The sequence below is a fragment of the Streptomyces sp. NPDC048172 genome (assembly GCF_043202595.1).
Lineage (GTDB): Bacteria > Actinomycetota > Actinomycetes > Streptomycetales > Streptomycetaceae > Streptomyces.
Window position 1 is genome coordinate 124,927 of the sequence record NZ_JBIDAT010000010.1, and the last position, 110,764, is coordinate 235,690.

General features: G+C 71.8%; 108 protein-coding genes and 1 pseudogene (1 of these 109 cut by a window edge). 49 read left to right on the forward strand and 60 right to left on the reverse strand.

What is annotated here, in order from left to right:
• The first annotated feature begins 286 nt into the window (after nt 1–286).
• Nucleotides 287–595, forward strand: a complete 309-nt coding sequence (locus tag ACGF3A_RS36490) for a hypothetical protein (RefSeq protein WP_393734794.1) — start codon at nt 287–289, stop codon at nt 593–595.
• 51 nt (nt 596–646) lie between these two features.
• Here ACGF3A_RS36490 and ACGF3A_RS36495 read toward each other — a convergent pair whose 3' ends face one another.
• Together ACGF3A_RS36495 and ACGF3A_RS36500 are read right to left on the reverse strand one after the other, a co-directional pair.
• Nucleotides 647–1,339 (reverse strand): RDD family protein, encoded by a 693-nt coding sequence (locus ACGF3A_RS36495; protein ID WP_393734795.1) that lies wholly within the window; start codon nt 1,337–1,339, stop codon nt 647–649.
• A gap of 90 nt (nt 1,340–1,429) precedes the next feature.
• Nucleotides 1,430–3,022 carry an RDD family protein gene (locus tag ACGF3A_RS36500; RefSeq protein WP_393734796.1) on the reverse strand — a complete coding sequence of 531 codons (1,593 nt, stop codon included), beginning with the start codon at nt 3,020–3,022 and terminating at the stop codon, nt 1,430–1,432.
• Nucleotides 3,023–3,321: 299 nt separating this feature from the next.
• Between ACGF3A_RS36500 and ACGF3A_RS36505 the strand changes: the two genes are divergently transcribed.
• Together ACGF3A_RS36505 and ACGF3A_RS36510 are read left to right on the forward strand one after the other, a co-directional pair.
• A complete protein-coding gene (locus ACGF3A_RS36505) occupies nt 3,322–3,798 on the forward strand; it encodes an SsgA family sporulation/cell division regulator (RefSeq protein WP_393734797.1) in 477 nt (158 codons plus the stop codon).
• A 75-nt stretch (nt 3,799–3,873) separates the two neighbouring features.
• Entirely contained in the window at nt 3,874–4,200 is a 327-nt protein-coding gene (locus ACGF3A_RS36510) for a hypothetical protein (protein WP_393734798.1), read from the forward strand.
• On the opposite strand, the gene ACGF3A_RS36515 is transcribed toward ACGF3A_RS36510, so the two are convergent.
• Nucleotides 4,154–5,563 carry an MFS transporter gene (locus ACGF3A_RS36515; RefSeq protein ID WP_393734799.1) on the reverse strand — a complete coding sequence of 470 codons (1,410 nt, stop codon included), beginning with the start codon at nt 5,561–5,563 and terminating at the stop codon, nt 4,154–4,156. The two genes, ACGF3A_RS36510 and ACGF3A_RS36515, sit on opposite strands and share 47 nt — an antisense overlap.
• 124 nt (nt 5,564–5,687) lie before the next feature.
• Between ACGF3A_RS36515 and ACGF3A_RS36520 the strand changes: the two genes are divergently transcribed.
• Nucleotides 5,688–6,221: a winged helix-turn-helix transcriptional regulator gene (locus ACGF3A_RS36520; protein WP_393734800.1), complete on the forward strand. Its 534-nt coding sequence runs from the start codon at nt 5,688–5,690 to the stop codon at nt 6,219–6,221.
• A gap of 225 nt (nt 6,222–6,446) precedes the next feature.
• Here ACGF3A_RS36520 and ACGF3A_RS36525 read toward each other — a convergent pair whose 3' ends face one another.
• Both ACGF3A_RS36525 and ACGF3A_RS36530 read right to left on the reverse strand, forming a co-directional pair.
• Nucleotides 6,447–6,752: a hypothetical protein gene (locus ACGF3A_RS36525; protein WP_393734801.1), complete on the reverse strand. Its 306-nt coding sequence runs from the start codon at nt 6,750–6,752 to the stop codon at nt 6,447–6,449.
• Nucleotides 6,745–6,957, reverse strand: a complete 213-nt coding sequence (locus ACGF3A_RS36530) for a hypothetical protein (RefSeq protein WP_393734802.1) — start codon at nt 6,955–6,957, stop codon at nt 6,745–6,747. The genes ACGF3A_RS36525 and ACGF3A_RS36530 overlap by 8 nt, the downstream gene beginning before the upstream one ends.
• Before the next feature lie 377 nt (nt 6,958–7,334).
• Here ACGF3A_RS36530 and ACGF3A_RS36535 point away from each other — a divergent pair, with 377 nt between their 5' ends.
• Nucleotides 7,335–7,595 carry a hypothetical protein gene (locus ACGF3A_RS36535; RefSeq protein ID WP_393734803.1) on the forward strand — a complete coding sequence of 87 codons (261 nt, stop codon included), beginning with the start codon at nt 7,335–7,337 and terminating at the stop codon, nt 7,593–7,595.
• 52 nt (nt 7,596–7,647) lie between these two features.
• Here the strand turns inward: ACGF3A_RS36535 and ACGF3A_RS36540 are convergent, their stop codons facing one another.
• Nucleotides 7,648–9,024: an FAD-binding oxidoreductase gene (locus ACGF3A_RS36540; protein WP_393734804.1), complete on the reverse strand. Its 1,377-nt coding sequence runs from the start codon at nt 9,022–9,024 to the stop codon at nt 7,648–7,650.
• Between the two features lie 133 nt (nt 9,025–9,157).
• Between ACGF3A_RS36540 and surE the strand changes: the two genes are divergently transcribed.
• A complete protein-coding gene (surE, locus tag ACGF3A_RS36545; RefSeq protein WP_393734805.1) occupies nt 9,158–10,108 on the forward strand; it encodes a 5'/3'-nucleotidase SurE in 951 nt (316 codons plus the stop codon).
• Nucleotides 10,109–10,431: 323 nt separating this feature from the next.
• Here the strand turns inward: surE and ACGF3A_RS36550 are convergent, their stop codons facing one another.
• Nucleotides 10,432–11,934, reverse strand: coding sequence for a glycosyltransferase family 39 protein (locus ACGF3A_RS36550; RefSeq protein WP_393734806.1), 1,503 nt, complete (start codon nt 11,932–11,934; stop codon nt 10,432–10,434).
• A gap of 192 nt (nt 11,935–12,126) precedes the next feature.
• Nucleotides 12,127–13,284: a 4-hydroxyphenylpyruvate dioxygenase gene (gene hppD, locus ACGF3A_RS36555; RefSeq protein WP_393734807.1), complete on the reverse strand. Its 1,158-nt coding sequence runs from the start codon at nt 13,282–13,284 to the stop codon at nt 12,127–12,129.
• Between the two features lie 142 nt (nt 13,285–13,426).
• Here hppD and ACGF3A_RS36560 point away from each other — a divergent pair, with 142 nt between their 5' ends.
• The 5 genes from ACGF3A_RS36560 to ACGF3A_RS36580 are packed head-to-tail and all read left to right on the forward strand — an operon-like array spanning nt 13,427 to nt 17,683.
• A complete protein-coding gene (locus ACGF3A_RS36560) occupies nt 13,427–13,903 on the forward strand; it encodes an Lrp/AsnC family transcriptional regulator (RefSeq protein WP_393734808.1) in 477 nt (158 codons plus the stop codon).
• Nucleotides 13,904–13,928: 25 nt separating this feature from the next.
• A complete protein-coding gene (locus tag ACGF3A_RS36565; RefSeq protein ID WP_393734809.1) occupies nt 13,929–14,576 on the forward strand; it encodes an ABC transporter permease in 648 nt (215 codons plus the stop codon).
• A gap of 28 nt (nt 14,577–14,604) precedes the next feature.
• Nucleotides 14,605–15,840, forward strand: a complete 1,236-nt coding sequence (locus ACGF3A_RS36570) for a betaine/proline/choline family ABC transporter ATP-binding protein (RefSeq protein WP_393734950.1) — start codon at nt 14,605–14,607, stop codon at nt 15,838–15,840.
• Nucleotides 15,837–16,709 carry an ABC transporter permease gene (locus tag ACGF3A_RS36575; RefSeq protein WP_393734810.1) on the forward strand — a complete coding sequence of 291 codons (873 nt, stop codon included), beginning with the start codon at nt 15,837–15,839 and terminating at the stop codon, nt 16,707–16,709. The genes ACGF3A_RS36570 and ACGF3A_RS36575 overlap by 4 nt, the downstream gene beginning before the upstream one ends.
• The gene (locus ACGF3A_RS36580) at nt 16,706–17,683 is read left to right on the forward strand and encodes a glycine betaine ABC transporter substrate-binding protein (RefSeq protein WP_393734811.1); all 978 of its coding nucleotides are present in this window, start codon (nt 16,706–16,708) and stop codon (nt 17,681–17,683) included. Before ACGF3A_RS36575 ends, ACGF3A_RS36580 begins: the two co-directional genes overlap by 4 nt.
• Nucleotides 17,684–17,701: 18 nt before the next feature.
• Here the strand turns inward: ACGF3A_RS36580 and ACGF3A_RS36585 are convergent, their stop codons facing one another.
• The 8 genes from ACGF3A_RS36585 to ACGF3A_RS36620 all read right to left on the reverse strand — a co-directional run bounded on the left by ACGF3A_RS36585 (nt 17,702) and on the right by ACGF3A_RS36620 (nt 26,666).
• A complete protein-coding gene (locus ACGF3A_RS36585) occupies nt 17,702–18,523 on the reverse strand; it encodes a S16 family serine protease (RefSeq protein WP_393734812.1) in 822 nt (273 codons plus the stop codon).
• Between the two features lie 96 nt (nt 18,524–18,619).
• Nucleotides 18,620–19,264 carry an IclR family transcriptional regulator gene (locus tag ACGF3A_RS36590; RefSeq protein WP_393734813.1) on the reverse strand — a complete coding sequence of 215 codons (645 nt, stop codon included), beginning with the start codon at nt 19,262–19,264 and terminating at the stop codon, nt 18,620–18,622.
• Nucleotides 19,265–19,542: 278 nt separating this feature from the next.
• On the reverse strand, nt 19,543–21,339 hold the full coding sequence (locus ACGF3A_RS36595) for a DEAD/DEAH box helicase (protein ID WP_393734814.1): 1,797 nt from the start codon (nt 21,337–21,339) through the stop codon (nt 19,543–19,545).
• Nucleotides 21,340–21,557: 218 nt separating this feature from the next.
• Nucleotides 21,558–22,625 carry a YeiH family protein gene (locus ACGF3A_RS36600; protein ID WP_393734815.1) on the reverse strand — a complete coding sequence of 356 codons (1,068 nt, stop codon included), beginning with the start codon at nt 22,623–22,625 and terminating at the stop codon, nt 21,558–21,560.
• The gene (locus tag ACGF3A_RS36605; protein WP_393734816.1) at nt 22,625–23,212 is read right to left on the reverse strand and encodes a cysteine dioxygenase; all 588 of its coding nucleotides are present in this window, start codon (nt 23,210–23,212) and stop codon (nt 22,625–22,627) included. Before ACGF3A_RS36605 ends, ACGF3A_RS36600 begins: the two co-directional genes overlap by 1 nt.
• Nucleotides 23,213–23,300: 88 nt before the next feature.
• Entirely contained in the window at nt 23,301–24,206 is a 906-nt protein-coding gene (locus tag ACGF3A_RS36610; RefSeq protein ID WP_393734817.1) for a LysR family transcriptional regulator, read from the reverse strand.
• 72 nt (nt 24,207–24,278) lie between these two features.
• Nucleotides 24,279–25,736: an MFS transporter gene (locus tag ACGF3A_RS36615; protein WP_393734818.1), complete on the reverse strand. Its 1,458-nt coding sequence runs from the start codon at nt 25,734–25,736 to the stop codon at nt 24,279–24,281.
• Between the two features lie 100 nt (nt 25,737–25,836).
• A protein-coding gene (locus ACGF3A_RS36620; RefSeq protein WP_393734951.1) for an IS5 family transposase occupies nt 25,837–26,666 on the reverse strand; the annotation gives its coding sequence in 2 pieces (ribosomal slippage) (nt 25,837–26,330 and nt 26,330–26,666; 831 coding nt in all).
• A 128-nt stretch (nt 26,667–26,794) separates the two neighbouring features.
• Here ACGF3A_RS36620 and ACGF3A_RS36625 point away from each other — a divergent pair.
• A complete protein-coding gene (locus ACGF3A_RS36625; RefSeq protein ID WP_393734819.1) occupies nt 26,795–27,289 on the forward strand; it encodes a hypothetical protein in 495 nt (164 codons plus the stop codon).
• Nucleotides 27,290–27,558: 269 nt separating this feature from the next.
• On the forward strand, nt 27,559–28,158 hold the full coding sequence (locus ACGF3A_RS36630; RefSeq protein WP_393734952.1) for a DUF6058 family natural product biosynthesis protein: 600 nt from the start codon (nt 27,559–27,561) through the stop codon (nt 28,156–28,158).
• A gap of 136 nt (nt 28,159–28,294) precedes the next feature.
• On the opposite strand, the gene ACGF3A_RS36635 is transcribed toward ACGF3A_RS36630, so the two are convergent.
• Nucleotides 28,295–28,477, reverse strand: coding sequence for a DUF397 domain-containing protein (locus ACGF3A_RS36635; protein ID WP_393734820.1), 183 nt, complete (start codon nt 28,475–28,477; stop codon nt 28,295–28,297).
• Nucleotides 28,478–28,488: 11 nt separating this feature from the next.
• On the reverse strand, nt 28,489–29,325 hold the full coding sequence (locus ACGF3A_RS36640; RefSeq protein ID WP_393734821.1) for a helix-turn-helix domain-containing protein: 837 nt from the start codon (nt 29,323–29,325) through the stop codon (nt 28,489–28,491).
• Nucleotides 29,326–29,538: 213 nt separating this feature from the next.
• Here ACGF3A_RS36640 and ACGF3A_RS36645 point away from each other — a divergent pair, with 213 nt between their 5' ends.
• The 7 genes from ACGF3A_RS36645 to ACGF3A_RS36675 all read left to right on the forward strand — a co-directional run bounded on the left by ACGF3A_RS36645 (nt 29,539) and on the right by ACGF3A_RS36675 (nt 37,763).
• A complete protein-coding gene (locus tag ACGF3A_RS36645) occupies nt 29,539–29,949 on the forward strand; it encodes an ATP-binding protein (protein ID WP_393734822.1) in 411 nt (136 codons plus the stop codon).
• A 122-nt stretch (nt 29,950–30,071) separates the two neighbouring features.
• Nucleotides 30,072–30,416 carry an SseB family protein gene (locus tag ACGF3A_RS36650; RefSeq protein ID WP_393734823.1) on the forward strand — a complete coding sequence of 115 codons (345 nt, stop codon included), beginning with the start codon at nt 30,072–30,074 and terminating at the stop codon, nt 30,414–30,416.
• Complete coding sequence (locus tag ACGF3A_RS36655; protein ID WP_393734824.1) at nt 30,413–30,988, forward strand: hypothetical protein; 576 nt, start codon at nt 30,413–30,415, stop codon at nt 30,986–30,988. Before ACGF3A_RS36650 ends, ACGF3A_RS36655 begins: the two co-directional genes overlap by 4 nt.
• The gene (locus ACGF3A_RS36660) at nt 30,985–35,397 is read left to right on the forward strand and encodes a putative T7SS-secreted protein (protein WP_393734825.1); all 4,413 of its coding nucleotides are present in this window, start codon (nt 30,985–30,987) and stop codon (nt 35,395–35,397) included. The genes ACGF3A_RS36655 and ACGF3A_RS36660 overlap by 4 nt, the downstream gene beginning before the upstream one ends.
• A gap of 7 nt (nt 35,398–35,404) precedes the next feature.
• Entirely contained in the window at nt 35,405–36,136 is a 732-nt protein-coding gene (locus tag ACGF3A_RS36665) for a hypothetical protein (RefSeq protein WP_393734826.1), read from the forward strand.
• Nucleotides 36,137–36,145: 9 nt separating this feature from the next.
• Complete coding sequence (locus ACGF3A_RS36670; RefSeq protein WP_393734827.1) at nt 36,146–36,535, forward strand: hypothetical protein; 390 nt, start codon at nt 36,146–36,148, stop codon at nt 36,533–36,535.
• Between the two features lie 70 nt (nt 36,536–36,605).
• The gene (locus tag ACGF3A_RS36675; protein ID WP_393734828.1) at nt 36,606–37,763 is read left to right on the forward strand and encodes an MFS transporter; all 1,158 of its coding nucleotides are present in this window, start codon (nt 36,606–36,608) and stop codon (nt 37,761–37,763) included.
• On the opposite strand, the pseudogene ACGF3A_RS36680 reads toward ACGF3A_RS36675, so the two are convergent.
• Nucleotides 37,756–38,877, reverse strand: a pseudogene (locus ACGF3A_RS36680) (N-acetylmuramoyl-L-alanine amidase); the annotation flags it as partial. The gene ACGF3A_RS36675 and the pseudogene ACGF3A_RS36680 sit on opposite strands and share 8 nt — an antisense overlap.
• Nucleotides 38,878–39,105: 228 nt before the next feature.
• Between ACGF3A_RS36680 and ACGF3A_RS36685 the strand changes: the two are divergent.
• Nucleotides 39,106–39,696 carry a TIGR03086 family metal-binding protein gene (locus ACGF3A_RS36685; RefSeq protein ID WP_393734829.1) on the forward strand — a complete coding sequence of 197 codons (591 nt, stop codon included), beginning with the start codon at nt 39,106–39,108 and terminating at the stop codon, nt 39,694–39,696.
• Nucleotides 39,697–39,765: 69 nt separating this feature from the next.
• On the opposite strand, the gene ACGF3A_RS36690 is transcribed toward ACGF3A_RS36685, so the two are convergent.
• A complete protein-coding gene (locus ACGF3A_RS36690; protein ID WP_393734830.1) occupies nt 39,766–41,235 on the reverse strand; it encodes an FG-GAP-like repeat-containing protein in 1,470 nt (489 codons plus the stop codon).
• Nucleotides 41,236–41,505: 270 nt separating this feature from the next.
• Between ACGF3A_RS36690 and ACGF3A_RS36695 the strand changes: the two genes are divergently transcribed.
• The 3 genes from ACGF3A_RS36695 to ACGF3A_RS36705 all read left to right on the forward strand — a co-directional run bounded on the left by ACGF3A_RS36695 (nt 41,506) and on the right by ACGF3A_RS36705 (nt 43,751).
• Complete coding sequence (locus ACGF3A_RS36695) at nt 41,506–42,423, forward strand: alpha/beta fold hydrolase (RefSeq protein ID WP_393734831.1); 918 nt, start codon at nt 41,506–41,508, stop codon at nt 42,421–42,423.
• 108 nt (nt 42,424–42,531) lie between these two features.
• Nucleotides 42,532–43,188, forward strand: a complete 657-nt coding sequence (locus ACGF3A_RS36700; protein WP_393734832.1) for a TetR/AcrR family transcriptional regulator — start codon at nt 42,532–42,534, stop codon at nt 43,186–43,188.
• Entirely contained in the window at nt 43,185–43,751 is a 567-nt protein-coding gene (locus ACGF3A_RS36705; protein WP_393734833.1) for a cupin domain-containing protein, read from the forward strand. The genes ACGF3A_RS36700 and ACGF3A_RS36705 overlap by 4 nt, the downstream gene beginning before the upstream one ends.
• A 1-nt stretch (nt 43,752) precedes the next feature.
• Here ACGF3A_RS36705 and ACGF3A_RS36710 read toward each other — a convergent pair whose 3' ends face one another.
• The 9 genes from ACGF3A_RS36710 to ACGF3A_RS36750 form a co-directional block, all read right to left on the reverse strand.
• A complete protein-coding gene (locus ACGF3A_RS36710) occupies nt 43,753–46,044 on the reverse strand; it encodes a xanthine dehydrogenase family protein molybdopterin-binding subunit (protein ID WP_393734834.1) in 2,292 nt (763 codons plus the stop codon).
• Nucleotides 46,045–46,282: 238 nt separating this feature from the next.
• On the reverse strand, nt 46,283–47,749 hold the full coding sequence (locus ACGF3A_RS36715; RefSeq protein ID WP_393734835.1) for a 2Fe-2S iron-sulfur cluster-binding protein: 1,467 nt from the start codon (nt 47,747–47,749) through the stop codon (nt 46,283–46,285).
• Nucleotides 47,746–48,621, reverse strand: a complete 876-nt coding sequence (locus tag ACGF3A_RS36720; protein ID WP_393734836.1) for an FAD binding domain-containing protein — start codon at nt 48,619–48,621, stop codon at nt 47,746–47,748. Before ACGF3A_RS36720 ends, ACGF3A_RS36715 begins: the two co-directional genes overlap by 4 nt.
• Nucleotides 48,622–48,932: 311 nt before the next feature.
• Nucleotides 48,933–50,585 carry a beta-N-acetylhexosaminidase gene (locus ACGF3A_RS36725; RefSeq protein WP_393734837.1) on the reverse strand — a complete coding sequence of 551 codons (1,653 nt, stop codon included), beginning with the start codon at nt 50,583–50,585 and terminating at the stop codon, nt 48,933–48,935.
• A gap of 35 nt (nt 50,586–50,620) precedes the next feature.
• On the reverse strand, nt 50,621–51,445 hold the full coding sequence (locus ACGF3A_RS36730) for a carbohydrate ABC transporter permease (RefSeq protein WP_393734838.1): 825 nt from the start codon (nt 51,443–51,445) through the stop codon (nt 50,621–50,623).
• Between the two features lie 23 nt (nt 51,446–51,468).
• Nucleotides 51,469–52,467 (reverse strand): carbohydrate ABC transporter permease, encoded by a 999-nt coding sequence (locus ACGF3A_RS36735; protein ID WP_393734953.1) that lies wholly within the window; start codon nt 52,465–52,467, stop codon nt 51,469–51,471.
• An 8-nt stretch (nt 52,468–52,475) separates the two neighbouring features.
• Complete coding sequence (locus tag ACGF3A_RS36740; RefSeq protein ID WP_393734839.1) at nt 52,476–53,774, reverse strand: extracellular solute-binding protein; 1,299 nt, start codon at nt 53,772–53,774, stop codon at nt 52,476–52,478.
• 185 nt (nt 53,775–53,959) lie between these two features.
• Nucleotides 53,960–54,523, reverse strand: coding sequence for a hypothetical protein (locus ACGF3A_RS36745; RefSeq protein WP_393734840.1), 564 nt, complete (start codon nt 54,521–54,523; stop codon nt 53,960–53,962).
• A gap of 70 nt (nt 54,524–54,593) precedes the next feature.
• Nucleotides 54,594–56,372: a S8 family serine peptidase gene (locus ACGF3A_RS36750; protein ID WP_393734841.1), complete on the reverse strand. Its 1,779-nt coding sequence runs from the start codon at nt 56,370–56,372 to the stop codon at nt 54,594–54,596.
• A gap of 375 nt (nt 56,373–56,747) precedes the next feature.
• On the opposite strand from ACGF3A_RS36750, the gene ACGF3A_RS36755 reads away from it, so the two are divergent.
• Nucleotides 56,748–57,188, forward strand: coding sequence for an SSI family serine proteinase inhibitor (locus ACGF3A_RS36755; protein ID WP_393734842.1), 441 nt, complete (start codon nt 56,748–56,750; stop codon nt 57,186–57,188).
• A 128-nt stretch (nt 57,189–57,316) separates the two neighbouring features.
• Here the strand turns inward: ACGF3A_RS36755 and ACGF3A_RS36760 are convergent, their stop codons facing one another.
• Nucleotides 57,317–58,303, reverse strand: a complete 987-nt coding sequence (locus ACGF3A_RS36760) for an NADP-dependent oxidoreductase (RefSeq protein ID WP_393734843.1) — start codon at nt 58,301–58,303, stop codon at nt 57,317–57,319.
• A 69-nt stretch (nt 58,304–58,372) separates the two neighbouring features.
• Between ACGF3A_RS36760 and ACGF3A_RS36765 the strand changes: the two genes are divergently transcribed.
• Nucleotides 58,373–59,323 (forward strand): GlxA family transcriptional regulator, encoded by a 951-nt coding sequence (locus tag ACGF3A_RS36765; RefSeq protein WP_393734844.1) that lies wholly within the window; start codon nt 58,373–58,375, stop codon nt 59,321–59,323.
• Between the two features lie 68 nt (nt 59,324–59,391).
• The gene (locus ACGF3A_RS36770) at nt 59,392–59,733 is read left to right on the forward strand and encodes an ArsR/SmtB family transcription factor (protein WP_393734845.1); all 342 of its coding nucleotides are present in this window, start codon (nt 59,392–59,394) and stop codon (nt 59,731–59,733) included.
• 32 nt (nt 59,734–59,765) lie between these two features.
• Here the strand turns inward: ACGF3A_RS36770 and ACGF3A_RS36775 are convergent, their stop codons facing one another.
• Complete coding sequence (locus ACGF3A_RS36775) at nt 59,766–60,098, reverse strand: YciI family protein (protein WP_393734846.1); 333 nt, start codon at nt 60,096–60,098, stop codon at nt 59,766–59,768.
• A 42-nt stretch (nt 60,099–60,140) separates the two neighbouring features.
• A complete protein-coding gene (locus ACGF3A_RS36780; protein ID WP_393734847.1) occupies nt 60,141–61,142 on the reverse strand; it encodes an AraC family transcriptional regulator in 1,002 nt (333 codons plus the stop codon).
• Nucleotides 61,143–61,267: 125 nt separating this feature from the next.
• On the opposite strand from ACGF3A_RS36780, the gene ACGF3A_RS36785 reads away from it, so the two are divergent.
• Both ACGF3A_RS36785 and ACGF3A_RS36790 read left to right on the forward strand, forming a co-directional pair.
• Nucleotides 61,268–62,026 (forward strand): ANTAR domain-containing response regulator, encoded by a 759-nt coding sequence (locus tag ACGF3A_RS36785; protein WP_393734848.1) that lies wholly within the window; start codon nt 61,268–61,270, stop codon nt 62,024–62,026.
• Nucleotides 62,027–62,072: 46 nt separating this feature from the next.
• Nucleotides 62,073–62,441 carry a nuclear transport factor 2 family protein gene (locus tag ACGF3A_RS36790; protein ID WP_393734849.1) on the forward strand — a complete coding sequence of 123 codons (369 nt, stop codon included), beginning with the start codon at nt 62,073–62,075 and terminating at the stop codon, nt 62,439–62,441.
• Between the two features lie 42 nt (nt 62,442–62,483).
• Here the strand turns inward: ACGF3A_RS36790 and ACGF3A_RS36795 are convergent, their stop codons facing one another.
• Nucleotides 62,484–63,059 (reverse strand): hypothetical protein, encoded by a 576-nt coding sequence (locus ACGF3A_RS36795; RefSeq protein ID WP_393734850.1) that lies wholly within the window; start codon nt 63,057–63,059, stop codon nt 62,484–62,486.
• Between the two features lie 135 nt (nt 63,060–63,194).
• On the opposite strand from ACGF3A_RS36795, the gene ACGF3A_RS36800 reads away from it, so the two are divergent.
• The 4 genes from ACGF3A_RS36800 to ACGF3A_RS36815 all read left to right on the forward strand — a co-directional run bounded on the left by ACGF3A_RS36800 (nt 63,195) and on the right by ACGF3A_RS36815 (nt 66,628).
• Nucleotides 63,195–63,791, forward strand: a complete 597-nt coding sequence (locus tag ACGF3A_RS36800; RefSeq protein WP_393734851.1) for a hypothetical protein — start codon at nt 63,195–63,197, stop codon at nt 63,789–63,791.
• 84 nt (nt 63,792–63,875) lie between these two features.
• On the forward strand, nt 63,876–64,508 hold the full coding sequence (locus ACGF3A_RS36805; protein WP_393734852.1) for a TIGR03086 family metal-binding protein: 633 nt from the start codon (nt 63,876–63,878) through the stop codon (nt 64,506–64,508).
• Nucleotides 64,509–64,707: 199 nt separating this feature from the next.
• The gene (locus tag ACGF3A_RS36810; protein ID WP_393734954.1) at nt 64,708–65,562 is read left to right on the forward strand and encodes a PP2C family protein-serine/threonine phosphatase; all 855 of its coding nucleotides are present in this window, start codon (nt 64,708–64,710) and stop codon (nt 65,560–65,562) included.
• A gap of 76 nt (nt 65,563–65,638) precedes the next feature.
• Nucleotides 65,639–66,628 (forward strand): MASE1 domain-containing protein, encoded by a 990-nt coding sequence (locus tag ACGF3A_RS36815; protein ID WP_393734853.1) that lies wholly within the window; start codon nt 65,639–65,641, stop codon nt 66,626–66,628.
• A gap of 23 nt (nt 66,629–66,651) precedes the next feature.
• Here the strand turns inward: ACGF3A_RS36815 and ACGF3A_RS36820 are convergent, their stop codons facing one another.
• The 4 genes from ACGF3A_RS36820 to ACGF3A_RS36835 form a co-directional block, all read right to left on the reverse strand.
• Nucleotides 66,652–67,494 (reverse strand): hypothetical protein, encoded by an 843-nt coding sequence (locus ACGF3A_RS36820; RefSeq protein WP_393734854.1) that lies wholly within the window; start codon nt 67,492–67,494, stop codon nt 66,652–66,654.
• A gap of 203 nt (nt 67,495–67,697) precedes the next feature.
• Complete coding sequence (locus tag ACGF3A_RS36825; RefSeq protein ID WP_393734855.1) at nt 67,698–68,393, reverse strand: hypothetical protein; 696 nt, start codon at nt 68,391–68,393, stop codon at nt 67,698–67,700.
• Nucleotides 68,394–68,504: 111 nt separating this feature from the next.
• Complete coding sequence (locus ACGF3A_RS36830; RefSeq protein ID WP_393734856.1) at nt 68,505–69,356, reverse strand: M55 family metallopeptidase; 852 nt, start codon at nt 69,354–69,356, stop codon at nt 68,505–68,507.
• Between the two features lie 75 nt (nt 69,357–69,431).
• A complete protein-coding gene (locus tag ACGF3A_RS36835; RefSeq protein ID WP_393734857.1) occupies nt 69,432–70,130 on the reverse strand; it encodes a ComEA family DNA-binding protein in 699 nt (232 codons plus the stop codon).
• Between the two features lie 106 nt (nt 70,131–70,236).
• Here ACGF3A_RS36835 and ACGF3A_RS36840 point away from each other — a divergent pair, with 106 nt between their 5' ends.
• Complete coding sequence (locus tag ACGF3A_RS36840) at nt 70,237–70,872, forward strand: SMI1/KNR4 family protein (protein WP_393734858.1); 636 nt, start codon at nt 70,237–70,239, stop codon at nt 70,870–70,872.
• Between the two features lie 34 nt (nt 70,873–70,906).
• Here the strand turns inward: ACGF3A_RS36840 and ACGF3A_RS36845 are convergent, their stop codons facing one another.
• On the reverse strand, nt 70,907–71,923 hold the full coding sequence (locus tag ACGF3A_RS36845; protein WP_393734859.1) for an AraC family transcriptional regulator: 1,017 nt from the start codon (nt 71,921–71,923) through the stop codon (nt 70,907–70,909).
• Between the two features lie 73 nt (nt 71,924–71,996).
• Between ACGF3A_RS36845 and ACGF3A_RS36850 the strand changes: the two genes are divergently transcribed.
• Entirely contained in the window at nt 71,997–73,403 is a 1,407-nt protein-coding gene (locus ACGF3A_RS36850; protein WP_393734860.1) for an MFS transporter, read from the forward strand.
• Nucleotides 73,400–74,317: an SDR family oxidoreductase gene (locus ACGF3A_RS36855; protein ID WP_393734861.1), complete on the forward strand. Its 918-nt coding sequence runs from the start codon at nt 73,400–73,402 to the stop codon at nt 74,315–74,317. The genes ACGF3A_RS36850 and ACGF3A_RS36855 overlap by 4 nt, the downstream gene beginning before the upstream one ends.
• A 101-nt stretch (nt 74,318–74,418) precedes the next feature.
• Here ACGF3A_RS36855 and ACGF3A_RS36860 read toward each other — a convergent pair whose 3' ends face one another.
• Entirely contained in the window at nt 74,419–74,724 is a 306-nt protein-coding gene (locus ACGF3A_RS36860) for a DUF3039 domain-containing protein (protein ID WP_393734862.1), read from the reverse strand.
• 15 nt (nt 74,725–74,739) lie between these two features.
• Nucleotides 74,740–75,486, reverse strand: a complete 747-nt coding sequence (locus ACGF3A_RS36865; protein WP_393734863.1) for a YqgE/AlgH family protein — start codon at nt 75,484–75,486, stop codon at nt 74,740–74,742.
• Nucleotides 75,487–75,770: 284 nt separating this feature from the next.
• On the opposite strand from ACGF3A_RS36865, the gene murA reads away from it, so the two are divergent.
• Nucleotides 75,771–77,099, forward strand: a complete 1,329-nt coding sequence (murA, locus tag ACGF3A_RS36870; protein WP_393734864.1) for a UDP-N-acetylglucosamine 1-carboxyvinyltransferase — start codon at nt 75,771–75,773, stop codon at nt 77,097–77,099.
• A gap of 309 nt (nt 77,100–77,408) precedes the next feature.
• Here murA and ACGF3A_RS36875 read toward each other — a convergent pair whose 3' ends face one another.
• The 5 genes from ACGF3A_RS36875 to ACGF3A_RS36895 all read right to left on the reverse strand — a co-directional run bounded on the left by ACGF3A_RS36875 (nt 77,409) and on the right by ACGF3A_RS36895 (nt 82,883).
• Nucleotides 77,409–78,734: an MFS transporter gene (locus ACGF3A_RS36875; protein WP_393734865.1), complete on the reverse strand. Its 1,326-nt coding sequence runs from the start codon at nt 78,732–78,734 to the stop codon at nt 77,409–77,411.
• 159 nt (nt 78,735–78,893) lie between these two features.
• The gene (locus ACGF3A_RS36880) at nt 78,894–79,997 is read right to left on the reverse strand and encodes an ABC transporter ATP-binding protein (protein WP_393734866.1); all 1,104 of its coding nucleotides are present in this window, start codon (nt 79,995–79,997) and stop codon (nt 78,894–78,896) included.
• On the reverse strand, nt 79,994–80,833 hold the full coding sequence (locus ACGF3A_RS36885; RefSeq protein ID WP_393734867.1) for an ABC transporter permease: 840 nt from the start codon (nt 80,831–80,833) through the stop codon (nt 79,994–79,996). The genes ACGF3A_RS36880 and ACGF3A_RS36885 overlap by 4 nt, the downstream gene beginning before the upstream one ends.
• On the reverse strand, nt 80,830–81,723 hold the full coding sequence (locus tag ACGF3A_RS36890; protein WP_393734868.1) for an ABC transporter permease: 894 nt from the start codon (nt 81,721–81,723) through the stop codon (nt 80,830–80,832). The genes ACGF3A_RS36885 and ACGF3A_RS36890 overlap by 4 nt, the downstream gene beginning before the upstream one ends.
• A 2-nt stretch (nt 81,724–81,725) precedes the next feature.
• Entirely contained in the window at nt 81,726–82,883 is a 1,158-nt protein-coding gene (locus tag ACGF3A_RS36895; RefSeq protein WP_393734869.1) for an ABC transporter substrate-binding protein, read from the reverse strand.
• Nucleotides 82,884–83,138: 255 nt separating this feature from the next.
• Here ACGF3A_RS36895 and ACGF3A_RS36900 point away from each other — a divergent pair, with 255 nt between their 5' ends.
• Nucleotides 83,139–83,879 (forward strand): GntR family transcriptional regulator, encoded by a 741-nt coding sequence (locus tag ACGF3A_RS36900; protein WP_393734870.1) that lies wholly within the window; start codon nt 83,139–83,141, stop codon nt 83,877–83,879.
• Nucleotides 83,876–84,511, forward strand: coding sequence for an HAD family hydrolase (locus ACGF3A_RS36905; protein WP_393734871.1), 636 nt, complete (start codon nt 83,876–83,878; stop codon nt 84,509–84,511). Before ACGF3A_RS36900 ends, ACGF3A_RS36905 begins: the two co-directional genes overlap by 4 nt.
• 86 nt (nt 84,512–84,597) lie before the next feature.
• Here ACGF3A_RS36905 and ACGF3A_RS36910 read toward each other — a convergent pair whose 3' ends face one another.
• Together ACGF3A_RS36910 and ACGF3A_RS36915 are read right to left on the reverse strand one after the other, a co-directional pair.
• The gene (locus ACGF3A_RS36910; protein WP_326690048.1) at nt 84,598–84,879 is read right to left on the reverse strand and encodes an HU family DNA-binding protein; all 282 of its coding nucleotides are present in this window, start codon (nt 84,877–84,879) and stop codon (nt 84,598–84,600) included.
• Between the two features lie 365 nt (nt 84,880–85,244).
• Nucleotides 85,245–86,645, reverse strand: coding sequence for an NAD-dependent malic enzyme (locus ACGF3A_RS36915; protein WP_393734872.1), 1,401 nt, complete (start codon nt 86,643–86,645; stop codon nt 85,245–85,247).
• 219 nt (nt 86,646–86,864) lie between these two features.
• Here ACGF3A_RS36915 and ACGF3A_RS36920 point away from each other — a divergent pair, with 219 nt between their 5' ends.
• Nucleotides 86,865–87,074, forward strand: a complete 210-nt coding sequence (locus tag ACGF3A_RS36920; protein WP_393734873.1) for a cold-shock protein — start codon at nt 86,865–86,867, stop codon at nt 87,072–87,074.
• Between the two features lie 177 nt (nt 87,075–87,251).
• Here ACGF3A_RS36920 and ACGF3A_RS36925 read toward each other — a convergent pair whose 3' ends face one another.
• The 3 genes from ACGF3A_RS36925 to ACGF3A_RS36935 form a co-directional block, all read right to left on the reverse strand.
• The gene (locus ACGF3A_RS36925; protein WP_393734874.1) at nt 87,252–89,609 is read right to left on the reverse strand and encodes a HelD family protein; all 2,358 of its coding nucleotides are present in this window, start codon (nt 89,607–89,609) and stop codon (nt 87,252–87,254) included.
• 66 nt (nt 89,610–89,675) lie between these two features.
• Nucleotides 89,676–90,386, reverse strand: a complete 711-nt coding sequence (locus ACGF3A_RS36930) for an anti-sigma factor family protein (RefSeq protein WP_393734875.1) — start codon at nt 90,384–90,386, stop codon at nt 89,676–89,678.
• Nucleotides 90,383–90,871, reverse strand: a complete 489-nt coding sequence (locus tag ACGF3A_RS36935) for a sigma-70 family RNA polymerase sigma factor (protein WP_393734955.1) — start codon at nt 90,869–90,871, stop codon at nt 90,383–90,385. The genes ACGF3A_RS36930 and ACGF3A_RS36935 overlap by 4 nt, the downstream gene beginning before the upstream one ends.
• Nucleotides 90,872–91,109: 238 nt before the next feature.
• On the opposite strand from ACGF3A_RS36935, the gene ACGF3A_RS36940 reads away from it, so the two are divergent.
• Nucleotides 91,110–92,132, forward strand: coding sequence for a CHRD domain-containing protein (locus tag ACGF3A_RS36940; RefSeq protein ID WP_393734876.1), 1,023 nt, complete (start codon nt 91,110–91,112; stop codon nt 92,130–92,132).
• 12 nt (nt 92,133–92,144) lie between these two features.
• Here the strand turns inward: ACGF3A_RS36940 and ACGF3A_RS36945 are convergent, their stop codons facing one another.
• From ACGF3A_RS36945 to ACGF3A_RS36965, 5 genes are all read right to left on the reverse strand, one after another.
• Nucleotides 92,145–93,515 carry an acyltransferase gene (locus tag ACGF3A_RS36945; RefSeq protein WP_393734877.1) on the reverse strand — a complete coding sequence of 457 codons (1,371 nt, stop codon included), beginning with the start codon at nt 93,513–93,515 and terminating at the stop codon, nt 92,145–92,147.
• A complete protein-coding gene (locus ACGF3A_RS36950; RefSeq protein WP_393734878.1) occupies nt 93,512–95,758 on the reverse strand; it encodes a polysaccharide deacetylase family protein in 2,247 nt (748 codons plus the stop codon). Before ACGF3A_RS36950 ends, ACGF3A_RS36945 begins: the two co-directional genes overlap by 4 nt.
• Nucleotides 95,758–96,357, reverse strand: coding sequence for a hypothetical protein (locus ACGF3A_RS36955; RefSeq protein WP_393734879.1), 600 nt, complete (start codon nt 96,355–96,357; stop codon nt 95,758–95,760). Before ACGF3A_RS36955 ends, ACGF3A_RS36950 begins: the two co-directional genes overlap by 1 nt.
• 214 nt (nt 96,358–96,571) lie before the next feature.
• Nucleotides 96,572–96,952 carry an OsmC family protein gene (locus tag ACGF3A_RS36960; protein WP_393734880.1) on the reverse strand — a complete coding sequence of 127 codons (381 nt, stop codon included), beginning with the start codon at nt 96,950–96,952 and terminating at the stop codon, nt 96,572–96,574.
• Nucleotides 96,953–97,099: 147 nt separating this feature from the next.
• On the reverse strand, nt 97,100–98,602 hold the full coding sequence (locus ACGF3A_RS36965) for an MFS transporter (RefSeq protein ID WP_393734881.1): 1,503 nt from the start codon (nt 98,600–98,602) through the stop codon (nt 97,100–97,102).
• A gap of 80 nt (nt 98,603–98,682) precedes the next feature.
• Between ACGF3A_RS36965 and ACGF3A_RS36970 the strand changes: the two genes are divergently transcribed.
• The gene (locus ACGF3A_RS36970; RefSeq protein ID WP_393734882.1) at nt 98,683–99,648 is read left to right on the forward strand and encodes a LysR family transcriptional regulator; all 966 of its coding nucleotides are present in this window, start codon (nt 98,683–98,685) and stop codon (nt 99,646–99,648) included.
• Nucleotides 99,649–99,767: 119 nt separating this feature from the next.
• Nucleotides 99,768–100,490, forward strand: coding sequence for an HAD family hydrolase (locus ACGF3A_RS36975; RefSeq protein ID WP_393734883.1), 723 nt, complete (start codon nt 99,768–99,770; stop codon nt 100,488–100,490).
• Between the two features lie 147 nt (nt 100,491–100,637).
• On the opposite strand, the gene ACGF3A_RS36980 is transcribed toward ACGF3A_RS36975, so the two are convergent.
• The gene (locus ACGF3A_RS36980) at nt 100,638–101,798 is read right to left on the reverse strand and encodes an abortive phage infection protein (RefSeq protein ID WP_393734884.1); all 1,161 of its coding nucleotides are present in this window, start codon (nt 101,796–101,798) and stop codon (nt 100,638–100,640) included.
• A 179-nt stretch (nt 101,799–101,977) separates the two neighbouring features.
• On the opposite strand from ACGF3A_RS36980, the gene ACGF3A_RS36985 reads away from it, so the two are divergent.
• Nucleotides 101,978–102,421: a DUF3592 domain-containing protein gene (locus ACGF3A_RS36985; RefSeq protein ID WP_393734885.1), complete on the forward strand. Its 444-nt coding sequence runs from the start codon at nt 101,978–101,980 to the stop codon at nt 102,419–102,421.
• Nucleotides 102,422–102,723: 302 nt separating this feature from the next.
• A complete protein-coding gene (locus ACGF3A_RS36990; RefSeq protein WP_393734886.1) occupies nt 102,724–103,689 on the forward strand; it encodes a hypothetical protein in 966 nt (321 codons plus the stop codon).
• A gap of 89 nt (nt 103,690–103,778) precedes the next feature.
• On the opposite strand, the gene ACGF3A_RS36995 is transcribed toward ACGF3A_RS36990, so the two are convergent.
• Nucleotides 103,779–104,432 carry a LysE family translocator gene (locus ACGF3A_RS36995; protein WP_393734887.1) on the reverse strand — a complete coding sequence of 218 codons (654 nt, stop codon included), beginning with the start codon at nt 104,430–104,432 and terminating at the stop codon, nt 103,779–103,781.
• Nucleotides 104,433–104,556: 124 nt separating this feature from the next.
• Between ACGF3A_RS36995 and ACGF3A_RS37000 the strand changes: the two genes are divergently transcribed.
• Entirely contained in the window at nt 104,557–105,006 is a 450-nt protein-coding gene (locus ACGF3A_RS37000; RefSeq protein ID WP_393734888.1) for an Lrp/AsnC family transcriptional regulator, read from the forward strand.
• On the opposite strand, the gene ACGF3A_RS37005 is transcribed toward ACGF3A_RS37000, so the two are convergent.
• On the reverse strand, nt 104,969–105,601 hold the full coding sequence (locus ACGF3A_RS37005) for a TetR/AcrR family transcriptional regulator (protein WP_393734889.1): 633 nt from the start codon (nt 105,599–105,601) through the stop codon (nt 104,969–104,971). The genes ACGF3A_RS37000 and ACGF3A_RS37005 overlap by 38 nt on opposite strands.
• Nucleotides 105,602–105,753: 152 nt before the next feature.
• Between ACGF3A_RS37005 and ACGF3A_RS37010 the strand changes: the two genes are divergently transcribed.
• Nucleotides 105,754–106,491 (forward strand): SDR family oxidoreductase, encoded by a 738-nt coding sequence (locus tag ACGF3A_RS37010; protein WP_393734890.1) that lies wholly within the window; start codon nt 105,754–105,756, stop codon nt 106,489–106,491.
• 255 nt (nt 106,492–106,746) lie between these two features.
• Here ACGF3A_RS37010 and ACGF3A_RS37015 read toward each other — a convergent pair whose 3' ends face one another.
• Nucleotides 106,747–107,718 (reverse strand): LysR family transcriptional regulator, encoded by a 972-nt coding sequence (locus tag ACGF3A_RS37015; RefSeq protein WP_393734891.1) that lies wholly within the window; start codon nt 107,716–107,718, stop codon nt 106,747–106,749.
• Nucleotides 107,719–107,802: 84 nt separating this feature from the next.
• Here ACGF3A_RS37015 and ACGF3A_RS37020 point away from each other — a divergent pair, with 84 nt between their 5' ends.
• Both ACGF3A_RS37020 and ACGF3A_RS37025 read left to right on the forward strand, forming a co-directional pair.
• On the forward strand, nt 107,803–109,149 hold the full coding sequence (locus ACGF3A_RS37020; RefSeq protein ID WP_393734892.1) for an MFS transporter: 1,347 nt from the start codon (nt 107,803–107,805) through the stop codon (nt 109,147–109,149).
• A gap of 67 nt (nt 109,150–109,216) precedes the next feature.
• Nucleotides 109,217–110,383 carry a hypothetical protein gene (locus ACGF3A_RS37025; protein ID WP_393734893.1) on the forward strand — a complete coding sequence of 389 codons (1,167 nt, stop codon included), beginning with the start codon at nt 109,217–109,219 and terminating at the stop codon, nt 110,381–110,383.
• Here ACGF3A_RS37025 and ACGF3A_RS37030 read toward each other — a convergent pair.
• Nucleotides 110,295–110,764: the 3' portion of an oxygenase MpaB family protein gene (locus ACGF3A_RS37030; RefSeq protein ID WP_393734894.1), read on the reverse strand. The gene runs 457 nt beyond the window's last position; only the last 470 of its 927 coding nucleotides appear in the window; the start codon falls outside the window, past its right edge; the stop codon is at nt 110,295–110,297. The genes ACGF3A_RS37025 and ACGF3A_RS37030 overlap by 89 nt on opposite strands.

Sequence of the window (110,764 nt, forward strand, 5' to 3'; positions counted from 1 at the left end):
GTGCGACCCCGGCGCCACCCCCGGCGGACAGGGGGGAGCACGAGCGGACGGCGCGTCACACAAGAGGACTACGCCGTCCACGAGTTGGGATTCCTGGGACCCCGTGCGCCAGTGCGCCCCCTGTGCAACAGCGGCGTGGGTTAGGTCACGCTTACCCGGCTTTCCGCTAGGGCATCCCGGACCGTAGAGTCGTTCGATGGCGCCCCGTTTGTACCGAGGCAACGAGGGCCGTGCAACGACCCGTTCGACGTCCACTCTGACCTCACCCCCCGAGGACGGATCCGCCATGCCGCGTCCGAATGCCGCACAGTTCGCTTACGGATCTGCCACCGTCATCTGCTCCGCGCTCGCCATGCTGCTGCTCTCACAGGCCCGTTCGGGCCTCGGAGTGACAGTGATCGCGTTCGCGGCACTTGCCCTTGGCGTACTCGTCGCGCTCACCGCTCCCACCCCGCGCGCAACGCGCAAACGGGCGACGGCGGTCCGCGTGGCGCAGGGGACCCCGGTCCCCGTCCAGCACACCGCCTCCAGCACGGCGGCGGCCGCCGCTCCGGCCGCCGCGGGACGGATCGCGGAACCCACCCTGCGGCGCTGACCCGGAGCGACAGGCCGGGTCAGCCCGTACGGGCCGTACCGCCGCCCCCGTTCAGTCGGTGGCGACGACCACGGTCCGCGCAGCCTTGTCGTGGACGCACTGCTGGTAGGGCTTGTCCCAGGTGCAGAACAGCACGTTCACGAGCCAGAACAGGAAGCCGAGACAGGGGACGAGCGCGGGCAGGGAGTACGTGGCGGCGCGGAACCAGCCCGGCGAACCGTGCGGGACCGTGCCGTTGGACAGCATCCCGACGCGGATCTTCATCAGCTTCTTGCCGACGGTCTGGCCCCGCGCCGTGAGCATGGCGCCCTCGTAGATCAGGTAGACGAGGGTGTAGACGGCCTGCTGCCAGTACGTCTGGCCGGTGTCGGTCGAGTAACCGCCCTGCGCGAGGCCGACCACGATGCCGACCGGGATGCCGATGAGAAGGGCGTCGATGATCCGGGCCACCAGCCGCCTGCCCCGCGAGGCGAGCGGCGGCATCCCGGCGAGGGGGTCGGCGGCGCCCATGGTGCCGCCGTAGGGATTGTCGTAGGGACCGGGGCCGGCATAGGGACCGGAACCGCCGTAAGGACCGCCGCCGTACGGACCGGCGGCGCCGTCTCCTCCGCCGGGCGGCGGCGGAGGGGGTGGCGGCGCGCTGTCGTACGGCGAGCCTCCGCCGCCCGACGACGGGGGCGGCGACGGCTGCTCGGGCTGCTCCGGCTTCCGGAAGGGATCGTTCTCGGGCTGCTCCGTGCTCATGGCCCGAGTGGAACGCCCGTCCCGTGAGCGCGCATCCGCTGCGTGCTGTTCGGGGGACGGGCGTGGCCCGTACGGACGCGCGTACGGACGTCAGCGTGGGCGGCCCGCCACGAACGTGCGTGCCACCTTGTCGTGCCAGCACTGGCGCCAGGGCTTGTCGAACACGCACCACAGCACGTTCACCACGCCGACCGCCAGCAGCCCCAGCACCCCGTACACCAGCCAGCGCGTGAGCGCGGCGCCGAAGGTGGGCGGGTCCTGCCGCTCGACGTCGAGGACCGTGACGCCGCACAGCTTCTTGCCCAGCGTCTTGCCCCAGCGGGCCGTCGGCAGCACCTCGTACAGCAGTCCGAAGACGAGCAGGGCGCCGAGGACGATCGCGAGATAGCCGCCCGTCGTCCCGTCGATCAGCCAGACCTGCTTGGTCACGCCCGCCTGCTCGACCGCGTCGACCTTGTCGTCGATGTGGTCGGTCGCCTTGGCCACGAACGGGAACGCGACGCCGCCGCCCACGGCGAGCGTGAGCACCAGGTCGACCAGCCGGGCGCAGAGCCGCTTTCCGAGCCCCGCGGGCCGCTCCTGCCGCGCCACGCTCGCGAACGGGTCCTCGGCCGGGGGCCGCCAGGGCGTGACCGCGTCCGGGCCGCCGCTCTGCGGCTGCGCGGGCAGCCCGGCACCGGCGGGAGAGGCGGTGGCCGGAGCCGGTGAGGGCGCGGCGGCAGGCGCGGGCGCGGCGAGTTCCTGCACCTGCTGCTGCCAGGGAGCGCCGGGGTTCGCGGCCGAGGCGGGCGCGGACGCGGGGCCCTGCGGAACCGCGGGGTTCTGCGCCGCCGTACGGGCCGGGGTGGCCGCGGGCGCGGCGGAGGCAGAGGCGGAAGCGGAGGCTCCGCCCTGGCCGGGGACGCGCTGTCCGGACGGCTGCTGCACCGGCCCCTGGTTCTGGCTCTGGTTCTGGCCCTGGCTCTGGCTGTGGCCCTGCCCCTGGCCCGGGACGGCGGGAGAGGACGACGCGCGGGGCGTGTCCGCCGACGGGCCGCCGGTGCCGAGGACTTCGGAGCGGCGCAGCCCCACGGTGTGCTCGCGCTTGCCCTGTCCGGGCACCTGCGGTCCCTGCTCCGCGGGGGCGGCCGGGGTGCCAGGAGCGCCCGTACCCGCGGGCGGCTCGCTCTCGCCCCCGGCGCGCGGCCGTTCGGCCTCCGCCTCTCCCCCGCGCGCCCGGTCGCCGCCCCGGTCGCCGCCCCAGTCGCCGCGCGGGTCGTCGCGGCCGGAATCGGCGCTGTCCTCGGGCGTGGGCCAGGAGATGCGGCCCTCGTGCTCGCCGTCGGGGCCCGCCTGCCGGGCCGCGTCCGCCTGCCACGCGGAGCCGCCGCCCGGCCGCAGCTCGGGCAGCGCGTCGTCCTCGTCGAGGAAGACCGGTCCCGTCTCCTCCGGTTCCGTCCGGCGCGGAGGCGACGCGGATGACGCGGGCGACGAGGCGAGCGCGGGCCCTGCGGGCGGCTCGGGCGCGGCCGGAGGAGCCGCGCCGGGGGGCGGCTCGGGCATCGGCTCGCCCTCGCGGGGCTCGGGGCGGCTCGTGCCCGGCACCCACGCCGAACCGTTCCAGTACCGGATGTATCCGGGGATGGACGGATCCGGGTAATACCCCGAACGAGGTACCTCACCGCTCGTACCGGAGGGTGCCACTGCCCCCAACTCCCATCATGACCGACACACTTGACCTGGCAGCGGCGTTGCGGCCTCGCTGGTCACCGCTGTGGCCCGGCGGGGGAACCTCCGCCTGTCCAAGGAGGACAGTAACGAAGAAGACGGCCCCGGGCGGAGGGAGACCGCCCGGTTGACCGCGTTCGAGCGACCCCGGAGGACGCTCGCCGGGAAAAAGTTGGAGGAAATCTCCGGAAGCCGTGTAAGGAACCACGACCAGCGCTCTCTCACCTGTGCACCCCGCCGCACACGCGGCACGGCACAACGAAAGGGCACACCCCATGAACACCGTCGTGGAACGCGAGCTGGAGATGAAGCTGGTGCTCTCCCCCGAGCGCAGCGTCCCCGTACCCGCCCGCCTCAGCTACCGCTCGGACGACCCCTTCGCCGTCCATGTCACCTTCCACATCGGCACCGAGTTCCCCGTGCACTGGACGTTCTCGCGCGAGCTGCTCGTCGAGGGCGTCTTCCGGCCGTGCGGCCAGGGGGACGTACGGGTGTGGCCGACCAAGGTCGAGTCGCGGGAGGTGATCTGCATGGCGCTGACGTCCCCGGACGGCGACGCGCTGCTGGAGGCGCCGTCGCTGGCGCTGTCGGCGTGGCTGGAACGGACGTTGCGCGTGGTGCCCCCGGGGCAGGAGCACGAGGCGCTGGGGATCGACGAGGGGTTGAGCGAGTTGCTCGCGCCGACCCCTCGGGACGACCTGTATCTGCGCGACCCGTGGCAGAGCGATGAAGGCGGCGAGAGCGGATCGTAGAGGAACGGACGCAACTCGCCGGAGGAATGCCGGAATACGACCGTCCCTGAAAGGAAATCCGCCATCATTCCGCCCATGCCTCAAGAGGATCCGCACGGACCGCGCGAGCAGGAGGTCCGCCTCCGCGTGGGAGCCCGTCTCCGCGACCTCGCGGAGCGTCTCGACCCGGCTTCCTTCGAGCTGCTGCTCAAACTGATGAGCGGCGTCAACGCGGCGTTCGACCGCCGCAACGAACCCATCGACATCCAGATGACTCCGGAGGAACGGGCGCTCTACACGCCCGTTCTCGAACGGGAACTGGTGGCCCTCCTGGAGCTGGCCAGCGTCCCCCCGGAGCGGATCCACACGGAGACGGTCAGCGAACGGCCACGGCACGCGTCCTGGCCGTACGTCGTTCCCTGAAGGCGAGGGCGCCCACGGCGCCCGCCAGCATCAGGGCCACGCCCACCAGCAGGGCGTGGTCGGCACCGTGCGCGAGGGCGCGCGCGGAGTCGCCGCCGTGCCCGGAGCCGGCCGAGGTGGCGACGACGATCGTGAGGGAGAGCCCCATGGACGAACCGATGTAGCGCGCCGTGTTGTTGGCGCCCGAGCCCATCGAGGCGCGGTCGGGAGGCACGCTCTCGACGGCGGCGCGGGGCATCGCGGCGTTGAGCAGCCCGCTGCCGACGCCCGCCACGAGCCAGCCGGGGAGCGTACGGACCCAGGAGCCGGAGGACATGGCGCCCAGCATGGTCAGCGCGCCGAGCGCGGAGAGGACGAAGCCCAGCGCGAGCTGATGACGCGCGGAGAAGCGCTCCGGCAGCCGCTTGGCCTGGAGCGCGACGAGCAGCGCGACGCCGGACCAGAGGCACAGCAGCCATGCCGTGCCGAGTTCCGACATGCCCATGGCCTGCTGGAGCAGCGCGGGGAAGTAGCTGAACATCCCGATCACGCCGAGCCCCGTGAACAGCGCGCTGCTGGTCGCGGCGAGGAAGGCCGGGCGGCGGAAGAGCCCGAGGTCGAGCATGGGCGCGCTGACGCGCCGCTCGATCGCGACGAACGCGGCGAGGAGCACGGCCGTGGCGCCCAGCAACTCCCCCACGGCGGGCCGCAGCCAGCCGTCCCTGCCGACGGTGAGCGCGGCGAGCAGCGCGGTCAGCGCGAGCCCGAGCACGACGGCGCCGAGCAGGTCGGGCCTGCCGGGGCGCGGGCTGCGGGACTCGGTGAGCGTACGGGCGGAGACGGCGGCGAGGACGAGCGCGGCGACGGCGTAGAGCGCGTAGCCGACGCGCCAGTCGAGCGCCCCGAGCGCGGCGGAGGCCACAGGTCCGGTGGCGATGCCGCCGCTGAGCGCGGCGCCCCAGACGCCCATGGCGCGTACCCGCGCGGGCCCCTGGGGGTACGCCTGTGCGAGGAGGCCCAGGCTGCTGGCGACGATCGCCGCGCTGGCGCCGCCCTGGGCGATACGGGCGAGGGTGAAGGTCAGGGTGGAGGAGGCGGCGGCGCCGAGCGCGACGGTGACGGCGAGCACGGCGGTTCCGGCGACGAAGACGCGCTTGCGCCCGTAGTCGTCGGCGAGGCTGCCCGCGACGAGCAGCAGGGCCGCGAGACCGAGCGCGATCCCGTTGAGCAGCCACGCCTGGCCGGAGACGCCGGTGCCGAAGGAGGCGGTCATGCCGGGGAGCGTGAGCATCGGCGCGGTGTAGTTCATGAGCGCGACGAACGTGGCGAGGCTGACGGTCGCGAGGACCGCGCCCGCGCCCGTGTCGCGTACGGGGGCCGACACTGCGTACTCCTGGGGTCGTGGGTTCCGTGAACGAACTGAGTTCAATGAACGAACTCGCTGGTGCCGGAGGAACGTAGCACGCGTAGGTTCATTGAATGAACCAAGGCTTGGTAAGGTGGCCCGCATGGCACTGAAAAAGGGCTACGCGGCGCAGGACTGCTCGCTCGCCCGGACGCTGGAGCTGGTCGGCGAGCGCTGGACGATGCTCATCGTCCGCGACGCCTTCTACGGGGTGCGCCGCTACAGCGACTTCCTCGCCCACCTCGACATCCCGCGCGCGGTGCTCTCCGGGCGGCTGCGGACGCTCACCGAGGCGGGAGTGCTCGACAAGCGGCGGTACGCGGACTCACCGCCGCGCGACGAGTACGTGCTCACCGACAAGGGCCTCGCGCTGTGGCCCGCGCTCTACGCCCTGCTGTCCTGGGGCGAGGTCCACGCCTCCGGCTCCCGGTCCGTACGGCGGCTCTACACCCACGCGGCGTGCGGCCGCCGGCTCGGCCCCGGCGGGGGCTGCGAGCAGTGCGGCGTCGCGGCGGTGCCGCCCGCCGACATCGCCATCCACCCCGGCCCGAACGCCGACCACCCCTCCCGCCAGGACCCGGTGAGCCAAGCCCTGCTGACCCCGCACCGTTTGCTGGTCCCCTTGGAGACCGGGTAGGGGGAGCCCCTCTCCGTCCGCTGCGGTCTGCGGGCCCGCTGTGGCCGCTCGCGCAGTTCCCCGCGCCCCTTCGGGGCGCACAGGAGTGCCCCGTCAGGGGCGCGGGGAACTGCGCGACAAGCCACGACGCACCCGCAGACCGGCCGAGGGAGGAGGGGCAGCCCCTGCCCGGCACCGGAGAGGGGATACGGGCAAGAAGGACAGTCGGCCCTCTACGGCTGGGCGTCAGCGGCGTTGGTCGGAGCCGAAGAAGAAGCCGAAGGCGGCGCTGGCGAGGGCCACCACCGGGGTGAAGAGGGTGCTGACCTCGCGGAAGTCGGCGTCGGTGAACTTGGTCCAGCGCTGGAAGATGAGCGCCAGGACCGGCAGCACGGCGATGACGCCGACGAGCCAGAAGAGGCGGAGGGCCAGCGCGCGCCGGGTCTCGTGGATGTGCATCTCCGGGGTCGAGAAGACCTCGGCCTCGCCCGGCGGTTCGTCCTCCGACAGCTCCGTGAGGCGCAGCGCGGGCTCCGGCGGGGGCTCAGCCACGGCACCCACCGCTGCCCGGCTCGCACTCCTCGGCGTCTCCCGCCTCCTCCAGGGAGAAGACGGCACCGGCGCCCGGGGCCTCGTCCTCCACCAGCAGGCACAGGGATCCGGTCCCGGCGCCCACCGGGACCCGGTCGGCGTACGCGTGCACCACGGCGTCCGGCGCGCGGAGCCTGGGGCAGTCGAAACCGGCCTCCAGCAGCACGCTCCCCTGCGTTCCGCTGGTGGACCGGGCGAATGGGCAGGGAGCAGGCGTGCGGCCCTGCCGGGCGCGCGGGTCCTGTGAAGTCGACACTCCGGTCACCCCCTCTCCGCAACTCCCCCTGATTTCGCGGACGTTCGAGCACGGCGGGCAGTTCCCGTCACTTTATGGAACGGAAAGACTACCACGCACCTCACGCATCGAATCAGCAGTTCAGGTGGGATTGATGCACACTGGATACACATCGTATGCGCATGCGGTGCGCATGACGGGTTGACACGATGCGTGTCAGGAACGCATCCTGAGAGGGCAAGGCAAGGACAGAACCGCGCGTACGGCACCGGGGGAGTCCGGGCTGCCCAAAGAAGAGGAGTCCTCCCATGTCGGACATGGAGAACGCTGTTACCCGTACTGAGCCCGGCGGCACCCGTTCCGGCGCCAGCACCCGGCTCAGCGTCAACATCAGCGAGGCGACGGCGGAGGTCCTCCAGAAGCACAAGCGGAGGGGCGTCTCGATCACGGAAACAGTCCGCCGCGCCACCGCCGTCTACGATCTGATCGAGACCGAGGCGGCCAAGGGAAGCAAGATCCAGATTGTCGACAGGGACGGCAGGACGCGCGAGCTGCTGCTGATCCCCTGACGCGGCGAGGCCGTCGTGCGCGCTCTTCCGGTCGGCACACTCATCGGCACGCTCAGAAGAGCTTGCCCGGATTGAGGATGCCCTGAGGGTCGAAGACGGCCTTGACCGCGCGTTGCATCTCCAGCCCCACCGGCCCCAGTTCGCGGGCCAGCCACTCCTTCTTGAGCACGCCCACGCCGTGCTCCCCCGTGATCGTTCCGCCCAGGCTCAGGCCCAGTGCCATGATCTCGTCGAACGACTCGCGGGCGCGGCGCGACTCGTCCTCGTCCGCCGCGTCGAAGCAGACCGTCGGATGGGTGTTCCCGTCCCCCGCGTGCGCGCAGACCCCGATCGTCAGCCCGTGCTTCTCGGCGATGGCGGCCGTGCCCTCCAGCATGGCCGCCAGTTCGCTGCGCGGGACGCAGACGTCGTCGATCATCGTCGTCCCCTTCACCGCCTCCAGCGCGACCAGCGCCGCGCGCCGCGCCTGGAGCAGCAGCTCCGACTCCGCCGCGCTCTCGGCCGGTACGACCTGCGCCGCGCCCGCCGCCTCGCACAGCTCCCCGATCGCGGCGAGCTGCGGGCCCGGCTCCGGCGTGTCGAACGCGGCGAGCAGCAGGGCCTCGGTGGTCTCGGGGAGGTCCATCTTCGTCAGCGCGTTGACCGCGCGGAGCGTCGTACGGTCCATCAGCTCCAGCAGCGCGGGCGTGTGCCCGGCCTCCATGATCCGGCACACCGCGTCGCAGGCCGCGGCGGCCGAGGGGAACTCGGCGGCGAGCGCGAGCTGCTGGGGCGGCTCGGCGCGCAGCGCGAGGGTCGCCTTCACGACGATCCCGAGGCTGCCCTCGGAGCCGACGAAGAGCCTGGTCAGGTCGTATCCGGCGACGCCCTTGGCGGTGCGCCGCCCGGTGGACATCAGCCGGCCGTCGGCGAGCACGACGTCCAGGCCGAGCACGTACTCGGCGGTGACGCCGTACTTCACGCAGCACAGGCCGCCGGACGCGGTACCGATGTTGCCGCCGATGGTGCACTCCTCCCAGCTGGAGGGGTCCGGCGGGTAGAAGAGGCCGTGCGTGTTGACCTCGCGGGAGAGCGCGGCGTTGACCACGCCGGGCTCGACGACCGCGACGCGGTCCACGGGGTTGATCTCCAGGATGCGGTTCATCCGTACGAGCGAGAGGACCACGCAGCCGTCGGTGGCGTTCGCCGCGCCCGACAGTCCCGTACGCGCGCCCTGCGGCACGACGGGGACGCGCAGCGCGCTCGCCGTCCGCATCACGTGCTGGACCTCCTCGGCGGTGCGGGGCAGCACCGCGACGGCGGGGGCACCGGCCGGGCAGAAGCTGGCCATGTCGTTCGCGTAGGTACCGAGGATGTCGGGGTCGGTGAGGACCGCGTCCTCCGGGAGCCCTTCGCGCAGGCGCTCGATCAGCTCGCTCAGCTCGCTCATGTGCTCAGGCTCGCAGGCGGGCGGTGCGGACGGAACCCGCCGGAAACGATCTGTTGAGCACGCCTTGAAGTGACGACCCGTCAGTTCTAAGGTGCCGCGACCGCTCGTGTTCGTCCCGGGAGGGAGACGGCGCATGCGTATACGGAGAACCGTGGTGCTGCTGGCGGTGGCGGGGAGCGCCGCGGGGCTCGTCGCCGGATCGGGGGTCGCGGGCGCGCGCCCCGCCGAACGCGCCGCCGCCGAGCGGGAACGGGACGGCCTGCGGATCCTCGTCTCCAACGACGACGGCTACCGGCACCCGTACCTCCACCGGCTCCGCGACGCGCTCGCCGCCGCCGGGCACACGGCCGTGATCGTCGCGCCCGCCGAGGACCAGTCCGGGCGCGGTACGGGGCTCAACTTCACCTCGGGCGCGACGGTGCGGGCGGTGGAGGCCGAGCCCGGCGTCTGGTCCGTGACCGGCTCGCCCGGCGACGCGGTCGCCTTCGGCGCGGAACGCGTCCTGAAGGATCCTGACCTGGTCGTCTCCGGTGTCAACGCGGGGCCCAACTCCGGCACCAGCGCGAACCATTCGGGGACCGTCGGTGCGACCGTCATGGCCCAGGACCTCGGCGTACCCTCGCTCGCGGTGAGCGCCGGGTACGACCTGTCGAACCCCCAGGATCCGTTCCCCTCCGCTTCGGAGGCGGCGGACTTCACCGTACGTACGGTCGAGCGGCTGGCCCGTACGGCGGCTCGCGGGGCGCCGCTGCTGCCGCCCCACTCCTCGCTCAACGTCAACTATCCGGCGAAGCCGGATGGAGGGCTCGCCTTCACCAACGTGGGGCACGCGCGGGAGATCACCCGCTCCTTCACCCCGGACCCCGGGGAGTGTGCCGAGTGCTACAAGGTGAGGCTGGGTGTCGCCCCTGACGCGCCCGAGCCGGTCCCGAACGCGGACACGTCCGCCCTGCGGCGGGGCGACGTGAGCGTCTCGTTGCTCACGGGGGACTGGAGTGCCCCCGCGTGGGCCGAGGGACAGCCCCCACCCTCTTCCTCCGAGGTACGCCGCACAAAGGCCCGCCTTCTGGGCTTGCGCCCTTAGCACATCCGTACCCGGCATGGTGGGCTGCGCTTGCCAACCCTGCGCCTTGCGCAGACTTCCCAAGCTTCGCGGAAGAGCAGAGGGCGCCCCCTCCAGGGGGCGCGGGGAACTGCGCGACCAGCCACGACGCACCGCAGTCCGCAACGCGCAGGCGGGGGCAGACGTGCCCCGTCAGGGGCGCGGGGAACTGCGCGACCAGCCACAGCGCACCCGCAGACCGCGACGCACAAGCAGGGGCAGACGCGTCCCGTCAGGGGCGCGGGGAACTGCGCGGCCAGCCACGACGCAGCCGCAGGCCGCAGCGCGCGGCAAGGGGCAGGTGCTCAGCGGTCGCAGAGTGCGGGGTCCGAGGCGTACAGGGTGAGGATCATGCGGCCGGTGTTTTGCCGAGCGCAGAGCGTGAAGCGTTCGCGGAGGGCGGCCAGTTTTGCCTCGTCCTGGGCGGTGAAGGGCGCGTCGTCCGCGCGGGACGGAGGGTCGGTCAGGACGAGGACACGGTGCGCGGCCCGTACGCGTGCGCCGATCTTCTCCTCGGGGAGTTCGACGCCCCAGAGCGTGCCCGACTCCTCGGGGGTGCGGGCCAGGGCGAGGTCGCGCAGGCCCTCGTACTCGGCGGGGTGCGAGAGGCTGCCCTCGCGGCGGAGCGAGGGGATGAAGAGGACGCCGTCGCCCGGCCGCGTCATGCCGCGCGCGGCAGTGGCGACCGCGTTCGTGTCGTCCATGTGGACCTCCGGCTGCCGTACCGGGAGCCAGAGGGGGACCAGCGCCGTGACGACGGCCACCGCCAGCGCCCCGGCCGGCCACGGCCGCAGCGCGCGCAGCATCCGGTCCACGGCGAAGCCGCCCAGCAGGGCGAGGCCGAGGGCGGAGTAGACGACGTACCGCTCCTCGTAGAGCGGGCGGAGGTAGGAGACCAGGACCAGGAGAGATGGGGGGAGGATCGCCAAGGCCAGGGCCGTGGTCCTCGGGTCGGCGGGGCCTCTGCGGCGCGGGCGCGCGCACGCGAAGAGGAGTGCCAGCAGCACCGGGACCGCGAAGCGCAGGAGTTGGGTCGCGCCGGGTGCCTGGAGGTGCGCGAGCTGCGCCTCCTGCGCCTTGCTCACCACGACGAGCGGCATCAGCACCGCGCACACCGCCGCGGCGGCCTGGCCCCAGGGCCAGAGCAGCGGGCGCAGGGGGCGCTCCCTCAGCAGCACGGCGCCGTGCGCGAGCAGCGCCAGCACCGCCAGTTCGTTGAGCAGGCAGCCGACGGCGAGCACCGCGGCGTAGGCCGCCCAGAGCCGCGGGCGGGGCCGTTCCAGGGCCCGTAGCAGCAGGTACGTGGACCAGGCGACCGCCGCGCACACCATGGCGTACGAGCGGCCCTCCTGGGCGTACTTCTGTACGAGAGGGAGGAGCGGGAAGACCAGTCCGGCCGCGAGTCCGGCGCGGGGGCCGGAGAGGCGGCGTCCGGCGAGCGCGACCCCGGACGCCGCGGCGGCCATGGCCAGCAGCGCGGGGAGGCGCAGCGCGAGGAGCCCGCCGTCCCAGACCGCGAACACCGCGTGCATCAGCAGGTAGTGCAGCCCGTGCACCATGTCGACGGTGCCCAGCATGTTCCACAGCTCGGGCAGGCTCCGGTGCGCGACCTGGTACGTCGTCGACTCGTCCCGCCACATCGAGTTCTCGCGGCGTATCCCCCACAGGCCGAGCGCGAGCATCAGCGCGGCGGGGGCGAGGACGGCCACGGCACGGCCGTCCCAGGTGGGGCGAAGACGTGCGGGCGGGGTGCGGGGCCCCCGGTCCTGGGGCGTACGGGCGCGGCTGGGCGCCGTGGACGTGGCCATGCGTGGGGGGATTCCGTTTCGGGTCCGGGGCGACCTTGCTGGGGAGTGGGATGATCGTGCAAGTGCCGCTGCGCCCCTGTCAAACGGGGCCATGACCCGGAACGAGGAAAGGCCCGTGCTCCCGGAGTCGGGGAGCACGGGCCTTCCGGTTCCCGCGTGGGGAGGCGGGTCGGAGGCGGATCGGAGGCGGGGTCAGAGGTTGCCGCGCTTCTCCTGCTCGCGCTCGATCGCCTCGAAGAGGGCCTTGAAGTTGCCCTTGCCGAAGCCCATCGAGCCGTGGCGCTCGATCATCTCGAAGAAGACGGTGGGCCTGTCCTGGACCGGCTTGGTGAAGATCTGCAGCAGGTAGCCGTCCTCGTCACGGTCGACGAGGATCTTCTGCTCGCGCAGGATGTCGACGGGCACGCGGGTCTCGCCCGCCCACTCGCCGAGGGTGTCGTAGTAGCTGTCGGGCACGTCGAGGAACTCGATGCCCGCGGCCCGCATGGACTTCACGGTGGCCACGATGTCGTTGGTGGCGAGCGCCATGTGCTGGACGCCCGGGCCGCCGTAGAACTCCAGGTACTCGTCGATCTGCGACTTCTTCTTCGCGACCGCGGGCTCGTTGATCGGGAACTTGACCTTCTTGGTGCCGTCCGCGACGACCTTCGACATCAGGGCGCTGTACTCGGTGGCGATGTCGTCGCCCACGAACTCCTTCATGTTCGTGAAGCTCATGACCCGGTTGTAGAAGGCGCACCACTCGTCCATCTTGCCGAGCTCGACGTTGCCGACGCAGTGGTCGATGGCCTGGAAGGTCCGCTTGGCGGGGGGCTCCACGATCGGCTTCGCCTCGACGAAGCCGGGGAGGTAGGCGCCGGAGTAGCCGGTGCGCTCGACGAGGGTGTGGCGGGTCTTGCCGTAGGTCGCGATGGAGGCGAGGACCACCGTGCCGTGCTCGTCCTTGAGCTCGTAGGGCTCCTCGACGCCGCGGGCGCCGTGCTCCAGCGCGTACGCGTACGCCGCGCGGGCGTCCGGCACCTCGATGGCGAGGTCGATCACTCCGTCGCCGTGCTCGGCGACGTGGTCGGCGAGGAAGCGGCCCCAGTCGGTGGTGGGCTTGATGACGGAGGTGAAGACGAACCGGGCGGAGCCCGACTCCAGGACGTAACTGGCGGTCTCGCGGCTGCCGTTCTCCGGTCCGGAGTACGCGACGAGCTTCATGCCGAAGCCCGTGGAGTAGTAGTGCGCCGCCTGCTTGGCGTTGCCCACCGCGAAGACGACCGCGTCCATCCCCTTGACCGGGAAGGGGTCGGCCTGCCGGGCGGTGGCGGGGGCCTCGTGGGTCCCCCGGGGAGATGCAGTAGTCATGGCGGCAGGCTCCCGCCCCGCGACAAGGTGCGCAATAGTTTGTACATCTGCTGGTCACCCTGTACAGCTGCACCCCCTCCCCATGGGGCTATCTGTACAAGGTGCGCAGCACCCGTACCGGAGTGCATCGGAGAGGAACGCCATGGGTATCGACCGGCTCGACGGCCGCCTGCTCGAACTGTTGGCCGAGGAGCCCCGGATCGGGGTGCTGGAGGCGTCCCGCCGGCTGGGGGTCGCGCGCGGCACCGCGCAGGCCCGGCTGGACCGGCTTAAGGCGAGTGGAGTAATCCGCGGCTTCGGGCCCGACGTGGACCCGGCGGCCATCGGATACCCGGTGACCGCGTTCGCGACGCTGGAGATCAAACAGGGCCAAGGCGCGGACGTACGGGCGCACTTGGCGACCGTTCCCGAGGTGCTGGAGCTGCATACGACGACCGGCCACGGCGACATGCTCTGCCGCCTCGTGGCCCGCTCGAACGCCGATCTTCAGCGGGTGATCGACCGGGTTGTCGGATTTGATGGCATTGTCCGGGCCTCCACCGCGATCGTCATGGAGAACCCGGTGCCGTTGCGGATCGTGCCCCTGGTGCGCCAGGCGTCCTCGGGCGCTCATCCCTAGCGGACAGCGGACGAGAGGGGTACGGGTGAACTTCTGGGAATACGTCGGGAGCCGTCACGCGCAACTGCTGACGGACTCCTTCCAGCACGCGAGCGCGGTCCTCCAGTGCATGGTCCTCGCGACCGTCATCGGGGTGCTGCTCGGCGTGCTGACGTACCGCACCGAGTGGGCGGGCAACCTCGCCACGGCCACCACCGCGACGATCCTCACCATCCCCTCGCTGGCCATGATCGGCCTGCTGATCCCGATCGTGGGACTGGGCGTGGCCCCGACGGTGATCGCCCTGACGCTCTACGGGCTGCTGCCGATCGTCCGCAACGCGATCGTCGGGCTGCGCGGCGTCGACCCCACGCTGGTGGACGCGGCGCGCGGCATCGGGATGTCGCGCTTCGCGCGGCTCGTCCGGGTCGAACTGCCGCTCGCCTGGCCGCCGATCCTCACCGGCATCCGCGTCTCGACGCAGATGCTGATGGGCATCGCCGCCATCGCCGCCTTCGCCTCGGGCCCCGGGCTCGGCAACCTGATCTTCCGCGGCATCGCCTCGCTGGGCAGCGCCAACGCGCTCAACCAGGTCCTCGCGGGCACGCTCGGCATCGTCGTCCTGGCGCTGCTCTTCGACGCCGCGTACGTGCTCATCGGCCGGCTGACCGTCCCGAGGGGGATCCGTGTCTGAAGCCACTCAGGAGGCACCCGGCGGAACCATGACCTCCGGTGCCACCATCCAGCTCGAAGGGCTCACCAAGCGCTACCCGGGCACCTCGGCGCCCGCCGTGGACAACGTGAGCATGGAGATCCAGGCGGGCGAGACCGTGATCCTCGTCGGCCCCTCGGGCGGCGGCAAGACCACGCTGCTGAAGATGATCAACCGGCTGATCGAGCCGAGCTCGGGCCGGATCCGCATCGGCGACGAGGACGTCACCGACATGGACGCGGTCAAGCTGCGCCGCAAGATCGGCTACGCGATCCAGTCCTCGGGCCTCTTCCCGCACATGACCGTCGCGCAGAACATCGCGCTGGTCCCGAAGATGGTCGGCTGGTCCAAGTCCCGGATCACCTCACGCGTCGAGGAGATGCTCGACCTGGTGGGGCTGGAGCCCGGCGAGTTCCAGGGCCGCTACCCGCGCCAGCTCTCCGGCGGCCAGCAGCAGCGGGTGGGCGTGGCGCGGGCGCTGGCGGCCGATCCTCCGGTGCTGCTGATGGACGAGCCGTTCGGCGCGGTGGACCCGATCACCCGCGACCACCTCCAGGACGAGCTGATCCGGCTGCAGCGCGAGCTGCGCAAGACGATCGTCTTCGTCACCCACGACTTCGACGAGGCCATCAAGATCGGCGACCGTATCGCCGTGCTGCGCGAGCGCTCGCACATCGCGCAGTTCGACACCCCCGAGGCCATCCTCACCAACCCCGCCGACGACTTCGTCTCCGGCTTCGTCGGCGCGGGCGCGGCCCTCAAGCGGCTCAACCTCACGCGCGTACGGGACGTGGCCGTCGTCGACTTCCCGACCGTGACCATGGAGCAGCCGCTGCGGGACATCTTCGACCTGCTGGGCGGCGGCGCGACCAACGAGGTGCTGCTCCTCGACCGGCACCGGCGCCCGTACAAGTGGCTGCGGCGCGGCGACCTGATGCGCGCCAAGGGCTCGCTCGCCCGCGCGGGAACGCTCGTCAACGACACCGTGACCAGGGACGCCACGCTGCGCGACGCGCTGGAGGCCGTCCTCACCGACAACGCGGGGCGCGTCGCGGTCACCGGCAAGCGCGGCGAGTACACGGGCGTCGTGGACATGGAGACGCTGATGAACTCCGTCCACGAACTCCTCGACGAGGACCGGATGGAGGCCGTCGAGCACCAGCACCGGCTGGAGGAGCTCCAGGAGCAGCACGAGCGGGACGCGGGTGACGAACAGCCGGGCGGCGCGGAGGAGGGCGGCCGATGAGCGGCCGCGGGCGCGGGCGTGATCCGCTGCTGGAGGCACTGGAGCACGAGTACGACGGCGTCGAGGACCCCGCGCACGACGACGAGAAGCCCGCGCCCGCCCCGCCCCCGAAACCCGAGGGCGGCCCGCTCTCGCGGCTGACCTGGCGGAAGCTGACGATCCTGCCGGGCCTCGTGGTGCTGATGCTGCTCGGCACCTGGCTCTGGTTCCGGGGCGCCGACCTCGACTCGATCGCGCGCAACTCGATCTCCGGCGGCAACGTCGGGCTGCGGCTGCGCCAGCACATCGAACTCACCGTGATCTCCACGTTCTTCGTGCTGATCATCGCCATCCCGCTCGGCATCGCGCTCACCCGCCCCTGGCTGCGCAGGGCGGCGCCGATCGCGATGATCATCGCCAACCTGGGTCAGGCGATCCCCGCGCTGGGCCTGCTGATCCTGCTCGTCATCTGGCTCGGCGTCGGCGCGAACACCGCGATCGTCGGCATCGTGATCTACGCCGTGCTGCCGGTGCTGGCCAACACCATCGCCGGGCTGCGCACCATCGACCCCGCACTGGTCGAGGCCGCGAAGGGGATCGGGATGTCGCCGCTGGGCGTCCTGTCCAGGGTCGAACTCCCGCTGGCCGTCCCGCTGATCCTCGCGGGCGTGCGCAACGCGCTCGTGCTGAACGTCGGCACCGCGACCCTCGCCACCTTCGGCGGGGGCGGCGGGCTCGGCGACCTGATCTCGGACGGGATCACCAACCAGCGGATGCCGGTGCTCTTCCTCGGTTCCATCCTCACCGTGGCCCTCGCGCTGCTCGTGGACTGGCTGGCCTCGCTGGCCGAACTGCTGCTGCGGCCCCGGGGTCTGGAGGGCTCGTCATGACTCTCGCCCGCGTACGTGCCGGACTGGCCGCCACCGCGCTCGCCCTCCCCCTCGCCGCCTGCGGACTGGTCAGCGGCAGCCCGATGACCGACAGCGTCCAGCCCGGCAGCGTCGGAAAGGGCAAGCCGCTGGAGGGGGCCAAGCTCACGGTGACGTCCAAGGAGTTCACCGAGCAGATCGTCCTCGGCCAGATCATGGGCCTGGCCTTCAAGGCGGCGGGCGCCGAGGTCGTCGACCGCACCAGCATCCAGGGCTCGATCGGCGCCCGGGAGGCGGTCAGGTCGGGGACGGCGGACGGGATGTACGAGTACACGGGCACGGGCTGGATCACCTACCTCGGGCACACGAAGCCGATCATCGACCCGGAGAAGCAGTGGAAGGCGGTGCGCGACGCCGACCGGCGCAACGGCATCGTCTGGCTGCGCCCGTCCACGCTGAACAACACCTACGCGCTCGCGCTCAACGACCGCCTCCAGAAGCGGTACGGCGTCCGTACGCTCTCCGACGTCGCGAAGCTGGCGAAGTCGCAGCCGTCGGCGGTCTCGGTGTGCGTCGAGAACGAGTTCGCGTCCCGCGACGACGGACTGACCGGCATGGAGAAGAAGTACGGGATGTCCATCCCCTCGTCCCGCGTGCACAAGATGAGCGGGGGCGTCGTCTACACCCAGGCCGCGCAGGGCTCCCCGTGCACCTTCGGCGAGGTCTTCACGACGGACGGCCGCATCAAGGCGATGAAGCTCAACGTCCTCAAGGACGACAAGCACTTCTTCCCCAACTACAACGCGGCCCCGGAGATCAACGCCGACACGTTGCGGAAGCATCCGCAAATCGCCGAGGTCCTGGCCCCCGTCACCAAGGCGCTGAACAACGACGTGGCGCGGGAGCTGAACGCCAAGGTCGACGTCGACGGCGAGGACCCGCACGAGGTCGCGAAGGACTGGATGGTGAAGAAGGGGTTCCTCAAGGACGGGTGAGGTGCCCGGGTCCCGGCCCTAGCAGCTGGGCAGCTTCCCGCCGTCCTTCAGCGCCTTGAGCGAGTCCAGGGTCTTGTCCAGCGTGGTGACCGGGATCAGGCGCAGGCCCTTCGGGCGCTGGGCCTCGGCCTCCCCGCACTCCTTCTCGGGGACGAGGAAGTGGCGTGCCCCGTCGCGCTTGGCGGCGCGCATCTTGAGCGGTACGCCCCCGACCGGGCCCACCTTGCCCTGCGCGTCGATGGTGCCGGTCCCGGCGATCGTACGGCCGCCGGTGAGGTCTCCTTCGAGCTTGTCGACGATGCCGAGGGAGAAGAGGAGGCCCGCGCTCGGGCCGCCCACGTCGCCGAGGCGGAGGGAGACGTCGACGTCGCCGGGCTTCTTGCCGAGCTGGCGCAGGGCGGCCGTGACCGCCTTGTCCTGGGAGTCCTTCATCTGCTTGTGGATGGAGCGCTTGACCTCGCGGACGCTGTCGCCCTCCGGGTACGCCGCCTCGCGCGGCATCACCGCGCGGTCCTCGGCGAACCAGGCACGGGCGACGTCGGCGGCGCGCACCGTGACGTCCGGGTTGGTGACCCCGATCGTGACGGCGAGCAGCTTGCCCTCGCCCTTCCCCGCTTCACCGGTGTCCTTCCCGCCGTCCTTCGCGTCCGGGAACGAGATGACCGGCTTGCCCGCGTTCTCCCCCAGCACGTCCGCCGTGTCGCCGGGCTGCGCCAGCGAGAACGGCAGCGGCGCGAACGCCGCGACGGCGAGCAGCGCGACGACGGGCACCGCGCAGACGGTCAGCGTCCGGCGGCGCGTCGAGAAGAGGGCAAGGCGCGGGCGCGGTTTCTCGGTCACCCCCGCAATCTAGTCGATGGCCGAGGGGCGCCCTCACGCCCGTACGGACGCACGGACATGAGGGCGTACGGACATGACGCGTACGGGCGGTCCCGCTCAGCGCAGGGCGTCCGCCACGTCGTTCGCGGCGCGCACCACGCGGGTGCCGACCTGCTCCGGCACGACCTCGGAGAGCATGACCACGCCGACGCTCCCCTCGATGCCGCTCACCCCGAGCACGGGGGCCGCGGCGCCGCTGGCCCCCGCCTCCAGCTCGCCGTGGGTCAGCACGTATCCGGGCCCCAGCTCGTGGTCCGGGCCGCGGCCCATGAGGATCGCGCGGCCCGCGGCGCCCCGGTCCAGGGGGTGCCGGAAGCCGGTGCGGTAGGCCACGTGGTAGTCGGTCCAGCTCGGTTCGACCACCGCGACGGCCAGCGCCTCCGTCCCGTCGACGAGGGTGAGGTGCGCGGTCGCGCCGACGTCCTCGGCGAGCGAGCGCAGCGCGGGCAGCGCGGCCTCCCGTACGAGCGGGTGCACCTGGCGTCCCAGCCGCAGCACCCCGAGCCCGACCCGGGCCCGGCCGCCCAGGTCGCGGCGGACGAGGGCGTGCTGCTCCAGGGTGGCCAGCAGACGGTAGACCACGGTGCGGTTGACGCCGAGCTTGTTGGACAGCTCGGTCACGGTCAGGCCGTGGTCCGTGTCGGCCAGTAATTTGAGGACTCGCAGCCCTCGGTCGAGCGTCTGAGAGGTCTCCGCGGTCACGACGCCCCCTCCTAGAGTGAGTGACGGCAGCCGCGGTGCGCCGAGCGCCTGGAGGCCGCCGGTCGCGGGTGGCACTGGCTTGTGGCAATGCGTACGAAGTCACCGGCTGCGCTCCGCGGCAACGGTGCCACGGGGCGTGTATGTGACGGGAAACCTAGCGAGCGGCACCGCTCACCGGAAGGGCTTGTCCAGAATCCGGGCGTTCCGTGTCCGCTCTCGACCGAAACATCCCCCGCCATGGACAGGTCAGCGGGGCGACCGGTCGTTCGGTCGTTCGGTCAGCGCATCTTGGTCGCCCACTCGCGGACCTTCTCGATCCGGGCGTCGATCTGGTTCGCCGTGGCCTCCGCGCTCGGCGGGCCGCCGCAGACCCGGCGCAGCTCGGTGTGGATCACGCCGTGCGGCTTGCCGCTCTGGTGGACGTAGGCGCCCACCAGCGTGTTGAGCTGCTTCCGCTTCTCCAGGAGCTCCTTGTGCGTGACGACGGGCCGGTTCTCGGCGGGCATCTCCAGGAGGTCGGCCTCCTCGGCCGGCTTCTTCCTGCTGTGCGAGATCTGCCGGGCCTGCCGCTTCTGGAGCAGCATCTGCACCTGGTCGGGCTCCAGCAGGCCCGGAATGCCCAGATAGTCCTGCTCCTCCTCGCTGCCCGGGTGCGCCTGCATGCCGAACTCGGCACCGTCGTACATCACCCGGTCGAAGACCGCGTCGGACTCCAGGGCCTCGAACGGGAGTTGGTCCTGCTCCCCGGTGTCCTCGTCCTGCTCCTTCTCGGCCTCCTGGAGGAGCTTCTCCTCCTCCGCGTACGGATCCTCCTCGGTGTCCTTCTTCGGCTTGTCGAGGACGTGGTCGCGCTCGACCTCCATCTCGTTCGCGAACGTGAGCAGCGTCGGGATGGTCGGCACGAAGACGGACGCCGTCTCGCCGCGCCGCCTCGACCGTACGAAGCGGCCCACGGCCTGCGCGAAGAAGAGCGGCGTGGAGACGGTCGTCGCGTACACCCCGACCGCGAGCCGCGGCACGTCCACGCCCTCGGACACCATCCGCACCGCGACCATCCAGCGGTCCTCGCTCTGCCGGAAGTCCTCGATGCGCTGCGAGGAACCCGGGTCGTCGGAGAGGACGACGGTGGGGCCCTGCCCGGTGATCTCCCGGATCAGCTTCGCGTACGCGCGTGCCGAGTCCTGGTCCGCGGCGATCACGAGCCCGCCCGCGTCCGGCACGGCCTTGCGCACCTCGGTCAGCCGCCGGTCCGCCGCGCGCAGCACGGCGGGCATCCACTCGCCGCGCGGGTCGAGCGCGGTGCGCCACGCCTGCGAGATCGCGTCCTTGGTCATCGGCTCCCCGAGCCGCGCCTCGATCTCGTCGCCCGCCTTGGTGCGCCAGCGCATGTTGCCGCTGTAGGAGAGGAATATGACGGGCCGCACGACGCCGTTCGCGAGCGCGTCCCCGTAGCCGTACGTGTAGTCCGCGACGGAACGGCGGATGCCTTCCTTGTCCTCGGCGTACTCCACGAACGGGATCGGGTTGGTGTCCGAACGGAAGGGCGTACCGGTCAGCGCCAGGCGCTTCGTCGCGGGCTCGAACGCCTCCTGGCATGCCTCGCCCCACGAGCGGCTGTCACCGGCGTGGTGGATCTCGTCGAGGATCACCAGGGTCTTGCGCTGCTCGACCCGGTTGCGGTGCAGCATCGGGCGTACGCCCACGCCCGCGTACGTGATCGCGATCCCGTGGTACTCCTTGCTGAGCGGCCCGGCGCTGTACTCGGGGTCCAGCTTGATCCCGACACGCGCGGCCGCCTCGGCCCACTGCTTCTTCAGATGCTCGGTCGGCGCGACGACGGTCACCTGCTGCACGACGTGATGGTGCAGCAGCCACGAGGCGAGCGTCAGTGCGAACGTCGTCTTGCCCGCGCCGGGGGTCGCGACCGCGAGGAAGTCCCGCGGCTGCTTCTCCAGGTACGAGTCCATCGCCGCCTGCTGCCAGGCGCGCAGCTTGCTGGCGGTGCCCCAGGGGGCACGGCCGGGGAAGGCAGGGGACAGGTGGTGGCTGTGGCTGTTGGTCGGGGTGGTAGTCACGGTCTCCGGGTGCCGGTTCGGTTCGCTGGGGCGGTCGACGCAGCGTCCCAGAGTACCGGTGGCCCCGGCGGGGACCGTGCCGGATGCCCTCATGCCCTGACGGGGCACCCCTGGCTGAGGGGGCACAACCAGGGGCGCGGGGAACTGCGCGCCGAGCCAGGCACCCGGCCGCACTCGGCAACGGTGAGCAAGGGGCAGCCCGGAGGCCGCACCCGGCGCTACGTGGTCAGCAGTACGCCCCCGTACGAGACACCGGCGATCACGACCCAGGAGCAGAGGCCAAGCGCGGCGACACGCCCTCCCGTGCGAGCGAGGGAGGGGAGGTGAACCGCACTGCCCAGGCCGAACAGAGCCGCGGCGAGCAGCACTTCCTGCACGGTCCCGGCACCGTCCAGCACCGCGTCCGGCAGCCACCCCGTCGTCCGTACGACGACCATCGCGAGGAACCCGGCGACGAAGAGGGGAACGAGCGGCGGCCGCTTCCCGTCCGCGCCCGACCCCTCCCCCGCGCGGGCGCGCCTCCGTACCGCGACGACCATCGCCGCGACGAGCGGCGCCAGCATCATCACGCGGACCAGCTTCACCAGCACCGCCTGCCCGAGCGCGGAGGGCCCCGCAGTCTGGGCCGTGGCGACGACCTGGCCGACGTCGTGCACCCCAGCGCCGACCCAGCGGCCGAACTGCGCGTCGTCCAGGCCCAGCGGAGCGTGCAGCAGGGGCAGCACCGCGATGGCGAGCGTGCCGCACAGCGTGACGAGCGCGACGGACGTGGCGACGTCCCGCTCGTCGCTGTCGCGCACCTCGCTGACGGCGCCGATCGCGGAGGCGCCGCAGATCGAGTAACCGGTGGCGATCAGTACGGGCTGGTCGCCGCGGAGGCCGAGCTTCCGGCCGAGCCAGACCGTACCGAAGAACGTCGCGGCGACCACGGCGAAGACCATGACGACCGTCGCCCAGCCCAGCCCCAGCACGTCACCGATGCTGAGCTTCAACCCGAGGAGCACGATGCCGAGCCGCATCAGCCGCTTCCCGGCGAGGGTGAGTCCGGGCCGGGCCAGGCCGCGGACGAGGCCACGGGTGCCGGGCACGTGCGCGACGGCGATGCCGAGGACGACGGCGGCCGTCAGCATCGGCACGCCGGGCACCAGCAGATGCACGCCGGACGCGGCGGCGACGCCGAGCGCGGCCATCGCCAGCCCTGGCAGCTTGCTGGGCGGGCCGGAGCGCGGGACCCGGTCCGCCGGGGCAGCGGTGGACGTCCGTGCGCGTTCCCCCAGCAGAGCCATCAGGCGGAGGCCGCGTCGTCGGCCGGGAGGTCGTAGATCCGGCGGACGCTCGTCCCCAGGCGGGAGATGTCGGCGCCGTAGATGTGGATGGATATCGCGGTCTTCTCGCAGCCGTTCCACACCCGGTGGATGTCGCCGGGGGGCGCGAAGCCGCAGACGGAGCCCTCCGGGTTGACGACGTCCTCGGTGGCGACGAGCCGCGCGGGGGCGCCGCTCGCGGCGTCGGCGGGCAGCAGCCGGTAGCGGCGCTCGTGCTCCTCGCCCTGGTGGACGCCGGTGACGCACCAGGAGACGTGGTCGTGGACCGGCGTGCACTGGCCGGGCAGCCAGACGAGGGCCACGAGGGAGAAGCTGCCGTCGCCCTCGGCGTGCAGCAGGTGCTGCCGGTAGCGCTCGGGGTCGGGCTCGCACTGGGCGGGGGCGAGCAGGTCCGCCGCGCCGAGGTGGGGCGCGAGCTTCTCGCCGACGAGGTACGCCGTCACGTCGGGCGGCAGGCCCTTGCCGACCGCCTCGCGGACGTCCTCGACGAGGGCGGTCAGTCGCTCGGTCGTACGGAGGGCGGTGCTGGGGTCAGTTGTGGGGGCCATGCCAGCAGCGTGGCGCGGGCCTCCTATCACGTCTAACGACGGTTTCTTGGCCGACCCCTGAGTTCCGCTTATAGGTGAAGGGAAAGGCTCAGCAGCCGACGCGGCGCTCGGCCGCGGTCCGCAGTTCGTCGAGGACGAGCGCGGTCGCCGGTATCTCCAGGTGCTCGCGCAGCACGTACGCCGAGACCTGGCGCCGCGAGGCCGGGTCCAGCGCCCGGCCCGTCACCTTCTGGTGGACGAGGAACGAGAGCACGAGACCCGGCATCATCGCGATGCCCAGGCCCTCCGCGACCAGGCTCTGGACGACGAGGTTGTCGTCCGTCGTGAACGCGATGTCGGGCGCGAAGCCCAGCTCGGCGCACTCGTGGAGGAAGTTGGCGCGGCAGCGCAGACAGCCCGCGATCCAGCGCTCCCCCGCCAGGTCCGCGAGCTGCACGGCGCGGCGCCGGGCCATCGGGTGCCCGGTCGGCAGCAGCACCGTGAGCTGGTCCTCCAGCAGCGGGATCTCGACCAGCTCCTCGGGCACCTGTTCGTGCAGCCCGGGGTAGGTGAAGGCGAGCGTGATGTCGCACTCGCCGCGCACGACGCGGCGCAGCGAGTCCGGCGGCTCGCCCTCCTGCAGCTCGACGCGCACGCCGGGGTGGTCGACGGCGAGCCTGGTCAGCGCCTCGGGGACCAGCGTGGCCCCGGCGCTGGGGAACGCGCAGACCCGCACCTTGCCCGCCCGCAACCGGGTCAGCGAGGACATCTGCTGCTGGGCCGTGGCGATGCTGTCGAGGATCACGCCCGCGTGCCGGGAGAGCGCCTCCCCGGCCTCGGTCAGCCGCATCTGGCGGCCCACGCGGATGAACAGGGGAGTGCCCACGGCCCGTTCGAGCGCCTTCATCTGCTGGGTGATCGCGGGCTGGGTGTACCCGAGGGCGCGGGCCGCCGCCGAGTACGAACCGGTCCGCACCACTTCGTGGAAGGTCTTGATGTGCCGCGAGTCGAACATGACCGAACCATAAGCAGAATTTGGGAAGCCGCAACCAGGCCGGTCCCCTGCTTCTGGATCACTGCTTCTGGATCACGGCTCGCGTCGATGGAGCCGCCCCCCGACGAAGACGCCGAGCGCGGCGACGAGCGCCGAGACCAGATAGACGACGACGAAGGCGGCAGGCTTGGCCGCCGACCCCTCCTCCGCACCCGATTCCACAGACACCGCGCCGCCGCCGAGCGCGGCGAAGACGGCGCCGGTCGCGGCGAGCAGCAGCACGTTGGAGAGGCTGTCGGACATCTGCAGCGCGGCGGAGTTCCGCCCCGTCTCCTCGGGCGCCGACAGCCGCAGCAGCAGCACGCTCAGCGAGGAGATCACCATCCCCATCCCGAGGCAGCTCAGCGTCAGCGCGACCACCAGCGTCCACACCGGCACGGAGTGGACCAGCACGAGCGGCGCGTAGGCGATCCCGAACGTCACCAGCGCCATCCCCGTCCGTACGAGGCGCTCCCGGTGCGGCTCCATGCGCGGGCGCGACTGGAGGAAGGAGCCCAGCGCCCAGGTGAGACCGCCCGCGGCGAGCGTGAGCCCGGCCATCGTCACGGACAGCCCACGCTGGGTGACGAGCATGAGCGGCACGAAGCTCTCGGCCACGATGTACGACCCGGCCGCCATGCCGCGCAGCAGCACCACGGCGGGCAGCCCGCGCGCGGCCAGGAACGTGCCGCGCGGCAGCAGCGCCCGTACGGACGGCACGAGCAGCGCGGCGCCCGCGAGCGCGGGGACGAGGGACAGCGGCCGCAGGTCCTGCCCGGCGTACTGGAGCAGCCCGGCGCCGAGGGCGACGGCGAGCGCGAGCCGTATCCGCCGCGAGCCCGCCTTCGCCTCCTTGACCACCCCTTCGGGAGGCCCGGCGGCGCGGCGGCGCAGGGGCGGCATCATCACGGCGAGGGGCAGCACGACGAGGACGGGGATGCCGAGGAAGACCCAGCGCCAGCCCAGGTGCTCGGTGACGGTCCCGGAGATCAGCGGCCCGACGATCGAGGGCACCACCCACGAGGCGGCGAACGCCGCCATCACGGTGGGCCGCAGCGCCTCCGGATACGCCCGGCTCACCGTCACGTACAGCGCGACGATCACGAGCCCGCCGCCCACGCCCTGAACGGCCCGCCCCAGCACCAGCATCCACATGCTCGCCGCCGTCCCCGACAGCACGAGCCCCGCCCCGAACGCCACGATCCCCGTCGCCAGCGGCGGCACGGGCCCCCGCCGGTCGCACCACTGCCCGGAGGCGACCATGCCGACGAGGGAGGTCGTGAAGAAGGCGGAGAACGCGTACGCGTAGAGCGAGATCCCGTTCAGCTCGTCGGCGGCGACCGGCATCGCCGTGCCGACCGCGGTCGCCTCGAAGGCGATGAGCAGCACGACGGAGACGATCCCGAACGTCAGCGCCCGATACGCCCCGCTCAGCACGGTCACCTTCTCCCCCGGCCCCGCGCCCTCCCCGATCCCCCCGACGACCGCCACGGTCTCCTCATCAACGCCCATACGCCCCACGGTAAGCGGCACCCCCGACAACCGACTCCTACCGCGAACACCCTTCCTCTCGGCCGCTGGGCCTAGGACCCCTAGGGGGTGTCTTCAAATGTCACGCCCACATCAGGAGTGCGGCGAGGGTGACGGCTGCTTGGTAGGACTCGGCGGTCTTCTCGTAGCGGGTGGCGATGCCGCGCCACTGCTTGAGGCGGTTGAAGCAGCGTTCGACCACGTTGCGCCGTTTGTAGAGCTGCTTGTCAAAGGCGGGCGGGCGCCCGCCCCGGCTGCCACGCCGGAGCCGGTTGCCGATCTGGTCGGCCCGCTCGGGAATGGTGTGGGCGATACCGCGTCGCCGGAGCCAGGTGCGGATGGCTTGGGAGCTGTAGCCCTTGTCGCCCAGCACGTGGGCGGGCCGCAGGCGGGGGCGCCCCGGACCGGTCCGGGGCACCCGGATCGCCTCCATCACGGCGGTGAACTGGGTGCAGTCGTTGGTGTTCCCACCGGTGAGGGTGAGGGCCAGCGGGCGGCCCGCCGCGTCGCAGGCCAGGTGGATCTTGCTGGTCAGGCCGCCCCGGGACCGTCCGAGTGCGGGTGCGCGCAGCCCCCTTTTCGGGCCCCGGCGGCATGCTGGTGGGCGCGGACGACGGTGGAGTCGACCGACACCAGCCAGTCGATGTCCCCGGCCGCGTCCGCTCGGGCCTGGGCCGCCCGCAGCATCCGCTCGAACGTGCCGTCCAGGGCCCACCGCCGGAAGCGGGTGTGCAGCGTGGCCCACGGCCCGTACCGCTCGGGCACGTCCCGCCAGGCGGTCCCGGTGCGGAACTTCCACACGATCCCGTTGAGCACCGTGCGGTCATCCACCCGCTTCCTGCCCCGCAACGACTCGGGCAGCAACGGACGGACGAACTCCCACTCCGCATCCGACAGTTCATGGCGACGAATCACCCCACGATGATCCACCACCCAAGATCAATTGAAGACACCACCTAGGAGCGGTCCGCTGGGACACCCCCGGGAGCTTCCGCGGCCGTGACGGAACATGGGAGCTGGTGATTCATGCTTTGTGAGAGGTGAATAAGATCAAGGCCCAGTGGCACCCCGGCGCCCCCTTGCCGGGTGAGCTCGTGTACAGCAGGTCAGAGTATGGATTTCGCTTTCGGGCCCCGGACGCCGAGGAATTGCTGTCGGACGTGGGCGACGAGGGTTTCGCCAGCGTGTCGATCGACACGCTCCAGATCCAGGTGAGTGTTCAGGCGGGCCGAGCGCTCTACGCCTGGGGATACGAGCCGTACACCGGCTGGCGAGACGGAGAGGTCGGGGCCCCCGACGCGCGGCCGGGCCTGGTGATCCTGACGCCCAGGGAACCCTTCGAAGAGGGCGTCTCCGTGTCGATTCCCGCTCAGCACTGGGACCGCAGGTTCGACCGGTCCACGGGATGGTTCGCGGCGAGCCCGCCCGAAGGCGATGACGCGCGGTGGCACGTCGAGATCGCCCACGGAGTCGTCCTGGGCGGCTCCCCTGAAGGAATCAGATCGCTCTATCTGAGGCCGACCTTCGAGGACTAATTCGAGGACTGACTGGTCGGTGCATCAGATTCACACCCCACCGAACTGATCGCCCCCGACGGAGAAGTCTCCAGAGAGCCACAGTGGACGGCGTGCCGACAAATAGAGTAATGGTCAAGAGCTGTGGATCGGTGGGCGGAGCGAGGGCGAGGTGCCCTCGTGCTGTCGTGGTTCCATCGATGGTTCGGTGAGTGCCGAACCGTCCGGTCGGTAGCGTGCCGAGTCCGGTGCGGGAGATGCCCGCGCTGGTAAACGCCGGAGGCGACCCGATGTCGGAGACAGATCTGAAGCAGCGGCTCGCCGAGCGATTCCGCGAAGTCAACGGCGACCATCCGATGACCGATACCGATGACGCATACGTCAGCGCGCAGTTCGTTGCCCTGGAGGAACTGTGCGCAATTCATGGCCGCGATGCCGATGCGGTCCGCCGGCTGATGCTGGGGCAGCACCTGCCGCTTCCGGGATATCTGCGCTCCGACGGTGCCGAGATGGTGCCGGCCGACCTGTTCGCTCTCGCCGACGAAGCTGGCGGCGTAGAGCTGCTCGAAGCGTGGTTCACCGCTCACTGGGCCGACCCGATCACCGGGAAGGCGGAGTGGAATGCGTATCTCAGCGGACAGTATGTGTGCCTGCACTCGGTGACCCCTGCCGCCATTCAGCGCAAAGAGTTCCTGACGACCGCGATCAGCGCCGCAGCGAACGAGCCGGATGCCGGTTCAGCACGGTGGTCCGAGCGGCTGCACGCACTGGTCGACGAACTCGACACGCTGGAACCGGCGTTCACGGCCTACGACCGTCTTCGGTTCGGCGGCCCCACGTCCCGGGACACCTGCATCGACGCCCCGCGCGCCCGCTTCCCGCGCCCGTGACCCGGATCCATGGGTGGAACAGCTCGTGACCGGAGCAGCCAAGGCCGGCATTTCCGCCTCAGGTCGCATTTGCGAGGTCTCCGTAACCCAAGCATCCGCCACACCCGTGACACGAGAGGCGCGTCAATCCGAGCGCTCAGTCGCCCTTCAGGTGCCGGACCAGACCGTCGAACCCGGCAGGACTGACGGCAAGCGTCACGCCCGGCGCCTCGCTCTCGCGCAGCAGAAGTCCGCCTGCCGCGTCGTCCGCGACCTCCACGCAGTTGGGCGCGTCCTCATTGCCCGAGAACGAAGACTTTTGCCATGCGAGAGGCTCCATACGTCCCCACCTCAGAGTTCTCGTGACAGTGCGTGAACCAGCTCCCTTGACTCTACGGGGTTCAGCGCCGCAGCCTCCACCTCCGCCAGGACCCGGCGATACCGGCCCAGTTGCGCCTCCGCGTCGATGAGGCTGCCACCGTGAGCGCTGTCCACCAGCACCGTGTCCAGCCGCCGAACAGGCCCTTCCGCATACAGCAGCGGGTTCCCCATGTGCGTGAATCCGTCGGCGCTGAAGGGGACGATGCGGATCGAGACGCCTGGACGTTCCGACTGTTCAGCGACATGGAGAAGCTGGCGGCGTGCGACCTTGCGGTCCCCGACCCTGACGCGCAGTGCCGCCTCATGGATGACAACGTCGAAGCGAAGTGGACACTCGCGCGACAGCACCACCTGACGGCTCAGCCTGAAGGCCGTCCGAGCCTCCGCCTGCTCCGCGGGGAGCTGCGGCACCGAGGCCGAGTAGATGGCGCGGATGTGCTCTTCGGTCTGCAGGAGACCCGGAACGTGCACGCTCTCGAAGGTGCGCAGACCCCACGCGTGGTGCTCCAGTTCCGCGAGGTCCAGGAAGCCTGCGGGAAGTTGCCCTTCGAACTCCGCCCACCAGCCACGCTTCCGCTCCGTGGCCATGTTGACCAATGCCTCGATGAGCGGGGGATCGTCGCAGGCGTACTGGCACGCGAAGTGACGCACCCGGGCCGGACTGACGCCCACCCTCGCGGACTCGGTGCTGGAGAGCTTGGTATGAGCGATACCGAGCGATCTCGCCGCTTCCTGGACCGACAGCCCAGCCTTCTCGCGGAGCTTGCGCAGCTCCGTCGCCAGTCGCGACTGCCGAGCAGTGATCACTTGTCGAGCTGGCATGTTCCCCTACTTTCCCCGCAGTTGCCGCACGCAGACTACGGGACTCACCTTGACTGGGGTCACTTGTTACCCCTACCGTCAGTGATGTAACGCACACACACCGGGACTCCCGGAAGCGCACCGCGCCGTCATGCCATGACACGCGTGGCACTGCCACCGGCGGCCCCTCCCCTCGGCACCTCCCTCCTGGAGTCCCGTATGCCCGAATCCGAAGCCCCCTGGGGCTACACGCTGCACGTTCCCAACGATCCCCGCGCCGTCGCCGTCTGTCGGCAGACCCTCCGGCTCGCCCTCACGGCGCACGGCCTGCCCCACCTCACCTCCACCGCCGAACTCCTCGGCACCGAGCTGGTCACCAACGCCGTCACGCACACCAAAGGCCCCGTCGCGATAAGGCTCTGCTGGAGCGGGAGCGCCCTGCGCCTCGGGGCGTGGGACACCGATCCCACGCCGCCGAGCCCCCGACCGGCGGCCGTCGACGCGGAGGCGGAAGCGGACAACGGGCGCGGGCTGGCGCTCGTACGGGCCTGCTCCGAGGACTGGGGATGGCACCGGCTCACCTACGCGGGCAAGTACGTGTGGTGCGAACTGGCCCCCGACGCCGCCTGACCGAGAGGCGTGGCGTCCGTCACGGACGCGGTACAGGAGGGGGTCGTGCGGCGACGTGCGCTGGGCTCTTGTGTCACTATGCCGCCGGAGTTGCTGGTGAGTAACAGGGGGGCGGGGGGCCTATGTCGCTGCGGGATCTGGTGCAGGAGCAGGCCGTGGCGCGGATGTCGTCGGCGGAACGGCTCGACGCCGTACGCGCGATGCGGCTGTATTTCCAGCGGCCCGAGGAGCCAGGGTTCCTGGTCTCCGAGACCGAGGACGGGGCTCTCGTACCCGTGTTCACGTCCTGGGAGCGGCTCGCGCTGTTCGCGGGGGCGTGCGACTGGGCGTCCACCACCGCGGAGGACCTGGCCGAGCTGCTGCCCGAGGGCGTACGGGCGCTGGTGGATCCGCTCGGGCCTGAGCCGGGGCCGTTCCTGCTGGACGCCGACGTACTGCGTACGGCAGACACGGAGCAGGGCCGATGAGCGGCGAGGAGGACAAGGGCGGCGCCAAGCCGGGGGCCGGGTACGCGGTCGAGATCTCCTCGCTGCGGAAGATCCTCACGCCCATGGAGGAGTCGATGACCGCCGCGCGCAAGATCAAGAACGACTGGAAGCCGATGGCCGACCACATCAACGAGTCGGCCACCTTCGACATCGTGAAGCCCGCCCGGGACCTGCTCTCCGGCTGGGGTTACGGGATGGGCCGGGTCGCCGAGCACGCGGACGCCGTGGTCGAGACGCTCAGGCAGGTCATCGCGGCGTACATGCTCGCGGACCTGCTCCGGATCAAGGACTTCGAGCCGACCGCCGACAACATCGCCAAGCTCCCCTGGGGAGACCACGCGATGAGGTCGTGGCAGGCCGGGAACCGGCCGAAGTTCGACCCGGCGCCGGAGATCTACCAGGAGCCCTGGCTCACCGACAACGGCCGGGCCGACGGCAAGACCGGCGGCGGGGACGGCGACGGCGTCGTCACCGGTGACCCGCCCTCCAACCCCCGCAAGCTCTACGACGGCGGCTGGGTCACCGACGGCGGGAAGGGAACGATCGCGTGACGCAGAAGGACGCCATCGAGGGCGGCACGGTCGAGCGCATACCCCCGAACGCCAAGCCCTCCGACGTGATCTACGGGAAGCCGTCCGATGTCGACGACCTGGTCGTCAAGCTCAAGGCGTACGCGGGCGCCTTCAAGGACGGCAACTCCCAGCTCGACGTGCTGATGCTGAAGAACTGGACGGGCGCCGGGGCCGAGGAGTTCGAGAACGCGACCCGGAGCCTGCCCAGGGAACTGAGCTCCGCGGAGAAGCACTTCACCTCCGCCGCGAACGCCCTCGACGCGTACGCCGACAAGCTCCGCTCCGTCCACAAGCGGGTCAAGCCGATCATCGCGGACGCGGACGAGGCCAGGGCGACGTCCAAGCGGTACTGGAAGAGGGTCGAGGCGTACAACGCGGCAGTCGAACGCAAGGACGACCCGCTGCCCGAACGCCCGCCGGAGAGCGACCCCGGCGACGCCGCCATGGACGCCTGTCTCCGGCGCCTCGACAAGCTGGAGGCCGAGCTCGACGGCGTCGTGAAGACCGCCGCGCGCAAGCTGGAGACCGCGGCGGAGAAGGCGCCGAAGAAGAAGCCCGGCCCCCAGGGCATGGACAAGGTCAAGGGCTGGGGCAAGGACTTCCTGCGCGGCGTGGGGGACACGGGCCTCTCCTGGGAGAAGCAGCTCAGGGCCATGGTCGCGGACGGCCCCGGCAGCACCGACCTGCAGCTCGCGGGCATGGTGGACGGCGTGGCGTACGCCGCCGATCACCCGAAGGAGTTCGCCAAAGCCGCCGTCAACTGGGACGAGTGGCAGCGCAATCCCGCACGCGCGGCGGGGCAGCTCACCCCCGAACTGCTGCTCGCCCTCGGTAGCGGCGGCGCGGGCGGCGCCAAGCGCGGCCTCTCGGCGGCGAAGAACGCGGCGGAACGGCTCAAGGGCCGCGAGAGCGCCCTGCGCCGGGACGGCAGCGCGCGGGGCCGCGCCGACGGGGACTCCGGGAACAGCGGCGAGGGCAACGGCAGCAAGAAGGGCACCGGCGAGCCGATCGACGCCGCCAGCGGCGAGATGATCATGTCGGCGACGGACGTCGAGCTGCCCGGCGCGCTCCCCCTCGTCCTGGAGCGGCACTACGTCTCGGGGCACCCCTGCGGCGGCTGGTTCGGCCCGTCCTGGGCGGCGACCCTCGACCAGCGCCTCGAACTCGACGACGAGGGCGTCGTCTACGTCGCGCCCGACGGCATGGTGCTGACCTACCCGGTCCCGGAGCCCGAGGTACCTACGTTCCCGACGAGCGGCCCGCGCTGGCCCCTGCTCTGGGACGGCAAGCCCGACAGCACCGTCACGCTCACCGTCCCCGAGCAGAACCGCACCCTCCACTTCGCGCCCCTGCCCGCCGCCGGCCGGGAGCTGGTCCTCCACGCGATCACCGACCGCACCGGCGAGGGGGACCGCGTCGCCTTCACGTACGACGAGCACGGCACGCCCGTCCGCGTCACGCACTCCGGCGGCTACGACATCGAGGTCGAGACCGACCCCGCGCTCCACCGGATCACCGGCCTCCGCCTGCACCACGGCGAGGGCGAGCAGCGCGCGAGCACCCGCCTGCTCGCCTACGCCTACAGCCCGGCGGGCGACCTCACGGAGGTCGTCAACTCCACGGGCCTCCCCCTCCGCTACCGCTACGACGACGAGCACCGCGTCACGTCCTGGACCGACCGCAACGGCACCACGTACGCCTACGTCTACGACCACCGCGGCCGCGTCCTGCGCGGCATCGGCCCCGACGGCATCCTCTCCGGCCGCATGCACTACGACCCGGCCGCCCGCACCAACCGCTACACCGACTCACTCGGCCGCACGACCACGTACGTCTACAACGAGGCGTACAAGGTCACCGCCGAGACCGACCCGCTCGGCCACACCACCTACACCGAGTGGGACGAGACCAACCGCCACCCGGTCAGCGTCACCGACCCGCTCGGCCGCACCACCCGCTACACGTACGACGAGGACGGCAACTGCACCTCTGTCACCGGGCCCGACGGCGCGGTCACGGAGGCCGTGTACGACGACCTGGGCCTCCCCCTGGAGGTCCGCGAACCGGGCGGCGGGGCGTGGCGCCACACGTACGACGACCGGGGCGCGTGCACGAGCACGACCGACCCGACGGGCGCCACGACGCGCTACGCGTACGACGCGGCGGGCCACCTGGCCTCGGTCACCGACCCGAACGGCCAGGCCACGCACGTCACGTCCGACGCCACGGGCCTCCCCCTATCCGTGACGGACCCGACGGGAGCGGTCACCACCGTCCGCCGCGGCCCGCACGGCCGCGTCACCTCCCTCACCGACCCCCTGGGCCGCACCACCCGCCACGCTTGGACGATCGAGGGCAAGCCCGCCTGGCGCGAACAGCCCGACGGCACCCGCGAGACCTGGAACTGGGACCCCGAGGGCAACCTCGCCACCCACACGGACGAGGCGGGCCACACCACCCGCTGGACCCACACCCACTTCGACCTCCCCGCCACCCGCACCGACCCGGACGGCGCGCACTACGCCTTCGCGTACGACACGGAGCTGCGGCTCCTGTCCGTGACCAACCCGCAGGGCAGGGAGTGGCGCTACGAGTACGACCCGGCGGGCCGCCTCGTCGCCGAGACCGACTTCAACGGCGCGACCCGCACGTACGAACTCGACGCGACGGGCGACCTGGTGGCGAGGACCAACGCCTGCGGCGAGACGCTCCGCTACGAGCTGGACGCGATGGGCCGCGTGGTGCGCGAGCGCGATGAGACGGGCGGCGAAGAGACGACGTATGCGTACGACGCCGACGGCGCCCTGCTGCATGCCGCGAGCCCGGCGGCTCGACTGAGCTGGGAACGCGACCCTCTCGGCCGCGTCCTCGCGGAGACGGTGGACGACCGTACGCTCACCTACGCCTACGACGCGCAGGGCAACCGCACCCACCGCACCACGCCCTCCGGGCTGGTCTCCACCTGGACGTACGACGCCGCAGGCCTCCCGCTGGCCCTGACGACGGCGGACAACGAGCTGGCCTTCACGCACGACGCGACGGGCCGCGAGACCGAGCGAACGGTCGGCGAGGTCAAGCTCTCCCAGACCTGGGACGAGACAGACCGCCTCACGACCCAGCAGCTCACCGGCCCGGACCGCGACCTCCTCCAGCACCGCACGTACGCCTACCGCCCCGACGGCTACATCACCGAGATCCGCGAACTCACGAGCGGCACGCGGAAGTTCACCCTCGACCCCATGGGCCGCCCCACCGCCGTCCAGGCCCACGGCTGGTCGGAGCGGTACGCCTACGACGCGGTCGGCAACCAGACCGCCGCCGAGGCCCCGGCCCACCCGTCCCCGGGCGACAGGGACGTCTCCGGAACGCTCGTCCAGCGTGCGGGCCGCACGACGTACGAGTACGACGCGGCTGGACGCATGATCAGCAGAACCCGCAAACTCCTCAACGGCCAGACCCGCACCTGGACCTACACCTGGAACGCCGAGGACCGCCTGACGCGGGCCACGACTCCGGACGGCGAGGAGTGGACGTACGTCTACGACCCTCTGGGGCGCCGTCTGGACAAGAAGGGAAGCTCGGGCTCCACCGTCCGCTTCGTCTGGGACGACTCGCGACTGGCGGAGCAGACCACCGGAGACGGCGCCACCACGACCTGGGAGTACGCACCGGACACCCACCGTCCGCTGGCCCAGGTCCACCAGGAACCGCTGTCCCCCGCGGTGTTCCTCGCGGTGATCACCGATCAGACGGGCACTCCGACGGAGCTGCTCACCGCCGGGGGCGATCTGGAATGGCAGCGGCGCACCACCGTCTGGGGAACCCCTCTCCCTGCCCCTTCCGGCACGACGGAATGCCCGCTCCGTTTCCCGGGCCAGTACGCGGACCACGAAACGGGCCTGCACTACAACTATTTCCGCTATTACGACCTCGAGACCGCCCGCTACCTTTCCCCCGACCCTCTGGGGCTCGTCCCGTCCACGCATGATCACGCGTACGTCCCCAATCCGCTCACCTGGCGGGACCCGCTGGGTCTCGAAGGGTGCAAGGGCAAGCCGCCCCGACTGTCCGACCCGATGCCGCAGGGACTGCCGAAGGTGACGATCAGGGCATACGAGGAGATCAGAGCGGGGAACGGCGTCCGGCAGACGGACCCCAAAACGGGCGACCCGAAGACGTTCGCCGGGGACCAGAAGCCGCATGAGAAGCGGTGGGCGAATTCCGAGGAATACACCGTTCCCGGCGCGCCCAGAGGAATGGAACAGGACTACAAGATCCTCAAGAAGACCTTGCCGGACGGGCGTATCGTCATGGGCTGGACCGTGGATCACTACAAGACGATTCACCCCTTCAAGGCACCCCATTTCCCGGACGACGGCTGGAAGTAGGAAACAGATGTACGTCCTCGTCGAGGAAGAGAGCCGCAAGGACGTGCTCTCGGCCACCGACCTGCTCGGCTTCTTCGTGGAGCCGTCGCTGGGCACGTCGGATGTCGTCACCGTCATCGGCACCTCCTTCCGGCCCGAGCGGATTCCGCTGCTGCTCGAAGACATGGAACTGCAGGTCCGGAACCGGCAGAACGAGGAGATCGGGTCCTACTACATCGGTCAGATCGAGGTGACCAACGTCCGGGAGAGCGAGGCCGTGCCCGGCGCCGTCGACCTGGCCTTCGACCTGCGCGGCTACGCAAGCCCGTTCCCCTACGCCCGTGAGCTGTGGCGGACCTGGATCGACCAGGGCCCGCCGACCGAGACCGGCCTGTGGAAGCGGCTGCCCCCGGAAGCGCACGAGAGCTGGGTCCACGTGGCTCAGCAGACCTGGTTCCGCTCCGGGCACGAGCCGCGCGTCTACGGGCACGCCGACACCTACGAGATCGATGGCGCCGACCTCGCGAACATCGAGAGCTTCTACTGCGCCCTCGGCGAGGCCACCAACGGCCCCGCGGGCTACCTCGGCTCCAGCCCCGCGGGACTGGCCGACTGCCTCAACAACACCCTGGCCACTCCCCCGTTCCGCCTCCGGTGGCGGAACTTCGAAACGACCCGGGCAACGATCGACGCCGACGAACTGGGCTACGTGCTCTCCGCGCTGCGCAAGTACGGCGTCGAGATCGAGACGCCTGATTAGGACAGAGCAATGCTCTCGTTCTCTTTCACAAACCTGCGTACAGATCCCGCGTCGGCCGGTCGGGAAGAGCTGTCGACACCGATCGGACGGGCGAGCTGCCTCTTCGCCGACTTCGAGATCGTCGCCGGGGGCGCGACGCTCTACGCCGACGACGCCTTCCCGGTCGCCGAACTCGCGCACCACCTGCGGAACTGGCTCCGCCAGGACGCCCCCGCCCATCGCCCCTTCTCCTTCGACTCCATGTTCTTCGAGGATCCCGGGGAGATCGTGATCTCCTGGAGCGTCGGTTCCTGGAGGTTCAGCTCGGCCGAACGTCCCGAGCCCCTCGGGTCGTTCTCGGAACGCGAGGTCGCCCTCACCGTCGCGGAATTCTGCGACCGGCTGATCCTCCACGACTGACGGACGCCCCGCACGGTTCACGTCGCGATCCCGCCGGATATCCGGATCGGTCCGCGTTGGACTTGGCGGCATGGCAACCGTTCCTGTCCCCCGTTGGTCCGCCGTCGTCGCCGTCATGGTGGGGATCTTCGCGATCGTCACCACCGAGATCCTGCCCGTGGGGCTGCTGACCGGGATCGGGGGGAGTTTCGACGTTTCGGATGGGCGGGCCGGGCTGATGATGGCCGTGCCCGGGGTGCTCGCCGCGTGTGCGGCGCCCGGCGTGACCGTGCTGACCGGGCGGCTGGACCGGCGCGTGATGCTGTGCGCGTTCATGGCGTTGCTCGCGGCGGCGAATCTCATTGCCGCGTGTGCGACGTCCTTCCCCGTCATGCTCGCCTCGCGGGTGATGGTCGGCGTCGTCATCGGAGGGTTCTGGTCGATCGCCGCGGGCGTCGCCGCGCGGCTCGTTCCGGAGCGGGAGAGGGCGCGGGCCACCGCGTTCGTGTTCGCCGGGGTGCCCCTCGGCTCCGTGCTCGGCGTGCCGCTCGGCACGCTGCTCGGGGATCTCGCGGGGTGGCGGACGGCGTTCGCGGTGATGGGGGTGGTGTCCGTCCTCGTGTGCGCGGCGCTGGCGGCGACCGTGCCCCGCCTGCCCGCCGGGACGGCCACGCGGGCCGCCGTGCTGCTCCGTACGCTGCGGGCCCGGCCGACGCGTGCGGCGCTCACCGTGACGTTCCTCGTCGTGCTGGCGCACTTCGGGACGTACACCTACGTGACGCCGTTCCTGGAGGGCGTCACCGGCGTGGGCGCGGGCACCGTCACCGCGCTGCTGCTCCTCTACGGCGCGGCCGGGGTCGCCGGGAACTTCGCCGGGGGCGCGGCCGTCGCGCGGTGGCCGCGGGCCGCGTTCGGGATCGCGGCGGCGGGGATCGGGGGCGTTGCGCTGTTGCTGCCCCTGGTCGGGCGCGGACTCGTCGGCGCCGCCGTGCTGCTCCTGCTCTGGGGCGCCGCCTACGGCGCCGTGCCGGTCTGTTCGCAGAACTGGTTCAGCAGGGGCGCAGGCGGTGCGCCGGAGGCGGCGGGGGTGCTGTTCACCGCCGCCTTCCAGGCGACGTTCGCCCTCGGCGCGTTCGCGGGAGGGCTCGTGCTGGACCGTACGTCGCTCACCACCGTGCTGGTGTGCGGCGGCGGGGTCGCGTGCCTCGCCGCCGCATCCGTCAGGGCCGTGGGACGGGTCAGCCCTTGACCAGCGCCATGTACTTGTCCCAGTCCCAGTTCGGGCCGGGGTCGGTGTGGTCGTTTCCGGGGGCCTCGCTGTGGCCGATGATGTGGTCACGGTCCTTGGGGATGCCGTGGGCGTCGGCCAGGTGCCGGGTGAGGGCCGCCGACGAGCGGTACATCGCGTCGGTGAACCAGGTCGGGTCGTCGACGTAGCCCTCGTGTTCGATGCCGAGCGAGGAGGCGTTGGCGCTGCGCGCGTGGTACGCCGTGTCCTTGTCGCGCACCATCTGGGTGACCTCGCCGTCCTTGGAGCGGACCACGTAGTGGGCGCTGACCTGGGCCTCGGGGTTCTGGAACCAGCTGATGGAACCCGCGTACGAGCCCTGCGTGACATGGATGACGATCTTGTTGAGCGACTCGGCCCTGCCGCCCGCGAAGTTGTTGCCGTCCGCCGGGACCCACTTGGCGTCGGGGTAGTCCTCGCTCTGCGTACGGGCCCCGGCCTTGGGCGCGCCCGTCTTCTTCGGGTCCACGCCGCGCGCGGTGACGGCGACGCGCTCGCCGTCGGGGGTCTTGGCCTTGATCCCCTTCTTGAGGAACGAGTAGACCGTGTCCGCGTACAGCCGCGCCGTCGCGCCCTTGGCGCCGCTGTACTTGGTGAGGGCCGGGTACCAGGCGTTCACGTCGTCGCGCTCGTCCGCGTCGAGGCCGAGGCGGTCGGCGTAGGCGCGGAGGACGGCGGCGCCGCCGTGGATGTTCGCGCCGGTGTCGCGGCGGAGCTTCGCGACGGGCTCGCCGGTGAGGTCGGCGGCCTGTTCGAGGGTGTGCCGGGCCGGGTTGCTGACGAGGTGCATCACGCCGTACCCGTTGGCCTGGCTGGGTTTGCCCTTGTGGCCGTCGAAGTGGGTCTCGCCGTAGCCGACGGCGGCCAGGACGTCGCGGGGGACGTCGAACCGGTCGGCGGCGGAGGCGAACGCGGCGTTCATGGTGTCGTCGGAGGGCTCGGGGGCCGCCGACGCGGTCGGGATCGTGCCGGTGGCGAGAAGCGCCGCCGAGGCGAGGACCGCGACGAGCGGGGCGGCCTTCGCGGTCCGCCGCGCACTGCCGCCGAGGCTGCGGATGCTGCTGACTCCGGGCATAGCTGGCTCCTGAGAGGTGGGGGGATGGAGCTGGTGCGTGCCTTGAGACCGGCCACAGTACCGATGTGGTAAGGGCATGACAATGACATACGGACGTTGACATCTACGCGCGTCCCACTTCGACTCTTCCCCGCCGCCACCTCGCCGTCCCGCCGTCACCGGCCCGTGGGATTCTGGTGCGGTCGCGTTCCGAAAGCGGCGCCACTCCCGTCCAGTTGGAGGCCTGTGATGGATCTGTCCTCGTTGCCCGACGCGCGCCCGCTGTACGACCGGGCGCTCGCCCAGCTCGTCGGCCTCGTCGACGCGGCGAAGCCGGAGCAGTTCGACGCGCCGACACCGTGCACCGAGTGGACCGTGCACGATCTGCTGGTCCACCTCCTCGACGTGGCCGCCCGTTCGGCCGCCGCCGGGTCGGGCGGCGAACCGGCCGCCGCCGACGGCGGTGACGACAGCGACTGGCACGCCGCGCTCACCGAGGCGGCCGGGCGCGTCCGCGAGGCGTGGGCCGACGACGCCCTGCTCGACCAGCAGATGCAGATGGCCTTCGGCGAGGTGCCGGGCCGGATGGCCGTCGCCGTCGTCGCGAGCGACGCCATCGTGCACGCGTGGGACCTCGCGCGGGCCCTCGACCTGCCGACCGGGGTCCTGGACCCCGAACTGGCCGCGTTCGCCCGCGAGATCGGCGGCCTCATCGCCCCGCCGGAGCGCCGCGGCGCCCCGGTGCCGTTCGACCCGGTCCGCGAGGCGAGCCCGGACGCCGACGCCTACACCCACTTGGCGGCATGGATGGGCCGCGACCCGGAGTGGGCCGCGGCCTGATCCCACGGGGGCCGGGAGCCGTTCGGCCCCCGGCCCTGTTTCTCGTTCGCTGAGACGCGGGAAGTCGCGTCAGCGGGCGAACGTGCCGCCCAGGCGCGCGTCCGCGGCCGGGGCGCCGAGGGCGGTCGGGCCCCAGGAGGTGACGCCCGTGGCGGTGAGGCCGGACTTGGAGCCGCGCAGGGACCAGACGGCGCCCGCGTCCTTCTCGGCCGCCGTGCCGTCCTCCTCCGGGGCGCCGATGGCCAGGTCGTCGTGGCCGTCGTTGTCCGTGTCGCCCAGGCTCACGGCCTGGCCGAAGCGGTCGCCCGCCTCGACGGCGCCGGGGACGCCCGCCGTGCCCTGGTCCCAGTTCTTGGCGCCGGTGCCGGAGAGGCCGCCCTTGCCGCCGAGGAGCTGGACGATGGCGCCGGTGTCCTTGCCGGAGGCGCCGCTGCCGATGTCCTCGCCGGGGACGCCCGCCGCGATGTCCGCGTAGCCGTCGCCGTTGACGTCACCGGCGGTGAGGGAGGCGCCGAACTCGTCGCCCTCCTCGTTCTTGCCGGGCACGCCCGCGCTGTTCTGGGTCAGCGTGGTCGTACGGGAGGCGCTGGGCCCGTTCTTCGTGCCGTAGAGGACCTTCACCGTGCCGTGGTCGTACGGCAGGTTCTCCAGGACGCCGCCCGGGACGGTACGGATGACGAGGTCGCCGTAGCCGTCCTTGTCGACGTCGCCGACGGTCGCGGTGGCCGCGTCCTGGGTCTCGACGGCCTTGCCCATGCCGCTCTTGGAGCCCGCCCAGAACTGCGACTTGCGGGACATCTCCTCGAAGCCGTACGTCCCGACGAGGTCGTCGACGCCGTCGCCGGTGACGTCACCGGCGGTGACCTCCATCAGCTCGCTGTCGCCGACGTCCGCCGTCACGTCCTCGGAGTCGGCCACCTGGCCGCCCTTGAACGGGCCGTGCAGGACCTGGAGGTCGGACCAGCTGCCCTTCTTGCCGACGACGAGGTCGTCCTTGCCGTCGCCGTTGAAGTCGCCCGCGGCCATCTTGGAGCCGTCGACCTCCTTCTCCAGCGCGTTGGCCGCGTCGAGACCCTTGCCCTTGGCGCCCCAGAGGATCGTGACGCCGGTGTCGTTGCCGGGCGCGGAGACGGCGAGGTCCGTGACGCCGTTGCCGTCGAAGTCGCGGGCCGCGAGGACGCCGCCCCAGCCGCCGCCCTCCTCCGGGTCGCCGGGGACCCAGGAGGTCTTCTGCGTGATGATCTGGCGGTGCTTGGGGTTGGCGCCCTTGGCCGAGCCGTAGACGACGGTGACGTAACCGGCGCCCTTGACGCCGCCGACCGTCCCGTTGGAGCCGGAGCTCACGGTGTCGGCGTAGCCGTCGCCGTTGAAGTCCGCCTTGTAGCCCGCGGCCTTGGTGGCCTTGGCCGCCGCCTTCGTTCCGCTCTTCGCGTCCGTGTCGACGGGAGCCGCACCTGCCGTCTGCACCGCGACGAGCGAGAGGCCCGCTGCCATGGCACCGGCCACGGCGATGCCGGCGGTCAGAGATCGCTTGCGCACTGTTCCTCCAAACAGGACTGCCCGGTCGCTGTGGGTGGCGCTCCTGCGCGCCAGCGCTCCGTGCTCTGTGGGGTACGACACGGCGCCACCGTGGTCGGTTGTACGAACCTGTGCGTTCCCGGGCGATTGTGAAGGGATCATGACATTCCGCTTTTGCCCCCGCGTTGCCCCCCGTTCACCTCTCAAGACACTCGGGCACCGCCCCACGGTTCCGGCGAACGGTCCCGGCTTGCCCGGAACAGCCCCCTGTGTTCCGGCAGACTCTCCCTTATGCCCCACTACACGTCGTACGACGGAGCGCAGCTCGCCTACCGCACACTCGGCGGCGTACGGACGGGCGGTTCGGGCGGTACGGGCGGCACGAACGCGGGCGACGGTGACCCGGAAGCGGAGCTTCCCCCTCCCCTCGTCTGTCTCGCCGGAGGACCCGCGCGCGACGCCGCGTACCTCGGGGACCTCGGCGGGCTGAGCGCGTTCCGCCCCCTCGTCGTCCCCGACCAGCGCGGCAGCGGTGCCTCACCGCCGCCCGCCGCCCCCGGCGCCTACGCCTTCCCGCGGCTCGCCGAGGACGTCGAGGCCCTCCGCGCCCATCTCGGCCTGGAGCGCTTCGCGCTGCTCGCGCACGACGCGGGGACCGCCACGGCGCAGGCGTACGCCGCCGCGCACCCCAGCCGCCTCAGCCACCTGATCCTCCTGAACCCCGGCTCCCGCCTCCAGGGCCTGCTGCCCGACGACGCCCGCGAGATCTTCGAGGCCCGCGCGGCGGACGAGGACTGGTGGGAGGACGCCTACGTCGCCGTCCGGATGCTCTCCCACGCGACGGACCTCGACGAGATCCGGAGCCTGCTGCTGCGGGCCGCGCCGCTGGCGTACGGGCACTGGGAGCTGCCGCAGCAGGAGCACGCGGCGGACGAGGGGGTCCAGCTCAACCCCGTGCCGCGCGCCGCCTTCTGGCAGGGCGTGTCGGAGGGCGAGCGCCGGGCCGTCCTGGACGGGCTCGCGGCGGTGGAGGCGCCGGTGCTCGTGGTGACCGGGGACCGCGACGGGGTCACCGGCATGCGCGCGGGCGAGGCGGTGGCCGCCTGCTTCCCCGACGCCCGCGTCCGGCCCCTGCACGGCGTAGGCCACTACCCCTGGGTCGACGAGCCGGAGCTTCTCCGGCCGCTCCTCGAAGAGTTCCTCGCGTAGCCGTCACGGCAGGCTATTGCACTACCCAGTGCAAAAGCTCTACCGTTCAGTCTCCTTGATGCACCACACGGTGCAATCCGTTCACGGCCAGCTCAGGGAGAAGCACCTGTGTCCGAACCCACGGCGCCGCGCCTCGGCGGCAGGCCCGACAAACGCCAGGCCATCACCCGTGCCGCGCGGCTGGTGTTCGGGCGGGAGGGGTACACACGGGCCGGTGTGGACGCCATCGCCGCCGAGTCGGGCGTGGCCAAGCGCACCATCTACAACCACTTCGCGGACAAGGAAGACCTCTTCTGCACGGTCGCGATCGAGGGCGCCGACGCGGTCACCGAGGCCGTGCACGTACTGCTGGAGCGCCATCTGCGGAAGATCGTCGACCTGGAGGAGGACCTGACGGCCTTCTGCCTGGAGAGGGCGCGGGCCGTCACCGAGTTCCCCGAGCACTTCGCGCTCGTCCGCGCGATCCACGCGGAGGTGGCCCGGCTGCCCCCGCACGTGCTGGAGAAGTGGCGCGCGCACGGCCCGCCCTCAGCGCACCAGCGCCTCGCCCCCTACCTCCGGCGGATCGCCGACCGGGGACTGCTGGAGCTGGACGACGCGGAGAAGGCCGCCGCCCGGCTCAACTCGCTGACCCAGAACGACGTGCTGCTCCGCTCCTTCCACGGAGCCCTCCCGCTGCCCCCGGCCACGGTCGAGGAGATCATCACCGACGGCGTACGGGCGTTCCTGCGCCTCTACGCCCACGAACCCAGGAGACCGGCATGAGCTTCCTGTCCCCCGACTATCCCGAGATCATCTACGACGGCGACGAGGGCGAGGTCAACGCGTCCTTCCGGCCCGCCGACGCCCCGGCCGACTACGCGCCGCGCCCCGGCACCGAGTTCCACTACCTCTCCACCCGCCTCAGCACGAACGGCCTCTTCGGGCTCTACAAGAACGTCATGGGCCCGGAGCCCGGCGGGACGAGCACGCACTTCCACAAGACGATGTCCGAGTCGTTCTACGTCCTGTCCGGCGAGATCCACGTCTTCGACGGGGAACGCTGGTTCGACGCGTCCCAGGGCGACTACCTCTACATCCCGCCGGGCGGCGTGCACTCGTTCGGCAACATCTCCGGCGAGCCCGCCGAGTTCCTGATGCTCTTCGCACCGGGAGCGGCGCGCGAGGGCTACTTCGAGGGGCTCGCCACGGTGGGCGGCATGAGCGACGAGGAGCGCGCCGAGTTCTTCCGCCGCCACGACAGCTTCTTCCCCGACATGACCAAGGGCCCCGCGACGGAGTCCTGGGAGGACAAGGCGGCGCTCCGCCGCTCGTTCAAGACCCGCTGACTCAGGACCCGCTGACCGCCGCCTGGGGGCGGATCGGGAGGCGGTTGACCGGGCGGCCCGTCGCCGACCGTACCGCCGCGGCGACCGCCGCCGGGGAGACGACGACCGGGACCGTGGACGCCGCCTTGGCGCCGAACGGGGCGACCACGTCACGCTCCTCGATCAACTTGACGATCTTGACATCCGGCGCGTCCAGGGCCGTCGGCAGGGCGTACGCGGTCAGGTCGGGGTGGCGGACCACGCCCTTCGCGACGCGCAGATGCTCCGTGAGCGCCGTGCCGATGCCCTGGGTCACACCCGCCTCGATCCGGGCGTGGAGCTGGCGCGGGTTGAGGATCCGGCCGACGTCCTGCGCGAGGGCGACCTCCACGACACGGATCGAGCCCAGCTCGATGTCCACGTCCACCACGGCCCGTACGGCCGCGAAGGCAAGGCCGACGAACGCGTCGCCCTGCCCCGTCTCGTCCAGCGGCTCGGTCGGGTGGGGGCGGCACTGGGCCGTGGCCCACAGCTCCTTGCCCTCCAGGGCCTCGGCGACGGTCGTCGAGAGGACGCCGTCGTACGAGGTGATCTTGCCGTCCGCGATCGACAGCAGCTCCGTCGACATCCCGAACTTGGCGGCCAGCGGCTGGAGCAGCTGCGTGCGGACCATCTTCGCGGCCCGCTCGACCGCGCCGCCCGAGACCCAGGTGTGGCGCCCGCGCGCGCCCGCGCCCGCCGGGGGCTGGTCGGTGTCGATGGAGGCGACGTGCACCTCGTCGATGCCCAGGGTCTCCTGGACGATCTGCCGGGCGAGGGTCGCGAAGCCCTGGCCCGCCTCGACCGCCGCGCACATCACCGTGGCGACCGAGCCGCTGACCTTGACGGTGGCGGTGGACACCTCGTCGGTGCCCTCGGCGCCGAGCATGTGGACCATGCCCAGCGCGTAGCCGATCCCGCGCCGGACGGCCGACGGCTCGCCCGCGCCCTCCGGGCCGCCGGGCAGCAGCCACTCGGACTCCGGGCCCTCCTTGGGCAGCGCGGGGAGCGGCGCCTCCCGCACGGCGGTGAGGAGTTCGGCCACGGGGGCCGGGCAGGTGACGGTCTGGCCGGTCGGGAGCAGGTCGCCGGTCGCCAGCACGTTCCGCATCCGCAGCTCGACCCGGCCGATGCCGAGCCGCTCGGCGAGCTTGTCCATCTGGCCCTCGTACGCGGCGCAGACCTGCATCGCGCCCTCGCCGCGCATGTGCCCGGACGGCGGGTTGTTCGTCCGTACGACCCAGCCGTCGATCACCGCGTGCGGGACGACGTACGGGCCGGCGGCGAAGGAGACGGCGGCGGCGAGCGCGTCCGAGGACGTGTCGGCGTACGCGCCGCCGTCGAGCAGGATCTGCGCCTCGACCTTGAGCAGCTTGCCCTCGCTGTCCGCGTGGTGGCGGTAGCGGAGCAGGGTGGGGTGGCGGTGCGGGTGGCCCAGGAAGGATTCCTCACGGGTCACGGCGATCTTCACCGGGCAGCCGGTGCGCATCGCGAGCAGCCCGAGCGGCACGCCGAGACTCGCGTCGTCACGGTCGCCGAGCGCACCGGGGACGCCGGTCACGACGATCTTGACCTGCTCGGGCGGCAGTCCGAAGCAGGCGGCGGCCAGGTCGCGGTCGGTGTGCGGGTCGGTGGAGGCGGTGTAGAGCTCCACGCCGCCGTCCGGGCGCGGCACCGCGAGCGCGGCCTCGGCCCCCACGGGCGCGGGGTCCTGGCGGCCGATCCGGTAGAGCCCCTCGACGACCACGTCGCCGACGACGTCGTGGTCGCCGTAGCGCAGCGGGATGTGCCGGAGCAGATTGCCGTCGGGGTGCAGCGGCTCGGACTCGAAGGACTTCTCCGGGTCGGTGACCGGCTCCAGCACCTCGTACTCGACGTCGATGGCGGCGGCGGCGAGCCGTGCCGTGTCGGGGTGATCGGCGGCGACGGCGGCGATCGGCTCGCCGTAGTAGCGCACCACGTCCCGCGCGAACGCGGGCTGGTCGGCGACGCGCCGTCCGTGCGCGGCGTCGCCCGGCACGTCCGCGTGCGTGATCACGGCACGCACGCCGGGCATGGCGGCGGCTTCCTCGGTGTCGATCGAGACGATACGGGCGTGCGGGTGCGGGGCGCGGTGGACGGCGGCCCACAGCAGGCCCTCGGCCCACAGGTCGGCGGCGTACGGATACGTGCCCGCCGCCTTGGCGTAGACGTCGGCGGCCTGCACGGAGGCGCCGAGCCCGTGCGGCTCGGGCTCGCCGCCCAGGCGAATGCCGCCCTCGACTGTCTCGGTCATCGCCCCGCCCTTTCTGTGTTCCGCTGCGAAGGGGCTGCCCCTGCTCGTGCGTCGCAGGCCGCGCGTGCTTCGTGGCTGATCGCGCAGTTCCCCGCGCCCCTGACGGGGCACTGCTGAGTGGCCCGTTCAGGGGCGCGGGGAACTGCGCGGCCAGCCCCCGCGCACCCGCGGTCGCGCACGCGCCTCGCGGGGCTGCCCGGAAGGCGTCCACGGCGTTCACGGCAAACAGCAGACCGCATCACGCGCCACCCCACTGGGGGTTACGGGCCTGCTGGGGAATCGCGGCGCTCTCCGCCTCGGCTCCCTCCGCGGACGCGGAACGGTCGCCGACGACCTTCTGGACGGCGTCCAGCACGCCCCGGTAGCCGGAGCAGCGGCAGAGGTTGCCGCTGATCGCCTGGCGGGTCTCCAGCTCGGTGGGCGCGTGGTTGCCCTCCAGCAGATCGTGCACGGTCATGGCGAGCCCCGGCACGCAGAAGCCGCACTGCACGGAGCCGCTCTCGGCGAGGGCGCACTGCACGTCGGAGGGGACGCCGTTCGAGGCGAGGCCCTCGACCGTACGGATCTCGCACCCGGCGGTCGTCGCGGCGGGCACCAGGCAGGCGGCCACGAGGCGGCCGTCGACCTGGACGGAGCAGGCCCCGCACTCGCCCTGCGCGCAGCCGTCCTTGGCCCCGGCGAGGCCGAGGCGCTCACGCAGCACGTAGAGCAGCGACTCACCGATCCACGCGCTGGTGACGGGCCGGTCGACGCCGTTGACGTGCAGGACGTAGGAGGTGTGCGGGTGTTCGCTGTCGACGGCCGGGGTGTTGGGCGCGTACGGGTCGTCGGCGGGCGACATCGCGGGAACCTGGGCGGCATCGACCTCGGGCTCGACAGCCTCGGGCTCGGACTCGAAGGCCTCGGACTCGGGCTCGGCCTCGACGACCTCCGGCTCCGGTTCCGGCTCGACGGCAGGCGCGGGCGCGGGCACCGGCGGCGTCGCGACGCCCCACGCGGGTGTGTCCGCAGGCGCGGGCTCCGCCCGCCACGGCTCGGCCACCGCACCGGCATCGGCGACGGCACCAGGCGCACCCGGCGCACCCGCGCCGCCGCCCTCGCCGAGCGGGCGGCGCTGGGTGCGGGCCTCGTGCGAACCGGCGAGCGCCGCCGCCGCGCCCTGGCCGAGCACGGCGGCGGGGCCGCCTGTCGACTCCTGCGCGGATTCCGCTTCCAGCTCCGGTTCCGGTTCCGCACCGGGCGCGGGCGCGGACGGCTCGGGACCGGTCCGCCCGGGACCGGTCTGCTCGGGCGCAGCCCCGGCGAACGGCATCGTCCAGTGGCCCGTCGCCGCCGGGTCGACGGCGGCCTCGGGCGTCATCGGGGAGCCGTGCGGCGGGGTCGGGTCGATGGGCGGCGGCGTGTATCCGCCCTGGCCCGTGCCGGGCGCGGCGAGCGGCATCTCCGGCGGCAGCGCGTCGGGCGGGAGCTGGACGAAGGCGGTGGCGTCGGCGTCGTACTCACCGGTGCCCCATGCCTGCGGGCGCTCCTGGCCGTAGGGACCGCCGGGCGCGTACGGGCCGGGCGTACCCGGCACGCCGTACTGCCCCGGGTGCCCCTGGTGTTCCGGATACTCCGGGTACTCCGGATACTCCGGATTCCGGTCGACATTGCCCTCGTCGTCCGGGTTGTTCCGGTTCCGGTTGTCGTGCGGTGCGCCGCTCATGCGAGTGCCCTCCCGAGTCCACGGCGGGCCAGTGTCGCCACCGTACGCCGCAGGTGCAGCGCGGCGGGCGGGAGTGCGGGGGCGGCGCCCGGCGACCCGGGCTCCGCGCCCTCCTCCGGTGCGGGGTCGGGGATGCACGCCATCGCGACGTACTCCCCGAAGGCGTTCAGCGCCTCCGGCGCGAGGCCTCGTTCGCCGTCCCAGTCGATCAGTGAGGCGATCCAGCGTTCCGCCTCCAGCGGGCGCAGCGGCATCGGGGCCACCGCGCCCACGGCGCACCGCACCCCGCGCCTCATGGGGTCGAGCACCACGGCCACCGAGGCGAGCGCCCTGCTGGGGCCCGTCCTGCCGGTGGCCTTGAGGAAGGTCTGCGGCGCGTGCAGCAGCGGCACGCGCACATAGCCGACGACCTCGCCGGGCCGCAGCATCTCCATGCCCGCGAGGAGGTGGCTCACGGGCAGCTCGCGGCGGGCGCCGTCGGGGCCCGCGATGGCGAGGGTGGCCTCCAGTGCGGCGAGCACGGGCAGGGCGTCGCCGGTCGGGGAGGCGCTGACGACGTTCCCGCCGAGCGTTCCGGCGTTCCGGATCTGGGGCGGGCCCGCGGCGCGGGACGCGGCGGCGAGGGCGGGGATGAGCGCGGCGAAGTCGGGGCGGCCCATCCGGGCGTGGGTGAGGCCGACGCCGAGCACGGCGTGCCCGTCCTGGTACTCCCAGCCGCGGATCTCGCTGATCCGCCCGAGACCGACGAGCGCGGCCGGGCGGAGCTGGCCCGAGTTCACCTCGGCCATCAGGTCGGTGCCGCCCGCGACGGGGACGGCGGCGGGCACGGCGGCGAGCGCCGCGACCGCCTCGTCCAGCGTGCTCGGCAGCATGACAGAGGGCACAGCGTGCGCGTCGCGCGGTGCATGCGATACGTGCTGTACGTGCGTGCTCAACCTGGCTGCCCCTTCCCCGGTTTTCCCGGCTGCACTGCCGTACGGTACGTGCTCACAGCCCGGACGAGGCAACTCTGGCACATCTCGGCGGGCTGCTGACACGAGGGTCCAGGAAGGACGGATCCGTCCATGACACCCGATGTGTCCCCGCTGACGGACCTGTCCGAGCTGTCCCTTCGGGAGCGGAATACCGTGCTTGGTGAGTGTTGGGCAGGAGCCGGGGAGGCCGGGTCAGCCTCGGTGCTTCCTCACACGATCGGGGGCGGCCCTTCGAGCGGACGTCCGGGAACGCCGGGGCGACGCTGCCACGGATAAGGGCCCGACGGCGGACGGTAGTTCACGCCGAGGGCGTCCAGGCGCGGGTAGTGGGCCTCCGTCATGCGCCGCTCGAAGTCGGCGAAGTCCCGTTCCTCCGGCACCGGCAGGGCCGACCACGCGACCTCGGCGAAGGCGCTGAGCCGGGGGAAGACCTGGTAGTCCAGGCGCTGCCGGGTGTCGGTGCACTCGGTCCACATGTTGGCCTGCGTGCCGACGACGTGCCGCGCGGCCGGGGTCCCGGCCAGCCGCGGGGGCAGCGGCTCGAAGCGGTAGACGTCGCGCAGCGTCCGTACGTAGCCGACGGGCGCGGGCTCCTCCTCGCCCTCCGCCTGCCGGAAGTTGAGGTACACCTGCTGCTCGGGGCACATCACCACGTCGTGCCCGGCCTCGGCGGCGGCGACGCCGCCGGAGTAGCCGCGCCAGGACCAGATGAGCGTCCCCTCGGGGATCTCGCGGTCCGCCGTGGGTTCGCCGGAGGGGGCGGTGCGGGGGTCGCGGCTCTCCAGGATCTCGTCCCAGCCCGCGAGCCGCCGCCCGCGCGCGGCCAGCCACTTCCCGAAGTGCCGGTTGAACCAGGCCTGGAGGTCGCCGGGTTCGCTCAGCCCCTCCTCCGCCATCCGCGCGCGGGCCGTGGCCGAGGCGCTCCACTGCTCGGTCGGGCACTCGTCGCCGCCGACGTGGACGTAGGGCGAGGGGAACAGCTCCAGGACCTCCTCCAGCACCTCCTCGTAGAAGCGGAGGACGGCGTCGGTGGGCGCGAGGACGGTGGGGTTCACGCCCCACTCGGTCCACGGCTCCAGCGCCTCCGTGTCGATGACGTCCGCGTTCCCCAGGAACGGGTAGGCGGCGATGGCGGCCTGCGAGTGCCCCGGGATGTCGATCTCGGGGACGACGGTGATGTGGCGGTCGGCGGCGTAGGCGACGATCTCGCGGATGTCGTCCTGCGTGTAGAAGCCGCCGTGCGGCTGGGGGTCCCACATGTCGCCGTCGCGGTGGCCGACGCGGGAGCGGGGGCGGGTGGCGCCGACCTCGGTGAGGCGCGGGTGCTTACGGATCTCGATCCGCCAGCCCTGGTCGTCGGTGAGGTGGAAGTGGAAGACGTTGAACTTGTGCGCGGCGAGCAGGTCGAGCGTGCGCAGCACGCCGTCCTTCGGGGTGAAGTGCCGGGAGACGTCGAGCATGAACCCGCGCCACGCGAAGCGCGGCTCGTCCTCGACGTGGACGGGACGGAGCCGCGCCTCCCGCGCTCCGGCCCGCCGGTAGAAGTCGGGCGGCAGGAGCTGCCGGAGCGTCTGGACACCCCAGTACGCTCCGGCGGCCGTCCCGCCGGTGATCTCCACGCGCCCGGCGCCGACGGTGAGGCGGTACGCCTCCTCGCCGAGGGCGGGGTCGAGGGAGAGGACGAGGGCGCCGGTCTCGTTCCCGTCCGGCGGGAGCAGGGGCAGGGTGGGCAGTTCGCGCCGGAGCTGCCGGGCCACCTCTTCCGTTCCGGGGCCCGCGCGCAGCGCCGTCCTCCCGTCGAGGACGAAGTCCTCCCCTTCTCCCTCTCGGACCAGGCGGGGGGCGGGGATCAGGTCGTGCATGGTGTTCCTTCCGTACGGGAAGCGAGTGCGGGGCGTCAGTCCTTGACGGCGCCGCCGAGGCCGGAGACCAGCCTCCGGTGCACGGCCACGAAGAAGATGAGGACGGGGATCGTCATGACCGTGGAGGCCGCCATGACGCCGCCCCAGTCCGGGGTCTCCTTGTCGTAGAAGACCAGCAGGGCCATCGGCAGCGTCTGGTTCGCCGGTTCGCTGATGATGAAGGACTTCGCGAAGAGGAAGTCGTTCCAGGTCGAGATGAAGGAGAAGACGCTCGTCGCGACCAGGCCGGGGAGGACGAGCGGGAAGAGGATCTGCCAGAGGAAGCGGGTGCGGCTCGCGCCGTCGATGAACGCCTGTTCCTCCAGCGAGTCCGGCACCGCCTTCACGAAGCCCCGCAGCATCCACACGGCGAAGGGCAGTGAGAAGGCGAGGTGCGGCAGCACCAGCGAGACCAGCGAGTTGAGCGCCCCGAAGTCCCGCATGAGGAAGAACATCGGGATCGTCAGCGCCTCGACGGGCACCATCTGCGCGACGAGGAAGAGGATGAGCACCGTCGTACGGAGCTTGAAGCGGAAGCGGGTCACGGCGGTCGCGGCGAGGAAGGCGATCAGCGCCGAGACGAGGACGACGCTCAGCGCGACGACGACGCTGTTGACGAAGTACCGCCCGAAGTCCTCGTTCTCGAAGACCCGCCGGAAGGAGTCGAGCGAGGGCGAGAGCGTCCAGGGCACGGGCCGGTCGCCCCGTACCTCCCCGGCGGGCTTGAACGCCGAGAGCACCATCCAGTAGAGGGGGAAGGCGACGACGACGGCGATGAGCAGCGCGCTCAGCTCGGCCGCCGTCCGCCAGGGCTTCTGCATCAGTGACTTCACACCCAGCGATCTCACAGCTCTTCCCCGTTCCGCCGCAGCAGCCGCAAGTACACGAGCGTCACGCCGAGCAGGATGAGCAGCATGACGATGCCGATCGCGGAGCCGAGGCCGTACTGGGAGGAGGAGAACGCCTTCTGGTACGCGTAGACGTTGAGCACGAGGTTCTGGCCCGCGATGCCGCCGCCTCCCGTCATGACGTAGATCTGGGTGAACACCTTGAAGTCCCAGATGATCGACTGGATGGTGACGACGATCAGGATCGGCCGCAGCATCGGCGCCATCACGCTGCGCCAGATGCGGAAGACGCTCGCCCCGTCCAGCGACGCGGCCTCCAGGACCTCCGCCGGAATCGCGCGGATGCCCGCGTACGTGGTGACCATCACCAGCGGGAACGAGCACCAGACGACCTCGAAGAAGACGAGGGCGAACGCGCTCATCCGCTCGTACGTCCAGGAGTGGTCGCCGAGGCCGAGGATCCGGTTGACGGGGCCGAAGTCGGGGTCGAAGAGGAAGACCCAGACGGTGGATCCGGTGATCGCGGGCGTGGCCCAGGCGCCGAGCGCGGCCAGCATCAGCGCCAGCCGGGGCACGGCCCGTACCCGGGTGAGCAGCACGGCCAGCGAGCAGCCGACGACCAGGGTGCCGACGACGCAGGCGGCGGCGAAGACCACGGTGGCCAGCAGCACGTCCCAGAACTGGCTGTCGCCGAGCAGCTCGGAGTAGTTGGCGAAGCCCAGGAACTCGGCGGGTTCGCCGCCGCTGGCCTGGGCCTGGGTGTAGTCGAAGAGGGAGATCAGGCCGAGCTGGTAGATGGGGTAGACGAGCAGTCCGCCGATGACCACCAGCGCGGGCAGCAGATAGAGCCAGGGCGTCCAGCGGGGGTGGCGCCGCGCGGCGGCACCGCGCCGCTCCCGTCGCCCGCCCCTTCCCCTTCCCCTTCCCCCTCCCCCGTCCTCCGGCCCCGGGGCCGTGGCGGACGGGGACGCCACGGCCGTCGTCGTGCCGCTCACCGTGCCGCTCACTTCACGAAGACCTCGTCCATCTTCTTGGCGGCGTCGCCGGAGGCGCCCTTGACGTCCTTCTTGCCGCTGACGATCTCCTGGAACATGCCGGGGAGGATCAGCGAGGCGTCGATCTCGCCCCAGGCGGGGCTGACGGGCACGAACTTCGTCCCGGCGTCGAGGGTCTCGACGAACGGCTTGACGAAGGGCTCCTTCTTGGCGACCTTCGCGCGGGTGTCGCTGAAGGTGGGCAGGAAGCCCATGGCGGCGAAGAGCTCCTCCTGGGTGCGCTTGCCCGCGATCTCCTTGAGGAAGTCGACGGCGAGCGTGCGGTGCTCGCTGCTCTTGAGGACGCCGATGTTGTTGCCCCCGGCGAAGGCGGGCGCGATGGTGTCCTTCTTGACGCCGGGCAGCGGGACGACGCCGTACTTGCCCTTGACCGCGCCGTCCTCCATGGCCTGGCGGTTGAAGTCGCCGCCGATGGCCATGCCGGCCTTGCCGCCCGCGAACGCCTCGACGGTCTCGTTGCCGCCCATCTTGGCGCACTTGCCCGCGGGGCAGTTGTCGTCGCCGAACAGGCCGGTGTAGGCCTTGATCCCCTTACGGGCCTCCGGCGAGTCGACGGCCGAGGCGAACTCCTCGCCCTTGGGCTCGGCCAGTTCGCCGCCGTGGGCCCAGACGAAGGGCATCGCGCCGTACGTGTAGGCGCCGCCGACCGCGATCCCGTACAGCTCGGGCTTCTTCTCGCGGATCTTCTTCGCGGTGGAGGCGATCTCGCCGAGGGTCTTCGGCGGCTTGAGGTCCAGCTCCTTGAAGACGTCGGTGCGGTAGTAGAGCGCCCGGACGCCGACGAAGAGGGGGGCGCCGTACTGCTTGCCGTCGACGGTGACCGACTCCTTGGCGGTCTTGTCGGTCTGCGCGGTGGCGCCCCAGTCGCCGAACTCCTCGCTGATGTCCGCGAGTCCGCCGTCGTTGACGTACCCGGCGGTGTCGGTGTTGCCGTACTCGATGACGTCCGGGGCCGACTTGGGGTCGTTGAGCGCGCCCTTGATCTTCTCGGCCCGGCTGTCGACCGGGATGTACTGGACGTCGACGGTGACGTCCTCGTGCTTCTTCTCGTAGCGGGAGACGACGTCCTCGACGACCTTCTCCTTGGGCTTGTTGCCGACCTCCCGGAAGAGCCAGACGCGGAGCTTGCCGCTCTTCTCGTCCTCCTTCGCCCCACCGTCCGAAGTCGACGGCGCGCAGCCCGCGGCGGCGAGCCCGGCCATCCCCAGCGCCGCCACCGAGGCGGCTATCCGCACGGACACCTTCACGACGTCACCCCCAAGTTCCGTTGCAGTATGCGCAATGCGCGTTTCGCGCTGCACAACATGCGCAGGAGGCTACGAGTTCCGTGCCCGCGCGGCAATAGGTCCGGACCTGTTCATTGGATGAGCGGGGCACAATGCACGAAGGGCCCAGGCCACCCTTCCCGTGGCCTGGGCCCCCTCAGGTGCCGTTACTGGAAGCGCTGCCCCTCGATCTCAAGGAACTCGACGCGCTGGGCGAGGCCGTTGTAGTGCGCGAAGAGGTACTGGCCCGGGATGCTGAACGACCGCTGGATCAGGTCGATCTGCTGGAGACCCAGGTTCTGCACGGGCACGATGCCGATGCCGTGCAGCTCGACGTAGAGCGAGACGGGCTGGTGCGGGTCGGTCGCGACCCGGATCTGGATGCGCTGGACCTGGACGCGGACGAGCTGCGCGCCGGACTGCTGCTGCATCCCCGGCTGCATTCCCTGCTGCAGCCCGGGCTGCTGCTGGCCGAACTGCTGGAGCAGCGACTGGAACGGCTGCTGCTGGCCGAGCTGCTGGAGCTGCTGCTGCAGCTGCGGCGGCACCTGCTGGCCCTGCTGGCCGTACGACTGCTGGCCGATGGGCTGCTGCTGGCCGATGGGCATCTGGCTGATGGGCTGGAAGCCGTGCTGACCGTAGGACTGCTGGCTGAACGGCTGCTGGCCGATGCCCTGCTGCTGCGGTGAGGTGCCGATGCCGCTCATGCCGACGGGTGCGTACGAGGACATGCCTGATCTGCCTTTCGCTCGGTGATGTGGTGACTGGTGATGCGCGGCGCCGGGGCGCGCCGCCGACGGGTCAGCCGTCGTTGGTGACGACCACTCCCACGACGGAGTCGTCGGCGGCGTCGTACCAGACGCGCACGGAAGGCCGTCCGTCCGCGAAGGCGGCGTGCACCGCCTGCCGGACGTGCGGCGCGGGGTCGGTGAGGCCGCGCCACGCGCCGTCCACGTAGAGCCGCAGCGTGGAGGCGCTGTCGCGCGGGTAGGGGACGAGCTCGTCCCAGAAGCGCTCGGCCGTGCCCGAGGCCACGCGCTGCGGTACGAGGTACGACACGAGGGCGCGGATGTCCGGACGGGTGCCGATCCGCTGGGAGTCGGGGCGGCCCGGCGCCTCCTGCTGGGGCGATCCCGTCGCCCGGAGCAGTTCGCGGGCGCGCTCCGGGGTGAGCGGCCCGAGCCCGGCCGTGCGCAGCATCCCCTGGAGGGAGGCGAGCACCCCCGCCGTCATCGCCGCGGCGGGCGAGGTGCCGGAGAACGTGTCCGTGTACCAGACCTCGTCCTCGGCGCCGCCCTGGAGGTCGCCGCTCCGGTTCCACGCGCCGCCCGTCGTGGTGACCTCGTGGCCCCAGCCCTGGGCGTCCAGCCGCGTCCCGAAGTTGGAGAACGCCAGCCGCGAGCGGTCGGGCCCGTGGTCGCGGCCGTGGGTGCCGGGCGGCGGCGCGCCCGCGCCGACCACCAGGGCGCCGGAGGAGGGGCCCGCGGGGTTGAACGGGTTGTGCCACCAGGCCGGGAAGCCCTCGGGCCGGGTCTCGTAGACGGCGTCGTCCAGGCTGTCCGCGCCGTTGCCCGCCGCCTCGACGACGAGGACGCCGCGCGCGGTGGCGTAGCGGATCGCCGCGTAGTCGTCGGGCCACCACTCCAGCGGGATGTGGCCCCGCTGGTCGTCGCGCTCGGCGTACTCGAAGCGGGGGCCGGGGCGGTGCAGCGGCAGCAGGAGCAGATCGCCGGGCGCGAGCCGGTCGGCGATCTCCTTGACGGCGCGCGCCGTGCCGATGCCGTACGGCGAGAGGCCCGCGGTCACCGCCTCGGGGACGATCCCCACGGTGCCCGTGCCGGTACGGCTCGCGCTGAGGACGCCCAGCACATTGGTGCCGTGGTTGCGCCAGGCCAGGTCCTCCACGGGCGTCCCGCCCGCCGGTCCGGCGACGCGGTGGCTCAGCCCCTGGTGCCCGAAGAGCCAGGCGCCCTCGACGTCGACGAGGGTCACACCCTCGCCGGAGCCGCCCGCCTGGCGCCAGGCCCAGGCCGCGTCCACGCCCTGCGGCGCGGGCAGGAGATACCCCTGCCGCCCGCTGAAGTCGGGGGTGACGACGGCCTTTTCGCGCTGTTCCTCGTCGTTCTCCCGCCCCTCGCCGCCACGAGCACCCTCGTCCCCCGGGCCGCGGGTGGCGGGCAGGGCGCTCGGCTTGACGTAGGCGGTGTCGATCTGGGGCAGCGCCGCGAGGCGTGCCGCCAGCTCCTCGGCGCGCTCCTCCGCGCCGCGCACCCGGTAGAAGAGGGTGAGGTCGGGGAGGCTCTCGCTCCCACGGGGCAGCCCCGTGAGCGCCGCCGCGACCTGCTCCTCGCCGCCGAAGAGCGGCTCCAGGGCGAGTTGTTGATCCGTCAGGAACATCTGGAGCGCCGAGGTGTCCGACCCGTTCGCGGACCGGGGGCCCGCGGCGTCGGCGCGCAGCCCGGCCTGCGGGCTCGCGAGTACGATCAGCTCCCGTTCCACGGGGTGATAGGTGAAGCCCGCCCCGTCCGGTCCTGGGTCCTGCGAACCGGCAAGGGGGCCGGGGTGTCCGGAGTCGACCATCGTTCCACTACTCCCCATCCGATGAGTGAGCGTGAGCGTGCGGTACGGCCGATCGGCTCGGGTCCGGGACTCTTCCGTCGCCAGCGCCAACCCTGCTGCGCGGCGCGGGGGGCTGTCCAGGAGCATTTCGGGCCACTGCGGCGGTACGGGGCGTGACGACGTTTTCCGGCCGGTTCGGGATGACGGACAGTCCGTGGAGGACCCCTCACGAAATCTCCACAAAGTCCCGAATCGCCCTGGCCGGAGGCGCCACAATCAGCCACCTCGCCCACACCGAGAGTGACCTGAGGTGCGGGGGTGCCACCCAGCCGGACGCCCGCGTCGGAGAGACTCCCTTCCGCAAGGTCCGCAACCATATGTGAAGGGACAATTACTGTGCGCACATTCACCAAGCGGGCGGCGGCGGGCGCCGCGGCGGTCGTGAGCTGTCTGGCCGTCACGGCGGGCACGGCTTCCGCTGCACCCGCGGCTCCCCGGGCGGCCTCCGCGGGCACCTCGACGCTCGTGCTCGCCGTCGGCCAGAGCGGCTTCACCGGCACCATGGTCCCCGCCCGCGTCGTGACGCTGGAGTGCGGCGCCTACGCGCCCGGGGGCGACCACCCGGACGCGGCCCGCGCCTGCGACGACCTGAACCGCGTCGACGGCGCCTTCTCCAGCCTGGTCGGCCTCAGCAGGAACGAGGCGTGCACCAGGGAGTTCAGCCCGGTCAAGGTCACCGTGGACGGCTACTGGAAGGGACGGCACGTCAACTTCTCGCACACCTTCGAGAACGCGTGCGTGAAGCGGCTCAACGCCTCGTACCTGTTCCAGTTCTGAGCGGGTGAGCGGGTGAGCACGTGAGCGCATGAGAAGAGGCCCCGGACAAGTCTGGTGTCCGGGGCCTCGGCCTGTTCCGAGGGGGCTACCCAGCCGTGCGCCGGGCACGCCTCCCGGCGCCGCGCGTCTCAGAGGGTGAGCACGAGCTTCCCGACGGTGCGGTTGGTCTCGGCCAGCTCGTGCACCTTCGCCGCCTGCTCCAGCGGGTACGTGCCCGCGATCTCCGCGCGCAGCGCTCCCTCGCGCGCGAGGTCCGCGACGGCCCGCATGCCCTCCTGGTCGGCCTCGACGATCATCACCTCGCCGCGCACGCCGCGCTGTTCGGCGGCGCTCGACAGCGTCCGCATCGCCTCCGGACTCGGCACGATGGTCACGAGCGTGCCGCCCTCGCGCAGGGTGCTCAGCGAACGTTCCGTGTAGTCGTCGCCGACGGTGTCCAGGACGACGTCGACGTCCCGGACGGCCTCGGCGAAGTCCGTCGTGCGGTAGTCGATCACCTCGTCGGCGCCGATGCCCCGGACGAACTCGTGCTTGGCGGCGCTGGCCGTGCCGATGACGTACGCGCCACGCGCCTTGGCGATCTGGACGGCCAGGTGGCCCACCCCGCCCGCCGCGGCGTGGATCAGCACGCGCTGCCCCTCCCGTACGCCCGCCGTGTCGACGAGGGCCTGGTACGCGGTGAGCGCGGCCAGGGGCAGCGCGCCCGCCTGGACGTGGTCGAGGCCCTCGGGCTTGGCGACCAGGGACCTGGCGGGCGCGACCACGTACTCGGCGAAGGCGCCCACCCCGTCCGGGTAGGGCAGCATGCCGAACACCTCGTCGCCGGTGCTGTGCACGGTCACGCCGGGGCCGACGGCCTCGACGGTGCCCGAGACGTCCCAGCCGAGCACGAGGGGCAGCGGCACGGAGACCGTGCGGCGGGCCTGCCGGTTCTTCCAGTCGGTGGGGTTGAACCCGGCGGCGCGGACCCGGACCAGGACCTCCCCGATCCCGGGCTTCGGGCGCGGGATCTCGACCTCCTGGAGGACCTCGGTCCCGCCGAACTCGTCCTGCCGGATCGCGCGCATCGTGGGCTGCGGGGACTGCGGGGGCTGCGTGGAATCGCTGTTGCTCATGCCCCCAGGTTCCCGCCTGAGCGCTCCCGGGAAAATGGCAAGATTGCCATCATTCGATAGACTCCTGCCATGCATCGAGTCGTCGTCCTCGCCCTCGACGGTGTCTATCCGTTCGAACTCGGCATCCCCCAGCGCGTCTTCGGCACCGCCGGGGGGCGGTACGAGGTGGTGACGTGCAGCGCCGACGGGCACCCCGTCCGGACCACGTCCGACTACGCGATCGCCGTGTCGCACGGCCCCGAGGCGCTGGAGACCGCCGACACGGTGGTGATCCCGCCCTCCGCCGTGACCGAGGCGGCCGACGTCGCCGGGGCGCTGGCCCGCATCCGCCCCGGCACGCGGCTCGTCTCGATCTGCACGGGCTCGTTCGTGCTCGCCTCCTCGGGGCTGCTGGACGACCGCCCCGCGACCACGCACTGGATCGAGGCCGACCGCTTCCGGCGCCGCTTCCCCCGGGTGCGGCTCGACCCGAACGTGCTCTTCGTGGACGACGGCGACGTGCTGACGTCCGCGGGCGCGGCCTCGGGGCTCGACGTCTGCCTCCACCTCGTCCGCGAGGACCACGGCAGCGAGGTCGCCAACCAGGTGGCCCGCGCCTGCGTGGTCCCGGCCTGGCGGGACGGCGGCCAGGCGCAGTACATCGAGCGCCCCGTCCCCGAGCCCTCCGCCGAGAGCACCGCGCCCGCCCGCTCCTGGGCCCTCGCGCACCTGCATCTGCCGCTCACCCTCGCGGAGCTGGCGGAACGGGCGCAGATGAGCGGCCGTACGTTCGCGCGCCGCTTCCAGCGCGAGGTCGGCGTGAGCCCGGGCCGCTGGCTGATCCAGCAGCGCGTCGAACGCGCCCGCCATCTGCTGGAGTCCAGCGACCTGTCCGTCGACCACATCGCCCGCGAGGTCGGCTTCGCGACGGCCGCCTCCCTGCGCCAGCACCTGCACGCGACACTGGGCGTCTCCCCGCTGGCCTACCGCCGTACGTTCCGCGGGGCCGCCCAGGGAGCTGCCCACGGAGCCGCGGGGTGACCTGAATCTGCCCCTCCGTTGTCCCAACTGCCCCCGAAATCCCGGGAGAACGCGCGTAGAGTGGTCCCATGGGCCATGGAGTCACACCACCGCGCACCCGTCTCGCCCTGGAGAGCGCGCCGAAGGTCGCCGCCACCCTCCAGGCCCTCTCCACCCCGTCCCGGCTGCTGATCCTCGCCCGCCTGCGCGAGGGCCCCTGTCCCGCCACGGAGCTGGCGACGGCGGTCGGCATGGAGCAGTCCGCCTGCTCCCACCAGCTCCGCCACCTCCGCGACCTCGGCCTGATCGCCGGCACCCGCCAGGGCCGCTCGGTGGTCTACGCGCTCTATGACGACCATGTCGCCGAGCTCCTCGACCAGGCGCTCTACCACGTGGAGCACCTCCGCCTGAGCCTCGCGGGCGGCACCTGAGCCGGTGCCGGTCACCCGTCTCCCGTCACCCGTCACGGCGCCTCGCGCAGCGGCCACACCTCCACCACGCCGTGCGCGACCGCGCAGGGCGTCCGCGAGACGAGCCGCACGGCCTCCTCCAGGGACGCGGCCTCGATGATGCCGAACCCGGCCACGGGGAGGTCCGAGGAGAGGAAGGACCCCTCTTCCACCGTCGTCCCGGCGCCCTCGGGGTTGCGCACCCGCACGGGTGGGCCCGCGATGCCCAGCACGGCCCCGCCCTCGCGCAGCCGCGCGTCATGCGCGTGTGCCTCGTCCCGTACGGCCTTGCCGGTGCGGTCGTAGCCGTCCTGGTCGCCGTATCCGATCGTCACGAATTTCGCCATGCCGTACAGACTCTCCGACGCGCCCGGATTCATCGCTCCCGTTCAGTGGCGCAGCTCCCGCGAGGGCAGCGTGCCGTACCGCTCGCGGTAGCGTGCGGCGAACCGCGAGGGGTGCAGGAAGCCCCAGCGCAGCGCGATGTCCGCGACCGTGGTGCCCGGCGCCTGCGGCTGGGCGAGGTCCTGCCGGGCCCGTTCGAGGCGCAGCCGGCGCAGGAAGGCCAGCGGCGTCATCCCGTACTGGCTCTGGAAGGCCCGCTGGAGCGAGCGGACGCTGACGCCCGCGGCCCGCGCCAGCTCCGTGGCCGTGAACGGGTGCGCCGGGTCCGCCTCCATCGCCTCCACCGCCCGCTTGACCTGACGGGGCGCGGGCGCCGCCGGATTCGCGAGCGCCTCGGCGTACTGGTGCGGGGCCACGTGCAGCATCGTCGTCAGCAGCGCGCTGCCCAGCCGCTCGGCGACGCTGGGGCGGCCCAGCGTCGCGTGCGGACCGGCGAGTTCGTCGGCGAGCATCTGGCACTGGTCGAAGAAGAGCCGCACCGGCCCGTCGCACCCGAAGGAGAAGGGGAACTCCAGCGGCTGCGTGACCGAACGCTCCAGCTCCCCCTCCAGCTCCTGCTGGAGCGCGTACCGGTCGAAGCCCAGGATCAGCACGTCGCTGTGGCTCGCCAGATGCGATTCGGCCCCCGCGAACGGCCCGACCATGGTGCCCGAGCGCCGCCCCTCCTCCACGCACCCCGTCTTGTCCTGCTGGGTGAGGACCATCTTCCCCGAGCGCGGGAAGCAGAGCGAGTAGAAGCTCCCCTGGGGCGGCGCCATCCAGGAGCTCTCCGTGCCGAAGCCCAGCAGCCCGACGTTCACCGGGCCGACCCGCGCCGCCTGCATACGGAAGGCGAAGTCGGCCACGTCCGCCAGGGGACGGTAGGTCAACGCGACGCCGTAGAAGGCCGTCAGGAGGGAACGGGCCGCGTCCACATCGTCCGACCGCAGCCGGAAGGTGAGCCCCGGATCCGGGGTAGTCGGAGGGGTGTCGTCCCGGTATGCCATCGCTTCTCCTCCGAAGCCCTCAGGCCCCGACGCTTCGTGGCTCAGTTTGGCGCACAGCGGCTTCCCTGGTGCCCCGTATACCGAATTCACTGAACTCCATGGACGAGGAAGGAGAAGACAGTCATATGCCTCACCCTCTGGCTCTCGACGCCACGGACGAATCGGTCCAGCCCATGGAACGCGAACGGCGTACGGTAGCCGCCCTGCTGGAACTGTCCACGGCGGCACGCGACCGCGGCGAGGACGAGCACCTGGACCTGCTGCTCGGCCACGCCCGGCGGACCCTGGCCCCGTACGGCCCCGTGCAGCACCTGGCCGCGACGGTCCTGCCCGGCGCGAAGCCGCGCGTGACGACCGAGACCGCGCACACCCTGTGCGCCCTTGAGGAGCGCAACGGCCGCGGCCCGCTCGCCGAGGCGCTCGCCGGGCGCACCGCCGACGACGCGCTCCTCGCCGACGGGCCGGGCCAGCGCTGGCCGGCCCTCGCCGCGCACGCCCGCGGACTCGGTCTCCACCGCCTCGTCGCGCTCCCGATGTGCGCCCAGACCGAACCCGGCGGCACCCCGCTCGGCGCACTCCTCGTCTTCCGGCCGCAGCACGACCCGCTCCCCGAGCGCCCCCGGTACCTGCTGCACGCGCTCACGGTCGCCACGGCCGTCCAGATACGCCAGCGGATGACCCGGGAACGCATAGCCGAGCTGCAGCACGCGCTGGACAGCCGGGTCCTGATCGAACAGGCGAAGGGGATGCTCGCCGAACGCTCCGGCCAGACCCCCGACGAAGCCTTCGCGGCACTGCGGCGGTACGCGCGCGCCAACCGCCGCAAGCTCCACGACCTGGCGCGCGCCATCCTCGACGGATCGGAGCGCGGCCCGACCCCCTGACCCCTCAGTTGACCTTCACACCGGTATCAAGGTTCACCATGCCGTCATGACTTCCGTGACAGGCAGCACAGACGACAGCCTCACCGAGCTGCTGGCGGCGTACATCTCGGTGTGGAACGAGCGGGACCCGCACGCCAGACAGACGCTCGGTACCGAGGTCTTCACCCCGGACGCGTACTACGTGGACCCCAACGCCTCGGCCCAGGGCCGACCGGCGATCGACGCCTACGTCGCGGGCTGGCAGGAGCAGTTCCCCGGCTGCGTCTTCGTCCTCGGCGAGGTGAGCGGCCACCACGAGGTCGCGCGCTTCGGCTGGAGCTTCGGCCCGCCCGGCGGACCTCCCGCGGGCACGGGCGGGGACGTCGTGGTGATCGAGCGGGGCCGCCTCAGCAGGATCTACGGCTTCTTCGACTAGGAGGCTCCTGATGGATCTCCGCGGCCCGCCCCGGACGCCCGTCTACCGCTGGTTCTTGGCGATCATGCTGGCCATGCCGAAGACGCCGCCGCCCGCGATCGCAAGGCCGAGGAGGGCGAAACCGGCCTTGAGGCCCTTCCACCAGAACTCGGCGGGGGCGCCGGGCTCGTGCTCGAACATCGCCTCCAGCAGGTCACTGCCGCCCGCGTCGAGGAGCACGAACACATAGCCGTTGCAGGTGCCCATGAAGACGGCGAACATCGCGAGCAGCGCGGGAGCGACGTACGCGCTCGGGTTGGGCCCGCCCACCTTGCCCGCGATCCCGCCGACGGCCACCGCGAGCACGAGCGCGAAGACCACGTACATCACGCGCAGGCCGACCTTGGAGAGGTCCTCGTAGCTGGCGAGGAGGAGCCCGGCGAAGAGGGTCGCGCCGAAGCCGGAGACGAGCCAGCTCAGCAGGAACGCCTTGACGCCGCTGCCCTGCCGCTGCGGCGGGAAGGGCATCGGCATCGGGTAGCCGGGCTGCATGGGCTGGCCCATGGGCTGCATCGGCTGACCCATGGGCGGCTGCATCGGCGGCTGCATGGGCTGCTGCGGCGGCCAAGGCTGATTCATCTGTCGTCCCCCGTGGCTGAAAACCTGAGCTGAAAGCATGAACGTACGAGCGCCAAAGGTACCAAGGCCCCTCGACCGTATCCGGTACTCTGCGAGTGCTTTTTGACATGCACGGGCATCACCACGGGGGATCACATGCGCATACGCCGCGCCGCTGGCGCCGTCGCACTCGTTCTGGCCACCACCGCCGCGCTCTCCGGATGCGCCGACGATCCCAAGGACAAGGCGTTCGGCGGGCTCGGTGACGTCGATGGCTCGATACCGACGGGTGCGCCCTCCGGCCTCCCGTCCGCGCCGAGCGACATGCCGAGCCTGGACGACCCGGGAGCGTCGAGCGGCGGCGGCCTGGACGGCGGCACGGGCGGCGGCAGCACGGACCTGCCCACCTCGCCCTCGACGCCGTCGAGCGCGCCGACGTACAACCCGAGCGCGATCGGCGAGGTCAACGGCGAGAACTGCCGGTACAGCCGGGCGACGTCGCAGATCAAGTACGACGTCGACATCTCGAACTCGTCCACGGACCAGTCGTTCACGTACCGCATCTCGGTGCAGTTCAAGATCGGCAGCTCGCCGGACTCGTCGGTCGCGACCGTGCCGATCGGCACGGACTACGAGACGGTGACGGTGGGCCCCGGCGGCGATCGGACGCTCACGCTGGACCAGACGCACAGCACCAACCAGGGACTGCGGTTCTCCTGCCAGGTGATGACGGCGACGAAGTCGCCCTCGTAATCCGGCTCGTAATCCGGCTCGTGATCCGGCTCGTGGTCCGATTCCCGCCGGTGGGCGGGGCGGGGGCGCACACACACTTGCCGCATGCGTGTTCCCCAGGACTCCGATGACGCCCTGTCCGCCCTCCTCGACGACGCGCACGCGGGCTTCGCGCGCCGCGTGCGCGCGATCGGCCCCGGCCGCTGGGAGGACCCGACGCCCTGCCCCGACTGGACGGTCACGGATCTCGTGAACCACGCGGTGCAGGGCAACCTCGTCTACACCGCGCTCCTGGGCGGCGGGAAGGCCGAGGACTTCCTCACGTCGCTGGACGAGAACGCGCTCGGCGACGCGCCGTCGGAGTCCTTCGAGCGGGCGGCGGCGTCCTGCGCGGCGGCGCTGCGCGAGCCGGGGGCCCTGGAGAGGGCCGTGGACTATCCGTTCGGCCCGGCCGTGGGGCGCAAGCTGCTGGGCCTGATGGTCACCGACATGACCGTGCACGCCTGGGACCTCGCGCGGGCGGTCGGGGGCGACGACCAGCTCCCGCCACGCCTCGTGACATGGATCAGCGCCCACGTCGAGTGGCTCTATGACGGGATGGACGAGAGCCCCCTCTCCCCCGCCAACAGCTTCCGCTACTACGCGGCGCCGCTCCCGCCCTCCTCGTCCCCGGACGGACCCCAGGAGCGCCTCCTCCGCCTGATGGGCCGCGACCCGGAATGGGTGGCGGACGGCTGACGGGAAGAGTGGCAATGATCACAGGCGCGGCCGGAGGGATGCCGGAGGGATGCCGGACGCGGAGGGCGAGGCCGATCCGGCCCGGGGGCGCGTCGAGGGCGGGGCCCTTAGGATTACGGGGCGAGACGCCGCGGGGGCAGCGTCTCCGCGGCCCGGCCCGTAAGGCACGGCACGGGCCCCGGACGATCTCGGAGTGGCCATGGCCCGGCGCCGCCCCCGCGCGGTGAACGCCGACGACCTGCTGACCAGGCTCGGACGGCTGACCGCCCAGGCCCGCGAGCGGATAGAGCTCCAGCAGGCGCGGGTCGAGCTGGCCGAGGCCCTGCAGCGCGGCATGCTGCCCGCCGAACTGCCCTCGCTGCCCGGCATCCGGATCGCCGCCCGCTACGTGCCCGCGCGGCACGGGCTCGACATCGGCGGCGACTGGTACGACGGCTTCCAGCTCCCCGACGGCTCCCTCGCCTTCTCCATCGGCGATGTGCAGGGGCACGACGTCGAGGCGGCGGCGTTCATGGGCCAGATCCGTATCGGGCTGCGCGCGGTGGCGACCATGGCGCCCACCGCCTGCCCCGGCGAGGTCCTGGAGCGGGCCAACGAGCTCCTGCTCGCCACCGGCTCCGAGCTCTTCGCGACCTGCGCGTTCTTCCGCTTCGACCCGGTCACCCGGATGCTGGCGGGCGCGCGCGCCGGGCACGTCGGCGCGGTCTGGGCCACGGTCGACGGGCGGGCCGGGGTCATCGAGGACGAGGGCGGCCTGCCGCTGGGGATCCAGCCGGGCGAGGCGTACCCGGTGACGCGGCGGCGGCTGACGGCCCCCGGCGCGCTCGTCCTGCTGACCGACGGCGTGGTCGAGGGCCCCTCGCTCCCGATCGAACAGGGGCTCGCACGGGTCGCCGAGGTCGCGGGAACGGGCGCGGGGGCGGCGGCGGAGGAGCTGGCCGCCGAGGTGATGGGCGTCGCCGCGCTCAGCGACCACACGGACGACGCGGCGGTGCTGGTGCTGCGCCACGACGGCGTAGGGCCCGCGCCTGCGGGAACACCCGCGGAAACGTAATCGAACGGAAGACGGACCCTGACGGCAGGGCGCGTGTCACAGCCGTACGAGCCGCACGGCGTTGTCTGATGACGGAGTGCCCAGCTCGAACCCGTTCCGCTTCCGGAAAACCAGCCTCACCGCCCTGGCCCGCGTCCTGGTGGTCGCGCTCGCCTACTACGCGGCGGGGCGCGTCGGCCTGCTCAAGCACGTCGAGGTCGAGGGCGCGATCGTCACGCCGCTGTGGCCGCCGACCGGCGTCGCGCTGAGCTGCCTGCTGCTGATGGGGCTGCGCGTCTGGCCCGGGATCGCGCTGGGCACGTTCGGAATCATCCTCACGATCAGCTCGCCCGACGCGACGGGACTAGTGATCGCGACGGGCAACACCGTCGCGCCGATCGCCTCCTACCTGCTGCTGCGCCGCGTCGGCTTCCGCCTCGAACTCGACCGGCTGCGCGACGGCCTCGCCCTGGTCTTCCTCGGGGCGCTCGCCGGAATGCTGATCAGCGCCACGACGGGCCCCTCGCTGATGCTGGCCCTGGGGCAGCTGGAGCCGGACACGTACTGGCCGGTGTGGTCGGCGTGGTGGACGGGGGACGCGATGGGAGTGCTGGTCTTCACCCCCCTGCTCCTCCTCGCCCGCAAGCTCCGCATGCCGAGGGACCCCGTGCGGGTGGCCGAGGGAGCGGGGCTGGCGGTGACCGCGCTCGTGCTCACGCCGCTGGTCATGACGTCGGAGCTGAGCCTCCTCTTCCTGACCTTCCCCCTCCTCGTCTGGAGCGCCCTGCGCTTCCAGCTCGCGGGCAGCGCCCCCTGTGCCGCGCTCGCCTCGGTCGCCGCGACCTCGGCGGCGACGGACGAGGCGGGCCCCTTCGCGGGCCACAGCTTCCTGGAGGGCATGGTCACCCTCCAGGCCTTCAACGGCTCGGTCTCCCTCACCGCCCTCCTCCTCGCGGCCCTGGTCACCGAACAGCTCAACATCCGCCGCAGCGTCGAAAGAGCCTGCCTGGAACTGACAGAACTGGTCGAACACCTCTCCCCGGGCCGCGCGGGCCGCCAGAGCCGCAGCTGGCCCCCGCAGCGCTGAGGGCCGTACGGCCCGGTCGTGCGTCAGTCACGGTTGACCGACTGGACCTCTTGGACGGCGATCGGCTGCTCGTTGGCGAAGTTGCCGTCGGGGAGTTTGTCGCCGGTGCCGTCGGTGCCCTTCCATTCCGCGTTCCAGACGACGGACGCCTTCATCGCGTACGTCTCGCCCTTGGGCGTGGACCGCAGATACGTCATGCCGCACGGCGGGGTCTTCTTCGCGTTGCCCTTGGTGTACGGGGTGCCGATCGTGCCGTCTTCTCCGGCCTCGCACTCCCCCGACGCCGGGTGCGTCTCCGCGTCCTCGGTCCCGGGCTCCAGCTTCAGCGACCCCGGCTCGACCGTCGTCGTCGCCGACAGCTCCACGCCGCCGCCGAGATCGATCGAGGCCGTCACGGAGAGGGGCTTGAACGTCCCCTTGTCCAGCCATGCCCAGGTCGGGAGCCGTACCGTCTGCTTGTTCTTCGGGTTCAGCTCGACCTTCGTCTCCGGCACCTGGATGCGCTGGTACGCGAGCGCCGCGAGGATCTTCGTGTCGATCGCCCCGGGAACGTCCGGCTGCTCGCCCTTCTTCACCCAGAACGGCAACTCGGTGCAGGACTCCCTCTTCGCCGCGTCCTTCTCGTTCGGATTCGGCACGGCGGCCCAGAACATGCCGTCGCCCTGCTTCTTGAGGTTGAAGTTCTTGTAGTCGCCCGTCGTGTACTTCTCGCGGATCGACCCGTCGATCTCCTGCTTCTTCCCGCCGTTGTCGGGCTTCTTGCCCGTCAGCCCGTACGGAGACTCGTCGACCTCTTTCTTGAGCTGCTTCGGCGAGTACATCGGGGCGTACCAGCACGGCGGCGGCTCCCAATCCGCCCCGGGCACAGCGAGGTTCCCTCCCCCACCGTTCCCGTTCCCCCCGCCTCCACTGAACTGAACGGTCCGCTGCCCCCGCGACTCGGCCGAGTAGTTGCCGCCCTGTTCCTGTTGACCTTGCGCATCCCGGTTACGCTTGTCCGCTTGCGCCTGGTGCGCTCCGCCCACGAGGCCGAACATCACGAGTCCGGACAGCACCACTGCGTGGCTCCTCAGCTTTTGCACTGGTCCACCGCCTTGCTCTTCAGGTCGAAAGACCGGGCGGGCCAAGGCTCTCCCGCCTTCGACGGCTTCTGCATGACCAAGGTGAAGTGCAGGTAACTCTCATCGCTCGGCTTGGAGCGGAGCACCTTGCCGCTCTTGACTTCCTTGCTGAACAGCTTCGACTGGTTCGAGCAGAAGGTGACCTGCGCGAGCTTGCCGTTCGCGACGTCTCCGACCTTCTCCCGGTAGTACCGCTCTTCTCCGGTCACGGTGAACTTGTCCTCGACGTCCATCTTCACCGTGGACGTGGCGTACTTCTGCGCGCTTTGCAAAGGAACCGAATGCTTACCGATGAGCGGGTCCTTGGGATTCTGCGAGGTCGTCCCATGCATGAGGGCCCGCATATAATCCGCCGCCCCATCAAGCGCACCCGCCTTCTCCGGATCCGAAGGCCTCTTCCAGTCGAAGGTCAGCTTCAGATCCGAGGGCAGTTTGATGTCCGACGTGCCGAAGTCCGAGCCCGCGTTCTTGGTGGGGGAAGAGGGAGAAGAGGACTTCGCCGGCTTCTTGTCGTTTCCGGCGCCCTCGATGTTGTCGGCCTTGTCGCCTCCCCCGTCGTCGCCGCCCCCGCATCCCGTGAGCAGCAACGCGGTGGCGGCGGCGAGGGCGGTCAGCGAGGTGGTGGCGGTACGGCGGTGTCGCACGGGGCGCTCCCTGTGGGGCGGGGGTGACGGGCGTGACGTGGCGCGCAACCGACCGTAGCAACAGTAACCAGGGCGTCGCTCCCCGTATTCGATGTCCGCGATTCAACTACCTCAGCAGTACGGCGCCTGCCCCGTCACCGAGTACGCGACGCCCGAGAAGACCCCGAAGAGGCGGAAGAGCGCGGGCACTTCGCCCGTGACCTCGACCGTACGGGCGTCGTCGGCGCGGCGTGTGACGCCCGGGATGCCCTCCAGCTGCTGGGCCACGGACGCCGACTGCCAGCGGACGGCGAGCGTGTGCGGGGTCGTGTCGCGGGGAGGGCGAGGAGGGCGGGGGTCAGCGGTCGCGCGGCGTACGCCCTCCGCCGCGGCCTCCTCGATGAGTTTTCGGGCCTCGGCCGCGGGGAGGAGGCGGGCCGCGAAGCGGTCGCGGGCGTGCTTCACGGGGGCGGTGACCACGCGCGTGTCCCACTCGGCGATCTCCGCGCAGGCCACGTCGTCGCCGGAGAGCATGACGACGGGGACGCCGAGCGCCGTGGCGGTCGCGTAGGCGAAGCCGATCTCGCCCATGGGGCGCTCGTCGAGCCACATGTCCTCGATCTCGTGGCCCATAAAGCTGTGGCTGAGCACGCCGAGCGCGCCCGCCCGCGCGTGGTAGCCGACGCAGAGCATCGCGTCGAAGCCGTCGTCCAGGTCCTGCACCATGCCCATCGGCTTCGGCTTGCCGCGCACGAGCCCGGCCTCGGGGTGGATCCGGTCGGCGAGGAGGTTCCGCATCGTGCTGTGGCAGTCGTTGACCAGTACGGAGTCCGCGCCCGCGGCGAGCGCGCCGCGCACGGCGGCGTTGACGTCCTCGGTCATCATGACCCGGCCGTGCTCGTAGTCCCGGCCGCCCATCTGCACGTCGTCGGCGCCGACCAGCCCGGTCACGCCCTCCATGTCCACGCTGATGTAGATCCGCACGCCGTCCTCCGCCCACCAACACTCGCCGAACCGATCACCCGACACGGTACGGGGAGGCGGGAACAGGCCCGGCTGTCAGGCCCCGGGCGGGAGGAAGACCAGGCGGTCGGCTATCTGGTCGAGGTGGTGCGGGGGCAGGCCCATCGTCACGGAGAGGTCCTCGACGGAGGTGAAGCCGCCGACGTCGGCCCGCCTCCGGACGATCTCGGCGGCCTTGGTCACCGACACCCGCAGCGTGCGGGCGAGCACCCAGCTGGGCACGTTGTTGACGTCCACGAGGCCGCCGTCGGGGAACTCGCGGCCCTCGATGTCGGCCCGCCCGATCTGCAGTTCGCGCGCCTGCGCCGGGTCGGACTCGGCGAGGGCCCGCGCCGCCTCGCGCGCCGCGCGCGCGTCGTCGCGGGCCGCGAGGACGGCCTGCTGCCGGTCCTGGAGCGCGCGCTGCCGGGGCGTGGTCCGGCCGCCGGGGTCGCCCCAGACCATGTTCCGGATCGCGAAGGTGTGGCCGCTGCCGACGACGATGTTGAAGAGCAGACCCGTCGCGAACAGCCCCTCCTGCGTGGACGACACATCGGGGTCGAACAGGAAGACCAGCGCGGTCGCCCCGAGATACGGAACGGTCAGCAGAGCCTGCGCGAGCTTCTTCGTCCGCACGGCCGCGTGAATCATCACCGGCACCGTCCCGAACCCCAGCGTGAGCACGGGGATCAACGCCCACAGCACACTGCCGATCAGCCGCGGCAGCCGCCCCGTGTCCCTCTTCCCCTTGCTCATTCCGATCCCCCGATCCGGTTCCGCCGATAACGGACGCTCCGTCCCAGAATAGGCGAGACCCCCGGCAGAGAAGAGTTGTCCACAGGCGCTGATAGGTTGCGGCCGCATGTGGCGGGAGATTGTGGACGGGATTCCCGGAGTACGGGCCGGAGCGCCAGGCGCGGAAGAACTCGTCGAGCAGGTCGAGGAAGGGCTGGGGCACACGCTGCCGGAGGTGCTCCGGGCGTTCCTCCTGGACGTCGACGGGGTCGAGGACGCGTACGGGACCGAGTTCGTGTGGAGCGCCGAGCGGGTGCTGGAGGACAACGCCGCGTTCCGGGAAGAACCGCAGTTCCGGGAGTTGTACGCGCCCTTCGACGACCTCGTCTTCTTCGGGGACAACGGCGGCGGCGACCAGTTCGCGTTCCGGCGCGCACCGGACGGCGTCGCACACGTGCTCGCGTGGGACCACGAGACCGATCACCGCTACGTGATCGCGACGTCGTTCGCGCAGTTCCTGCGCGACGCGCTCACGAGCGACGGCGGGGACTGGTACGTGACCCGGCGCGAGGAGATGGTCACGCTCGTACGGGCGCTGGCCGAGGCCCGTACGACGGAGGCCGAGGCGGACGCCGCCGTCGACGCGCTGGAGGCGCGCGTGCCCCATCCCGCCGTCACCGACCTGATCTTCCACCAGGATCCGCCGCTGACCGCCGAGGAGGTCGTGGACCGGGCGATGGCGTACCGGCCTGTCGCTCTGTGAGCGCGCCGAGTGCCTGCGCGCCGAGAGCCCGCGCTCACAGAGCCCGCGCTCCGAGCGCCTGCGCTCCGAGAGCCCGCGCGCGGTACTCCCCCGGCGTCACCCCGCACTCCTTGCGGAACGCCAGATGGAAGCCCACCTGGCTCTGGTAGCCGACGCGCGCCGGTACGGCCGCCAGCGGCACAGCACCGTCGCCGAGGAGCGCACGGGCCTCCTGGAGGCGGCGGAGCTGGAGATGGCGGGCCGGGGGCTCGCCGACGAGGGCGTGGAAGAGGCGGGAGAAGGCCGAACGGGACATCCCCGCCTCGCGGGCCAGCGTCCCGACGGTCCAGGGGCGCGCGTACGCGCCGTAGATCGCCGCGAGCGCCCGCCCGATCCCGGGATGGCGCAGGGCCTGGAGCGCGGGGGAACCCTCCGCCAGCCGCTCCATCGCGGTCCGCAGGGCGAGCACGAAGACCATCTCGAAGGCGCGGAGCGAGACGAGCCGCGCCCCCGGCGCCGTACGCGGCAGCTCCGCCGCCAGCGCCGCCAGCGTGCCGCGCAGCAGCGGCTCCTCGGCGAGCACGGCCCGCCGCAGGACGAGGACGCGGGGCAGGGCGCGGTAGAGGGCCGGTTCGGCGGCGGCGTCGTACCGCAGCGTCGCGCAGAGCATCTCCGTGTCCGCCGCGCCGCCGTCCTCTCCGCGAGCGTCCCCCAGCCGCACCGTGCCCGGCCCCGGTCCCGGTCCCGGCCCCGCGGACGGGAGCAGCGAGGCCAGCGGGGCCGCTACGCCGCCCTCCCGCGACGCGAACATGTGTGCCGTCCCGTACGGGAAGAGCGCGAGGTCGCCTTCCTCCAGGGTCACGGGCGCCTCGGACGGCTCGTTCGCGAACGTCACCACGCACACGCCCCGCACCATGTGGTGCAGCACCGCGCTGCTGTCCTCGTGCCCCGCCACCGCCCAACGGCCGCCCGCCAGCCACCTGCTGACGTACAGGCCCGTCAGCCGCAGCGGGCCGAGGACGTCGCTCAGGACGTCCGGCTCCGAGTCCGAGTCCGAGTCCGAGTCCTCCATCGTGGACGATCCTTAAATCATCGGCGTCAGCTGTTCATTGAGCGTACCGACCCCGCCGTCCGACGCTGGAGCGGTGATCAGTGCCCCTCTCGCCCTCCTCGCCTGCACCCAGTTCGTCCTGCTCCTCGACACCTCCGTCGTCAACGTCGCCGCACCGTCCATGGGCCGGGACCTCGGCCTCTCCCCCGCGGAGCTGTCCTGGGTGGCGAACGCCTACCTCGTCGCGTTCGGCGGTCTGCTCCTGCTCGCCGGACGCGCCGCCGATCTGCTGGGGCGGCGCCGGGTGTACGTCGCGGGGCTGGCCCTGCTGAGCGCGGCGAGCCTCCTGGGGGCCTGCGCCGCCACGGCGGGGGCGCTCGTCGCGGCCCGCGCGCTCCAGGGTGTCGGCGCCGCGCTCGCGGCCGCGGCGGCGCTGGCCCTGCTGCTGACCCTCTTCCCCGACGGACCCGAACGGCACCGGGCGCTCGGCGTCTTCGCCGCGACGGCCGGTGCGGGCGGGGCTGCGGGCACGGTGCTGGGCGGGGTGCTGACGAGCTGGCTCGGCTGGGAGTCGACGTTCGCGATGAACGTCCTCGCCGGGCTCGCGCTGCTCGCGCCCGCGCCCCGCCTCCTTCCCGAGGGACGCGCGCACGTGGCCGTACGCGCCACCCACGCCGAACGCCCGCTCGACCTGCCCGGCGCCGTCACCGTGACGCTCGGCCTGACGCTGCTCGCGTACGCACTCGTCGAGGCGGGCGAGAACGGCTGGCGCGCCCCGGCCCCGCTCCTCGCCGGGGCCGTCGCCGCCGCCCTGCTCGTCCTCTTCGCGCGGATCGAACGCCGGGCCGCGCACCCCCTCGTACCGCCCGGCGTGCTCCGGCGGCGCACGCTGCGCCGCGCGAACCTGCTCGCGGCGGCCTGGCAGATGGCGCTCTTCCCGATGTTCTTCCTGGTGAGCCTCTACCTCCAGCGGGTGCTCGGCCACTCGCCCGCGGCGGGCGGGCTCGGGCTGCTGCCGCTCTCGCTGGTGGTCGTCGCGGTGGCCGCCCGTACGGACCGGCTGATCCGGCGGTTCGGGACGCGCGCGGTGACGACGGCCGGCTTCACGCTCGTCGCACTCGGCATGGCCTGGCTCGCCCGCCTGCCGCCCACAGGCTCGTACGCGGCCGACGTGCTCCCTCCCAGCCTGCTGCTCGGCGTCGCGCTGCCGCTCGTGTCCGTGGCGACGCAGGCCGCCGCGGTCCACGGCGCGGGCGAGGAGGACGCGGGCCTCGTCTCCGGGCTGGTGAACACCAGCCTCCAGTTCGGCTCCGTCCTGGGCCTCGCGGTGCTCTCGGGCGTGGCCGCCGCCGTGACGGCCCGTTCCGGAGCGGCCGATCCACGGGCGGCGCTCACGGAGGGCTTCGCCGCCGCGCTCCTCACCGGGGCCGTACTCGCGGGCCTCGCGGCCCTGTTCAGCCTGCGCCTGCGCGTCGGCGACCCCACGAAAGGGAATCGATGACCGTCCACCGTTATCTCGTGACCGGCGCCACCGGCGCTCAAGGAGGGGCCGTCGCCCGGCTGCTGGCCGCCCGGGGAGCCGAGGTGCGCGGCCTCGCCCGCGGCACCGGCCCGGCAGCCGCAGGCGTCACCGTGCACGCGGGGGACCTCGGGGACGCCGCCGCCGTCCGCGCCGCGTTCGACGGCGTCACGCACGCCGCCGTGACGCTGCCCCTGGAGTACGACCACGCGACGGTCGTCCGTTACGCCCGTCACCTCGCCGCGGCCGCCCGCGCGGCCCGCGTCCGGCGGCTGGTCCTCAACACCAACACGCCGCTGCCCGAACGCCCCACGGGACGGCCGGGGTTCGAGACCCGGCGAGCCGCCGAGGAGGTGCTGCGCGGGAGCGGCGTCCCCACGGTCGTCGTCCGGCCGCCCGTCTACCTCGACAACCTCTTCAGCCCCTGGCACGGTCCCGCACTCGTCCGGGACGGCGTCCTCGCCTGCCCGTTGCCCGCGGAGCGGCGCGTGGCGTGGATGTCCCACGCCGACCTGGCCCGGGTGGTCGTGGCCGCGCTCGGCCGCGAGGGGAGGGAGCTGGAAGGGCGGGTGCTGTGCGTCGGGGGCGCGGAGGTGCTGACCGGCCCGGAGCTGGCCTCGGCCCTCGCGCGGGGACTGGGGCGGGACGTGCGCTACGTGCCGCTGGACGTGGCGCGCTTCGAGGAGGGGCTCGCGCGCGCGGTGGGTGCCGGGGCCGCCGCGGGCGTCGCCGGGATCTACCACCACGTGGCGAACGGGCAGGACCCCGGCCTCCTCGCCCCGGACCCGGCGCGCACGGCCCGCACGGCCCGCGCCCTGGGCGTACGCCTCACGCCCGCGGCCGAGTGGGCCGGAGCACAGCCCTGGGAACGGTGGGCGAACGCACCCACGCCGTAGGGCCCGGAACGCACAGCGTGCCCCGTCCGCCCCCGGAGAGGGAGCGGGCGAGGCACGCTGCGGAGCCCTACGCGGCCGGGACGGCCGACAGGAGCGAGGCGCTACTTCTTGTCGCCGCCCTTACCGCCCTTGCCGTCCTTGCCGTTCTTGTCGCCGCCGGGGCCCATCGTCTCGTAGATCTCCTTGCACATCGGGCAGACCGGGTACTTCTTGGGGTCGCGCCCCGGCACCCAGACCTTCCCGCAGAGCGCGACGACGGGCGTGCCGTCCATCGCGCTCGCCATGATCTTGTCCTTCTGGACATAGTGGGCGTACCGCTCGTGGTCGCCGTCACCGTGCGAAGTCTGCGGCGTGGGCTCGACAAGGGTGCCGGTGCTGCCGCCGCGCTCAGGCTCACTGATGCTCATGCAGTCCAAGGGTACTCAGTTCAGAGAAGGGTCGTCCGGGTACGTCGCCACGAGCGCCAACTCGCTGCGTTGCCGTCGCAGTACGGAACGCCACAGGCCCTCCGGCGCGGGCGAGGACACATCGCCGGGCTCCGACTCCACCACGTACCAGGCGCCCTCCGACAGCTCGTCCTCCAGCTGCCCGGGCCCCCAGCCCGCGTACCCCGCGAAGATCCGCAGGGAGCCCAGCTCGGCGGCGAGCAGCTCGGGCGGCGCCTCCAGGTCGACCAGGCCGATCGCGCCGTGCACCCGGCGCCACCCCAGCGGCCCGTCCGCGCCATCGGTCCCGTCGGGCCCGTCGGCCCCGTCGACCCCTTGCTCGGATCCCGCGTCGGTCGCTTCGGAACCGTCACCGGCCCCCTCGCCTCCCTCGCCCCCGTCGCCCGCCTCGGCCCCGCCCGTACGGTCCGCCATGTCGACGTCGGCACGCGGGGCGGCGGCTCTGGTACGGCCCACGCCGCCCGTCGGCACCACCGCGACACCCAGTGCCGCGTCCAGCGAGACGGGGCCGCCCTGGAAGACGACACCGGGCTCCCCGGCGAGCGCCGCCCAGGGCTCAAGGATGTCGCTGACGTCCACGGGCGTAGGACGGTTCAGCACCACGCCCAGTGAGCCCTCCTCGTCGTGGTCGAGGAGGAGCACCACCGCGCGGTCGAAATTCGGGTCGGCCAGCACCGGAGTGGCGACGAGCAGCCGCCCGGTGAGCGAGGACACCTCGGTCATACGGCAATGATCCCGCACCCGCGCCCTTCGCGGGGACCCAACCGCCAGATCGGTTCGCCGCCCGGAAACGGGGGCACTCGTGGGACCCCGCGAGGGGCGCGCCACCCATTCCCGCGCGGCGCCGCGGAACGATCCGGTCCGGACCCCATCGTGACGCCTCGGGAACGGAGCGTGTTATTGCGCACCTGTGACGTTCCCGCACCCCCCTCGGCCCTTCGGGAGGGGTCCGCGGGGCGATTACGATGACCTTTTGTCCCAACCCATCGCCAGGAACGCGGAGATCCATGACCGACAGCCCTGCCGACGTCCTGCTCGTCCACGGTGGCACCCCGCTGGAGGGCGAGATCCGTGTCCGTGGCGCGAAGAACCTCGTCCCGAAGGCCATGGTCGCCGCCCTGCTGGGCAGCGCGCCGAGCCGTCTGCGCAATGTGCCGGACATCCGTGACGTACGCGTCGTACGAGGTCTCCTCCAGTTGCACGGCGTCACCGTCCGCTCCGGCGACGAGCCGGGCGAGCTGGTGCTCGACCCGTCCCACGTCGAGAGCGCCAACGTCGCCGACATCGACGCCCACGCCGGGTCGTCCCGTATCCCGATCCTCTTCTGCGGCCCGCTGCTGCACCGCCTCGGCCACGCCTTCATCCCGGGCCTGGGCGGCTGCGACATCGGCGGACGCCCGGTGGACTTCCACTTCGACGTGCTGCGCCAGTTCGGCGCGACGATCGAGAAGCGCGCCGACGGCCAGTATCTGGAGGCCCCGCAGCGGCTGCGCGGCACCAAGATCCGGCTGCCGTACCCCTCGGTCGGCTCGACCGAACAGGTGCTGCTCACGGCCGTCCTCGCGGACGGTGTGACGGAACTCTCGAACGCGGCCGTCGAGCCGGAGATCGAAGACCTCATCTGCGTCCTGCAGAAGATGGGCGCGATCATCTCGATGGACACGGACCGGACGATCCGGATCACCGGTGTCGACTCCCTCGGCGGGTACAACCACAGCGCGCTCCCCGACCGCCTGGAGGCGGCCTCCTGGGCGAGCGCGGCGCTGGCCACCGAGGGCAGCGTGTACGTGCGCGGCGCGCAGCAGAAGTCGATGATCGCCTTCCTCAACACCTACCGGAAGGTCGGTGGCGCCTTCGAGATCGGCGACGAGGGCATCCGCTTCTGGCACCCGGGCGGCCCGCTCAACGCCATCGCGCTGGAGACGGATGTCCACCCGGGCTTCCAGACCGACTGGCAGCAGCCGCTGGTCGTGGCGCTGACCCAGGCCTCGGGTCTCTCGATCGTCCACGAGACGGTCTACGAGTCGCGGCTCGGCTTCACGTCCGCGCTCAACCAGATGGGCGCGCACATCCAGCTCTACCGCGAGTGCCTGGGTGGCATGCCGTGCCGTTTCGGGCAGCGCAACTTCCTGCACTCGGCGGTGGTCTCGGGCCCGACGAAGCTCCAGGGCGCGGACCTGGTGATCCCCGACCTGCGCGGCGGCTTCTCCTACCTGATCGCGGCGCTCGCCGCCCAGGGCACGTCCCGCGTCCACGGCATCGACCTCATCAATCGTGGCTACGAGAACTTCCAGCAGAAACTCGTAGAACTCGGCGCCAAGGTAGACCGCCCGTAGCGAACGATTCCGGACCCGGCGTGCCCCCCGCCCCACTGTGCTTGGGAAGTCTGCGCTTCTCCCTCCCGCGAAGCTTGGGAAGTCTGCGCAAGGCGCAGGGTTGGCAAGCGCAGCCCCCCACGCCGGGTGCCCCGCGTACAGGGCCGGGTTCGGGGAGCCCCGGGCTGTGCTTCGCGGGCCGCGCCCGCGTGGGGGCTGGGCGCGCAGTTCCCCGCGCCCCTTATGGGGCAAGCCCCGATGTGTCGTGACCGGTCGCGCCCACGCGGCGGAGCCGCACATGGACACGGGCCCGCGCCCCTGCCGGGGCGCTCAGGTCGCCGGAGCGGGCTCTCGCTGGGCGGCAGTGGTCACCACGGTCGTCACCACTGCCGCTCCGGCGAGGAAGATCAGGCCCGTGCCCAGGAACGCGTGGCCGTGATCCGTCGTGCCGGCAAGGGCCGCCAGGCCGACGGCCCCGCCGATCTGCTGGGCCGTGTTGAGGACGGCCGAAGAGATCCCCGTGTCCGACGGGGCCACGCCGCTGACCGCTCCGAGGGTCATGGGGACGAACCCGGCGCCCAGCCCGAGGGCCGTGACGAAGGCGGCGGGCATCAGCTCCGTCGCGTACGACGCGTCGGCGCCCAGCGTGGAGAACCAGAACAGGCCGAGCGCCGCGATCAGCAGGCCCGGTCCCGCCACAGCCCGCGGCGCGACGCGGCCGCTGAGCCGGGAGCTGAGGCCCGCCGCCGCGGCCATGCCGATGCTGAACGGCATGCTGGCGAAACCGGCCTCCACGGGGCTGTAACCGAGCACGAGCTGCATGTAGAGCGTCAGGAAGTAGAACATCGCGAACATGCCGCCGCCCATGAAGAGCATCGTGGCGTAACTCCCCGAGCGGTTACGGTCACGCAGCAGCCGCAGCGGCATCATCGGGTGCGCCGAACGGGCCTGGAGGCGCAGGAAGACGGCCAGCAGGACCAGCGCGGCGCCGAAGGAGAGCAGCGTGAGGCCGTCGCCCCAGCCGTGCTCGCCGCCGCGCGTGATGCCGTGGACGAGGGCGACGAGCCCGCCCGTGCCGGTGACCGCGCCGGGGACGTCCAGGCGCCCCGGGTGGCGTTCCGCCTCCGCCAGGGTGCGGGAGCCCGCGAGGATCAGCACCCCGATCGGGATGTTGATGAAGAAGACCCAGCGCCAGTCGACGCCGGTGAGCGCGCCGCCGAGCAGCATGCCGATCGTTCCGCCGACGCCGCCCATGGCCGCGTAGACGCCCATGGCCCTGTTGCGGGGCCCGCCCGCCGGGAACGTCGTGGTGATCAGCGCGAGCGCGCTGGGCGCGGCGAGCGCGGCGCCGGCGCCCTGCAGGACGCGGGCGCCGATGAGCGCCCCGGCGCCCGGCGCGAGCCCGCCGAGCAGCGAGGCGAGCGTGAAGACGGCGATGCCGAGCCGGAACACGCGGCGCCGTCCGAAGAGGTCCCCGGCGCGACCGCCGAGGAGGAGCAGGCCGCCGAAGGCGAGCGCGTAGGCGTTGACGACCCAGGCGAGATCCGCGTCGGAGACGTGCAGGTCGTTCTGGATGCTGGGCAGCGCGATATTGGTGATCGTCGCGTCGACGACCACGACGAGCTGGGCCGCGGCGATGACGAGAAGAGCCAGCACAGAGGGCACTCCGGGGGTGGAAGGAATACGCGAGGAAAAGAAAGAGAGAGCGGGAAAGGGAATTGCTCCCTTTCCCGCTCTCCATCCTTCCGTTCAAGCAGCTCCGGGAACTTTTCCCGGCCTTCGCGCCCGTCACCGGGAACGCTTCCCGGAGAACCCTCAACCCGCGGTGGAAACGGCCTCCACGAGGACCGGGTTCTCGTGCGGGGTGATCACGCAGCGCGCCCCGACGCCGAGCGACCCGGCCTCCCAGCTCGGCAGGTCGGCCTTGGCCTCGGCGCCGGAGTCGGTGGTGAGGTGCAGCCGGGTGGTGCCGCCGAGGAACGTGGCGACGCGTACGGTCGCGGGCTCCCCGCTGTCCGAAGCGTCCTCCGCGCTCACCTTCAGGCCCTCGGGCCGCAGCAGCACCTCGACCTCCGTACCGGCGTCCGGGCACGTGCCGTGGACCGGGAGGCGGCGGCCCAGGACCTCGACGTGGCCGCCGCCGGACGCGACCACGCCCGGCAGCCGGTTCATGGTGCCGACGAACTCGGCGACGAAGGGCGTCGCCGGGCGCTCGTACAGTTCGCTCGGCGCCGCGCACTGCTCCAGCTGCCCGTCCCGCATCACGGCGACGCGGTCGGCCATCGACAGCGCCTCCTCCTGGTCGTGGGTGACGAAGAGGGTGGTGATGCCGAGTTCGAGCTGCAGGCGGCGGATCTCCTCGCGGAGCTGGAGCCGCACCTTCGCGTCGAGCGCGGAGAGCGGCTCGTCCAGGAGCAGCACGCGCGGGCGTATCGCGAGGGCGCGGGCGAGCGCGACGCGCTGCTGCTGACCGCCGGAGAGCTGGTGCGGGTAGTGCCCGCCACGCCCCGGCAGGCCGACGAGGTCGAGCAGCTCCTCGGCCCGCGCGGCCCGTTCGGCCTTGGCGGTCTTCCGTACGCGCAGCCCGTAGGCGACGTTCTCGGCGGCCGTCATGTTGGGGAAGAGGCTGTAGGACTGGAAGACCATGCCGATGTCGCGGCGGTTGGCGGGGAGGGACGAGACGTCCTCGCCGTCCATGAGCAGCGAGCCGGAGTCGGCGGTCTCGAAGCCCGCGACGATGCGCAGGGCCGTCGTCTTGCCGCAGCCGGAGGGGCCGAGCAGAGCGACGAGTTCGCCGGGGGCGATGTCGAGGTCGAGCCCGTCGAGCGCGGTCGTACGCCCGAAGGCGCGGCGCAGCCCGTCCAGCCGCAGGCCGACGCCCGCGCGGGTGGTGGTGGGTTCCGGTGCGGTCGTGGTCATGAGGTGGTCTTCCTCCGGTCGCGGGCACGGCTGCGGAGCCGCCCGCCGGCGAGGTTGGTGAGCAGGAGCAGCAGGCCCCAGGTGATCAGCAGGCTGAGCATGGCGGCGGCGACGGAGAGCTGTGCCTCGTACTCGCCGACGTGCACCATCCACACCGCGAACGGCTCGAAGCCGAGCACCGTCGCGACGGTGAACTCGCCCAGCACCATGGCCAGGCTGAGCACCGCGCCGCTGACGATCGCGGGCCGCAGGTTCGGCACGACGACGCGCCACAGCGTGGCCACGCGGGTGGCGCCGAGGCTCCGGGAGGCCTCGACCAGCGTCCGCAGGTCGATCGCGCGCAGCCCCGCGTCCAGCGAGCGGTGCAGGAACGGCAGCGACATGACCGTGTAGACGAGGACGAGGACCAGCGGGAAGCTCTTGTCGTGGAGGAGCTGGAAGGTGCGGTAGAACGGCGTGGTCATCAGGTCCTCCTCCCAGGAGAGGACCGTGCTGACGCCCGCCACCAGCGCGATGGGCGGCACGATCAGCGGCACCATGCACAGCACCTCGATCAGCCGCCGCAGCTTCGGCAGCCGCAGCGTGACGACGACCATGGTCGGCACCATCAGCAGCAGTCCGAGCGCGACGGTCGCGAGCCCGAGCCGCAGCGAGAGCAGCAGGCTGCGGAGCATCCCCTCGTCGCTGAGCCCCTTGGTGTACGCGTCGAGGTTGAGCCCCTTGGCGGGGTCGTCGACGGTGAACCAGAGCGAGGCGGCGACCGGCACCAGGAAGTAGAGGGAGGCGAGGAGGAGGACCCCGATCCCGCCGAACCGCCTCTGTCGTACGGCGCTCATCCCAGCCACCTCTCGCTCCGGCGTCGCAGCGGAATCTGGACGGCGATGACGAGCAGCGCGATCACCACCATGTTGAGGCTCATGGCGAGCGCCAGGTTCTCCTGGCCGACGAGGACGTTGCCGGAGAGGGAGTTGGCGATCTGGATGGTGATGAGCGGCACCGAGCTGCCCGTCATCACGGCGGCGGTGGCGTGCGAGGCGAACGCGGTGCCGAACATCAGCACCGCGCCGCCCAGCAGCGAGGGCATCAGCACGGGCAGCCCGACGTGCCGCCAGAACTGCCCCCGGGTGGCCCCGCAGGAGGACGCGGCCTCCCGCCACTGGCCGCGCAGCCCGTCGAGCGCGGGCAGCACGGTGACCACCATCAGCGGCACCATGAAGTAGAGGTACGCGAGCACGAGTCCGGTGAAGGTGTAGAGGCTGAATCCGGCGCGCTGCAGCTCCAGCAGCCGCGTCACGGTGCCGGTCGTGCCGAGCGTGGCGATGAACGCGAAGGCGAGCGGGGCGCCGCTGAAGTTCGCGAAGACACCGGACGCCGAGACGACGGCCTTACGGAGCGCGCTGTTCCGGGCGTTGACGACCGCCTGCGCGATCACCGCGCCGAGCACGGTGGCGAGCACGGCGGTCAGCAGCGAGAGCTTCACGCTCCCGGCGAGCCCGGTGGCGTACTGGCCGGAGAGCGAGGTCGTCACGTTGTGCAGGCTGTACTCGCTGGCCCCGCCGTCGGGGTCGATCACCGTGAAGGCGTTGTACGCCATCGTCCCGGCCGGTACGCCGAAGCAGAGCGCCATGAAGGCGAAGAACGGCACCACGGCGGGCCAGCGGGGCACCCGTCGGGGCGCCTTCCGGGGCCCCGTCCGGGGCGCCCGTGTTGTCTTCGTCGTCGTCATCGTCAACTGACCGCCGCGCCCCAGCCCTCGCTGATCGTCTTCTGGGCCTTGGCCTCCTGCGCGGCCGAGGGGAACTTCGGCGTGCCGCTGACCTCGGGCAGCTTGGCGGCGGCCTTCTTGTCGGCGGAGCCGTCCTTCTCCATCTCCTCCAGCAGCGCGGGGCGGGAGAAGCCCTTGAGCCAGGTGTTCTGGCCCTGGGCGCTGTAGAGGAACTCGACCCAGAGGCGGGCCGCGGCCGGGTGCGGGGCGTACTTGTTGACGCCCTGGTTGTAGAACTGCGAGTACTGGCCGTCCTTCGGGACGCTGACCTTCCAGTCCACGCCCTTGGACTTCAGCTCCTCGCCGTAGCCGAGGTTGAGGTAGTCCCAGTCGATGGAGATGGGCGTCTCGCCCTTCTGGATGGTCGCCTTGGTCGACTCGACGGGCACGTAGTTCCCGTTCTTCTTCAGCTTCTTGAAGAAGTCGAGGCCCGGCTTGACGTCGTCGAATCCGCCGCCGTTGGCGAGGGAGGCGGCGATCACGGCGGAGAAGGCGGAGCTGGACTCGTTCGGGTTCCCGTTGAGCGCGACCTTGCCCTTGTACTTCGGGTCGAGCAGGTCCTTGAAGCTCTCGGGGCACTCCTTGACGGCCTTGGCGTCGCAGCCGATGGAGATGTAGCCGCCGTAGTTGTTCATGAAGGAGCCGTCGGGCTGCTTCTGCGCGGCGGGGATGTCCTTCCAGCCCTTGACCTTGTACGGCGCGAGGAGCTTCTTGGACTTGGCGGCCTGCATGAAGGCGGTGCCGAGGTCGAGCGCGTCCACGGCCCGGTCCTGGCCCTTGCGCTTGGCGGCGGCGTTGAGCGCGCCCTGGCTGCTGCCGCCCGGGTCCTCGTTGTTGACCTTGATCCCGTACTTCTTCTCGAAGGCCCGGATCATCTCGCCGTAGTTGGCCCAGGTCGGCGCGAGGGCGTAGACGTTCAGCTCGCCCTCCTTCTTCGCCGCCTTCACCAGCTTGTCCATGCCGCCGAAGTCGGCGGCCGAGGTGGCCTTCCCCGCCTTGCTGCCCGCGCCCTCGGCGGGCGCGGAGCCGCAGCCGGTGGCCGCTACGGAGAGGGTGACGGCCGCGGTGACGGCGCCCATCAGGGTCCGGTTCCGCCGGCGGCTCAGATGATCTGCCTTCACGTGCTCCACTCCACCTGTATGGACAAGTAACTACTTGGGCCTGGGCAAGCTAACAGGGTCGACACCCCGGAGCAAAGCCCTGCCGTCAGGAAAAAACCGCAGCTCAAAGCGTTACGAGAGAAGAGGTTTAGGGACTACGAGAGCGGTTATACGCATCGCTCGCACCCGCTGAGATGCGCAGAGCTGTGCGCAGGTGACATGATCAGGCCCACGGCACACCGCAGTCACGTCATGTCACGGCACAGAGGAGCCCCGTTGTCCCGACGCCATGAGCAGATCGCCGACGATCTGCGCCGCGCGATCTCCGGGGGGCACCACCCCGTGGGCTCGTCGCTCCCCTCCGAGGCCGAACTCGCCGCCGCGCACGGCGCGTCCCGCGGCACCGTCCGGCAGGCGATCGCCGCGCTCCAGGCCGAGGGGCTCATCGGCTCCCGCCAGGGCGCCCGCCGCGTCGTGCTCTCCGCCACGCCCAGCCAGACCTTCACCGAGCTGCGCAGCTTCGCCCAGTGGGCCCGCGCGGGCGGCCGTACGGCGGGCGGACGGGTCGTCACCTCGTCCTGGGACACGGCGCACGGCGACGAGGCCGCCCTCCTCCAGGTCGAGCCCGGCGCCCGCGTCCTGCGCGTGCTCCGCGTCCGTACGCTCGACGGGGAGCCCGTCCTCCTCGAACGCACCGCGTACGCCGCGTGGATCGCCCCCGCCGTGCGCGAACTCCCCGACGACTGCGAGTCCGTCACCCAGCGGCTCTACGAGACCCGGGGCCTGGTCTTCGCGCACGGCGAGCACCACATCGACGCGGTCGCCGCCGGAACGGTCGACGCCGAGCACCTCCGGCTGCGCCGCGGCGCCCCGTTGCTGCGCGTACGCCGCACCACGACCACCGCCGAGGGCCGCCCCGTCGAGACCTCCGACGACCGCTACAGCCCCGGCTCCGTCGTCTTCACGGTCCGCAACTCCACGCAGACCAACCCCCTCACCCGCACCAGCCCCGAATGAGCGAGCCCCACGTGCCCACCTTCCCGCTCCCCGCTGCCCTCCTGTGCGACATGGACGGCACGCTGGTGGACACCGAACGCGACTGGCTGACGAGCGTCGCGGACATGCTGCCCCCCGGCACCGACATCACCCCGTTCGCGGGCCTCCCCGTCCCCACGGCCGCACGGCGGCTCGCCGCGCTGCTCCCGGCCCTCACCCCCGAGGACGCCGAGAGCCGCCTCGACGCAGCCTTCACGGCGCGCGTACGGGCGGGTGTCACGGTCCAGCCGGGCGCCCTGCGCCTGCTGGACCGGGCCCGTGCGCTCGGCGTCCCCGTGGCGCTTGTCACAGCCTCGGAGCGCGCGGTCGCCGACGAGGTCCTGCGCACCCTGGGCGCCCACCGCTTCGCCCACTCCGTCACCTCCGGCGAGACCCCCGAGGGCAAGCCCCACCCGGCCCCCTACCTCGCCGCGGCCCGCGCCCTGGGCGTCGCCCCGGAGGCCTGCCTGGCGGTGGAGGACACCCCGACGGGCGTCGCCTCGGCCCGCGCGGCGGGCTGCCACGTCCTGGCCGTCCCCACGGTCCCGGGCATCACGCCGGGCCCGTCGGTGACGCTCGCGGACTCGCTGGAGGGCGTGGCCTTCGAGGCGTGACCGTGCGCGCGAACGCGACGAGGGGCGTACCGGAAGCGGATCCGGTACGCCCCTCGTCATGTGGGCGCTTCAGAGCGTGAGGGGGCTCACTTGCCCTTGGCGGCTTCCTTCAGCTTCGAGCCCGCCGAAACCTTGACGCTGTACCCGGCCGGGATCTGGATCGGGTCACCGGTCTGCGGGTTGCGCGCGGTGCGAGCGGCACGGTGGGTGCGCTCGAAGGTGAGGAAGCCGGGGATGGTGACCTTCTCGTCGCCCTTGGCGACGACCTCGCCAACGGTCTCGGCGAAGGCCGCGAGGATCGCGTCGGCGTCCTTACGGGTCACCTCGGCGCGCTCGGACAGAGCGGCCACCAGCTCACTGCGGTTCATATTCGTACTCCCGTGTTTTTCTTGCCGATGAGGCGTGCCACGCGGCGGAGCCGCATATCGGGCACAGCGAAGCCGATGCTGCCAGGGCCCTGTGACAGTCCCCGGACCCGGGTCCGCCTCTGACCCTTGCGCCCCTTGGGGTGTCCCCCTGGACGGAGTCCACGAGGGAGCATCCTGCCCCTACCTGCGGCGGGAAAGCCAATCCGGCGGCCTCGCTGTGCCGACATCCCCTGCCTTTGTCTGCCGCAACATTACGGGCGCCGTCCACGCAACCTTCCACCCGACGCGCCGTGCTCGCCTGGGCGAGCACGGCACAAAGCACTCACAGAGCGCCAAAAACGGATGAACGCCCGGTCTGCGTCCGGTCAGCGTGCCGCCTTCGCCGCGTCCCTGACCGCCCCGGCGACGGCTCCCGAGACCTTCTCGTTGAAGACGCTGGGCACGATGTAGTTCGCGTTCAGCTCGTCCTCCTGCACCACGTCGGCCAGGGCGCGGGCGGCGGCGAGCATCATCGTGTCGTCGACCGTGCGCGACTGCGCGTCCAGCAGGCCGCGGAAGACGCCGGGGAAGACCAGCACGTTGTTGATCTGGTTCGGGAAGTCGGAGCGGCCCGTGGCGACCACGGCCGCCGTCTCGCGCGCCGCCGCCGGGTCGACCTCGGGGTCGGGATTGGCGAGCGCGAACACGATCGCGCCCTCCGCCATCTTCGCGACGTCGCTCCCGTCCAGCACGTTCGGCGCGGAGACGCCGATGAAGACGTCGGCGCCGACCACGGCGTCCTTGAGCGTGCCGGTGCGGCCCTCGGGGTTGGTGTTGTCGGCGACCCAGCGCATCGGCGAGCCCTCCTCGGCGTTCGCGAGGTCCTCGCGGCCCGAGTGGACGACGCCGTGGATGTCGGCCACGACGGCGTGCTGGACGCCCGCCTCCAGGAGGAGCTTCAGGATGGCCGTACCGGCCGCGCCCGCGCCGGACATGACGACGCGGATGTGCTCGATCCGCTTGTTCACCACCCGCAGCGCGTTGTAGAGCGCGGAGAGCACGACGATGGCCGTGCCGTGCTGGTCGTCGTGGAAGACCGGGATGTCGACGGCCTCGCGCAGCCGGGCCTCGATCTCGAAGCAGCGGGGCGCGGAGATGTCCTCCAGGTTGATCCCCGCGAAGCCGGGGGCGATCGCCTTGACGATCTCGACGATCGCGTCGGTGTCCTGGGTGTCGAGGCAGAGCGGCCAGGCGTCGATCCCGGCGAAGCGCTTGAAGAGCGCCGCCTTGCCCTCCATGACGGGCAGCGCGGCCTGCGGGCCGATGTTGCCGAGCCCGAGGACGGCGGAACCGTCGGTCACGACGGCAACGCTGTTCCGCTTGATGGTGAGGCGGCGCGCGTCCTCCGGGTGCTCCGCGATCTGCGTGCAGACGCGGGCCACGCCCGGCGTGTAGACCATCGAAAGGTCGTCGCGATTGCGAATGGGGTGCTTCGACGACATCTCGATCTTGCCGCCGAGGTGCATCAGGAACGTACGGTCCGAGACCTTGCCGAGCGCGACGCCCTCGATCGCGCTGAGCTTGCTGACGATCTCGTCGGCGTGGTCCGTCGAGCTGGCGGCGATCGTCACGTCGATACGGAGCCGCTCGTGGCCGGACGCGGTCACGTCGAGGCCGGTGACCGAGCCGCCCGAGGACTCCACGACCGTGGTGATCTGACTGACCGCGGTACCGCCTGCCGGGACCTCGAGGCGGACCGTCATCGAGTAGGAGACGCTTGGCGCCATTGCCGACTTCCCTCTGCTTTCCCTTGTCACGTTGTGCACGTGGCCCACCCCTGCGGGAGCGGGTACGTCAACCGATCGTCCCACCTACCCCTCGGTACGCGGTAACGAGCCCCTCCGCCACTCCTTCGCGCGAAAACCCCCATCAATGCACGGGAAGCGGGTCGAATCCTGCCTAAGATCCCCCCGCACAACGGGACAAACCTAGGAGAGATCAGGGTCATGGCTCAGGGCACGGTCAAGTGGTTCAACGCCGAGAAGGGATACGGCTTCATCGCGCAGGAGGGCGGGGGCCCCGATGTCTTCGTGCACTACAGCTCGATCGACAGCGAGGGCTACCGCAGCCTGGAGGACGCCCAGCGCGTCGAGTTCGAGATCGCGCAGGGCCGGAAGGGCCCGCAGGCGGAACAGGTGCGCGTCGTCGCCAAGTGAGGAGTAAGTGACACCGACCCGCCAGCTCGCCTCGCGGCAAGTGGTCGCTCTGAGCGACAATGGTTGGGCCCGGGGGCATGGATCGGGCCGGTGCCACGTACAAGGCTAACAAAGAGACTCACGGGACGATTCCCGTACCGGCGACGGATTTTGATCCGCTCCGGGGCGCCCTCCGGATCACTCCCTCAGCAGGTCCGGGACCCCGGCCGCGTCCGGCAGGTCGGCTGCCCCGGAGAGCACCGTGAGGCGCTGGGTGGCCCGCGTCAGCGCGACGTAGAGCACCCGCAGCCCCGCCGGGGACTCGTCGGCGATCTGGGCGGGCGAGACGACCAGCGTCGCGTCGTACTCCAGGCCCTTGGCCTCCAGGCTCCCCAGCGCGACCACGCGGTCGCCCAGGCCCGCCAGCCACCGCGCGGCCTCCTCGCGGCGGCCCATCGCGACCACGACCCCGACCGTGCCCTCGACCTCGGACAGCAGCCGCTCCGCCTCCGCGCGCACGGCGGCGCCCAGCTCCCCGTCCGCGACGGCGAACCGCGGCTCGATCCCCGTCGAACGCACCGCGCGCGGCGGCTCCACGCCCGGCATCGCCAGCCGCAGCACCCGGTCGGCCAGCTCCGCGAGCTCCGCCGGGTTGCGGTAGTTGACGGTCAGCTCGAAGCGGCGGCGGGGACGCTTGCCCAGCGCCTCGTCACGCGCCTCCGCGGCCTCCTCCGGGTCGGACCACGAGGACTGCGCCGGGTCCCCCACGATCGTCCACGTCGCGGTCCGGCCGCGCCGGCCGACCATCCGCCACTGCATCGGCGTGAGGTCCTGCGCCTCGTCGACGATCACGTGCGCGTACTCGGTGCGCTCCTCCACCAGCCGCTCGGCCCGCTCGCGCCGGGAGGGCTCACGGTCGGCGTACGTCGTCAGCTCGTCCAGGCCCGTGAGCTGGTCCAGCGGATCGGCCTCGCGCTTCCTGGGACGGGCCGGGGCGCCGAGCAGCAGCCGCAGCTCGTCCAGGAGCGCGACGTCGTGCACGGAGAGCGGGCCCTGGCCGTCGGCGTCCAGCCGCCGCAGGGAGCGGGCCAGTTCCCGCACCTCGCCGGGGCGCAGCACGCGCCGCGCCCAGCGCGCCAGGCGGCCCTCGTCGGCCATCGCCGCGAGCACCTGGCGCGGGCTCAGCTCGGGCCACCAGGCGTCCAGGAAGGCGAGGAAGTCGTCCTCCGTCGCGATGTCCTCGTCGAAGCCCTGCCGGGCCTCGGCCGACAGCTCCGGGTCGTCCGGGTAGCGGCGGGTGCCGCCGGAGCGCTCCCAGAGCGCGTCGAGCAGCAGCTTGCGGGCGCGCGGCCGCATCAGGTTCACCGGCGCGGTGCCGCCGAGGACCTGCTGGCGCACCTTGTACAGCTCGTCGGGGCCCAGCTCGACGCGCGCCCCGAACGCCACCACCCGCAGCCGCTCCGGCACCGGCACCCTCGCCGAGCCGCGCGGCCCCAGGTCCAGCGCCCCGCGCGCGGCCTTGCGCAGCACCTTCTGCATCCGCGCCGAGCCCTTGATCCGGGCGACGGCCTGCGTGTCGTACGTGTCGGCCGACGCGCCCCCGAGACCCGCGGCGTCCTCCGCCAGCGAGCCCAGCGCGCGGATCGCGACCTGCCCCTCCTCGCCGAGCGAGGGGAGCACGCCCTCGGTGTACGAGACGAGCAGCGGGGTCGGGCTGACGATCAGGATGCCGCCCGCGTACCGCCGCCTGTCCTGGTAGAGCAGATACGCGGCGCGGTGCAGCGCCACGGCGGTCTTGCCGGTGCCGGGGCCGCCCTCGACCTCCGTCACGGAGGCGGCGGGGGCCCGGATGACCTCGTCCTGCTCGGCCTGGATCGAGGAAACGATGTCCCTCATGGCGTGGCTGCGGGCGCGGCCCAGCGCCGCCATCAGCGCGCCGTCCCCGACGACGGGCAGCTCGCCGCCCTCCAGCGCCTCGGTCGTCAGTTCGGGGCGCAGCAGGTCGTCCTCGACGCCGAGGACCCGGCGGCCCTTGCTGCGGATGACGCGGCGGCGCACGACGCGGCCGGGCGCGACCGGGGTCGCCCGGTAGAACGGGGCCGCGGCCGGGGCGCGCCAGTCGATCACCAGCGGTGAGTAGTCGGCGTCGAGCACGCCGAGGCGCCCGATGTGCAGGATCTCGGCGATCGAGGCCGTGGCGTCGTCCCGTACGGCGCCCTCGGCGGGCTCCACGGAGGTGTAGGCGCCGTCGGGGCCGCGCTTGCCGTCCTTGCCCTCCAGCAGGTCGATGCGGCCGAAGAGGAAGTCCTCGAACTCGCTGTTCAGGCGGTTGAGGTGGACGCCCGCGCGGAAGACCTGCGCGTCGCGTTCGGCGAGGGCGCCTGGCGTGCCGACCTGCGCCCGTTTCGAGGCATCGTCCATCAGGAACTCCGCCTCGTGGATCTTCTCCTCCAGGCGCCGGTAGACCTGGTCGAGGTGCGACTGCTCCGCGCGGATCTCCCGCGCCCGCAGGCCGTCGCCCTCCGCGTCTGTGTTCTCCGCGTTCTCCGCGAGCAATGCGGCGTTCCCCTTCTCATGGCCGTAGAGCAGCCGTCCACCCTACCGCCGCCGCGGGGTGTGCCTTCAGACCCTGACGGTGGCCAGGCGTTCGCCGGAGAGGGTGCGGACCTCGAAACGGGCGATCTCGTCGCGCGAGAAGGCGGCGCCCCCGTGCGCGTACAGGGGCGCGGCGGCGTGGCTCACGCCGTAGCCCGCCCGGGGAACGGACCAGGTGGTGACCGTCTGGCGCCCGCCGTCGCGGCCCACGGCGATCAGCTCGCACTCCTTGGGCCCCGTCACGTTGCCGAGCTTGAGGGCGACGTGCGTGCCCCAGGCCTTCTTCTCCAGCGAGACGGTGGCGCGGGCGTGCGTCACCGGATCGACGGAGCTGATCTTCTCGCCGTGCTCGTACATCTCGCGGGCCGCGCTGACCGGTCGGCCGTGGCCCTCGTCGCCGGGCCCGCCGGTGACCGCGACGGCCGCCAGCGGGCCGCCGACGATCAGCGCGAAGACGGCCGCGACGAGCCAGAGCCGCCGCGAACGGCGCGTACGCCGCTCCGTCGCCGTCTCCTCCAGCAGCCGGTCCAGGAGCCCGGCCGAGGGCTCGGGCGGCGGCCCCTCGAACGCGTGCTCGGCGAGCAGCGGCGGGAGCGCCGTCAGGGACTCCAGCTCGGCGGCGCACCGGTCGCACTCGGCGAGATGCTCCTCGAACCTCTCCGCCTCGACGGCATCGAGGACCCCGAGCGCGTAGGCGCCGACATCGGTGTGCTCGGCGGGCCGGTCGGGCGCGCTCATGACGTCACCCCCCTTTCCTCCAGCGAGAGCTTCAGCGAACGCAGTGCGTAGTAGACACGGGAACGGACCGTTCCTGGGGGTATACGCAGCACCTCCGCCGCCTCGTTCACCGTGCGGCCCTTGAAGTACGTCTCGATCAGCGCCTCCCGGTGCGGCGCCGTCAGATCGGCCATCGCCTCGGAGATCGTCATCATGCGCAGCGCCCTGTCGATCTCGTCCGCCGCGGGCAGCGCCTCCAGCGGAGCGGGGTCCACCTCGCGCGGACGCGCCTGACGGCTGCGATGGCCGTCGATGACGATACGGCGCGCGACCGTCACGAGCCACGGCCGTACGGACCCGGTCGCCCGCTGCAGCTGGTCGGAGTTGCGCCACGCCCGTAACAGGGTCTCCTGCACGACGTCTTCGGCGCGGTGCCTGTCGCCCGCGACGAGGCGCAGCACGAAGGCGAGAAGAGGCCCCGCGTGCTCGTCGTACAGCGCCCTCATGAGGGCGTCGTCCGGCGAGGTCCTGTCGGCGGCCACGACGGCATCGTTGCGCACGGTGCACCTCCGGTCGAGGGGCGCGGACGGGGGCCTGTTCCGTATTTCCCCTGCGCGATACGGACGCGCGCGCCCCCGCGTTCAACGGAGGCGAGGTGAGACAGCGCTCATTTCCGCGCTGAACGCGGGGCGGGTGCCGGGCCGTAACTCCTCGCACAGGCATTCGCCGACAGGGGGGAACATCATGAAGACCCGGACGCGTACGAAGACGCTCCTGCTCTCCGCGACAGCCGTGGCAGCGGCGGCGGGCATCGGAGCGGCGGTGCTGCCGACGGACGACGGGGGCGGGGGCGGGGAGGCGTCCAAGTCGCATGCGGCGCACGGCTCGCACGGCTCGTCAGGCTCGCTCGGGGCGCTGAGCGGCAGCGACGTCAGCAGCCGGGGCGCCACGTTCTTCGCCGGGAGTCTCAACGGGGCCAACGAGGTGCCCACGCCCGGCGGTCCGGCCGTGGGCGACAAGGACGGCAAGGCACTCGCGCTGATGCGGGTGAAGGGCGACAAGGTCTCGTTCGCGTTCAGCTTCCGCGGCATCGCGGCGCCCACCGCCGGCCACGTCCACCAGGGCGTCAAGGGGAAGAACGGCGACATCAAGATCCCGTTCTTCGCGAAGAAGGTCGCCGACGGGAAGACCACCGTCACCGGCAAGGTCACGGTCAAGGACCCGCAGCTCCTCGACGCGCTGCGCACCGACCCGAACGGCTTCTACTTCAACCTGCACACCGGCGAGTTCCCCGGCGGCGCCGTGCGCGGACAGGTCCACAAGCTGTCCACACGGGCCGACATGAACCGGATGCTGAGCAGCTCGCAGGCCGCCGTCGTGCGCGGCGCGCAGATCTACAAGTGCGTGAAGCAGGAGAACGGCACGTTCGCCTTCACCCAGGACAACGTGCGGGCGCGGCTGGAGGGCGGCATCTCCCACTTCTTCGCCAAGCCGGGCCCGGCCGGGCCGCCCGCGTGGGTCGCGCCCGACCGCTCCGCCGTCACCGGCAAGGTCCTGGCGAAGATCCCGAACGGCGACACGAACATCCCCGAACTCGACCTGGCGGCCACCCAGGCGGGCAAGCGCGGCGGCAAGCTGTCGCGTACGGCCGAGATCCTCCGCCTCAACACGCGGGGCGGCGTGGCGCCCGCCGGGACGTGCGACCCGAAGAAGAAGCTCAGGGCCGCCGTCCCGTACCGCGCGGACTACGTGTTCATCAACCGCTGACCGCGAGCGGGCCTACTTCATGGGGAACAGGCGTGGCCGTCGCTTGGCGGCCACGTCCTCCGCCCAGCCGAACGCGGCGATGAGGATCGCCAGCAGCGGCCAGACCAGGATGAACATGATCGTCGCGTCGCCCTGTTCGAGCACCTTCGACCAGGTGGGCGAGTCGCCGATCGCGTCGATGTTCCACAGCCGGTCGATGATCGGGACGGTCGCCATCAGCGCGATCTCGTGCCACAGATAGATCGTGACGGCGCGGTTGTTGGCGAGGGTGATGACCTTGTCGAAGCGTGCCAGCGCGCCCGGCAGCTTCTCCCAACTGGGGCTGAAGTGCAGGAGCAGCAGACAGAAACCGAAGGACCACAGGGCCTGGCCGAGCGGGATGTCGTTGAGATCCCAGCCGTCCGGGCCCAGATGCCCGTTCGCCCACCAGGCGCCCGCGATCATGACGAACGGCGCCAGCGACGGGACGACGTACCCCGGCAGCTTCTTCAGCAGCCCGTCGCGGTGCGCGAAGCCCAGCACCCAGCACGAGCCGTAGACCGCGAAGTCCTTCACGGCCTCGCCGGTCTCGCCGGGGATGGTGAGCACCTTCGTGTCGATCAGCGCGGTGAGCGCGAGCGGCGCGAGGAGCGTCAGCCACGGCACGCGCCGGAACGCCCACAGCAGGAGCGGCGAGAGCAGGACGAACCAGAGGTACGCGCGCAGGTACCAGAGCGGACCCGCCGCCTGGAGCGCCCAGGTGTCCTCCAGCAGCCCGCCCTTCGAGCCGATGTCCCACGGGAACGGCGGCGCGCCGATCGGCACCAGCCACCGCACCACGTCGAGCCCGGGGCGCCAGCCCTGCACGGCGATCAGCACGGTCAGCGCGAACGCGCCGAACAGCCACAGGGGCGGCAGCAGCCGCCGCACCCTGCTCTTGATCACCTTGAGCGCGGGGCGGTTCAGCGAGCGCGCCATGAGCGAGCCCGCGAGCGCGAACATCACGCCCATGGACGGGAAGACGAGCGTGAGCCAGGCCCAGCCGAACGTGTGGTAGACGACGACGCGCAGCAGCGCGAGGGCGCGCAGCAGATCGAGGTACCGGTCACGGCCGGAGACCTGCCGCTTCTCCTCCTGCCCGGGCGGCGGCTCCCGGCGCGCGCGGGGGACGCCCCCGTTCTTGTGCACGTCGAGGTCGATCGTCGAGGTGTTCGTCACCAGCGGCCGCGTGGCCTGCGGAGCCTGGGGAGCCTGCGAAGTCTCCGGCTGGGCCCACTGGGGACGCCGGGCCTGCGGAGGCTGCGGGGCCTGCGGCGGGGTGGTGTGTTGTTGCGGGGCGGGCTTCTTCGTCCAGGGGTCCTGGCGGCTGCTGCGCCCGCCCCGCTGCTGGCCGTGCTTGCTCACCGCGCGCCCACCCTCTCACCGGGCGCGGGCGGCTGCTGCGTGGGCGCGGAGCCCACGGCTCCGGTCCTGCGCAGCTTCTGCCAGCGCAGTCGGCCGCCCGTGAGCGCCGTGATCCACGACTGGAGGAGCACCACGTACATCAACTGCCGGTACAGCACCTGCTGGAGCGGGAGCGAGATGAGCGGCGTCATCTTCTCCCGGTCCAGCCGGAACGCGTACGCCGCGCACACCGCCTGGACCCCCAGGACCGCGACCCACGCGGCCAGCGTCTTGCCGGTCGGGCCGAACACCAGCCCGTAGATGAGGAAGATGTCGATCAGCGGGGCCAGCAGCGGCGCGAAGACCATGAACAGCGAGACGAACGGCAGTCCGACCCGGCCGAACCGCCCGGACGGGCCACGCTCGATGACCGCCCTGCGGTGCTTCCAGATGGCCTGCATCGTGCCGTACGACCAGCGGTAGCGCTGCGACCAGAGCTGCTGGACGCTCTCGGGGGCCTCGGTCCAGGCGCGGGCGTTCTCCGCGTAGACGACCTTCCAGCCGCCTCGGTGCAGCGCCATCGTGACGTCGGTGTCCTCGGCGAGCGTCTCGTCGCTCATGCCCCCGGCCCGCCACAGCGCGGTGCGCCGGAAGGCGCCGACGGCACCCGGAATGGTGGGCATGCACCCGAGCAGGTCGTACATCCGGCGGTCGAGGTTGAACCCCATCACGTACTCGATGTGCTGCCACGCGCCGATCAGCGAGTTGCGGTTGCCGACCTTGGCGTTGCCCGCGACGGCGCCGACGTACGGGTCGGCGAACGGCTGGACCAGCTCCCGGACCGTGGACGGCTCGAAGACGGTGTCGCCGTCCATCATCACGATCAGCTCGTAGGAGGCGTGGCGCACGCCGTTGTTGAGCGCGGCGGGCTTGCCCGAGTTCTGCTGCCGGACGACGCGCACGCCGGGCAGGCGCAGCGACTCCACGATGTCGGCGGTGCCGTCGGACGAGCCGTCGTCGATGACGATGACCTCGACCGGGTGGTCGCTGGCGACCAGGGATCTGACGGTGTTCTCGATGCACTCGCGCTCGTTGTACGCGGGCACCAGCACGCTGACCGGTTCCGTGATCGGGTAACGGCCCCAGGCGAACGTCCGCTTGCGGACCTTACGGGCGTGCAGCGCGGAGAGCAGCAGCATCAGCCCGAAGCGCGCGAAGACGAGGGTGCCGATGACCGCGAGCGCCACGACGAGGAAGCCCATGGCCTTCTCGGAGAGGCTCACGGCGAAGACCCACGCCTTGCCCTTCCACTGCTCGAAGCCGCCGACGGGCGTGTGGGCGCTGGGCGCCTTGAGTGCCTCGGTCAGGTTGTGGAACTTGTAGCCCTTGTCGGCCATGTCCGGCAGGAACCGGTCGAGCGCCGCCACGGTCTGCGCGCGGTTGCCGCCGGAGTCGTGCATGAGCACGACGGCGCCCTTGTCGTTCTTGGGCGTCGCGCGCCGGATGATCTCGTCGACGCCGGGCTTCTTCCAGTCCTCGCTGTCGGTGTCGATGAACGCGGTGATGTAGCCACGCTTGCCGATGTATTGGGTGACGGGCCACGACTTGTTGTCGAGCGCGTCCGCCTTCGAGGAGTACGGCGGCCGGAACAGCGACGTCCGTACGCCCGCCGCGCCCTCCAGCGCGAGCTGGTTCTGGGCCAGCTCCCAGTCGATGCGGTTCTCCGACTGGAAGGAGAGGTCCGGGTGGTTGAACGTGTGCAGGCCGACCTCGTGGCCCTCGTCCACCATCCGCTTGACCAGGTCCGGATAGCGCGAGGCCATGGTGCCGGTGACGAAGAAGACGCCGTGCGCCTTGTGTTCCTTGAGCTTGTCGAGGACCTTCGGCGTCCACTCCGGGTCGGGCCCGTCGTCGAACGTCAGCACCATCGTCTTCTTGGGCATCCGGTGACTCGTGGTCTTCTCACCACGCGCGTCGAGGATGGGACCGCCCTTGAGGACCTTCTCGGGCACCTGGTCGACGGGGGCCGGGGGCCGGACGCGGTGGTCGGCGAGGAACTCGCTGTGCACATAGCCGCGCAGCAGCAGCATCGCGACGATGGCGACGAGCAGCAGCGTCGGCAGCAGATAGCGCAGCGGAAGCCGCGTACGCCGCTTACGTCCGGTGCGCTGCGGCCGGTGGTTCTGCGGCGTACCGCCCGTACGGCGCACGTGGGTGTCCCGCCCACCGCGCTGTGCGTGCTGGGCGTGTTGAGCGCGTGCCATCAGCCTGCTGCTCCCCCTGCTAGGCCGCCCGCCTGGCCGGGCTTGTCGGGATCTTCCGTGTCCGGCGGGTCGGGCTCGTTCGTGTCCGGAGGGTCGGGCTGGCCGGTGTCCGTGTCAGTCGGATCGGGCTTGTCGGTGGGCTTGCCGCCCGTGCCGCCGTTGCCACCGACCGCCCCGCCGCTCGTGGTGGGCTTCGGCGAGGTCGGCCTGACCGTGGGCTTGCCCGGGTCGGTGGTCGGGGCCGTCGTGGTGGGGGTCTCGGCCGGCGCCGTGGGGGACGTCTCGGCGGGCGTGGTGGGGGTGGGGTCGTCCACGACCTCGGGCGACCGGGTGACGCTCTTCGACGGCGAGGGATCGACCTCGACCTTGTCGGACGCCTTCTTGTCGGGGCCGGGTATCAGCACGTCGGGTGCGCCCGCGTCCCCGCCCGCCAGGCTGATGCCCAGCACGACGGCGTACGCGAGGCTGGCCACGCCCACGACCCAGCCCAGTTTGCGCAGCAGCCGACGGCGCCCGCCGCTGCTGTCGACGAACACCGGCTCCTCGCCGGGCCCGTCATCGGGTGCACCAGTGATGGCGGTCGGCAATTTGACCGTCATGTCGTGCTCGTTAGGTATGTGGCCCTTCGGGCCGTGATCTTTACGCATCGCTCCGCGCGCCCCCCTCGTCTAGAACGCGCCCCCTCCTGCCGAACGGGCAATCTAGCGCATCAATCCACGCAAAGAGTCACAGCCCTGGTTCCCGTACTCGCGCTTTACCTGACTGGGGAGACAGAACTCACACTCCCACCTGCCTCCCGCCCCTCCCCCCGCCTCACAGGGGGACGAAGCGGAGGGGACGGCTCAACGTGGCGCGGACAGGCGAACGCTCCACACGGCGCTCGACCTCCTCCCGGTACCGCTCCAGCTCCGGCGGCAACTCGACCGCGTAGTGGAACCGGGTCTCCTCCTCGTCCCGCCCCAGCCACACCCGCACCCGAACCCCCGCGCCCTCCTCTCCAGCGGCACCGCACTCGGCGAGAGCCATCCGGGCGGTCATGGTGACGCATGTCGCAAAGGCGGCCTCCAGCAACTCATGGGGCCGGAATCCCGCCGTCCCCCCGACCCCGTTCTTCACCGTGTCGGCTACGGCCTCGCTCCCCTCCGTACCGAACGCGACCTGCCAGGGCTCCTCCAGAGCACGCGCCTCGACCATGGAGCGCACCTTAGCCCCACCGCCCACATGTCGGACCATTACGTCCGCATCCCGGGACGCTCAATCAACTCCCTCCCCTTACACAGGACTTACAAGCTCATGAGAACCTCAAGCAGCTTGAGTTCTCCCTGAGAGCGCTGCCACGCTTCATCGCGGACCGGCCGTCGCGACAGGCCTCCCCCGACTGTCGCGACGGTCTCCCCGTCCCTCCGGTCCTCCCTTTCCTCCCCGTCCCCACGAACGGCCCCGGAGCCGCTCCGTCGCCCACAACAGCACCGCCCCCGCGCCGAGTCCGGCGCCCAGCAGGCAGATCCCGGACCAGCCGCCCACACTCCGGACGACGGACGTGAGGGCCGAGCCGACCGCGCCGCCGACGAAGAAGGTCGTCATGAAGGCCGAGTTGATCCGGTTCCGCGCCTCGGGGCGGAGCGCGTACACCACCTTCTGACTGCTGTTGAGCACGGCCTGCTGCGCGACATTGAGCCCGACCACCCCGACGACCAGCCACACCAGCGACCGCTCCCCGGCGAGCAGCACCAGCCAGGACCCGGTGAGCAGCAGCACCCCGCCGGCGGTGACGTGCTGCACGTACCCCCGGTCGTTGAGCTTCCCGGCGCACGTCATGGTCACGACGCCCACCACACCCACCAGCCCGAACAGCCCGATGGACGCCTCCGACCACCGGAAGGGCTCCCCCGCGAGCAGGAACGTCAGCGCCGTGAGCTGAACGCTGTACGACGCGATCGAGAACGCGGCAAGCGTGGCCCTCCTCCGCAGCACCGGCTCGTCCCGCAACAGCGCGAGAGTGGAACGCAACAACGCCGGATACCCCATCACCGGCCCCTCGTCGACGGACCGGCCCGACGACTGACCGTCCCCGTTCGGAGCTGGGCTCCTCTGAGCGCGTGGCAGGAAACGGGCCAGCAGCAGCGCCATCCCCGCCATCAGCACGGCGTTGACCACGTAGATCGTGCGCCAGCCGCCCAGTGTGGACAGCAACCCGGAGGCGGTACGCGCGAGCAGCCCGCCCAGCAGGATCCCGGACATCACGATGCCCACTATTCGGCCCCGCTCGGCCTCGGGCGCCAATGACGCCGCGTACGGCACGATCACCTGCGCGCCCACCGAGGTCAACGCCACCAGGACCGTGCCGACCAGCATCATCGGCCCGCCCGCAGAGGCGGCGGTGACCGCCAGGAACGCCGCCGAGGCCAGGAACAGCCCCACCGCCAACCGCCGCCGGTCCCGCACGTCCCCGAGCGGCACGAGCAGCATCAGCCCCAACGCGTAACCGGCCTGCGAAGCCGTCACGATCAACCCCGCCAGCCCGGCGCTCAGATGGAGATCCCGGCTGATCAGATCGAGCAGCGGCTGCGCGAAGTAATTGCTGGCACAGGACAGCCCCGTCGCGACGGTCATCAGCAACAAGGCGCCACGCCCGATCCCATTGCCACTGGCACCATTGCCGTTGTCGCTGCCGCTGCCGGTATTGCTGTCGCTGCCGGTGCCGGTGCTGGTGTTCGTATTGGTGCTGGCGCTGGTGCTGGTACTGGGGCCGGTGCCGGTGCCGCTCCCGGTGGTGGTGCCGCTGCCCGGACGCTCGTCCGGGTCCTCCCCCGGCGACGCCGCAGAGTCCGATGTCGTTGTCATGTCCCTCAGATTCGGACTCCGGGTATCGATGAGTCCAACACATAGTTGTCATCCCATCCATCTCGGAACACGATGGCTCGATGGAACTCCAGCAACTGCGCTACGTGGTCGCCGTCGCGGACACCGGCGGCTTCACCCGCGCCGCCGAACGCTGCCTGGTCGTCCAATCCGCCCTCAGCCACCAGATCGCCAAGCTGGAGAAGGAACTCGGCGCCCGCCTCTTCGAACGCACCAGCCGCCGGGTCCGCCTCACTCCCGCCGGTGAGGCCTTCCTCCCCGCCGCCCGCCAGGCCCTCGACGCGGCGGAACGCGCCAAGTCCGAAGTCGCCGCCACCACCGGCGAGATCCGTGGCCGCCTCTCCATCGGCACGATCCCCACCGTCACCGCCGTCGATCTCCCCCGCTCGATACGGGCCTACCACGACCGCTATCCCCAGGTCCGCGTCTCCCTCCAGGTCAACCGCAGCGAACGCATGGTCGTCGACGTCCGCGAAGGCACCCTCGACCTCGCCCTGCTCGGCACCCTCCGCTCCTTCGAGGCCAAGGGCGTACGCGAGCACGTCCTCACCCGCGACGAGCACGTCGCGATCCTGCCGCCCGACCACCCCCTGGCCGCCGCCGGAGAGACCGACCTGCGCCGCCTGTCCGACGAGGTCTTCGTCGACTTCGCCTCCGGCACCGCCGCCCGCGCCCAGACGGAGGAGGCGTTCACCGCCGCACGCCTCCCGCACGACGTCGCCTTCGAGGTCTCCTCGGTCGACCTGGTGGTCTCCTTCGTCCAGAACGGCCTCGGTATCGCCCTGCTCCCCAGCGCCTTCGTCCGCCAGCTCACGGGCGTACGGGTGCTCCCCGTTCGCGACGCCCCCGTCCGCGAGGAACGCCTCATCTGGAGCCCCACCCGCCCCTCCCCCGCAGCGGCTGCCTTTCTGCGGGAGCTGGGGGTGGGAGAGCGAGCGGAACCGGGAGCGGGAGAGCAAGGGCTGGAAGAGCAGGGAGTGGAGGAGCAGGGAGTGGAAGAGCGAAGGGTGGAAGAGCGGGGTGCCTGAGTCGGGCCTCGGAGGGGTGGGTGCCGGACCGGTGTGTGGAATGCTCGGCCTTCTGCGCGCTGTATCTGCTATCTCCTCTGCTCTCTGTCCCCTTTCGTCGTCCATGGTTGGAGCCTCCCGTGCCGGTCCGCGGCGTACTTTTCGACGTCGACGACACTCTCTTCGACTACGGCACCTCGGAGAGGTCCGGTCTGCTCGCCTACCTCGCGGAGCTGGGGCTGATGGACCGGTTCACCGGCCCCGACGAGGCCTTTGCGCTCTGGTCCCTGATCATGGAGGAGGAGTACGCCCGCTACCTGGCCGGTGAGCTCGCCTTCGAGGAGCAACGGTGCCACCGCACCAGACGGTTCCTCTCCGAGATCGGCTGCCTTCCGGCCAAGGGGATGACCGACCAGGAGGCCGCGGTCTGGTTCGCCGGATACTCCGTGCACCGCGACGCCGTATCGTCCGCCTTCCCCGACGCGGGGCCGATGCTGGAAACGCTCACCTCCTCCTACCGACTCGGTGTGGTCTCGAACTCCTCCCTGCAGCACCAGCGCCACAAGCTCGGGAGGATCGGTCTGCTGGGGTACTTCGGGGAGGCCCTGGTCTGCTCGGAGGAGCACGGGGCGGCCAAGCCCGAGCCGAGCATCTTCCACGCGGGGTGCGCTCTCCTCGACCTCCCGCCGCACGAGGTGGCGTACGTCGGCGACAGGCACACCGTCGACGCCGTGGGCGCCCGCGACGCGCTTCTCCGCGCCTACTGGCTCGACCGGACAGGGGCCAGCACGAGGGAGGGGGCCGAACCGGGCATCCGCGTGATCCGCTCCCTCGCCGAACTCCCGGCGTCCCTGGCCGACTGAGCCCTGCTCTGCCCTGCCTTCGACCTGCCCCGGCCTGCCCCGGCCTGTCCCGCCCCGTCACGGCCGTCCCCTCACGGCCGCACCCGTCACGTCCGTCCCCGTCCCGTCCCTTCCGTGCCGCTGGCGAGCGCAGCCCTCAGGCGAGGGCTATCGGGCCGCCGCCCGCGCGAAGTGGGCCGCCGCCGCGTGGAACGCCTCCTTCGGCTCCCAGTGCCAGTCGGCCGTGGGCTTGGTCGGGGTCTTCCATATCGGCTTCACCAGCGCATAGCTCGCCATGTCCAAGTCGTAGCGGCGGACGGGGCGGTGCGGGGCGTCGGGCGTGACGAAGTTGAAGATCATCGCGGCGTGCAGCCCCATCTCCTCGAAGATGCCCAGCACGTCGGAGAGGTACGACGCCTGCTCACGCTCGCTGCGGACGAGGCCCTTCTTGACCTCCGGCGGGTCCTTCTCGTAGTCCACGACGTCCCAGCCCATGCCGCCGTCCTGCGGGGCGCCCTTGAAGGTGCAGGCGCCGCACTCGGCTATCGCGACCGGCTTGCCCCAGCGGAGGTAGGACTTCAGCTCCTTCACATGGTCGGCGCGTCGGCGGTGATACGCGTAGTAGTCCACGCTGACCACGTCGAACAAGCCCCAGTCCACCTCGTCGTCCTGCGCCGCCCCGTACGTCAGCGGGCCCTGGAAGACGGACCGGCCGGTCTTCGCCGCCCGCGCGATGAACGACTCCAGCCGGCGCTGCATCTTCACCGGGTCGAAATTCCCCTCCTGGAGATTCCGCACCCGCTCCACGGCATCGGCGCCCGGCACGATGCCCGGCACGAAGAGATAGAACTCGCAGCCGACGCTGAGATGCACATCGACGCCCTGGCGCCGCAGCCGCTCGGCGTGCTCTCCGGTCTCCGCGAGATGGTCGAGGATCTCCTTGTGCGGGCGGTCCGCGAGGCGGGGCTGGAGCCAGACCTTCAGTCCGCGCTCGGCCGCCTCCGACGCGGTGGCCTTGAGCCGGTCCACCCCGTCCCCGTAGACCGACACCGCGTTCGCGTGCAGCTTCTCCCTGATCGCCTTCATGTCCGCGCGCATCCGCGTCGCGTTCCAGCCGGTGTGCGGTGTCTCCCCGTCCGCGACCTCATAGCACACACCGCGGTGGGCGAGTCCGCGCCGCTTCCCCGCGGGCGGTGTGCTCCCCTCCTTCGCGGCGGCCCGGTCCGGCGTCAGGGCGGGACCCGCCGCCACCGCGAGTCCCGCGGCTGCCGCGCCTGCCCCCGCCAGGAACCGTTTCCTGCTGATGTCTCCGCCTGGTGCGCTCGGCATCACAACCCCCTCGACACGTATCCGTTCGCGTTCGCTCACGTTCGTTTCCGCGATGACAAGTCTTCCGGCCCGCCGCACCCCGCGTCTTCTGCCAACTGGCCAGAACCGTCGGCCGATCGGCCAGGAACCGTGAGCCACCCGGCCGACGTCTTCGCGGACCTGGGCGGGAGGATGCAGCCATGGACATGATGTTCGTGGTCGTACCGGTGGGTTTCATGGCCCTTTCCGGCTACTTGATCTGCAGGCGGGTGGTCAGGCTGCGGCGGCTGATCGTGACGTGGCGCCGGGGCGACCACGCCGAGGGCCGCTGCCTGCGCACGTACGAGACGCGTCACAGCAACAGCAAAGGCCACACGTCCACGACCATCCACCACGTCTACGAATTCACGACCAGGAACGGTGAACGGATCCGCTTCGAGGAGACCGACGGCCCGTCGACCGTCGTCGAGGGCGACTTCGTCGCCGTCGCCTACCTCACCGATCGCCCCGATCGCGCGACGGCCCTGCCGCGCCGGGAGACCCGCGAGTACCTGCTGGCGGGCGGTGAGATCGCCTTCCTGGTCCTCTTCTTCGCGTTCGCCGTCCACTTCCTCCGGTCCGCGCAGACCTTCGTATCGTTCTGACCGTCTGGCCCTCTGACCCTTCGCCCCGCTGCCACACTGCCGCGCTTCACATCAGGCTCATCCTCATCACCGCGCGGACCGCACGGTGCGCGTGTTGGGCGTGTTCGGCGTGGGAGCTCAACAGGCCATTACAGAAGGCCCGTTCCCGTACGAGGGCCATGGCGCAGGCGTCGCCCGACATCGTTCCCTCCGGAGGCGGGAGCCGTTCGTCGTGCTGTCAGTGGGACTTGCTACGTTCGCGCCCTGTCCCGCCCTCAAGCCCTCCCCCAGCCCTCCCGCTCTCCCGTTCCGAGGAGCATTCCGTGACAGGCACGTACTCTCCCGTCCACGAGCTGAATCTGTTGAAGCAGTTCGACGACGAATGCCCTGAGGTCTACGCGCAGTGGGCGGGCCTGGACGACTTCGGGGAGCTGCCCTTCCTCCGGAACGATCCGGAGCTCAGCCGCGGCCTCCTGGGCTTCGCCTCGGCCAATGGCAGCGGATCGCTGTACGCCCTGTGGAAGAAGGACGAGCACACGGACCTGGCCGACCTTCCGGTCGTGCTGCTCGGCGACGAAGGCGGCATCCATCTCGTCGCCCGCGACGTACGAGACTTCCTGCGGCTCCTCGGCGCCCTGGAGGCCGATCTGGCCTGCGACTGGGACACCGTCTACGAGCGGGACGAGGACGAACTGCCGGCACAGGCCGAGTACCACTCCTGGCTCGAGGAAACCTTCGGCCTCACCCCGCCCGAGGACCCGTGGGACATCATCGAGGACGCCGAGGAAGAGCTGGGGCAGGAATGGGCGGAGTGGTCCCACGCCCGCTTGCCGGACGCGGTGTTCTCTCCCGTCCACGCGCTGAACCTGCTGCGGGCCTTCCAGGAGCGGAACAAATGGCTGCCCTACGCGGGAGGTTGCGCCCTTGTCCCCATGGGCGAGTGGGCGAAGTACGACGAGGGCACCGACCTGCTGACCTTCGCGCGGGCCAACGCGGAAGGTGACACCTTCGCCCTCTGGCTGCGCCACGAAGGGCGCGCCCTTCCCAAGCAGCCCGTCGTGCTTGTCGGGGACGGGGACGAGCGACTCGTCGTCGCGAAGGACACGCACGGTTTCCTCGCCCTCCTCGGCGCACTCGGCGCGCTGGAGGCCCATGTGACCGACGACGGGATCGGCCTCCGCCCCTGCGAGCCGAGCCCCAGGCACGAGAAGTACGTCACCTGGCTCGACGAGAGTTTCGGCCTCGCCCCGGCACCGGACGCGGCCGTCGCGCTACAGGCAGCCCGCTAGCCGTCCGGGAGGCGCGACGCGACGTCCGGGCGCGACGGTCCACGCGAAGTCCAGGCGCGACGGTCCGCTCGACGTCCTGACGGAACGGTCTACGCGAACACGCGCTCCACCAGGAGGAATACACCGATCACGATCATCATGACGCCGGAGACACGGGTGACCACCTGGGCCGCCTTCGGGCGGCTGGCCAGCAGGGTGCGCGCCAGGACTCCGACCGCCAGGTAGACCACCGCGCAGCACACCATGTGGAGCACGCCCAGCACACCGGTCTGCGCGGCCACGGGGAATGCGGCGTCGGGGTGTATGAACTGCGGGAGCACCGCGAGGAAGAGCAGCATCCCCTTGGGGTTCAGTCCGCTGATGCCCACGCCCTTCAGGGCCGCCTGCCGAGGGGAGGCGCCCACCGTCTCCTGCGGCGCGGACATCTCCCCCGTACCAGCTGTACCGGCCGCCGCGAGCGGGGCGGCCGGCTGCGACAGGACACCCCAGCCGAGCCAGACCAGATAGGCGGCGCCCGCGACGGTCAGCGCGGTGAGCAGACCCGCCGAGTGCGCGACAAGGACGACCAGCCCGGCCACGGCGAGCAACGTGTGCCCCGCGTATCCGGCCACCAGTCCGGTGACCGCCGGAACGACCGATCTGCCGCGCAGCCCGGCCGCGATCGCGTACGCCCAGTCCGCGCCCGGCGTGCACACCAGCAGCAGATCCACCGCCAGAAAAGCCGCCACCGTACCGACGTCCATACGGTGCTTTCTCCTCGTTCTCCCCCGACTCACGTGCTTACAGTGAGGGAGAATATGCGCACTCTGCGCGAAAGTGTTCCCTTGTTTTGGCTGGTCGGCGGGCGGTTGAGGGAGAATCTTCTCCATGGACACCATGGACAGGAAGATTCTTGCTGAGCTCCAGAAAGACGGCCGTCTGACGGTCACCGAACTGGCCGCGCGGGTGCGGCTCAGCGTCTCCCCGTGCCACCGTCGGCTGCGGGAGCTGGAGCGCTCCGGTGCCATCCGGGGCTACCGCGCCGTGGTGGACCCGGCGGCACTCGGCCTGCACTTCGAGGCACTGGTCTTCATCTCGCTGCACCAGGAGGACCGCGACACCGTGGCCGACTTCGAACGGGCGCTGGCCGCGGTGCCGCAGGTGCTCCAGGCCCAGCGGCTGTTCGGCGACCCGGACTATCTGCTGCGCGTGGCGACGGCCGACCTGACCGCCTTCCAGGAGCTCTACGACCAGGAGCTGGCGACGCTTCCCGGGGTGCAGCGGCTGACGTCGACGCTCGTCATGAAGCACGTGGTGGACGAGCGCCCACTCTCGTGAGGCCCTCCCAGGCCGCCATCGCGGAATCGACGACGCCCATCAGCTCCTCGCACGAGGCGCCGTCCCGCGACTGGACGGAGAGACCGAACAGCACGGTCGAGTAGAAATCGGCCAGGCGCTCCGCGTCGGCGCCGGGCGCGACGTCACCGTCGGCCAGGCCCCGCTCCACGCGCTCGCGCAGGGACCCGACGACATGCCGCCGGTCCTCCGCGAGGAACGCCTGGACACCCTCGTTCCCCGGCGCGCAGTTCGTCCCCGCGAGCACCACCATGCAGCCGGGCGGGGTGGCCGGGTCGGCGTAGACCACCGCGTTGTCCCGCAGCACCCGCTCGATGGCCTGGCACGCGGTCGTGCCCTCCTCGCCGAGCGCCCGGTCGGTGACGGCACCCTCCTCCTTGCCGTAGAGCGCGACGGCCTCCTTGAACAGCTCCTCCTTGGAGCCGAACGCGGCGTACAGACTCGGGGGCTTGATCCCCATCGCCGCGGTGAGGTCCGCGGTCGACGTGGCCTCGTATCCCCGCTCCCAGAACATCCGCATCGCCTGCCGCAGCGCCGTCTCGCGGTCGAAGCTGCGCGGGCGGCCTCTTCCTGCCACCGGGCCCGCCTCCCCTCCGTAGCGAACATTTTTTAGCGATCGGTCATCAAAGCCCTTGACGTCCGAGGATACGCCGTGAGCAAATATGTAGCGACCGCTAAACATTTCTCCGGCGTCCGCGCCGGAGGCAAGCGACGCATGAGGAGCACAGCATGAAGCTCAACGGCAAGGTGGCTCTCGTCACGGGTGGCAGCCGGGGCATCGGCGCGGCCGCAGCGCTGCGGCTGGCGCGCGAGGGCGCCGACGTCGCGCTGACGTACGTGAGCGCCGAGGCCCAGGCCAAGAGCGTGGTCGCCGAGATCGAGGCGACCGGGCGGCGGGCCCTGGCGATCCGGGCCGACAGCGCGGACGCGGCGGAGGTCACCGGCGCGGTGGAGCGCGTGGCCGAGGAGTTCGGCCGCCTCGACATCCTCGTGAACAACGCGGGGATCTATCACGAAGGCCCACTGGATTCCCTCACGGCCGAAGAGATCGACCGCACGTTCGCCATCCATGTGCGGGGCCCCCTGCTCGCCACGCGGGCGGCGGCGCGTCACATGGCCGCAGGAGGCCGCGTCATCAGCATCGGGAGCAATCTCGCGGAGCACGTCGCCGCCGAGGGCATCACGCTCTACGCCGCGAGCAAGTCCGCGCTCAGCGGCATGACGAAGGGCCTGGCACGCGACCTCGGCCCCCGAGACATCACGGCGAACCTGGTGCTCCCGGGCCCGACCGACACGGATATGAACCCGGCGAGCGGCGAGGGCGCGGACGCGGCACGCGCCCAGATGGCACTGGGGCGCTACAGCAAGCCGGAGGACATAGCCGGCACGGTGGCCTTCCTGGCCTCCCCCGAAGCGAACAGCATCACGGGCGCCTCCCTCCTGGTGGACTCGGGGACCAACGCGTAACGCCTCCGTGTAGAGCCGGAGGGGCTCGGAAGGGATGCCTGCAGTTCGGAGGGGATTCGTGCAGGCACAGCCCGACAGGGCCCGGCTCCACCAGCACCCAACCGGGCCCCCTCACGGGACCCGGCTCTGGCAGGGGACGGTCCCTGGGCCCCTCAGCGCAGGGAAGAGGCCAGCTCACCCGGCCTCCGGATGGAAGGGGAAGGCAAGGGAGGGAAAGGGAGGGCAAGGGGAGGGCAGGGAAGGGACCGGCCCGGCTCACCCCACGTCGAGCAGCGCCGCATCGGCCTCCGGCAGCCAGCTCGCCGGGGGGCGGGACAGCCAGTCCGAGGTGACGCTGAGGCGTCGCCCGGCGTCGCGCAGGGCGTCCAGTCCGGCGTGGCGCAGCCCCTTCCGCCACACCAGGGAGACGGGCGAGACGGGCACGGGCTCGCTCAGGGGACGGAGCACCATGTCCTCCACGCCGATGAACACCTCGCTGGCCAGCACCGACCATCCCCGCTTCCGCACCACCCGGGCGAACTCCGCTTCGCCCTCGATCTTCGGGAAAGGAGGCGCCATTTCGACACCGCACCCGGCGAAGAGGGCGCGCGCATAGGAGGTCCACTCGGTGGTGCCCTCGTTCCCCGCTCCCGCATACAGGGTGTCGCCCTTCAGCGCCCCCACCGGCACCACAGGAAGGTTCGCCAGCCGATGACCGGACGGCAGCAGCACGGCCACCCGCTCGTAGCGCACAAGACAGTGCTCCAGTCCGGCGAGCGCCTCGTCCGACAGTCCGGCCACTCGCCCGAAGGACACGTCCAGGCGCCCCGCGAGGATCTCCGCCGCGGCCCCGGCGAGCCCGCTGTGGTAGCGCGCGACGAACTCGACGCCCGGGGCCGCCTCCCGTGCCGCGTCGAGCACGAGCTGCCCCGTGCTCACCGGCGCCGCCACGTCGACGAGCAGGGGCCGCGCCGCGGGGGCGAACGCGGCGGCGAGTTCGTCGTGCGCGGCGAGCACGCGGCGGGCGTGGGGAAGCAGGCGTTCGCCCTCTGTGGTCAACGCGACCTGGCGGGTGGTCCGTACGAAGAGGGGCGTGCCCAGCTCGCGTTCGAGGGCGCGGATGTCGCGGCTGAGAGCCTGCTGCGCGACGTACAGTCGCGCAGCCGCCCGCGTGAAGTGCAGCTCCTCGGCGACCGCGAGGAACGCGCGCAGCAGACGGGGCGAGGTTTCGTTCGGTGCGCTCGGCATGCCGCGACATTAACAACACGGTCGCGTGAATGGCCGCTCAAGAGGTGTTGGACCCCGTCCGCCACCCCCGGTGAAGCTGAACGCATGCCCTACGCCCGTCTCTTCGCCCCGCCCGGCACGCTCGCCTTCACGCTCGGCAATCTGCTGGCCCGTCTGCCCATGGGCATGTTCACCGTCAGTGCGGTCATCATGATCGCGGGTGCCCGGGGGTCGTACGCGCTCGCGGGCGCCGTCACCGCGACCGGACTCGCGGCGACCGCGCTCGTCGCGCCCCTGACCGCCCGGCTGGTCGACCGGCACGGCCAGGCCCGTATCGCCCTGCCCGCCACACTGATCGCCCTGTGCGGCTCGCTCGCACTTGTGCTGTGCGTGAGCGCGGGGGCGCCGAACTGGACGCTGTTCGCGTCCTACGCACTGACCGCGACCACGCCCAACACGGGCGGCATGTCCCGCGCCCGCTGGGCGTATCTCTTCCGGGACGACGCGGCCGCGCGCCATACGGCCGACTCGCTCGAACAGGCCCTGGACGAGCTGTGCTTCATGCTCGGCCCCGTTCTCGCCGCGGCGCTCTGCACCTCGCTGTCCCCCACGGCGGGCACGCTCACGGGGTGCGTGCTGCTGCTGACCGGCATGCTGCTGTTCACCTCGCAGCGCCGCACGGAGCCGCCCCCGGCGGGCCGCCAGGCCGCCGGAGGCCGGGCGCCGCTGCGGCTGCCCGGAATGCCGCCGCTGCTGCTCACCTTCCTCGCCACGGGCGCCGTCTTCGGTTCGCTGGAAGTGGTGACCCTTGCCTACGCGGATGCGCAGGGCCACAAGTCGGTGGCCGGTGCCGTGCTGGCGTGCCAGGCGGCCGGTTCGGCCGCGGCGGGGCTGGCGTTCGGGGCGCTGAGTCCGCGAGGTTCGGTCGCCCGCCGTCTGGTGACATGCGTCGCCGCGATGGCCGCGCTGATGACCCTGCCGCTCCTCGCCTCCGCCAGCGACAGCCTGCTCCTGCTCGCGGGCGCGCTGCTGATCGCCGGAATGGCCACCGCGCCCACGATGGTGACGGGCATGACCCTCGTCCAGCACCTCACCCCGAGGGCGCGGCTCAACGAGGGAATGACGCTGGCCGTCACCGCGATCCTGGGCGGCATAGCCACCGGTTCGGCCCTGGGGGGCTGGGCGGTGGAGCGGGTCGGCGCTGACGGATGGGCGTACACGGTTCCGGCTTCCGCCGCGCTCCTGGCCGCCCTCGTCACGGCCGCGACCGCGGCGACCGCCGCGACGGCCGGGCGCGCCGTATCGCACCGCGCCGAACGCCCGACGGCGTCCGCCGAACCCCGGGAGACGTCCGGGACTTCCCCGATGCCGGGACCTGACCGTACGCCCGACCCTGAAGGGAGCCCGGCACAGGCAACGTCAGGGTCACCGACCTCGACGACATCACCGTAAGCACCCGAGAGAACCCGAGAACCCACGAGAGCTGGAGAGAACACGAGAGCCGAGGTGAACCGGCCCCATGTCCGCTACGCATCCCCTACGCCCCCGGCATGTCCACGCGCCCACCGCCGCCGCACACCTGAGGCTGCTCGCGTGGAGCGGCATCGTCACCGTGCTGCTCACCCGCGCGTATCTGGCGCTGGCCGGATACCCGAAGGTCGGCGGCGGGGGCAGCGGCGGGCTCCACATCGCGCACATGCTGTGGGGCGGGCTGCTGATGGCGGCCGGACTGCTCGTGATGTGCGCCCTGTTGGGCAGCCGGGCCCGTCGCGCGGGGGCGCTGACCGGCGGGGTGGGCTTCGGCCTCTTCATCGACGAGATCGGCAAGCTGGTCACCGACGAGCCCGGATACTTCTACCGGCCTGCCGCCGCGCTGATCTACGCCTGCTTCGCCGCGTTGCTCGCCCTGGCCTGGTGGGTGGGTAGACGTACGCCGCCCGGTCGGCTCCCGGCGGCCGACCGGACGGCGCAGGTGACGGATGCGGCACTCGACGGTCTGGCACGCGGCGGCCTCACCTCCGCCGAACGGCACCGGGCGCTCGCCCGCTTGAGCCACCCCCGCACCGAACTGGACGCGGCCCTGGCCCGCCTCCTGGCCGCCCTCCCCACACTCCCCGAGCTCCCGAAAACCCCCGCCAAACCCACGCCCGAGCACATGCTCAAGCCCACATCCACACCCACGCTCAGCTCCAAGCTCCGGCACCGCCTCAGCCCTCTCACCGCACGCATCCGTGGCGCGCTCGCCCGGGTCGCCGCGCACCGCTGGACCGTCACGCTCGCTCTCGTCTACGCCGTACTCCAGGGCTATCTGCTGCTCGCGGGCATCACCGCGGACGTCGTCACCGGCACGGTCGAACCGCCGCTGGCCCGTGCCGAGATGATCCCGGTGTTCGCGAGCACCGTCTGTGCGGCGGTGACGCTGGGGCTGGCCGTGCGCGGTGCGGTCCTGCTGCGTCGCAGGGAGCGCCCGGCCGGGCTGCGGTTGATACGTGCCTCGGTCCTCACCGACCTGTTCCTGGGCCAGATCTTCAACTTCGCGCTGAATCAGTTCGCGGCCGTGACGGACTGGCTGGTGGGTCTCTTCCTGCTGTGGGTGCTCACACCCGAGGCGAATAGTGCTGCGGCAGCTCGCGCCGTCCGGGCAGCGGCAGGTTCCGGGCCGGTGTCTCCACAGCCGGTGCCGTGACGGACCGGCGTCCGGCTTCCCGCTCCCAGCCGGCGCGTGCCCGTGGGTGGTAGCGCCGCGAGGGCGGTACGAGCTTCCAGCCCCAGTGCACGGCGCGGCCCAGCCTGCGCAGCCGCCGCTCGTCGCGCACGGTCCAGACATGGCCGAGGCGCCGTCGCACCGCGGGCGGGAAGAGGCCGACGGTGAACCACACGGTGAGCCGCGCCTGCGGCCCGCGCAGTGCGTGCCAGAGCGGGTCGGGCAGCAGCCGCAGCGCGGGGGGCTTGGCGATGAGGCGGATGTCGAGGACGTCCCGAGTGGGCTTGTTGTCCTCCAGTACCTCTTCGGCCATCCGGTCCCAGTACGCCTGGAAGTCCTCCCAGCTCTCCGGGACGGGCCGCA

What these genes read in the sequence shown, in the direction of transcription:
- ACGF3A_RS36615 (WP_393734818.1), bottom strand. Translation starts at nt 25,736, where the DNA reads ATGGGCGTTGATGAGGAGACCGTGGCGGTCGTCGGGGGGATCGGGGAG.
- ACGF3A_RS36855 (WP_393734861.1), top strand. Translation starts at nt 73,400, where the DNA reads ATGACCGTCCACCGTTATCTCGTGACCGGCGCCACCGGCGCTCAAGGA.
- ACGF3A_RS36580 (WP_393734811.1), top strand. Translation starts at nt 16,706, where the DNA reads ATGACTCTCGCCCGCGTACGTGCCGGACTGGCCGCCACCGCGCTCGCC.
- ACGF3A_RS36505 (WP_393734797.1), top strand. Translation starts at nt 3,322, where the DNA reads ATGAACACCGTCGTGGAACGCGAGCTGGAGATGAAGCTGGTGCTCTCC.
- ACGF3A_RS36950 (WP_393734878.1), bottom strand. Translation starts at nt 95,758, where the DNA reads ATGGCACGCGCTCAACACGCCCAGCACGCACAGCGCGGTGGGCGGGAC.
- ACGF3A_RS37020 (WP_393734892.1), top strand. Translation starts at nt 107,803, where the DNA reads ATGCCCTACGCCCGTCTCTTCGCCCCGCCCGGCACGCTCGCCTTCACG.
- ACGF3A_RS36540 (WP_393734804.1), bottom strand. Translation starts at nt 9,024, where the DNA reads ATGAGCGAGCTGAGCGAGCTGATCGAGCGCCTGCGCGAAGGGCTCCCG.
- ACGF3A_RS36880 (WP_393734866.1), bottom strand. Translation starts at nt 79,997, where the DNA reads ATGACCACGACCGCACCGGAACCCACCACCACCCGCGCGGGCGTCGGC.
- ACGF3A_RS36605 (WP_393734816.1), bottom strand. Translation starts at nt 23,212, where the DNA reads ATGGCCCCCACAACTGACCCCAGCACCGCCCTCCGTACGACCGAGCGA.
- ACGF3A_RS37025 (WP_393734893.1), top strand. Translation starts at nt 109,217, where the DNA reads ATGTCCGCTACGCATCCCCTACGCCCCCGGCATGTCCACGCGCCCACC.
- ACGF3A_RS36655 (WP_393734824.1), top strand. Translation starts at nt 30,413, where the DNA reads ATGAGCGGCGAGGAGGACAAGGGCGGCGCCAAGCCGGGGGCCGGGTAC.
- ACGF3A_RS36760 (WP_393734843.1), bottom strand. Translation starts at nt 58,303, where the DNA reads ATGAGCAACAGCGATTCCACGCAGCCCCCGCAGTCCCCGCAGCCCACG.
- ACGF3A_RS36695 (WP_393734831.1), top strand. Translation starts at nt 41,506, where the DNA reads ATGCCCCACTACACGTCGTACGACGGAGCGCAGCTCGCCTACCGCACA.
- ACGF3A_RS36915 (WP_393734872.1), bottom strand. Translation starts at nt 86,645, where the DNA reads ATGGCGCCAAGCGTCTCCTACTCGATGACGGTCCGCCTCGAGGTCCCG.
- ACGF3A_RS36785 (WP_393734848.1), top strand. Translation starts at nt 61,268, where the DNA reads ATGCCTCACCCTCTGGCTCTCGACGCCACGGACGAATCGGTCCAGCCC.
- ACGF3A_RS36550 (WP_393734806.1), bottom strand. Translation starts at nt 11,934, where the DNA reads ATGGCCACGTCCACGGCGCCCAGCCGCGCCCGTACGCCCCAGGACCGG.
- ACGF3A_RS36795 (WP_393734850.1), bottom strand. Translation starts at nt 63,059, where the DNA reads ATGAATCAGCCTTGGCCGCCGCAGCAGCCCATGCAGCCGCCGATGCAG.
- murA (WP_393734864.1), top strand. Translation starts at nt 75,771, where the DNA reads ATGACCGACAGCCCTGCCGACGTCCTGCTCGTCCACGGTGGCACCCCG.
- ACGF3A_RS36860 (WP_393734862.1), bottom strand. Translation starts at nt 74,724, where the DNA reads ATGAGCATCAGTGAGCCTGAGCGCGGCGGCAGCACCGGCACCCTTGTC.
- ACGF3A_RS37010 (WP_393734890.1), top strand. Translation starts at nt 105,754, where the DNA reads ATGAAGCTCAACGGCAAGGTGGCTCTCGTCACGGGTGGCAGCCGGGGC.
- ACGF3A_RS36995 (WP_393734887.1), bottom strand. Translation starts at nt 104,432, where the DNA reads ATGGACGTCGGTACGGTGGCGGCTTTTCTGGCGGTGGATCTGCTGCTG.
- ACGF3A_RS36705 (WP_393734833.1), top strand. Translation starts at nt 43,185, where the DNA reads ATGAGCTTCCTGTCCCCCGACTATCCCGAGATCATCTACGACGGCGAC.
- ACGF3A_RS36610 (WP_393734817.1), bottom strand. Translation starts at nt 24,206, where the DNA reads ATGTTCGACTCGCGGCACATCAAGACCTTCCACGAAGTGGTGCGGACC.
- ACGF3A_RS36955 (WP_393734879.1), bottom strand. Translation starts at nt 96,357, where the DNA reads ATGACGGTCAAATTGCCGACCGCCATCACTGGTGCACCCGATGACGGG.
- ACGF3A_RS36570 (WP_393734950.1), top strand. Translation starts at nt 14,605, where the DNA reads ATGACCTCCGGTGCCACCATCCAGCTCGAAGGGCTCACCAAGCGCTAC.
- ACGF3A_RS36645 (WP_393734822.1), top strand. Translation starts at nt 29,539, where the DNA reads ATGCCCGAATCCGAAGCCCCCTGGGGCTACACGCTGCACGTTCCCAAC.
- ACGF3A_RS36710 (WP_393734834.1), bottom strand. Translation starts at nt 46,044, where the DNA reads ATGACCGAGACAGTCGAGGGCGGCATTCGCCTGGGCGGCGAGCCCGAG.
- ACGF3A_RS36730 (WP_393734838.1), bottom strand. Translation starts at nt 51,445, where the DNA reads ATGCAGAAGCCCTGGCGGACGGCGGCCGAGCTGAGCGCGCTGCTCATC.
- ACGF3A_RS36510 (WP_393734798.1), top strand. Translation starts at nt 3,874, where the DNA reads ATGCCTCAAGAGGATCCGCACGGACCGCGCGAGCAGGAGGTCCGCCTC.
- ACGF3A_RS36675 (WP_393734828.1), top strand. Translation starts at nt 36,606, where the DNA reads ATGGCAACCGTTCCTGTCCCCCGTTGGTCCGCCGTCGTCGCCGTCATG.
- ACGF3A_RS37000 (WP_393734888.1), top strand. Translation starts at nt 104,557, where the DNA reads ATGGACACCATGGACAGGAAGATTCTTGCTGAGCTCCAGAAAGACGGC.
- ACGF3A_RS37015 (WP_393734891.1), bottom strand. Translation starts at nt 107,718, where the DNA reads ATGCCGAGCGCACCGAACGAAACCTCGCCCCGTCTGCTGCGCGCGTTC.
- ACGF3A_RS36635 (WP_393734820.1), bottom strand. Translation starts at nt 28,477, where the DNA reads ATGGAGCCTCTCGCATGGCAAAAGTCTTCGTTCTCGGGCAATGAGGAC.
- ACGF3A_RS36575 (WP_393734810.1), top strand. Translation starts at nt 15,837, where the DNA reads ATGAGCGGCCGCGGGCGCGGGCGTGATCCGCTGCTGGAGGCACTGGAG.
- ACGF3A_RS36985 (WP_393734885.1), top strand. Translation starts at nt 101,978, where the DNA reads ATGGACATGATGTTCGTGGTCGTACCGGTGGGTTTCATGGCCCTTTCC.
- ACGF3A_RS36495 (WP_393734795.1), bottom strand. Translation starts at nt 1,339, where the DNA reads ATGAGCACGGAGCAGCCCGAGAACGATCCCTTCCGGAAGCCGGAGCAG.
- ACGF3A_RS36725 (WP_393734837.1), bottom strand. Translation starts at nt 50,585, where the DNA reads ATGCACGACCTGATCCCCGCCCCCCGCCTGGTCCGAGAGGGAGAAGGG.
- ACGF3A_RS36865 (WP_393734863.1), bottom strand. Translation starts at nt 75,486, where the DNA reads ATGACCGAGGTGTCCTCGCTCACCGGGCGGCTGCTCGTCGCCACTCCG.
- ACGF3A_RS36630 (WP_393734952.1), top strand. Translation starts at nt 27,559, where the DNA reads ATGTCGGAGACAGATCTGAAGCAGCGGCTCGCCGAGCGATTCCGCGAA.
- ACGF3A_RS36715 (WP_393734835.1), bottom strand. Translation starts at nt 47,749, where the DNA reads ATGAGCGGCGCACCGCACGACAACCGGAACCGGAACAACCCGGACGAC.
- ACGF3A_RS36935 (WP_393734955.1), bottom strand. Translation starts at nt 90,871, where the DNA reads ATGAGGGCGCTGTACGACGAGCACGCGGGGCCTCTTCTCGCCTTCGTG.
- ACGF3A_RS36560 (WP_393734808.1), top strand. Translation starts at nt 13,427, where the DNA reads ATGGGTATCGACCGGCTCGACGGCCGCCTGCTCGAACTGTTGGCCGAG.
- ACGF3A_RS36600 (WP_393734815.1), bottom strand. Translation starts at nt 22,625, where the DNA reads ATGGCTCTGCTGGGGGAACGCGCACGGACGTCCACCGCTGCCCCGGCG.
- ACGF3A_RS36910 (WP_326690048.1), bottom strand. Translation starts at nt 84,879, where the DNA reads ATGAACCGCAGTGAGCTGGTGGCCGCTCTGTCCGAGCGCGCCGAGGTG.
- surE (WP_393734805.1), top strand. Translation starts at nt 9,158, where the DNA reads ATGCGTATACGGAGAACCGTGGTGCTGCTGGCGGTGGCGGGGAGCGCC.
- ACGF3A_RS36800 (WP_393734851.1), top strand. Translation starts at nt 63,195, where the DNA reads ATGCGCATACGCCGCGCCGCTGGCGCCGTCGCACTCGTTCTGGCCACC.
- ACGF3A_RS36745 (WP_393734840.1), bottom strand. Translation starts at nt 54,523, where the DNA reads ATGTCCTCGTACGCACCCGTCGGCATGAGCGGCATCGGCACCTCACCG.
- ACGF3A_RS36720 (WP_393734836.1), bottom strand. Translation starts at nt 48,621, where the DNA reads ATGCTGCCGAGCACGCTGGACGAGGCGGTCGCGGCGCTCGCCGCCGTG.
- ACGF3A_RS36940 (WP_393734876.1), top strand. Translation starts at nt 91,110, where the DNA reads ATGAAGACCCGGACGCGTACGAAGACGCTCCTGCTCTCCGCGACAGCC.
- ACGF3A_RS36905 (WP_393734871.1), top strand. Translation starts at nt 83,876, where the DNA reads ATGAGCGAGCCCCACGTGCCCACCTTCCCGCTCCCCGCTGCCCTCCTG.
- ACGF3A_RS36780 (WP_393734847.1), bottom strand. Translation starts at nt 61,142, where the DNA reads ATGGCATACCGGGACGACACCCCTCCGACTACCCCGGATCCGGGGCTC.
- ACGF3A_RS36840 (WP_393734858.1), top strand. Translation starts at nt 70,237, where the DNA reads ATGTGGCGGGAGATTGTGGACGGGATTCCCGGAGTACGGGCCGGAGCG.
- ACGF3A_RS36890 (WP_393734868.1), bottom strand. Translation starts at nt 81,723, where the DNA reads ATGACGACGACGAAGACAACACGGGCGCCCCGGACGGGGCCCCGGAAG.
- ACGF3A_RS36965 (WP_393734881.1), bottom strand. Translation starts at nt 98,602, where the DNA reads ATGACAACGACATCGGACTCTGCGGCGTCGCCGGGGGAGGACCCGGAC.
- ACGF3A_RS36520 (WP_393734800.1), top strand. Translation starts at nt 5,688, where the DNA reads ATGGCACTGAAAAAGGGCTACGCGGCGCAGGACTGCTCGCTCGCCCGG.
- ACGF3A_RS36980 (WP_393734884.1), bottom strand. Translation starts at nt 101,798, where the DNA reads ATGCCGAGCGCACCAGGCGGAGACATCAGCAGGAAACGGTTCCTGGCG.
- ACGF3A_RS36535 (WP_393734803.1), top strand. Translation starts at nt 7,335, where the DNA reads ATGTCGGACATGGAGAACGCTGTTACCCGTACTGAGCCCGGCGGCACC.
- ACGF3A_RS36650 (WP_393734823.1), top strand. Translation starts at nt 30,072, where the DNA reads ATGTCGCTGCGGGATCTGGTGCAGGAGCAGGCCGTGGCGCGGATGTCG.
- hppD (WP_393734807.1), bottom strand. Translation starts at nt 13,284, where the DNA reads ATGACTACTGCATCTCCCCGGGGGACCCACGAGGCCCCCGCCACCGCC.
- ACGF3A_RS36845 (WP_393734859.1), bottom strand. Translation starts at nt 71,923, where the DNA reads ATGGAGGACTCGGACTCGGACTCGGACTCGGAGCCGGACGTCCTGAGC.
- ACGF3A_RS36770 (WP_393734845.1), top strand. Translation starts at nt 59,392, where the DNA reads ATGGGCCATGGAGTCACACCACCGCGCACCCGTCTCGCCCTGGAGAGC.
- ACGF3A_RS36490 (WP_393734794.1), top strand. Translation starts at nt 287, where the DNA reads ATGCCGCGTCCGAATGCCGCACAGTTCGCTTACGGATCTGCCACCGTC.
- ACGF3A_RS36930 (WP_393734875.1), bottom strand. Translation starts at nt 90,386, where the DNA reads ATGAGCGCGCCCGACCGGCCCGCCGAGCACACCGATGTCGGCGCCTAC.
- ACGF3A_RS36920 (WP_393734873.1), top strand. Translation starts at nt 86,865, where the DNA reads ATGGCTCAGGGCACGGTCAAGTGGTTCAACGCCGAGAAGGGATACGGC.
- ACGF3A_RS36970 (WP_393734882.1), top strand. Translation starts at nt 98,683, where the DNA reads ATGGAACTCCAGCAACTGCGCTACGTGGTCGCCGTCGCGGACACCGGC.
- ACGF3A_RS36790 (WP_393734849.1), top strand. Translation starts at nt 62,073, where the DNA reads ATGACTTCCGTGACAGGCAGCACAGACGACAGCCTCACCGAGCTGCTG.
- ACGF3A_RS36685 (WP_393734829.1), top strand. Translation starts at nt 39,106, where the DNA reads ATGGATCTGTCCTCGTTGCCCGACGCGCGCCCGCTGTACGACCGGGCG.
- ACGF3A_RS36765 (WP_393734844.1), top strand. Translation starts at nt 58,373, where the DNA reads ATGCATCGAGTCGTCGTCCTCGCCCTCGACGGTGTCTATCCGTTCGAA.
- ACGF3A_RS36960 (WP_393734880.1), bottom strand. Translation starts at nt 96,952, where the DNA reads ATGGTCGAGGCGCGTGCTCTGGAGGAGCCCTGGCAGGTCGCGTTCGGT.
- ACGF3A_RS36665 (WP_393734826.1), top strand. Translation starts at nt 35,405, where the DNA reads ATGTACGTCCTCGTCGAGGAAGAGAGCCGCAAGGACGTGCTCTCGGCC.
- ACGF3A_RS36750 (WP_393734841.1), bottom strand. Translation starts at nt 56,372, where the DNA reads ATGGTCGACTCCGGACACCCCGGCCCCCTTGCCGGTTCGCAGGACCCA.
- ACGF3A_RS36775 (WP_393734846.1), bottom strand. Translation starts at nt 60,098, where the DNA reads ATGGCGAAATTCGTGACGATCGGATACGGCGACCAGGACGGCTACGAC.
- ACGF3A_RS36835 (WP_393734857.1), bottom strand. Translation starts at nt 70,130, where the DNA reads ATGAGCAAGGGGAAGAGGGACACGGGGCGGCTGCCGCGGCTGATCGGC.
- ACGF3A_RS36805 (WP_393734852.1), top strand. Translation starts at nt 63,876, where the DNA reads ATGCGTGTTCCCCAGGACTCCGATGACGCCCTGTCCGCCCTCCTCGAC.
- ACGF3A_RS36670 (WP_393734827.1), top strand. Translation starts at nt 36,146, where the DNA reads ATGCTCTCGTTCTCTTTCACAAACCTGCGTACAGATCCCGCGTCGGCC.
- ACGF3A_RS36885 (WP_393734867.1), bottom strand. Translation starts at nt 80,833, where the DNA reads ATGAGCGCCGTACGACAGAGGCGGTTCGGCGGGATCGGGGTCCTCCTC.
- ACGF3A_RS36810 (WP_393734954.1), top strand. Translation starts at nt 64,708, where the DNA reads ATGGCCCGGCGCCGCCCCCGCGCGGTGAACGCCGACGACCTGCTGACC.